This is a genomic window from Pseudoxanthomonas indica (assembly GCF_900167565.1).
Taxonomy (GTDB): domain Bacteria; phylum Pseudomonadota; class Gammaproteobacteria; order Xanthomonadales; family Xanthomonadaceae; genus Pseudoxanthomonas_A; species Pseudoxanthomonas_A indica.
This window is the reverse complement of the sequence record NZ_FUZV01000001.1, coordinates 1-113,149: the sequence shown is the minus strand read 5'-3', so window position 1 is coordinate 113,149 and position 113,149 is coordinate 1. Positions and strand designations below refer to the sequence as shown.

Annotated in this window: 107 protein-coding genes and 2 tRNA genes; 69 read left to right on the top strand and 40 right to left on the bottom strand. The window is 64.7% G+C overall.

The genetic code is table 11. From position 1 onward, the window contains the following. The first annotated feature begins 45 nt into the window (after positions 1-45). The 5 genes from B5X78_RS00525 to B5X78_RS00505 all read left to right on the top strand — a co-directional run bounded on the left by B5X78_RS00525 (position 46) and on the right by B5X78_RS00505 (position 3,927). Positions 46-579 (top strand): glutathione peroxidase, encoded by a 534-nt coding sequence (locus tag B5X78_RS00525; RefSeq protein ID WP_229731038.1) that lies wholly within the window; start codon positions 46-48, stop codon positions 577-579. A gap of 73 nt (positions 580-652) precedes the next feature. After that, a complete protein-coding gene (locus B5X78_RS00520; RefSeq protein ID WP_079722552.1) occupies positions 653-1,588 on the top strand; it encodes an FKBP-type peptidyl-prolyl cis-trans isomerase in 936 nt (311 codons plus the stop codon). Positions 1,589-1,616: 28 nt separating this feature from the next. Continuing rightward, positions 1,617-2,969, top strand: a complete 1,353-nt coding sequence (locus B5X78_RS00515; RefSeq protein ID WP_079722551.1) for a UDP-glucose dehydrogenase family protein — start codon at positions 1,617-1,619, stop codon at positions 2,967-2,969. Next, the gene (locus tag B5X78_RS00510) at positions 2,959-3,204 is read left to right on the top strand and encodes a SlyX family protein (RefSeq protein ID WP_079722550.1); all 246 of its coding nucleotides are present in this window, start codon (positions 2,959-2,961) and stop codon (positions 3,202-3,204) included. The genes B5X78_RS00515 and B5X78_RS00510 overlap by 11 nt, the downstream gene beginning before the upstream one ends. 54 nt (positions 3,205-3,258) lie before the next feature. Beyond that, positions 3,259-3,927, top strand: coding sequence for a DUF2058 domain-containing protein (locus B5X78_RS00505; RefSeq protein ID WP_079722549.1), 669 nt, complete (start codon positions 3,259-3,261; stop codon positions 3,925-3,927). Between the two features lie 29 nt (positions 3,928-3,956). On the opposite strand, the gene B5X78_RS00500 is transcribed toward B5X78_RS00505, so the two are convergent. The 5 genes from B5X78_RS00500 to B5X78_RS00480 all read right to left on the bottom strand — a co-directional run bounded on the left by B5X78_RS00500 (position 3,957) and on the right by B5X78_RS00480 (position 10,949). Beyond that, the gene (locus B5X78_RS00500) at positions 3,957-5,129 is read right to left on the bottom strand and encodes an MFS transporter (protein WP_079722548.1); all 1,173 of its coding nucleotides are present in this window, start codon (positions 5,127-5,129) and stop codon (positions 3,957-3,959) included. 186 nt (positions 5,130-5,315) lie between these two features. Then, positions 5,316-5,954: an autotransporter outer membrane beta-barrel domain-containing protein gene (locus B5X78_RS00495; protein ID WP_139381335.1), complete on the bottom strand. Its 639-nt coding sequence runs from the start codon at positions 5,952-5,954 to the stop codon at positions 5,316-5,318. A 221-nt stretch (positions 5,955-6,175) separates the two neighbouring features. Continuing rightward, positions 6,176-8,863: a methionine synthase gene (metH, locus tag B5X78_RS00490; protein WP_079722546.1), complete on the bottom strand. Its 2,688-nt coding sequence runs from the start codon at positions 8,861-8,863 to the stop codon at positions 6,176-6,178. 80 nt (positions 8,864-8,943) lie between these two features. Beyond that, positions 8,944-10,023, bottom strand: a complete 1,080-nt coding sequence (locus B5X78_RS00485) for a homocysteine S-methyltransferase family protein (protein WP_079722545.1) — start codon at positions 10,021-10,023, stop codon at positions 8,944-8,946. Continuing rightward, positions 10,020-10,949 (bottom strand): ArsR/SmtB family transcription factor, encoded by a 930-nt coding sequence (locus B5X78_RS00480; protein WP_079722544.1) that lies wholly within the window; start codon positions 10,947-10,949, stop codon positions 10,020-10,022. The genes B5X78_RS00485 and B5X78_RS00480 overlap by 4 nt, the downstream gene beginning before the upstream one ends. A gap of 127 nt (positions 10,950-11,076) precedes the next feature. Between B5X78_RS00480 and B5X78_RS00475 the strand changes: the two genes are divergently transcribed. Beyond that, positions 11,077-12,225, top strand: a complete 1,149-nt coding sequence (locus tag B5X78_RS00475) for an acyl-CoA dehydrogenase family protein (protein ID WP_079722543.1) — start codon at positions 11,077-11,079, stop codon at positions 12,223-12,225. 143 nt (positions 12,226-12,368) lie between these two features. Here B5X78_RS00475 and ppsA read toward each other — a convergent pair whose 3' ends face one another. Next, entirely contained in the window at positions 12,369-14,744 is a 2,376-nt protein-coding gene (ppsA, locus tag B5X78_RS00470; RefSeq protein WP_079722542.1) for a phosphoenolpyruvate synthase, read from the bottom strand. 151 nt (positions 14,745-14,895) lie between these two features. On the opposite strand from ppsA, the gene ppsR reads away from it, so the two are divergent. Next, complete coding sequence (ppsR, locus tag B5X78_RS00465; RefSeq protein ID WP_229731034.1) at positions 14,896-15,711, top strand: posphoenolpyruvate synthetase regulatory kinase/phosphorylase PpsR; 816 nt, start codon at positions 14,896-14,898, stop codon at positions 15,709-15,711. Between the two features lie 129 nt (positions 15,712-15,840). Beyond that, positions 15,841-16,329, top strand: coding sequence for a DUF1249 domain-containing protein (locus tag B5X78_RS00460; RefSeq protein WP_079722541.1), 489 nt, complete (start codon positions 15,841-15,843; stop codon positions 16,327-16,329). Between the two features lie 106 nt (positions 16,330-16,435). Here the strand turns inward: B5X78_RS00460 and B5X78_RS00455 are convergent. After that, positions 16,436-16,511, bottom strand: a tRNA-Glu gene (locus tag B5X78_RS00455). Between the two features lie 55 nt (positions 16,512-16,566). Beyond that, positions 16,567-16,642 (bottom strand) — tRNA-Ala (locus B5X78_RS00450). A 138-nt stretch (positions 16,643-16,780) separates the two neighbouring features. Between B5X78_RS00450 and B5X78_RS00445 the strand changes: the two genes are divergently transcribed. From B5X78_RS00445 to B5X78_RS00355, 19 genes are all read left to right on the top strand, one after another. Then, positions 16,781-17,524: a beta-ketoacyl synthase chain length factor gene (locus tag B5X78_RS00445; RefSeq protein ID WP_229730967.1), complete on the top strand. Its 744-nt coding sequence runs from the start codon at positions 16,781-16,783 to the stop codon at positions 17,522-17,524. After that, a complete protein-coding gene (locus B5X78_RS00440; RefSeq protein ID WP_079722540.1) occupies positions 17,509-18,297 on the top strand; it encodes a lysophospholipid acyltransferase family protein in 789 nt (262 codons plus the stop codon). The genes B5X78_RS00445 and B5X78_RS00440 overlap by 16 nt, the downstream gene beginning before the upstream one ends. Next, positions 18,284-18,544: a phosphopantetheine-binding protein gene (locus B5X78_RS00435; RefSeq protein ID WP_079722539.1), complete on the top strand. Its 261-nt coding sequence runs from the start codon at positions 18,284-18,286 to the stop codon at positions 18,542-18,544. The genes B5X78_RS00440 and B5X78_RS00435 overlap by 14 nt, the downstream gene beginning before the upstream one ends. A gap of 21 nt (positions 18,545-18,565) precedes the next feature. After that, positions 18,566-18,820, top strand: a complete 255-nt coding sequence (locus B5X78_RS00430; RefSeq protein ID WP_079722538.1) for an acyl carrier protein — start codon at positions 18,566-18,568, stop codon at positions 18,818-18,820. A gap of 18 nt (positions 18,821-18,838) precedes the next feature. Next, positions 18,839-19,390, top strand: a complete 552-nt coding sequence (locus B5X78_RS00425) for a COG4648 family protein (protein ID WP_079722537.1) — start codon at positions 18,839-18,841, stop codon at positions 19,388-19,390. Next, positions 19,383-21,050 carry an ApeI family dehydratase gene (locus tag B5X78_RS00420; RefSeq protein ID WP_079722536.1) on the top strand — a complete coding sequence of 556 codons (1,668 nt, stop codon included), beginning with the start codon at positions 19,383-19,385 and terminating at the stop codon, positions 21,048-21,050. The genes B5X78_RS00425 and B5X78_RS00420 overlap by 8 nt, the downstream gene beginning before the upstream one ends. Then, entirely contained in the window at positions 21,019-21,810 is a 792-nt protein-coding gene (locus B5X78_RS00415) for a glycosyltransferase family 2 protein (RefSeq protein ID WP_139381334.1), read from the top strand. The genes B5X78_RS00420 and B5X78_RS00415 overlap by 32 nt, the downstream gene beginning before the upstream one ends. Beyond that, a complete protein-coding gene (locus B5X78_RS00410; RefSeq protein ID WP_079722534.1) occupies positions 21,807-22,757 on the top strand; it encodes a lysophospholipid acyltransferase family protein in 951 nt (316 codons plus the stop codon). Before B5X78_RS00415 ends, B5X78_RS00410 begins: the two co-directional genes overlap by 4 nt. Next, a complete protein-coding gene (locus B5X78_RS00405) occupies positions 22,738-24,294 on the top strand; it encodes an HAL/PAL/TAL family ammonia-lyase (RefSeq protein ID WP_079722533.1) in 1,557 nt (518 codons plus the stop codon). Before B5X78_RS00410 ends, B5X78_RS00405 begins: the two co-directional genes overlap by 20 nt. Further along, a complete protein-coding gene (locus B5X78_RS00400; protein ID WP_079722532.1) occupies positions 24,281-24,703 on the top strand; it encodes an acyl-CoA thioesterase in 423 nt (140 codons plus the stop codon). The genes B5X78_RS00405 and B5X78_RS00400 overlap by 14 nt, the downstream gene beginning before the upstream one ends. After that, positions 24,700-25,326: a LolA family protein gene (locus B5X78_RS00395; protein ID WP_079722531.1), complete on the top strand. Its 627-nt coding sequence runs from the start codon at positions 24,700-24,702 to the stop codon at positions 25,324-25,326. The genes B5X78_RS00400 and B5X78_RS00395 overlap by 4 nt, the downstream gene beginning before the upstream one ends. An 82-nt stretch (positions 25,327-25,408) precedes the next feature. Continuing rightward, positions 25,409-27,706, top strand: coding sequence for an MMPL family transporter (locus tag B5X78_RS00390; protein WP_425478706.1), 2,298 nt, complete (start codon positions 25,409-25,411; stop codon positions 27,704-27,706). Next, positions 27,703-28,938, top strand: a complete 1,236-nt coding sequence (locus B5X78_RS00385; protein ID WP_079722529.1) for an NAD(P)/FAD-dependent oxidoreductase — start codon at positions 27,703-27,705, stop codon at positions 28,936-28,938. Before B5X78_RS00390 ends, B5X78_RS00385 begins: the two co-directional genes overlap by 4 nt. 14 nt (positions 28,939-28,952) lie before the next feature. Then, complete coding sequence (locus B5X78_RS00380; protein WP_079724350.1) at positions 28,953-29,468, top strand: DUF3261 domain-containing protein; 516 nt, start codon at positions 28,953-28,955, stop codon at positions 29,466-29,468. Next, a complete protein-coding gene (locus B5X78_RS00375; protein ID WP_079722528.1) occupies positions 29,465-30,682 on the top strand; it encodes a beta-ketoacyl-ACP synthase in 1,218 nt (405 codons plus the stop codon). The genes B5X78_RS00380 and B5X78_RS00375 overlap by 4 nt, the downstream gene beginning before the upstream one ends. After that, positions 30,682-31,152: a hotdog family protein gene (locus B5X78_RS00370; protein WP_079722527.1), complete on the top strand. Its 471-nt coding sequence runs from the start codon at positions 30,682-30,684 to the stop codon at positions 31,150-31,152. Before B5X78_RS00375 ends, B5X78_RS00370 begins: the two co-directional genes overlap by 1 nt. Beyond that, entirely contained in the window at positions 31,149-31,883 is a 735-nt protein-coding gene (locus B5X78_RS00365) for a 3-ketoacyl-ACP reductase FabG2 (RefSeq protein ID WP_079722526.1), read from the top strand. The genes B5X78_RS00370 and B5X78_RS00365 overlap by 4 nt, the downstream gene beginning before the upstream one ends. Continuing rightward, positions 31,880-33,136 carry a beta-ketoacyl-ACP synthase gene (locus B5X78_RS00360; protein WP_079722525.1) on the top strand — a complete coding sequence of 419 codons (1,257 nt, stop codon included), beginning with the start codon at positions 31,880-31,882 and terminating at the stop codon, positions 33,134-33,136. Before B5X78_RS00365 ends, B5X78_RS00360 begins: the two co-directional genes overlap by 4 nt. Positions 33,137-33,186: 50 nt before the next feature. After that, entirely contained in the window at positions 33,187-33,627 is a 441-nt protein-coding gene (locus tag B5X78_RS00355) for an excinuclease ATPase subunit (protein ID WP_079722524.1), read from the top strand. A 78-nt stretch (positions 33,628-33,705) separates the two neighbouring features. Here B5X78_RS00355 and B5X78_RS00350 read toward each other — a convergent pair whose 3' ends face one another. From B5X78_RS00350 to B5X78_RS00330, 5 genes are all read right to left on the bottom strand, one after another. Next, entirely contained in the window at positions 33,706-35,946 is a 2,241-nt protein-coding gene (locus B5X78_RS00350) for a heavy metal translocating P-type ATPase (RefSeq protein ID WP_229731033.1), read from the bottom strand. A gap of 149 nt (positions 35,947-36,095) precedes the next feature. Beyond that, positions 36,096-36,491: a MerR family transcriptional regulator gene (locus tag B5X78_RS00345; protein WP_079722522.1), complete on the bottom strand. Its 396-nt coding sequence runs from the start codon at positions 36,489-36,491 to the stop codon at positions 36,096-36,098. A gap of 81 nt (positions 36,492-36,572) precedes the next feature. Further along, on the bottom strand, positions 36,573-37,517 hold the full coding sequence (locus B5X78_RS00340) for a copper resistance protein B (protein ID WP_079722521.1): 945 nt from the start codon (positions 37,515-37,517) through the stop codon (positions 36,573-36,575). Further along, entirely contained in the window at positions 37,514-39,301 is a 1,788-nt protein-coding gene (locus B5X78_RS00335) for a copper resistance system multicopper oxidase (RefSeq protein ID WP_079722520.1), read from the bottom strand. Before B5X78_RS00335 ends, B5X78_RS00340 begins: the two co-directional genes overlap by 4 nt. 98 nt (positions 39,302-39,399) lie before the next feature. Then, complete coding sequence (locus B5X78_RS00330; RefSeq protein WP_079722519.1) at positions 39,400-39,828, bottom strand: CopL family metal-binding regulatory protein; 429 nt, start codon at positions 39,826-39,828, stop codon at positions 39,400-39,402. Between the two features lie 155 nt (positions 39,829-39,983). Here B5X78_RS00330 and B5X78_RS00325 point away from each other — a divergent pair, with 155 nt between their 5' ends. The 12 genes from B5X78_RS00325 (at position 39,984) to B5X78_RS00270 (ending at position 59,207) form a co-directional block, all read left to right on the top strand. Further along, positions 39,984-41,003: a glucokinase gene (locus B5X78_RS00325; RefSeq protein ID WP_079722518.1), complete on the top strand. Its 1,020-nt coding sequence runs from the start codon at positions 39,984-39,986 to the stop codon at positions 41,001-41,003. Positions 41,004-41,027: 24 nt separating this feature from the next. After that, the gene (locus B5X78_RS00320) at positions 41,028-42,038 is read left to right on the top strand and encodes a glycosylasparaginase (protein WP_079722517.1); all 1,011 of its coding nucleotides are present in this window, start codon (positions 41,028-41,030) and stop codon (positions 42,036-42,038) included. Beyond that, positions 42,035-42,775: a copper homeostasis protein CutC gene (locus tag B5X78_RS00315; protein WP_079722516.1), complete on the top strand. Its 741-nt coding sequence runs from the start codon at positions 42,035-42,037 to the stop codon at positions 42,773-42,775. The genes B5X78_RS00320 and B5X78_RS00315 overlap by 4 nt, the downstream gene beginning before the upstream one ends. Before the next feature lie 374 nt (positions 42,776-43,149). Next, a complete protein-coding gene (locus B5X78_RS00310) occupies positions 43,150-45,612 on the top strand; it encodes a GH92 family glycosyl hydrolase (RefSeq protein ID WP_079722515.1) in 2,463 nt (820 codons plus the stop codon). Between the two features lie 118 nt (positions 45,613-45,730). After that, a complete protein-coding gene (locus B5X78_RS00305; RefSeq protein WP_079722514.1) occupies positions 45,731-46,807 on the top strand; it encodes a LacI family DNA-binding transcriptional regulator in 1,077 nt (358 codons plus the stop codon). A 66-nt stretch (positions 46,808-46,873) separates the two neighbouring features. Further along, positions 46,874-48,181 (top strand): L-fucose:H+ symporter permease, encoded by a 1,308-nt coding sequence (fucP, locus tag B5X78_RS00300; RefSeq protein WP_079722513.1) that lies wholly within the window; start codon positions 46,874-46,876, stop codon positions 48,179-48,181. An 8-nt stretch (positions 48,182-48,189) separates the two neighbouring features. Beyond that, positions 48,190-49,191, top strand: a complete 1,002-nt coding sequence (locus B5X78_RS00295; protein ID WP_079722512.1) for a carbohydrate kinase family protein — start codon at positions 48,190-48,192, stop codon at positions 49,189-49,191. Next, positions 49,178-50,389 (top strand): AGE family epimerase/isomerase, encoded by a 1,212-nt coding sequence (locus tag B5X78_RS00290; RefSeq protein WP_079722511.1) that lies wholly within the window; start codon positions 49,178-49,180, stop codon positions 50,387-50,389. Before B5X78_RS00295 ends, B5X78_RS00290 begins: the two co-directional genes overlap by 14 nt. A gap of 100 nt (positions 50,390-50,489) precedes the next feature. Beyond that, the gene (locus tag B5X78_RS00285; protein WP_079722510.1) at positions 50,490-53,123 is read left to right on the top strand and encodes a beta-mannosidase; all 2,634 of its coding nucleotides are present in this window, start codon (positions 50,490-50,492) and stop codon (positions 53,121-53,123) included. Positions 53,124-53,269: 146 nt separating this feature from the next. Next, positions 53,270-53,773, top strand: a complete 504-nt coding sequence (locus tag B5X78_RS00280) for a hypothetical protein (protein ID WP_079722509.1) — start codon at positions 53,270-53,272, stop codon at positions 53,771-53,773. 118 nt (positions 53,774-53,891) lie between these two features. Then, positions 53,892-58,262: a DEAD/DEAH box helicase gene (locus B5X78_RS00275; RefSeq protein WP_079722508.1), complete on the top strand. Its 4,371-nt coding sequence runs from the start codon at positions 53,892-53,894 to the stop codon at positions 58,260-58,262. A gap of 192 nt (positions 58,263-58,454) precedes the next feature. Continuing rightward, the gene (locus B5X78_RS00270; RefSeq protein WP_079722507.1) at positions 58,455-59,207 is read left to right on the top strand and encodes a hypothetical protein; all 753 of its coding nucleotides are present in this window, start codon (positions 58,455-58,457) and stop codon (positions 59,205-59,207) included. Between the two features lie 63 nt (positions 59,208-59,270). Here B5X78_RS00270 and azu read toward each other — a convergent pair whose 3' ends face one another. Next, the gene (gene azu / locus B5X78_RS00265) at positions 59,271-59,729 is read right to left on the bottom strand and encodes an azurin (RefSeq protein ID WP_079722506.1); all 459 of its coding nucleotides are present in this window, start codon (positions 59,727-59,729) and stop codon (positions 59,271-59,273) included. Between the two features lie 178 nt (positions 59,730-59,907). Here azu and B5X78_RS00260 point away from each other — a divergent pair, with 178 nt between their 5' ends. Then, complete coding sequence (locus tag B5X78_RS00260; RefSeq protein ID WP_079722505.1) at positions 59,908-60,354, top strand: group III truncated hemoglobin; 447 nt, start codon at positions 59,908-59,910, stop codon at positions 60,352-60,354. A 12-nt stretch (positions 60,355-60,366) separates the two neighbouring features. Here the strand turns inward: B5X78_RS00260 and B5X78_RS00255 are convergent, their stop codons facing one another. From B5X78_RS00255 to nirK, 6 genes are all read right to left on the bottom strand, one after another. Then, the gene (locus B5X78_RS00255; protein ID WP_139381492.1) at positions 60,367-61,473 is read right to left on the bottom strand and encodes a pyridoxal-phosphate dependent enzyme; all 1,107 of its coding nucleotides are present in this window, start codon (positions 61,471-61,473) and stop codon (positions 60,367-60,369) included. Positions 61,474-61,525: 52 nt separating this feature from the next. Further along, on the bottom strand, positions 61,526-63,040 hold the full coding sequence (locus B5X78_RS00250; protein WP_229730960.1) for an L-aspartate oxidase: 1,515 nt from the start codon (positions 63,038-63,040) through the stop codon (positions 61,526-61,528). A gap of 170 nt (positions 63,041-63,210) precedes the next feature. After that, entirely contained in the window at positions 63,211-63,450 is a 240-nt protein-coding gene (locus tag B5X78_RS00245) for a hypothetical protein (protein ID WP_079722503.1), read from the bottom strand. Between the two features lie 48 nt (positions 63,451-63,498). Then, positions 63,499-64,089 (bottom strand): SCO family protein, encoded by a 591-nt coding sequence (locus B5X78_RS00240; protein ID WP_079722502.1) that lies wholly within the window; start codon positions 64,087-64,089, stop codon positions 63,499-63,501. Then, entirely contained in the window at positions 64,086-64,850 is a 765-nt protein-coding gene (locus tag B5X78_RS00235; protein WP_079722501.1) for a formylglycine-generating enzyme family protein, read from the bottom strand. Before B5X78_RS00235 ends, B5X78_RS00240 begins: the two co-directional genes overlap by 4 nt. Positions 64,851-64,854: 4 nt before the next feature. After that, positions 64,855-65,922, bottom strand: coding sequence for a copper-containing nitrite reductase (gene nirK, locus B5X78_RS00230; protein WP_079722500.1), 1,068 nt, complete (start codon positions 65,920-65,922; stop codon positions 64,855-64,857). A gap of 209 nt (positions 65,923-66,131) precedes the next feature. Between nirK and B5X78_RS00225 the strand changes: the two genes are divergently transcribed. Further along, positions 66,132-68,198 carry a TonB-dependent copper receptor gene (locus B5X78_RS00225; RefSeq protein WP_079722499.1) on the top strand — a complete coding sequence of 689 codons (2,067 nt, stop codon included), beginning with the start codon at positions 66,132-66,134 and terminating at the stop codon, positions 68,196-68,198. A 12-nt stretch (positions 68,199-68,210) separates the two neighbouring features. On the opposite strand, the gene B5X78_RS00220 is transcribed toward B5X78_RS00225, so the two are convergent. The 4 genes from B5X78_RS00220 to B5X78_RS00205 all read right to left on the bottom strand — a co-directional run bounded on the left by B5X78_RS00220 (position 68,211) and on the right by B5X78_RS00205 (position 71,535). Next, positions 68,211-69,413, bottom strand: coding sequence for a hypothetical protein (locus B5X78_RS00220; protein WP_079722498.1), 1,203 nt, complete (start codon positions 69,411-69,413; stop codon positions 68,211-68,213). A gap of 74 nt (positions 69,414-69,487) precedes the next feature. Continuing rightward, positions 69,488-69,739: a DUF2249 domain-containing protein gene (locus B5X78_RS00215; protein WP_079722497.1), complete on the bottom strand. Its 252-nt coding sequence runs from the start codon at positions 69,737-69,739 to the stop codon at positions 69,488-69,490. A gap of 148 nt (positions 69,740-69,887) precedes the next feature. Continuing rightward, positions 69,888-70,283: a SirB2 family protein gene (locus B5X78_RS00210; RefSeq protein WP_079724348.1), complete on the bottom strand. Its 396-nt coding sequence runs from the start codon at positions 70,281-70,283 to the stop codon at positions 69,888-69,890. Between the two features lie 4 nt (positions 70,284-70,287). Further along, positions 70,288-71,535 (bottom strand): NnrS family protein, encoded by a 1,248-nt coding sequence (locus B5X78_RS00205; protein WP_079722496.1) that lies wholly within the window; start codon positions 71,533-71,535, stop codon positions 70,288-70,290. Between the two features lie 151 nt (positions 71,536-71,686). On the opposite strand from B5X78_RS00205, the gene B5X78_RS00200 reads away from it, so the two are divergent. Continuing rightward, positions 71,687-71,929: a hypothetical protein gene (locus B5X78_RS00200; protein ID WP_079722495.1), complete on the top strand. Its 243-nt coding sequence runs from the start codon at positions 71,687-71,689 to the stop codon at positions 71,927-71,929. 91 nt (positions 71,930-72,020) lie between these two features. On the opposite strand, the gene B5X78_RS00195 is transcribed toward B5X78_RS00200, so the two are convergent. From B5X78_RS00195 to hemN, 3 genes are all read right to left on the bottom strand, one after another. Next, positions 72,021-74,291 (bottom strand): nitric-oxide reductase large subunit, encoded by a 2,271-nt coding sequence (locus B5X78_RS00195; protein ID WP_079724347.1) that lies wholly within the window; start codon positions 74,289-74,291, stop codon positions 72,021-72,023. A 179-nt stretch (positions 74,292-74,470) separates the two neighbouring features. Next, a complete protein-coding gene (locus B5X78_RS00190; RefSeq protein ID WP_079722494.1) occupies positions 74,471-75,226 on the bottom strand; it encodes a helix-turn-helix domain-containing protein in 756 nt (251 codons plus the stop codon). 16 nt (positions 75,227-75,242) lie between these two features. After that, on the bottom strand, positions 75,243-76,643 hold the full coding sequence (gene hemN / locus B5X78_RS00185; protein WP_079722493.1) for an oxygen-independent coproporphyrinogen III oxidase: 1,401 nt from the start codon (positions 76,641-76,643) through the stop codon (positions 75,243-75,245). Positions 76,644-76,696: 53 nt separating this feature from the next. Between hemN and mobA the strand changes: the two genes are divergently transcribed. The 7 genes from mobA to B5X78_RS00150 all read left to right on the top strand — a co-directional run bounded on the left by mobA (position 76,697) and on the right by B5X78_RS00150 (position 81,983). Beyond that, complete coding sequence (gene mobA, locus B5X78_RS00180) at positions 76,697-77,401, top strand: molybdenum cofactor guanylyltransferase (RefSeq protein ID WP_079722492.1); 705 nt, start codon at positions 76,697-76,699, stop codon at positions 77,399-77,401. A gap of 91 nt (positions 77,402-77,492) precedes the next feature. Beyond that, entirely contained in the window at positions 77,493-77,660 is a 168-nt protein-coding gene (locus B5X78_RS00175; protein ID WP_079722491.1) for a periplasmic nitrate reductase, NapE protein, read from the top strand. 3 nt (positions 77,661-77,663) lie between these two features. Beyond that, complete coding sequence (locus B5X78_RS00170) at positions 77,664-78,002, top strand: 4Fe-4S dicluster domain-containing protein (RefSeq protein WP_079722490.1); 339 nt, start codon at positions 77,664-77,666, stop codon at positions 78,000-78,002. Further along, on the top strand, positions 77,999-78,307 hold the full coding sequence (locus B5X78_RS00165; protein ID WP_079722489.1) for a chaperone NapD: 309 nt from the start codon (positions 77,999-78,001) through the stop codon (positions 78,305-78,307). Before B5X78_RS00170 ends, B5X78_RS00165 begins: the two co-directional genes overlap by 4 nt. 12 nt (positions 78,308-78,319) lie before the next feature. Further along, entirely contained in the window at positions 78,320-80,812 is a 2,493-nt protein-coding gene (gene napA, locus B5X78_RS00160; RefSeq protein WP_079722488.1) for a periplasmic nitrate reductase subunit alpha, read from the top strand. Between the two features lie 10 nt (positions 80,813-80,822). Further along, positions 80,823-81,380: a nitrate reductase cytochrome c-type subunit gene (locus B5X78_RS00155; protein ID WP_079722487.1), complete on the top strand. Its 558-nt coding sequence runs from the start codon at positions 80,823-80,825 to the stop codon at positions 81,378-81,380. Positions 81,381-81,383: 3 nt separating this feature from the next. Next, positions 81,384-81,983: a NapC/NirT family cytochrome c gene (locus B5X78_RS00150; protein WP_079722486.1), complete on the top strand. Its 600-nt coding sequence runs from the start codon at positions 81,384-81,386 to the stop codon at positions 81,981-81,983. Between the two features lie 117 nt (positions 81,984-82,100). Here the strand turns inward: B5X78_RS00150 and B5X78_RS18295 are convergent, their stop codons facing one another. From B5X78_RS18295 to B5X78_RS00140, 3 genes are all read right to left on the bottom strand, one after another. Then, positions 82,101-82,247 (bottom strand): DUF3149 domain-containing protein, encoded by a 147-nt coding sequence (locus B5X78_RS18295; RefSeq protein WP_139381331.1) that lies wholly within the window; start codon positions 82,245-82,247, stop codon positions 82,101-82,103. Between the two features lie 105 nt (positions 82,248-82,352). Then, positions 82,353-82,598 (bottom strand): hypothetical protein, encoded by a 246-nt coding sequence (locus tag B5X78_RS00145; protein WP_079722485.1) that lies wholly within the window; start codon positions 82,596-82,598, stop codon positions 82,353-82,355. A gap of 265 nt (positions 82,599-82,863) precedes the next feature. Beyond that, the gene (locus B5X78_RS00140; protein ID WP_079722484.1) at positions 82,864-83,340 is read right to left on the bottom strand and encodes an Lrp/AsnC family transcriptional regulator; all 477 of its coding nucleotides are present in this window, start codon (positions 83,338-83,340) and stop codon (positions 82,864-82,866) included. Between the two features lie 262 nt (positions 83,341-83,602). Between B5X78_RS00140 and B5X78_RS00135 the strand changes: the two genes are divergently transcribed. From B5X78_RS00135 to B5X78_RS00110, 6 genes are read left to right on the top strand one after another with little or no spacing between them, the layout of a single operon-like run. Continuing rightward, positions 83,603-85,858 (top strand): TonB-dependent receptor, encoded by a 2,256-nt coding sequence (locus B5X78_RS00135; protein WP_176140742.1) that lies wholly within the window; start codon positions 83,603-83,605, stop codon positions 85,856-85,858. Positions 85,859-85,862: 4 nt separating this feature from the next. Next, a complete protein-coding gene (locus B5X78_RS00130) occupies positions 85,863-87,407 on the top strand; it encodes an amino acid permease (protein WP_079722482.1) in 1,545 nt (514 codons plus the stop codon). Then, the gene (locus B5X78_RS00125) at positions 87,397-88,830 is read left to right on the top strand and encodes an amidase family protein (protein WP_176140741.1); all 1,434 of its coding nucleotides are present in this window, start codon (positions 87,397-87,399) and stop codon (positions 88,828-88,830) included. Before B5X78_RS00130 ends, B5X78_RS00125 begins: the two co-directional genes overlap by 11 nt. Then, positions 88,830-89,468: an FMN-binding negative transcriptional regulator gene (locus tag B5X78_RS00120; RefSeq protein WP_079722480.1), complete on the top strand. Its 639-nt coding sequence runs from the start codon at positions 88,830-88,832 to the stop codon at positions 89,466-89,468. The genes B5X78_RS00125 and B5X78_RS00120 overlap by 1 nt, the downstream gene beginning before the upstream one ends. Beyond that, positions 89,465-90,451 carry an alpha/beta hydrolase gene (locus tag B5X78_RS00115; RefSeq protein WP_079722479.1) on the top strand — a complete coding sequence of 329 codons (987 nt, stop codon included), beginning with the start codon at positions 89,465-89,467 and terminating at the stop codon, positions 90,449-90,451. The genes B5X78_RS00120 and B5X78_RS00115 overlap by 4 nt, the downstream gene beginning before the upstream one ends. Beyond that, the gene (locus B5X78_RS00110; RefSeq protein ID WP_079722478.1) at positions 90,448-92,436 is read left to right on the top strand and encodes an alpha/beta hydrolase family protein; all 1,989 of its coding nucleotides are present in this window, start codon (positions 90,448-90,450) and stop codon (positions 92,434-92,436) included. Before B5X78_RS00115 ends, B5X78_RS00110 begins: the two co-directional genes overlap by 4 nt. A 34-nt stretch (positions 92,437-92,470) precedes the next feature. Here the strand turns inward: B5X78_RS00110 and B5X78_RS00105 are convergent, their stop codons facing one another. Together B5X78_RS00105 and B5X78_RS00100 are read right to left on the bottom strand one after the other, a co-directional pair. Further along, a complete protein-coding gene (locus B5X78_RS00105; protein ID WP_079724346.1) occupies positions 92,471-93,991 on the bottom strand; it encodes a tryptophan halogenase family protein in 1,521 nt (506 codons plus the stop codon). 93 nt (positions 93,992-94,084) lie between these two features. Beyond that, positions 94,085-97,168 carry a TonB-dependent receptor gene (locus B5X78_RS00100; protein ID WP_079722477.1) on the bottom strand — a complete coding sequence of 1,028 codons (3,084 nt, stop codon included), beginning with the start codon at positions 97,166-97,168 and terminating at the stop codon, positions 94,085-94,087. Positions 97,169-97,797: 629 nt separating this feature from the next. Here B5X78_RS00100 and B5X78_RS18700 point away from each other — a divergent pair. The 3 genes from B5X78_RS18700 to B5X78_RS00085 all read left to right on the top strand — a co-directional run bounded on the left by B5X78_RS18700 (position 97,798) and on the right by B5X78_RS00085 (position 102,763). Then, the gene (locus B5X78_RS18700) at positions 97,798-98,811 is read left to right on the top strand and encodes a carbohydrate kinase family protein (protein ID WP_217698626.1); all 1,014 of its coding nucleotides are present in this window, start codon (positions 97,798-97,800) and stop codon (positions 98,809-98,811) included. Further along, positions 98,808-102,275, top strand: a complete 3,468-nt coding sequence (locus B5X78_RS00090; RefSeq protein WP_217698625.1) for a GH92 family glycosyl hydrolase — start codon at positions 98,808-98,810, stop codon at positions 102,273-102,275. Before B5X78_RS18700 ends, B5X78_RS00090 begins: the two co-directional genes overlap by 4 nt. 68 nt (positions 102,276-102,343) lie before the next feature. After that, the gene (locus B5X78_RS00085; protein ID WP_079722474.1) at positions 102,344-102,763 is read left to right on the top strand and encodes a hypothetical protein; all 420 of its coding nucleotides are present in this window, start codon (positions 102,344-102,346) and stop codon (positions 102,761-102,763) included. Positions 102,764-102,778: 15 nt separating this feature from the next. On the opposite strand, the gene B5X78_RS18290 is transcribed toward B5X78_RS00085, so the two are convergent. The 3 genes from B5X78_RS18290 to B5X78_RS00080 form a co-directional block, all read right to left on the bottom strand. Beyond that, on the bottom strand, positions 102,779-103,072 hold the full coding sequence (locus tag B5X78_RS18290; RefSeq protein WP_139381329.1) for a hypothetical protein: 294 nt from the start codon (positions 103,070-103,072) through the stop codon (positions 102,779-102,781). A gap of 113 nt (positions 103,073-103,185) precedes the next feature. Beyond that, complete coding sequence (locus B5X78_RS18285; RefSeq protein ID WP_176140740.1) at positions 103,186-103,689, bottom strand: DUF3693 domain-containing protein; 504 nt, start codon at positions 103,687-103,689, stop codon at positions 103,186-103,188. A 148-nt stretch (positions 103,690-103,837) separates the two neighbouring features. Beyond that, positions 103,838-104,188 (bottom strand): hypothetical protein, encoded by a 351-nt coding sequence (locus B5X78_RS00080; RefSeq protein WP_139381327.1) that lies wholly within the window; start codon positions 104,186-104,188, stop codon positions 103,838-103,840. Here B5X78_RS00080 and B5X78_RS00075 point away from each other — a divergent pair. From B5X78_RS00075 to B5X78_RS00035, 11 genes are all read left to right on the top strand, one after another. Beyond that, positions 104,175-104,387, top strand: a complete 213-nt coding sequence (locus B5X78_RS00075) for a hypothetical protein (protein ID WP_139381326.1) — start codon at positions 104,175-104,177, stop codon at positions 104,385-104,387. The two genes, B5X78_RS00080 and B5X78_RS00075, sit on opposite strands and share 14 nt — an antisense overlap. Beyond that, on the top strand, positions 104,384-104,614 hold the full coding sequence (locus B5X78_RS00070) for a hypothetical protein (protein WP_079722471.1): 231 nt from the start codon (positions 104,384-104,386) through the stop codon (positions 104,612-104,614). Before B5X78_RS00075 ends, B5X78_RS00070 begins: the two co-directional genes overlap by 4 nt. Continuing rightward, entirely contained in the window at positions 104,607-104,774 is a 168-nt protein-coding gene (locus tag B5X78_RS18560) for a hypothetical protein (RefSeq protein WP_176140739.1), read from the top strand. The genes B5X78_RS00070 and B5X78_RS18560 overlap by 8 nt, the downstream gene beginning before the upstream one ends. Beyond that, entirely contained in the window at positions 104,764-105,399 is a 636-nt protein-coding gene (locus B5X78_RS00065) for a rolling circle replication-associated protein (RefSeq protein ID WP_425478680.1), read from the top strand. Before B5X78_RS18560 ends, B5X78_RS00065 begins: the two co-directional genes overlap by 11 nt. A gap of 145 nt (positions 105,400-105,544) precedes the next feature. Beyond that, on the top strand, positions 105,545-105,823 hold the full coding sequence (locus tag B5X78_RS00060; protein WP_079722469.1) for a hypothetical protein: 279 nt from the start codon (positions 105,545-105,547) through the stop codon (positions 105,821-105,823). A gap of 3 nt (positions 105,824-105,826) precedes the next feature. Continuing rightward, positions 105,827-106,024, top strand: a complete 198-nt coding sequence (locus B5X78_RS00055; RefSeq protein WP_079722468.1) for a hypothetical protein — start codon at positions 105,827-105,829, stop codon at positions 106,022-106,024. Between the two features lie 11 nt (positions 106,025-106,035). Further along, a complete protein-coding gene (locus tag B5X78_RS00050) occupies positions 106,036-106,269 on the top strand; it encodes a hypothetical protein (RefSeq protein WP_079722467.1) in 234 nt (77 codons plus the stop codon). A 126-nt stretch (positions 106,270-106,395) separates the two neighbouring features. Further along, the gene (locus tag B5X78_RS18280) at positions 106,396-107,832 is read left to right on the top strand and encodes a hypothetical protein (protein ID WP_139381325.1); all 1,437 of its coding nucleotides are present in this window, start codon (positions 106,396-106,398) and stop codon (positions 107,830-107,832) included. Between the two features lie 3 nt (positions 107,833-107,835). Then, entirely contained in the window at positions 107,836-108,135 is a 300-nt protein-coding gene (locus B5X78_RS18275) for a DUF2523 family protein (RefSeq protein WP_139381324.1), read from the top strand. Further along, positions 108,132-109,286 (top strand): zonular occludens toxin domain-containing protein, encoded by a 1,155-nt coding sequence (locus B5X78_RS00040; RefSeq protein WP_176140738.1) that lies wholly within the window; start codon positions 108,132-108,134, stop codon positions 109,284-109,286. Before B5X78_RS18275 ends, B5X78_RS00040 begins: the two co-directional genes overlap by 4 nt. After that, the gene (locus tag B5X78_RS00035; RefSeq protein WP_079722464.1) at positions 109,283-109,927 is read left to right on the top strand and encodes a TraX family protein; all 645 of its coding nucleotides are present in this window, start codon (positions 109,283-109,285) and stop codon (positions 109,925-109,927) included. Before B5X78_RS00040 ends, B5X78_RS00035 begins: the two co-directional genes overlap by 4 nt. A gap of 308 nt (positions 109,928-110,235) precedes the next feature. Here B5X78_RS00035 and B5X78_RS00025 read toward each other — a convergent pair whose 3' ends face one another. The 5 genes from B5X78_RS00025 to B5X78_RS18555 all read right to left on the bottom strand — a co-directional run. Then, complete coding sequence (locus B5X78_RS00025) at positions 110,236-110,649, bottom strand: hypothetical protein (RefSeq protein WP_139381323.1); 414 nt, start codon at positions 110,647-110,649, stop codon at positions 110,236-110,238. A 38-nt stretch (positions 110,650-110,687) separates the two neighbouring features. Next, a complete protein-coding gene (locus B5X78_RS18265; RefSeq protein ID WP_139381322.1) occupies positions 110,688-110,939 on the bottom strand; it encodes a DUF3653 domain-containing protein in 252 nt (83 codons plus the stop codon). 248 nt (positions 110,940-111,187) lie between these two features. Next, positions 111,188-112,168, bottom strand: coding sequence for a formimidoylglutamase (gene hutG / locus B5X78_RS00015; RefSeq protein ID WP_079722460.1), 981 nt, complete (start codon positions 112,166-112,168; stop codon positions 111,188-111,190). A gap of 3 nt (positions 112,169-112,171) precedes the next feature. Further along, positions 112,172-112,933 (bottom strand): hypothetical protein, encoded by a 762-nt coding sequence (locus B5X78_RS00010; RefSeq protein WP_079722459.1) that lies wholly within the window; start codon positions 112,931-112,933, stop codon positions 112,172-112,174. Continuing rightward, a partial coding sequence (locus B5X78_RS18555) for a hypothetical protein (RefSeq protein WP_176140737.1) occupies positions 112,933-113,149 on the bottom strand: 217 nt, incomplete at its 5' end. The genes B5X78_RS00010 and B5X78_RS18555, both read right to left, overlap by 1 nt.

Here is a 113,149-nt window from a genome sequence, read left to right as displayed (position 1 = left end):
CACGCATTCCGGAGCGCTCAAATGAATCGCAAATATTTGATTGGTATGGGTTTGATGGCCACGGTCGCGGTAGCCGCGACGGCCTGGGCGGCCACTTTGCTGGACGTGAGCTACCGGCCCCTGGCAGGAAAGGAGCCGGTCAAGCTGAACGAAAAATACGGCGGTGAGGTGCTGCTCATCGTCAACACCGCGAGCAAATGCGGTTTCACGCCGCAATACGAGGGTCTGGAGGCGTTGCAGCAGAAATACGCAGGGCAGGGCTTCGCGGTGCTGGGTTTCCCGTCCAACGACTTCAAGGGACAGGAACCAGGCAGCGAAGCGCAGATCCAGGAATTCTGCACGCTCACCTACGGCGTCAAATTCCCCATGTTCGAAAAAGTCCACGTGATCGGTCCCGACGCGACGCCGCTGTATCGATCACTGCGTGCGAGCACCGGGGTGGAACCCGGCTGGAATTTCCACAAGTATCTGATCGGTCGCGACGGCAAGGTGGTGGCGAATTTTCCGAGCAAGGTCACGCCACAGGACCCGGTGCTGGTGGCTGCAATCGAGCGCGAACTGAAGGCGCCGCGCAAGTGACGATGCACCTGCGGGTAGCTTGCATGCGACAATATTGGTTTGGCGCCAACGGGCGCCCGACAGGAGTAGTGGCATGAAGCGGTCGGTTCGCGGCATTGCCGCATGGGCGGCAATCACGGCAATGGTGTTGGGAGGTAGCGTGTCTGCACAGGAAAAAACGGCGCTGGTCACTGAGCGCGACAAGGTCAGCTACGCCTATGGCGTGCGCGTGGGTCAGGCATTCGAAACCATCGCCGAATTCATCGATCTGGATGCTTTCGAGCGCGGTCTGAAGGGTGCGATGGAAGGTGGCAAGCCGCCGCTGACGCAGGACGAGGCGATGGCCACGGATCAGGCGCTGCGCGTGAACCTGGCCGTCAGCCAGGGCCAGCACATTCCGGGCATGCCGCCGGGCAGCAAGCCGCCGGCCGTCGACAAGACCAAGGTCGGTTTGATGCTGGGTGGCATGGCGGTCGGTCCGTCGCTGGCCGCAGTCAAGCAGGACATCGACGTGGCGACGCTGATGCAGGCTGCGCGTACGCGCCTGCCGGGCGCCGGCAAGGCCTTGATGTCGGACACCGACGCCGAGTCGCAGCTGCAGGCATTTGAAACCGCCATGCAGGCGCGCGCCGGCCAGCGCAATCGCGAGGAAGGCAACAAGTTCCTCGCCGGCAACAAGACCCAGAAAGGTGTGATCACCACGCCGTCCGGACTGCAGTACATGGTGCTGCGCGAAGGCAACGGCGCACGTCCGTTGCCCAGCAGCCGCGTGCGCGTGAACTACGTCGGCAAGTTGCTCAATGGCAACACGTTCGACAGTTCCTACGATCGTGGCCAGCCGGTGGAGTTCAGCCTGACCCAGGTCATTCCCGGCTGGACGGAAGGCGTTGCGCTGATGCCGATTGGCGCCAAGTACCGTTTCTGGATTCCCAGCGACCTGGCCTACGGCCCCAGCGGCGCGCCGGGCGGCTCGATTCCTCCGGACGCTACGCTGACCTTTGACGTCGAATTGATGGGCATTCTGCAATAACTGTAGAAATTTTCAGCGGAAGCACAGCATGCGAGTAGCAATTTTCGGCACGGGCTATGTAGGCCTGGTCACCGGTACCTGCCTGGCGGAAGTCGGCCACGACGTCATTTGCGTGGACATCGACGCCGCCAAGGTGGAAGGTCTGAACAACGGCATCATCCCGATCTATGAGCCCGGGCTGGAGCCGATGGTCAAGGCCAACCATGCTTCGGGCCGACTGCACTTCACTACCGATGCCGCCAGCGCCATTTCGCACGGGGAGATCGTCTTCATCGCGGTCGGCACGCCACCGGATGAGGATGGCAGCGCGGATCTGCAGTACGTGTTGGCCGTGGCCCGCACCATCGGCCAGCACATCGAGCGCTCGACGGTCGTCGTCGACAAATCGACCGTGCCGGTGGGCACCGCCGACCGCGTGCATGCGGCGATTGCCGAACAGCTGCGCGCGCGCGGCGTGGAAGTGCCGTTCGAAGTGGTGTCCAATCCGGAATTCCTGAAGGAAGGTGATGCGGTCAACGACTGCATGCGCCCGGATCGCATCGTCATCGGCGCCAGCAGCCCGCAGGCGGTGGACAAGCTCAAGCGACTCTATGGTCCGTTCAATCGCAATCACGAGCGCATCGTGGTGATGGACGTGCGTTCGGCGGAGCTGACCAAGTACGCGGCGAACGCCATGCTGGCCACCAAGATCAGCTTCATGAATGAAATCGCCAACATCGCCGAGCGGGTGGGCGCCGATATCGAGCACGTGCGTCACGGCATTGGTTCGGACCCGCGCATTGGCTGGCATTTCATCTATCCCGGCGCCGGCTATGGCGGCTCTTGCTTTCCCAAGGACGTGCAAGCCCTGGCCCGCACCGCGCAGCAGCATCAGTACCAGCCGCGCCTGCTCGATGCGGTGGAAGCGGTCAACGAAGCGCAGAAGGGACACCTGTTCGAATTGATCCAGCGCCATTTCGATCTGGGCGAGGATGAAGGCGTGCGCGGCCGCACCTTTGCGGTGTGGGGCCTGGCCTTCAAACCCAATACCGATGACATGCGTGAAGCTTCCAGCCGTCGCCTGCTGGCGCAACTGTGGGAAGCCGGCGCGACGGTGCGTGCTTACGATCCGGAAGCGCACGAGGAAGCCAAGCGCATCTTTGGCGAGCGTGACGATCTGGTGCTGTGCGACTCCGCCAACGCCGCGCTCGAGGGCGCCGATGCGCTGGTCGTGGTCACCGAGTGGAAGCAGTTCCGCAGCCCGGATTTTGGCCGCCTCAAGGCGACCTTGAAGGACGCCGTGATCTTCGACGGCCGCAACCTGTACGAGCCCGGTGACGTCGAGCAGGCAGGCCTGGCCTATTACGGCATCGGCCGCGGACGTTCCGTCCATGCCCGCTGAACCCGCGCCGGATTTGTTCCTGCAGGATCGCCTGGAACAGCGCCTGGTCGAGCTGGAAACCCGGCTCGCCTTCCAGGAGCACGCAGTCAACGAGTTGAGCGAGGCGCTGGCCGATGCCCGCGCCGAAAGTGGCCGCAATGCCGCGTTGTTGATGAACCTGCTCTCCGACCTGCGCAAGCTGCGCGGCGACCTGTATGCCGATGCGGCGGACGAGCCACCGCCGCCGCATTATTGATAGGCTTGCCTCTGCGCCTGTTCGCGCACGTCCCGCACTGACCCGTATTCCGCAATGACTGATTCCCTCCGCGATCAACTCCTGGGGCTGGGCTTCAAGCCCGCGCCGAAACCCGAGCGCAAGCCTGAGCGAAGGCCTGACCGCAAGCCGGACGGCAAGCGCCATGAGGGCAAACGCCAAGACGGCGGCAAGCGTCCGGCGCATGCCGCCGGGGCGGCGAAGGGGCCGCATTCGGGTCAGCCACGGAATGCCGGTGCCAAGGCAGGGGGCCAGTCGCGCCCTGCACGCGTGGCCGGCGGCGAGATGGATCTGGCCAAGGCCTATGCCATCCGCGCCCAGAAAGAAAAAGATGAGCGCATTGAAGCCGAGCGAATCAAGCAGGAAGAGGCGCGACTGCGTCGCGAAGCCAAGGCGAGGCTGGAAGTCCTGCTGAAGGATCAAGGCCTGAACGATGCGGGTGCCGAAATTACCCGACACTTTCCGTACGGCGGAAAGATCAAGCGCATCTACGTCAACGAAACCCAGCTCAAGGCGCTCAATGCGGGTGAGCTGGGCGTGGTGCAGCTCAATGGCCGCTATCTGTTGGTGACAGCCGCCATGCTGGCCGAAGCCGAAGCCGTGTTCGCACCCTGCGTGGCGCTGAAGGTGGATCCGGATGCGCCGGCCGCCGACGATCCGTACGCCGATCCGCAATTCCAGGTGCCGGATGATCTGGTCTGGTGAAACAGCCGTGGGCCGCGCGCAGCCGCGGCCTACTGAGCGGCGCTGACCGGATTCCTGGCCAGCCAGCGCCAGGCAATCAACGAAGCCAGCAGTGCAAAGCCGCCCGCAGCGGCAAACGCGACGCTGCCGCTGAATCGCCAGAGCTGGCCTGCGAGCAGCGCGCCGATCACGCCACCCACGCCTGACGACAGGCCGTAGAACACGCCCTGGCCGTGACCATTGAGGCGGCCGGGAAAGAACCGCGCCAGCAATTGCATGACCGCCGCAAAGAACGCGCCGAAGTTCAGCGCATGGGTCAGCTGCGCCAAGCCCAGCAACCAACCGTTGTCGGGCCATAGCGCCGTCGCCCACCAGCGCAACGCCGCACTGAACATGGCCAGGGCCATGACCTTGCCGGCATCCCAGCGTCGGAAGATGCGCGCGGACAGGAAGAACACCGCGATCTCGGCCAGCACGCCGACGGTCCAGAACATGCCCAGTCGCGAAGCGGAGTAACCGTGCTCGCTGAGGTAAATGGAAAAGAACGTGTAGTACGGGCCGAACGATACCTGGGTCAGGAAGGCCGCCACCAGGAACGCAATCACCTGCGGCTGTTTCAATCGTGCACGGAAACCTTGCTGGTCGTAGTGCAAGCCTTCCGTCGGCGGGTGTTCGTAATGGTTGGCATACGCCGACACCAGCAGGCCGATCATGATGGGCAGCATCAGCCATGGCAGCTGCTCCGGGCCCCACCAGTCCAGCAACGGTCCAAACGCCGCTACCACGGTGATGAAGCCAATTGAACCCCACACCCGGACATGGCCGTAGCGATGCGGTTGATTGCCGAGATGGCTCAAGGTGATGGCTTCGAACTGCGGCATCACCGCGTTGTAGCTGAAGCAGAACGCGCACATGACCACGAACAGACCGATGAACTTCAGCGGCAGCAGGAACACGCTGAAACTCAGCAAGGTCAGCCAGCAGCCCGCGTGCAGCCAGCGAATCGGACGCGACGAGCGCCCGGCCAGGGTGGACCAGGTACTGGGCGCAACGATGCGCGTGCCGTACCACAGGCTCATCAACACGCTGATCGCACCCACCTGCATTCCACGCGATTGCAGGAACAGTCCCCAGTACGGAGTGAAAGCACCGAGCGCCGCGTAGTAGGCGAAGTAGAAGCTCGACAGTCGCAACATCGGTGGCGATGAAGCAGGCGGGTTCATGCGGCCCTCCCGGCGACGATTTGCTGGCGTCGCCAGGTGCTTGCACAGTGGGGGAATGTCAGGCTCATGCAGCGGTGCTGGGAGAGGGCAGGGGGATCGTGGACAAAGCCGCCCGTGTTTGCAATCGCTACAACGCACAAGGCCCGGAGAACCGGGCCTTGTGACGTTCAACAATCCAGGAGTCGATCAGAAGCTGGCGCGCACGCCCACCTGGTAACCCGAAGCGTCGCGGCCGTAGTTGTACTGGCCGACGATACCCCAGGTCTTGGTGAAGGAGTATTGCGCACCCAGCTCGGCGCCGAACTCGCCCGAGGTCAGCTCACCCTGCGTGTAGTTGACCTTGGCCCAGCCTTCCAGCTTGTCGGTCATCATGCCGTCCACGCCCACCGCGAAACGCACGGCTTCGCCGTTGACGCGCTCGTGCTTGCCCTTGCGGTCGATGGAGACGCGGTCGCTGAGGTAGCTGGTTTCCACCAGCAGGTCGGTCTTCTCGTTCAAACCGTAGTGCGCGCCCACGCCGACGTCGTAGGTGCGCTGCTTGGCATTGATGCGCACGCGCTCGTTCGCGACGTGGGCGGTGGCGGTGTCGTTGCCCTGGCCAAAGCCGCCGAACAGGTAGAACGGCGATTCACCCAGTTCGACCGAACCCTTCAGGTAGTAGCCCTTGGGGCGCATGTCCTGCAGGCTCTTGTCGTTCATCGTGGAGCCGGTGTCGAGCTGGGTCTGCGCGTAGCCGAACTCGACGCTGTTGTAGTTGATTTCGCCTGCGGAGGCAGCAAACGAGGCCGCCGAAATGGCGAGCGCCAGCAAAAGGGTTTTCTTCATGAAGGGAGTCCAGATATCCAGTAAGCGCCGGTGTGGCGGCGAGGCATCCTAGGATTCGGACTCGGGCGAAACAATGCGGTTGCACGCAGTATTAGCTGATGAACATTTGCGCGACGACGAGAACTTTCACAGTTGCATTGACTTGGTTTTCGCCATGCGTTGCCGTCGGCTTGATTCAGTGGCGATCAGTAATTCCAAAGAGATTTCGAAAGCTGGCTGACTCATTCAGGGTCATAGTCGAGATTCGATGCCAACCAGCGTTCGGCTTGCGCCAACGGGACGCCTTTGCGCCGCGCGTAATCTTCCACCTGTTGCTTGGAGACACGGCCGACGACGAAGTACTGACTCTGCGGATGACTGAAGTAATAGCCGGACACCGCCGCCGTCGGAAGCATGGCGAAGCTCTCGGTCAGCTGCATGCCGGCACGGCTTTCCGCGCCCAGCAGCTCGAACAGCGCCGCCTTCTCGCTGTGTTCCGGACAGGCCGGATAACCCGGTGCAGGGCGGATGCCGGCATAGGCCTCGGCCACCAGGGCGTCGTTGTCGAGCGATTCGTCGGCCGCGTATCCCCAGAACTCCGTGCGCACGCGTTGATGCAGACGCTCGGCAAAGGCTTCGGCGAGGCGATCGGCCAGCGCCTTGAGCAGGATCGCGTTGTAATCGTCGTGGTCGGCCTCGAAGCGCGCCACGTGCTCGTCGATGCCGATGCCGGCGGTGACGGCGAATGCGCCGATCCAGTCCTGCTTGCCGGTCGAGGCGGGCGCGATGAAATCCGCCAGGCAGAAGTCCGGTCGTTCGACCGGCTTGTCCACCTGCTGGCGCAGGAAGCACAACGCGCGGGTGGCGCCATCGACCTGCACCTGCACGTCATCGCCCACCGCGTTGGCCGGCCACAGGCCGAACACGCCCTTGGCGGTCAGCCAGCGCTCGCTGACGATGCGATCCAGCATGGCGCGCGCGTCGCGATACAGCTCGCTGGCCTGCGGTCCCACCACTTCGTCGGTCAGGATGGCCGGGTACTTGCCCGCCAGTTCCCACGCCTGGAAGAACGGCGTCCAGTCGATGTACTCGATCAGTTCGGCCAACGGGTAATCATCGAAGGAGGTGATGCCGGGCTGATTGGGCGCCGGTGGGGTATAGGATTCCCAGCCGCCTTCGAAGCGCTGGCCGCGCGCCTTCTCCAGCGTGACCAGGCGTTTGGCATCGCCGCGGTTGCGGTGGCGCTGGCGAATCTCGGCGTAGTCGGCATCGTTGGCGGCGACAAAACCCTCGCGCATGTCGCGCGAAATCAGCGACTGCGCCACGCCGACCGCGCGCGAGGCGTCCTTCACCCAGACGGTGGGGGCGTCGTAGTGCGGATCGATCTTCAGCGCGGTGTGGGCACGTGAGGTCGTGGCGCCGCCGATCAACAACGGCATGGAGAAGCCCTGGCGCTGCATTTCGCGCGCCACATGGGTCATCTCTTCCAACGAGGGCGTGATCAGGCCGGACAGGCCAATCAAGTCGGCGTTCTCGGCCCGTGCGGCGTCCAGGATCTTCTGCGCCGGCACCATCACGCCCAGATCGACCACATCGAAGTTGTTGCAGGCCAGCACCACGCCGACGATGTTCTTGCCGATGTCGTGTACGTCGCCCTTGACCGTGGCCATGATGATCTTGCCGTTGGACTTGCCGACGTCGCCGCTGCGGAGCTTTTCTTCCTCGATGTACGGCAGCAGATAGGCCACGGCCTTCTTCATCACCCGCGCTGATTTCACCACCTGCGGCAGGAACATTTTGCCGGCGCCGAACAGGTCACCGACCACGTTCATGCCGTCCATCAGCGGCCCTTCGATGACATCGAGCGGACGCGTGGCCTGCTGGCGGGCTTCCTCGGTATCGCCTTCGACGAAGGCATCGATGCCGTGGACCAGGGCATGGCTCAGGCGCTCGCGCACGCTCTTGTCGCGCCAGGCCAGATCCTCGACCTTGGCTTCGCCCTTCTTGCCCTTGTAGCGGTCGGCAATCTCCAGCAGGCGCTCGGTGGAATCCTTGCGGCGATTGAGGATCACGTCCTCCACGCGCTCGCGCAGTTCCGCGTCAAGGTCGTCGTAAATCGGCATGGCGCCGGCATTGACGATGCCCATGTCCATGCCCGCCTGGATGGCGTGGTACAGGAACACCGAATGGATCGCCTGGCGCACCGGCTCGTTGCCGCGGAAAGAGAACGAGACATTGGATACGCCGCCGGAGACATGGCAGTGCGGCAGCGTCGCTTTGATGATGCGGGTGGCTTCGATGAAGTCGACCGCGTAGTTGTCGTGTTCCTCGATGCCGGTAGCGACGGCGAAGATGTTCGGGTCGAAAATGATGTCTTCCGGGGGGAAGCCCACCTGCTCGGTCAGGATGCGATACGCGCGCGTGCAGATCTCCACCTTGCGCGCACAGGTGTCGGCCTGGCCGGTTTCGTCGAACGCCATCACCACGGCGGCGGCACCGTAGCGGCGCACCTTGCGGGCATGCTCCAGGAACGCTTCTTCGCCTTCCTTCAGCGAGATCGAATTGACCACGCCCTTGCCCTGCAGGCATTTGAGGCCGGCCTCGATCACGCTCCACTTGGACGAATCCACCATCACCGGGATGCGGGCGATGTCCGGCTCGGAGGCGATCAGGTTGAGGAAGCGCACCATCGCTTTCTCGGAATCGATCAGGCCTTCGTCCATGTTGACGTCAAGGATCTGCGCGCCATTGGCCACCTGCTGGCGCGCCACGTCCACGGCTTCCTCGTAGCGCTCTTCCTTGACCAGCTTGCGGAACTGCGCACTGCCGGTGACGTTGGTGCGCTCGCCGACGTTGACGAACAGCAGGTCGGGGGTGATGACCAGCGGTTCCAGGCCGGAAAGACGGGTATGGCGCGGAGAGGTGTTCATGCGATGGCATCCATGTCGCTACCCGCCGTGGCGGGATTGGCTGCAATAAGAGCGAGGGAAAAGGTCACGGGCCGCTGCACTCAAGCCGCGTCGGCCAGGCGTTGCGGCAGTCGGCGCGGCGCAAGACCGTGCACGGCGTCGGCAATGGCGCGGATGTGCGCTGGCGTGGTGCCGCAGCAGCCGCCGACCAGGTTGAGCAGGCCGGATTGGGCGAACTCCTTGAGCGTGTCGGCCATTTCCTCCGGCGTCTCGTCGTACTCGCCGAACGCATTGGGCAGGCCGGCATTGGGATGGGCGCTGACGTAGCTGTCGGCGATTGTGGCCAGGGTTTCCACGTGCTCGCGCAGATCCTTGGCGCCGAGCGCGCAGTTCAGGCCGATGGCCAGCGGCTGGCTGTGCGCCATCGAGGTGTAGAACGCCTCGGCAGTCTGGCCCGAGAGCGTGCGGCCGGAGGCATCGGTGATGGTGCCGGAGATCATCACCGGCAAACGGGCGCCGCGCACGTCGAAGACTTCCTCGATTGCGAACAACGCCGCCTTGGCATTGAGGGTGTCGAAGATGGTCTCGACCATGATGATGTCCGCGCCGCCATCGATCAGGCCGTCGATGGCCTCGCGGTAGGTGCCACGCAGTTCGTCAAAGCTGGTGTTGCGGAAGCCCGGGTCGTTGACGTCCGGGCTGATCGAGGCCGTGCGGCTGGTGGGGCCGAGCACGCCAATCACAAAGCGCGGCTTGTCCGGCGTGGTCGCCTCGATGGCGTCACAGCAGTCGCGGGCGACTTGCGCGCCGGCCTTGTTGAGTTCGTAGACCAGGTGCTCGAGATGGTAGTCGGCCTGGCTGACCGCCGTGGCGTTGAAGGTGTTGGTTTCCACCAGATCCGCGCCCGCTTCCAGATAGGCGGTATGCACGCCGGCGATGATCTCGGGCTTGGTCAGCAGCAACAGATCGTTGTTGCCTTTCAAATCGTGACCGCAGTTGCCGTGGCCGTCGTGCTGGCTGTCGAATCCTTCGGCGAAACGCTGGCCGCGGTAATCGTCTTCCTGCAGGCCGTGGCGCTGGATCATGGTGCCCATCGCGCCATCGATGATCAGGATGCGTTCGCTCAGCGCCTTGAGCAGTTTTTCGGCGCGCTCGGGATGCAGCCAGGGCAGGGTGATCATGGTTTGACTCCCAACAGCGAAATGACTTCGAAATGCGGCGGACGCCGTTCGCGGGTCACGGCTTCGGCATTGGCCACTTCCAGTCCGGCCTTTTCCGCGAATCGCCGCAGTTCCTTCTCGGTGAAACCCAGGTTGACGTGACCGTACGATTCCACCACGGCGCGATGCTCATGCTTGGCCAGGCTGCTCAACAGCAGGCGCCCGCCACGGCGAAGCACGCGCGCCGCCTCGGCGACCGCTTGCGCAGGCCGGCTGGCATAGGTCAACGCGTGCATCAGCACGACCAGGTCAAAGCTCTGGTCCTTGAAGGGAAGCGCATGCATGTCGCCCTCGCGCACTTCCACGTTTTCGAAACGACGAAGGCGCTCGCCAGCGGCCGCGACCACGCGGGCGCTGGTATCCACGCAGACATAGCGGTGGGCATGCGGCGACAGCAGCTCGGCCAGCACGCCGTCGCCGGAAGCGATGTCCAGCACGTCGCCGGTTTCCAGCAGCGGCAGCGCGGTGCGCGCCAGGGCTTCCCAGGTGCGGCCCGGCGAGTAGTGGCGTTCCATGTCGCCGGCCACCGAGTCGGCCCAGTTCTGGTCGGACGCGCGGCTGGCCAGCACCGTGGCCACGCGCTCGGCGTCCTGACGCAGCAGGGGATCATCGCTGCCTTCCTTCAGGGCGCGCCACAGGTCCCGTTGTGCCGGGTCCAGCTTGTCCTCGTCGAAGCGGTAATAGGCCGAAACGCCGGCGCGGCGGTCGCGCACCAGCCCGGCTTCCTTGAGTTTGGCCAGATGAGTGGAGACCCGCGGCTGGGCGAGCTGGGTGATGCCGGAAAGCTCGGCCACGGTCAGTTCCTCGTTCGCCAGCAATACCAGCAGGCGCACGCGGGTGGCGTCGGCAAAGACCTTCAGCCGGGTCGACCAAGCTTCCAGATCCATAAATATCTTCCTATCGCGATATAAAGATATTGTCCTGCCAACAGGGCTTTCCGGTCAAGCCGGGCTACGCCGGCGCATGGGCCCGGTTACAATTGGTATTCAAATAGTGAAGTGAGAGGGTTGGAACGTGGATTTTGCATTCACCGAAGAGCAGTTGATGATCCAGGACGTGGCACGCCGGATCGCGCAGGAAAAAATCGCGCCGAGCGCCGAGCACCACGACAAGACGGGCGAGTTCCCGCTGGACAACATCCGCCTGCTCGGTGAAAACGGCCTGATGGGCATCGAAGTGCCGGGCGAGTACGGCGGCGCGGGCATGGACCCGGTGGCCTACGTGCTGGCCATGGTGGAAATCGCCGCCGGCGACGCCGCCCATTCGACCATCATGTCGGTCAACAATTCGCTGTTCTGCAACGGCATCCTGAAGAACGGCACCGAGGCGCAGAAGCAGAAGTACGTGCGCGCCATTGCCGAAGGCGAGGCGATCGGTGCGTTTGCGCTGACCGAGCCGCAGTCCGGCTCCGACGCCACGTCGATGCGTTGCCGTGCCATCAAGCAGGCCGACGGCAGCTACGTCATCAACGGCAAGAAGAGCTGGATCACCTCCGGCCCGGTGGCCAAGTACATCGTGCTGTTCGCCATGAGCGAACCGGACAAGGGCGCGCGCGGCATCACCGCTTTCCTGATCGACACCGACAAGGCCGGCTTCCATCGCGGCAAGACCGAGCCCAAGCTGGGCATCCGCGCCTCGGCCACCTGCGAAATCGAGTTCACCGACTACGTGGCGGCCGCCGACGAGGTGCTGGGCGCAGAAGGCGAGGGCTTCAAGATCGCCATGGGCGTGCTGGATGCCGGCCGCATCGGCATCGCCAGCCAGGCCATCGGCATTGCCCGCGCCGCCTACGAAGCCACCCTCGAGTACGTGAAGGAGCGCAAGGCGTTTGGCGCGCCGATCGGCACCTTCCAGATGACCCAGGCCAAGATCGCCGACATGAAGTGCAAGCTCGACGCGGCCCTGCTGCTGACTCTGCGCGCGGCGTGGGTGAAGGGCCAGGACCAGCGTTTCAGCAATGAAGCGGCGATTGCCAAGCTGGTGGCGTCGGAAGCCGCCATGTGGATTACCCATCAGGCCGTGCAGATCCACGGTGGCATGGGTTACTCCAAGGAAATGCCGCTGGAGCGCTATTTCCGCGACGCCAAGATCACCGAGATCTACGAAGGCACCAGTGAAATCCAGCGGCTGGTGATTGCGCGCAACGAGACCGGGCTGCGCTGAGCCGCGGTGCAGTCCTGCCGAATGAGTCGACCGGAATGGCCGGTCGCCCACTAAAAAGCCCGGCATTGCCGGGCTTTTTTTTGCCCCCTCTCCCGCAAAGCGGGGGAAGGGGCGGTAGTGCAGTGAACGGATGAGCTACGTGGTCAAGCCGATGTCTTCTTCTTCGCCAGCCGCAGCCACGTATCGACCACCGTGTCCGGATTGAGCGACACCGACTCGATGCCCTCGGCCATCAGCCACTCGGCCAGGTCCGGATGATCGGAAGGCCCCTGGCCGCAGATGCCCACGTATTTGCCCTTGGCGCGTGCGGTCTGGATGGCCATCGACAGCAGCTTCTTGACTGCCGGGTTCCGCTCGTCGAACAGGTTGGCCACGATGCTGGAATCGCGATCCAGGCCCAGGGTGAGCTGGGTCAGGTCGTTGGAGCCAATCGAGAAGCCGTCGAAAATATCCAGGAACTCGTCGGCCAGCAGCGCGTTGGACGGCACTTCGCACATCATGATGATCTTGAGACCGTTCTCGCCCTGCTTCAGGCCGTGCTTGGCCAGCACCTCGATGACCTTGCGGCCTTCTTCCAGCGTGCGCACGAACGGAATCATCACCCACAGGTTGGCCAGGCCCATCTCGTCGCGCACCTTGCGCACGGCGCGGCATTCCAGCGCGAACGCAGGCTCGAACGAGGGGTCGACATAGCGGCTGGCGCCACGGAAGCCGATCATCGGATTCTCTTCGTGCGGCTCGTACCGGCTGCCGCCGATCAGGTTGGCGTACTCGTTGGACTTGAAGTCCGACAGGCGCACGATGACCGGGTTCGGAGCGACCGAAGCGGTGATGGTGGCGATGCCTTCGGCCAGGCGATCCACATAGAAGCTGACCGGGTCGGCGTAGCCGGCCATCTTGGCTTCGATCTTCTTGCGGGTTTCCAGGTCCTGGCGGTCGAACTCCAGCAGGGCCAGCGGATGCACGCCGATATGGCTGGCAATGATCATCTCCAGGCGCGCCAGGCCGATGCCGGCGTTCGGCAGCTGGCCGAAATCGAAGGCGCGCTCGGGGTTGGCCACGTTCATCATGATCTTCAACGGCGCCGGCGGCATGTTGTCCAGATCCGTCGTGGTGCGCTCGAAGGGCAGGGCGCCTTCGTAGATGAAGCCGGTGTCGCCTTCGGCGCAGCTGACGGTCACTTCCTGGCCGTCCTTGATGTGATCCAGCGCGTTGCCGGTACCTACCACCGCCGGCACGCCCAGTTCGCGCGCGATGATCGCGGCATGGCAGGTGCGGCCACCGCGGTTGGTGACGATGGCGGCGGCGCGCTTCATCACCGGCTCCCAATCGGGATCGGTCATGTCGGCCACCAACACGTCGCCAGGCTGCACGCGGCTCATGTCATCCAGCGAGCGCACCACGCGGGCGATGCCGCTGCCGATCTTCTGGCCGATGGCGCGGCCCTCAGCGATCACCGGGCCGCGCTGCTCCAGCGCATAGCGCTCGATCTGCGTGGCCTTGGCGCGCGACTTCACGGTTTCCGGGCGCGCCTGCACGATGAACAGCTTGCCGCTGACACCGTCCTTGGCCCATTCGATATCCATCGGGCGGCCGTAGTGCTTTTCGATGACCAGCGACTGCTTGGCCAGTTCCTGCACATCGACATCGCTGATCGAGAACTTGCCGCGCAGTTCCACCGGCGTGTCCTCATTGCGCACGCGCTCGCCGGGCTGGTCCGAATAGACCATGCGGATCTGCTTGCTGCCCAGGGCGCGGCGCAGGATCGCCGGCTTGCCTTGCGACAGGGTCGGCTTGTACACGTAGAACTCGTCGGGATTGACCGCGCCCTGCACCACGTTCTCGCCCAGGCCGTAGCTGGCGGTGACAAACACCACGTCGCGAAAGCCGGACTCGGTGTCCAAGGTGAACAGCACGCCGGACGCGCCGACGTCCGAGCGCACCATCAGCTGCACGCCGGCCGACAGGAACACATCTTCGTGCTTGAAGCCGTGGTGCACGCGGTAGGCGATGGCGCGATCGTTGTACAGCGAGGCGAAGACTTCCTTGACCTTGTGCACCACGTCATCGGCGCCGGTCACGTTGAGGAAGGTTTCCTGTTGGCCGGCGAAGCTGGCATCGGGCAGGTCTTCGGCGGTGGCCGAGGAGCGCACGGCCACGGCGACATCGCCGCCGCCGTTGTCGGCGCACAGCTGGGCATAGGCCTGGCGGATGTCGCGGTCCAGTTCCGGCTGCAGCGGCGCATCGATGACCCAGCCGCGGATTTCGCGGCCGGCGGCGGTCAATGCCGGCACGTCTTCCACGTCGAGCGTGGCCAGGCGATCAAAGATGCGCTTGGACAGGTCGTTATGGGCGATGAAATCCTTGAACGCTTCGGCCGTGGTCGCATAGCCGCCGGGAACCGATACCCCGAGCCCGGCCAGGTGGCCGATCATCTCGCCAAGGGAAGAGTTCTTGCCGCCGACCCGGGCAAGGTCGGCCAGGCGCAACGCGTGCAGCCAGAGGATGTTCTCGTTCAAGCGGGGGCTCCAGATAGGGAGGCAGCACGCCGAGAGCACACCGGCGCGGCCGTGTCCGTGGGGAAGAGGCGCTATGATGCAGTGCATACCAATTGCATACAAGCTTGATCAGAAGGGAGGTTTCGTGGTGAATCCAGGTGAAGAAGGCGTTGTGGTCCGTCCCGTGTTCTATGTCTCCGACGGCACCGGCATCACCGCCGAAACCATCGGCCACAGCCTGCTGACCCAGTTCACCGGATTCCGCTTCCAGACCGACCGCATTTCGTTCGTGGACGACGCCGACAAGGCCCGCGACACGGCCGACCGCATCCGCCGCGCCGGCATTGCCGCCGGCACCCGGCCAATCGTGGTCAATTCCTGTGTCGATGCGTCATTGAGCGTGCTGCTCGCCGAGAGCGGGGCGCTGATGCTGGACGTGTTCGCACCCTTCATCGAGCCGCTGGAGCTGGAGCTGGGCACGCCGCGGCAGAACCGGGTGGGGCAGGCGCATGGCCTGGTCGATTTCGAGACCTACCACCGCCGCATCAATGCGATGAACTTCGCCCTGACCCACGATGATGGCATCGCGCTGGAATACGAGGAGGCCGACGTCATCCTGGTGGCGGTCTCGCGCGCCGGTAAAACCCCGACCTGCGTCTATCTGGCCCTGCACTATGGCGTGCGCGCGGCCAACTATCCGCTGACCGACCAGGATCTGGAAACCGATCGCCTGCCGGCCCGCCTGCGCCAGTACCGGCGCAAGCTGTTCGGCCTGACCATCGATCCGGAGCGCCTGCAGCAGATTCGCCAGGAGCGCCGACCCAACTCCACCTATTCGAAGCTGGAGACTTGCAAGCGCGAGGTCGCGGCAGCCGAGGCGATGTTCCAGGTCGAGCGCATTCCCACCCTCAGCACCACCAACAAGTCGATCGAGGAAATTTCCAGCAAGGTGCTGTCCACGCTGGGCTTGCAGCGCGAGATGTTCTGAGCGGGGAGGACGCCCGGGCGGGCCGGGCAAGCGCCGGGAAAAGTTCACCAGCGGAAAGGCTTAACTTAGGCTTCCCCCGGGTGTCCGTCAATGCTGCCGCCACGCCCTGCGGGCGTGTAGCATCGGCCCATGCCTACCTCTGCCACCCGCCGCGAAGACCGCATTCCCAAGCTCAGTCGTTTTGGCTGGCTGATGGCCTTGTACGCGGAAAACCATGCGCGCCTGATGCGCCTGTTCTCGCCGGATCAGCTGCAACCCGGCACCTATCTGTCGTCGGTCGGCGATGGTCTGGACGTTCGCCTGGAAGTCATCGAGACCCATCGCTATACGGTGGAGCTGCGACTGACCTATGACCTGCGCGACCCGGTGACGGGCGAACCGGATCCGTCGGCCTTCGTCCGCCTGTATCGCGACGCGCATCAAGCCGAGGCCACCCACTGCTATGTCGGTCGGCGCTGGCAGGACGTGATTGGCCTCTACCCGCCGCCGGCCGAAGTGATCAGCCACCGCATGCGCATGAACACCTTCCTCGGCAAATGGCTGGAATACCTGGCCGACCAGGGACACGGCGTGGCGACGTTGCGACCGGTGGAAGCGGCGGCGCTGGACGCAGCCTGAGACGCGCGTCCGTCGCCGGCCATCGGTGACGTGCCCGCGACGATGCCCCGGCGTGAACGACGCAAACAAAAAAGCCTCGACAGAGTCGAGGCTTTTTTGTTGAAACTGGCGTCCCCACGGGGATTCGAACCCCGGTCGCCACCGTGAAAGGGTGATGTCCTAGGCCTCTAGACGATGGGGACGCGTTTGAAACATTTCCCAAGTTTTACTTCCAGACAGGCCTAATTGCCTAGAAGTTGGTGGAGCCAGCCGGGATCGAACCGGCGACCTCTTGCATGCCATGCAAGCGCTCTCCCAGCTGAGCTATGGCCCCACGCGGCGGGAGAAGCGGAATTGTAGGGAGGCTTTTTCAGACTTGCAAGCACTCTCGTAAAAAAATATTCACGGTGGCGCAAACACGACGCATCCGGTGGAATAGAAGCCCGTCGACTTGCACAGCGGATTTGCGCTATTGAACATTGAACTGACCGTTGCCGACTGGGCGGCGTGGGCGCCGGGACTGCACACCGCCGAGGAGTGGCAGGCCTGGTCGCGTGCGCCGTTCTCGCCGCGCGGCGAAGGCACGCCGGCGCTGAGTGAAGTGCCGGCGATGCAGCGTCGACGCATCGATCGCCTGGGGCGCATGGCCATCCAGACGGCCTATTGGTGCCAGCGTGCCGAAGCGGCCGGCATTCCGTTCGTGTTCGCATCGCGCCACGGCGATGTCGCCTGCTCGGTGGAGTTGCTGGGTTCTTTGAGCCGGCACGAAAGCCTGTCGCCCACCGGCTTCGGCCTGTCCGTACACAACGCCATCGCCGCGTTGTATTCCATCGTGCGCGGTGAGCGTGGCAACTATTTGGCGTTGGCGGCCGGCGCGGCCACGCCGGCGGCAGCGATGGTCGAAGCGACCGGCTTGATTTCGGATGGCGCACCGGAAATGCTGGTGGTGGTGTACGACGCGGCATTGCCGACGGTCTACGAAGACTTCCGCGATGAGGCCGATCCGTTCCATGCCTGGTGCTGGCGGCTGGCGGCGCCCGGCGCGGCCGGGCGTCGCATGCGCTTGTCCTGTGGCGCCGCCAGGGGCGAGCCGCCCGCCACGCCGGTCGAGATTCCACGCAGCCTGGACGTGCTGCGCTTCTTCCTGCAGGCGGAACCGGAACTGCGTCAGCGCGTGGATGCCGTGGACTGGACGTGGCGATGCTTGCCCGCCTGAATCATCTCTGGCGCATCCTCGGTACCGGCCTGAGCTTTCTGGCCTTTGGCCTCGGCGGACTGTGCCTGCGCGTGCTGGTGTTTCCGCCGCTGATGTTGCTGGCGCGCTCGCCGGTGCGTCGGCAGCGGTGGGCACGGCGCGCCATCCAGCTCAGTTTTGCCGCGCATATCGGCTTGATGCACCGGCTGGGACTTTTGACCTATGACATCCGCCACCAATACCGCTTGAATCGACAGGGCCTGTTGATCCTGGCCAACCATCCCACCCTGATTGACGTGGTGTTCCTGGTGTCGCTGCTGCCCAATGCCGATTGCGTGGTCAAGTCCGCCGTGGCGCGCAATCCGTTCATGCGCGGGCCGGTCCAGGCCGCAGGTTACGTAGCCAATGACGATGGCGCCGGGCTGGTGGACGATTGCATCGCCGCGGTCCGTGCCGGGGGCAATCTGGTGATCTTCCCGGAAGGCACCCGGACCGCGCGCGGACAGGCGCCCCGGCTGCAGCGCGGAGCGGCCAATATCGCGGTGCGCGGCCGGATTGATGTGACGCCGGTGCGCATCAGCTGCACGCCGATGACACTGGGAAAAGGCGAGAAATGGTATCGTGTGCCCTCGCGCCGGTTCCATGTGGTGTTGGACGTTCAGGAAGATCTGCCCATCGCGCAGTTCCTGAACGAGGATGGCCACGGGGCCGGAGGGGACGCGGCAGCTGCCAGACGGCTGACGGATTTTTTGACGGATTATTTTGCGGGAGAGCAATCGCGTGCAGGCACTTGAGCACGAGATCAAGGAATTGATCATCACATCGTTGTCCCTCGAGGACATCACGCCCGCCGACATCGATACGGCGGCGCCGTTGTTTGTCGAGGGATTGGGTCTGGATTCAATCGACGCGCTGGAGCTGGGCCTGGCCCTGCAGAAGCGCTATGGCGTCAGTCTTTCCGCGGATTCGCAGGAAACGCGCCGGCATTTCGCCAGCGTGCAGGCGCTGGCTGAATTCGTGGCTTCGCAGCGTCAGGCTTGAGCGCGCGGCGAGGGGACCGAGATGACCAAGAACGAACTATTTGATCGGATCTCAACGATCCTTCACGACACCTTCGAAATCGACCACGCCCGGATTACTCCGCAGGCGCGGCTTTACGACGACCTCGACATCGACAGCATCGACGCGGTCGATCTGATCGTGCAGCTCAAGCCTTTGCTTGGCCGCAATCTGCAGCCGGATGCCTTCAAGACGGTGCGCACGGTGCAGGACGTGGTCGATGTGCTGTACGGCCTGATCCGCGATCAAGCCGCCTGAGCGCGGCTTGCCTGTCCCGTGAGCAAGCTCCGCGCGGCATTGTTCATCGCGCTGTCGCTCGCCTATCCGCTGGTGGTCTACCTGGCGCTGGGCCGATTCGAGCCGCGCTGGTTGGCGCTGCTGCTGCTGGCGTTGGCGCTGCTGCGCGCGATCGCCACCCGCCAGGCGGTGTGGCTGGTGGCCGCCGCCGGTGCGGCCGTGCTCGCCTTGATGGCCACGATTTTCAACCAGGCCCTGCCATTGAAGCTGTATCCGGCGCTGGTCAATGCGGTGATGCTGGCCGTGTTTGCCGCCAGCCTCGTGTTTCCGCCCAGCGTGGTGGAACGCATCGCGCGCCTGACCGAGCCGGACTTGCCGGCGCATGCGGTGGTCTATACGCGGCGTGTCACCCAGGTCTGGTGCGCGTTCTTCATCGTCAATGGCACGCTGGCGCTGATCACCGCGCTCTGGGCCAGCGATCGCGCCTGGGCGATCTATAACGGCGGCATCGCCTATGTGCTGATGGGCAGCCTGTTTGCGATTGAATGGCTGGTGCGCCAGCGCGTGCGGGCGGCGCATCGCCATGACTGAGTGGTTGCCCCTGTCCGAGGTGGCGGTGCGCGCTCGAGTCGGGCGCCGGATTGCGCCGGGTATGGATCACGCGCAGTTCCGCGCGCGCGTGGCGGACTGGCGCGAGGCGTTCGCCCGCCAGGCCGGGCGCGATGTCGCCTTGTACTTTGAAGATGCAGTGGGTTTTGCCGCGGCGCTGTTCGGGGCGTGGCATGCCGGCAAGCGGGTGATGCTGTGTGGCGACAATCTGGCGTCCACGCTGGAGCGTGCCGCCAGCCGCGTGGACGGCTTCGCCGGCGACGTGGCGCAGGAATTCGCTCCGCTGCAGCCGGAGCAGGGCGGCGATCCGGATGAGCTGGTCGCGCTGGATGAGGCCGCTACCCAGCTGTTCGTTTTCACCTCCGGCAGTACCGGTGAACCGGTGGCGATCGAGAAGCGCCTGGACCAGCTGGCGCGCGAGGTCGAGGCGCTCGAAGCCAGTTTCGGCGAGGAAATGCAGGGCGCGGTGGTGCATGGCACCGTTTCGCACCAGCACATCTACGGCTTGCTGTTCCGCGTGCTGTGGCCGCTGGCCGCCGGGCGCGAGATTGCGCCACGCACCTTCTTCCACGAAGACCTGCTGATGGCGGTGGGCCGGCGCCCGGCAGTGCTGGTGGCCAGCCCGGCTCATTTGAAGCGCCTGCCCAGCCAACTGGACTGGGCGGCCTTGCATGGACAGCTGCGTACCGTGTTTTCGTCGGGCGGTGCCTTGGGTGCGGACGCCGCGCTGGATGCGCGCCGACACCTGGGCGTGGCGCCCACTGAAATCTACGGCAGCAGTGAAACCGGCGGCATCGCCTGGCGCCGCTGGAACCGCGAACAACCGGCCTGGCATGCGCTGCCTGGCGTGAGCTGGCGGATTGTCGACGCACGCCTGGAAGTGCGCTCGCCGCATCTGGCCGACGCCCACGAATGGTGGCGCAGCGAAGATCGTGTCGCGACCGAAGGCGAGGGCTTTCGCCTGCTCGGACGCGCGGATCGCATCGTCAAGATCGAAGAGCGCCGCGTTTCGCTGGATGCCTTGGAACGGCATATCGCCGAGCACCCCTGCGTACAGGAAGCGCGCATCGGCATGTTGCCGGGCGCGCGCGACACGCTGGTGGCGGTGATTGTGCCGAACGAGTCCGGCTGGGCGGCGCTGCGCGAGCACGGCCGCCGTGCCCTGTCGCAGACCCTGTCGCACTTCCTGGCCGCCAGCCACGATGCGGTGGCGCGACCGCGGCGTTGGCGCTTTGCGGTGAGCCTGCCGGTCAACGCACAGGGCAAGGTGACCGATCGCGAGTTGATGGCCTTGTTCCGCCCGGAGCGACCCGAGCCGCATTGGCGCCTGCGCGAGGCGGAGTCGGCGGAACTGGAACTGGATCTGTCGCCGGACCTGGCGGTGTTCGACGGCCATTTCCCGCAGGCGGCGGTGTTGCCGGGCGTGGCGCAACTGGACTGGGCAATCCGCTTTGGCCGCGAAGCCTTTCCGCTGCCGCCGCGTTTCCTGCGCATGGAAGCCTTGAAGTTCCAGCGCGTGGCGCGGCCACACGACCGCATCCGCTTGCAACTACAGTGGCTGCCGGCCAAGCAGTGCCTGCAGTTCACCTACACCTCCGCGCATGGTCCGCATGCCAGCGGTCGTGTCGTGCTGGGCGAGTGAGGCGGGCGTGGCGGCGTATTCCTTGATGGTGGTGATCCCGGTCTTCGATCACGAGCATGCGATCGCCGCGATGGTCGACGGCGTGCTGGCCAGCGGACATGATTGCCTGCTGGTGGACGATGGCTCGGGCCCGGCCTGCGCCGCGGTACTGGACGCGCTGGCGCAGGCGCATGCGCCGCGGGTTCGCCTGCTGCGGCTGCCGACCAACCAGGGTAAGGGCGGCGCGGTGCTGGCGGGCTTTGCCGAAGCCGCGCGCCTGGGCGCCAGCCACGTGTTGCAGATCGATGCCGATGGCCAGCACGACCCCGGCGATATCGCCCGCTTTGTCGCCGCGTCGCATGCCTGCCCGGACGCCGTGATCTGCGGCGCCCCCGACTACGATGCCAGCGTGCCCAAGGGGCGTCTGTACGGTCGCTACCTGACCCACATCTGGGTCTGGATCAACACGCTGTCCTTTGCCATCCGCGATTCGATGTGCGGATTCCGCATCTATCCGCTGCCGCCGGTGCTGAAGCTGGTCAAGCAAGAAACGATTGGCCGGCGCATGGATTTCGACATCGAGATCATCGTGCGCCTTTTCTGGCGCGGCGTGCCGGTGCAGAACCTGCTGACCCGGGTGACCTATCCCAGCGACGGCGTGTCCCACTTCGACGTGTGGCGCGACAACGTGCGCATCAGCCGCATGCACACGCGGCTGTTCTTCGGCATGCTGCGGCGCCTGCCGGGTTGGCTGCTGCATGGTCGCGGGATGCCGGCATGAACGTGCAGGCGCAGCCGCACTGGGCCGACATCGGCGAATCCACGTCGGTGGCCGGCGTGCGCTTTCTGTGCGCTGTGTACCGCTGGCTGGGTCGCTGGCCGTTCCGCTTGTGCCTGTATCCGGTGGTGCTGGTGCACTGGCTCGGCAACGCCACCGCGCGTCGCGCCTCCATCGAGTATCTGCAGCGCCTGCACCGACACGCGCCGGGCACGTTCGCGCACACACCGGGCGCACTGACCAGCCTGCGCCACTTCGGGAATTTCGCCGAAACCCTGCTCGACAAGATCCTCGCCATGGGCGGACGTTATCCGCCCGAGCGGGTGACCACTTATCGCGATGGGGTGATGCGACGCGTGCAGCAAGGGCAGGGCGGCTTGATCATCACCGCGCATATCGGCTGCCTGGAACTGTGCCAGGTGCTGGCCGACAGCGTGCCGGGATTCCGGCTGACCGCGCTGGTGCACACCGCACACGCCGAACGCTTCAACCGCATGCTGGATCGCCTGGATCCGGCCAATGGCGTACGCCTGATGCAGGTCACCGAAATCGGTCCGGCCACCGCCAGCGTGCTGGCCGAGCGGGTGGCGGCCGGCGAGTTCGTGGCCATCGCCGGTGACCGCGTGCCGCTGCAGGGCGGACGCAGCGTGCGGGTGCCGTTCCTCGGCCATGACGCGCCGTTTCCCATCGGTGCGTATGCGCTGGCGTCGGTGCTGGCGTGTCCGGTGTTCACCATGGCCTGCACCCATGAAGGCCAGGGCTACACGGTACGCTTCGAGGAATTCGCTGAATCGCTGAAACTGCCGCGCGGCTCGCGTGACGCCGCACTGGCCCAACATGCCGCGCGCTTTGCCCACTGGCTGGAAGCCCAGGTGGTGCGCGCCCCTCTGGATTGGTTCAATTTCTTCCCTTTCTGGGATCAGGTTCCGCATGACACTCCCCCTGAATGACGCCGGCGCCGTCCGGTTCGGCGATGCCCCGTTGCGTATCGAAGACGTGGTGGCGCTGTCGCAGCGCCGCAGCGCGGCCGTGCTGTCGGAGGATCCGGAGTTCCGCGCGCGCATCACCCGCGGCGCGGATTTTCTCGATCGCGTGCTGCGCGAGGACGGTGTCATCTACGGCGTGACCACCGGCTACGGCGATTCCTGCACCGTCAACATCCCGATGGATCTGGTCGCCGAACTGCCGCACCACCTGTACACCTACCACGGTTGCGGGCTCGGTCGCTTCCTCGATCCGCAGGAAACCCGCGCGGTGCTGGCGGCGCGCCTGGCCTCGCTCTCGCGCGGCATGTCCGGGGTCAGCCTGGGCCTGTTGCAGGGCCTGGAGCAATTGCTGGTGCACGACGTGCTGCCGATGATTCCGGCCGAAGGTTCGGTCGGCGCCAGCGGCGATCTCACGCCGCTGTCCTACGTCGCCGCCGTGCTCTGCGGTGAGCGTGAGGTGCTGCATGCCGGTCGCCGCCGTCCCGCTGCCGAAGCGCTGGCCGAGATCGGCCTGACGCCGTTGCAACTGCGACCCAAGGAAGGCCTGGCCATCATGAATGGCACCGCGGTGATGACCGCGCTGGCTTGCCTGGCCTGGGATCGCGCCGACTACCTGTGCCGCATGGCGACCCGCCTGACCGCCTTCAACGTGCTGGCCAGCGACGGCAACGCCCACCATTTCGATGAAGTGCTGTTTGCCGCCAAGCCGCATCCGGGCCAGTCGCGCATCGCCGCGCGCCTGCGCCATGATCTGCATAGCGATCGTCCGCCGCGCAACGAGCAGCGTTTGCAGGATCGCTATTCGCTGCGCTGCGCGCCGCACGTGATTGGCGTGGTCGAAGACGCGCTGCCGTTCTTCCGCCAGCTGATCGAGACCGAACTCAACAGCGCCAATGACAATCCGCTGATCGATCCCGAACGCGAGCAGATCCTGCACGGTGGCCATTTCTACGGCGGCCATATCGCCTTCGCGATGGATGGCCTGAAGAACGCCATCGCCAACCTGGCCGATCTGCTCGACCGGCAGATGGCGCTGCTGGTCGACACCCGCTTCAATCATGGGCTGCCGTCCAACCTGTCGGCGGCGCCGTCGCATCGCGCCGCCATCAACCACGGCCTGAAGGCGCTGCAGATCAGCGTATCGGCATGGACGGCCGAAGCGCTCAAGCTGACCATGCCGGCCTCGGTGTTCTCGCGCTCGACCGAATGCCACAACCAGGACAAGGTCAGCATGGGCACGATCTCCGCGCGCGATTGCCTGCGCGTGATCGAGCTGACCGAACAGGTGGTGGCGGCCCTGCTGATCGTCGCGCGCCAGGGCATCGAGCTGCGCCGACGCGCCGGTGGCCTGGCGGTGTTCGGCGACGAAGCCGCCGCCATGTACGAGGATCTGTGCCAGCGCATCCCGCTGGTGCAGGAAGATCGTGCCCTGGATGGTGAACTGCGCCAGCTGTGCGAGTGGCAGCGCGAGCAGGTCTGGGACTTGTATGGCCACGACTGATTTGTCCGGTCAGATTGAACTGACCCCGGCTTTCCACGACTGCGATCCGATGCAGGTGGTGTGGCATGGCAACTACTTCAAGTATCTGGAACTGGCGCGCTGCGCCCTGCTGCAGCGTTACGACTACGACTACCCGCAGATGCAGGCCTCCGGTTACCTGTGGCCGGTGGTGGATGCGCGGGTCAAGTACATCCGGCCGCTGCTGTATGGCCAGGCCTTGAAGGTGCAGGCCGAGATCGTGGAGTGGGAGAACCGCCTCAAGATCGACTACCGCATCCGCGATGCCGCCACCGATCAGGTACTGACCAAGGCGCATACCGTGCAGGTGGCGGTGGACGCGGCCAGCCAGGAGCTGCAATACGTTTGCCCGTCGATCCTGTGGGAACGCCTGGGAGTGAGCCGGCCATGAAGTCCATGTGCTTGCAGGCCATCGTGCTGGCCAGCCTGCTGGTGGGACTGGCGCCATCGACGCGGGCTGCCGACGACCTGTCGGTGGTCCAGCAGCGCGTGGCCCAGGTTGAAGTCTTGCGCGGCGGTTTCGAACAGGAAAAGCGCATCGCCGGCTTCAAGAATCCGTTGCGCTCGCAGGGCAGCTTCCTGGTGGCGCGCGGCAAGGGCGTGGTCTGGACCACGCTCAAGCCGTTCCCCTCGGAAGTGGTGATCACCGGTGATCGCATCCTCAGCCGTCAGCGCGATGGCAGTACGCGCGTCGAGGTGGACGGGCGCGAGCAGCCGGCGCTGCGTTCGGTCAACGCGATGATGTTTGCCCTGGTCAGTGGCGATGTGGCGGCGCTGTCCTCGCGCTTCGACACCCAGGTTCAGGCGCGGGCCGGCAACGCCTGGACGCTGGCGCTCACGCCCAAGTCAGCGGCCCTGGCCAAGGCCTTCCGCCGCATCACCCTCAACGGTGATCGCTACGTGCGCGACGTGGACATCGAGGAGGCCAACGGCGATCACACCCATCTGCGCTTTGTCGATCTCAGCCAGACGCCGGCGCAGCTGAGCGTTGACGAGGCCCGCCGCTTTGACTGAAGCCGGCAGCGCCGTTTCGCTCAGCGAACGTGATCGGCAGTGGCGGGCGCGCTGGCGCTGGGTCGCTGTTGCATGGTTGCTGATGGTGCTGGCCATTGGCGCGCACCAGTGGCGCTTCTGGCAGCACCCGCCGATCGACAGCGACATCCTGGCCATGCTGCCGCGCGATGCGAGCGACGTGCTCCTGTCCGATGCCACCGAACATATCGCCGACGCCAGCGCCCGCCAGCTGGTGGTGATGCTGGGCGCGGCCGATGCCGCGCAGGCGCGGGCCGCAGAGGCGGCGTTCCGCGCCAGCCTGCAGCGTGATGACGCGCGCCAGCCGCTGCCGTTCCAGGCCAGCGGACAGGCCGAGGACTGGTTCGATCAGGCGCGGACGTTCTACGCGCCGTATCGGGATCGCCTGCTTACCGCGGGACAACGCGAGCAGTTGCAGCAGGCCGATATCGGCGCCTTGACCGAGTCCACCCTGGCCGCGCTGTACGGGCCGATGGGCGCACCGCGCCTGACCCAATGGCGCCAGGATCCGCTCGGCCTGTGGCCGCAATGGTGGCAGTCGCGCGCCACCGGCTCGGGCTTGAACATCGGCGAGGATGGCGTCATCCAGGCCGAAGGGCGTTACTGGATCGCGTTGCCGATGGAGATGCGCGGTTCGGCCTTCCGCCTGGATGGCGAACGCATCATCGATGACGCACTGGATCGCGCCAGTGCCGCTGCGCGCGTGGTCGCACCGCAGCTGAGCGTGCTTCGCGCCGGCGTGCCGCTGCATGCCGAAGCGGCGGCGGTGCAGGCCAATCGCGAGATCAACACCATCGGTTGGGGATCACTGGCGGCCGTGCTGCTGCTGGTGTTCCTGTCGTTCCGATCGTTGCGCCCGATTGTGCTGGTGGCCGGCTCGCTGATCATCGGTTGCGCGGCGGCGCTGTCGGTGACCGCGCTGGTGTTCGGCCAGGTGCATCTGCTGACCCTGATCTTCGGCGCCAGCCTGGTGGGCGTGGCGGAGGATTACGGCATCCACTGGTTCGCATCGCGCCAGGGCGTGGCCGCAGAGGGGCGTTGGCGCCTGCTGCGCCATCTGCTGCCCGGCCTGTGGATTGCCTTGTTGACCAGCGCGCTGGCGTACCTGGCGCTGGGTCTGGCGCCGTTCCCGGGCCTGCGGCAGATGGCTCTGTTCTCGGTGGTCGGACTGGCGGCCGCGTTCCTGACCGTGATCTGCTGGTTTCCCTGGCTGGATGGCGGGCAGGTGCGCAGCACGCGTTTCTCGCAGGCTATTGGCCGTTCGCTGGATCGCTGGCCACGCCTGCAATGGCAGCGTCCGGTGGCCTGGGTCGCCGTCGCCATCACCGTGATCGCGGGCTTCGGCCTGCTGCGTGTGACCAGCAATGATGATCTGCGCAGCCTGCAATCATCGCCGCCGGCCTTGATGGCGCAGCAGATCGAAGTGGGGCGCCTGCTCGGCATGCCCAGCCCGGCGCAGTTCTTCCTGGTGCGTGGCGACGATGCCGAGCAGGTGCTGCAGCGCGAGGAAGCCCTGGTCAAACGCCTTCGCCAGCTGCAGGACCAGCATCGCATCGGCGGCTACCGCGCGATCAGCGACTGGCTGCCTTCGCAGCAGCAGCAACACGCCGACGCGGCATTGACGCAGCAGGTGGAAAGCGCGGTGTTGTCCCAGCTCGGCCAGTTGATGGACGAACCGCTGCAGCGCGCCGGTTTCGCCGACCAGGATCTGGCGTTGCCGGCATGGCTGGCTTCGCCGGTGTCGGCGCCGTTCCGCCATCTGTGGCTGGGCCAACTGGGCGACCAGGTGGCCAGCGTGGTGTTGATTGACGACCTCGGCACACCGGCCGGTTTGAACCAGGTGCAGGCGCAGGCCGACGGCCTGGCCGGTGTGCGCTGGGTGGATCGCACCGCCGACTTCACCCGCTTGCTGCGGCATTACCGCCATCTGATGAGCGGCCTGTTGTTTGCCGGCGCGTTGCTGGTATTCGCCGTGCTGTGGTGGCGTTATCGGCGCCTGGCGTGGCGGGTGATGCTGCCCACGCTGCTGGCCTGCGTGCTGACCGTGGCTGCGTTGGGTTGGCTGGGGCAGCCGTTGCAACTGTTCAACGTGCTGGCGCTGACCTTGCTGCTGGGCATGGGCATCGATTACGGGATTTTCCTGGCCGAGCATCGCGGCGATCCCACGGCGTGGATGGCGGTCTGCATCGGCGCGGCCAGCACCTGGTTGTCCTTTGGCCTGCTTGCGCTGTCGGCCACGCCGGCGCTGCGCGCGTTCGGCCTGACCCTGCTGCTCGGCATTGGCCTGGTGTGGTTCATCTCGCCGTTCTTCCGTCCTGCCGCATCACCCCCATCCCCCGAACAAGAGATCCTCAAGGAATGAAAGTCGAACGTACGGAAGTCCTCATCATCGGCGCGGGCCCGGCCGGCTCGGTCGCCGCCGCGATGCTGCGCCAGCAGGGCCGAAGCGTGCTGATCCTGGAGCGCGAGCAGTTCCCGCGCTTTTCCATCGGCGAGAGCCTGCTGCCGCAGAGCATGGAGTACATCCAGGCCGCCGGCCTGCTGCAGGACGTGGTGGAAGCGGGCTTCCAGTACAAGAACGGCGCCGCGTTCGTGCGCGGCGAGCGGCAGACCGAGTTTGATTTCCGCGACAAGTTCTCGCCCGGCTGGGGCACCACCTACCAGGTGCAGCGCGCCAACTTCGACGAGGTGCTGGCCCGCGGCGCCGAGCGCATGGGTGCGCAGCTGCGCTTCCGCCATGAAGTGCTGGCGGTGGAACCGGGCGAACAACCGCGCGTGACCGTACGCTCACCGGAGGGCGAGGAGTACGTGGTGGAAGCCGACTTCCTGCTCGATGCCAGCGGCTTTGGCCGCTTGCTGCCACGCCTGCTCAAGCTGGAATCGCCCTCCAACTTTCCGGTGCGCGGGGCCATCTTCACGCATGTGCGCGACCACATCGGCCACGATGCCGGCTTCGATCGCAACAAGATCCTGATCACGACCCACCCCGAACATGTCGACGTGTGGTACTGGACCATTCCTTTCTCCAACGGCACCTGCTCGCTCGGCGTGGTCGCCGAGATGGATGTTCTCAAGCGCTACGAAGGCAGCGATCTGCAGCGCCTGCAAGCCCTGGTCGGCGAAGATCCCAATCTCGGCCGCCTGCTGGCGCAAGCCGAGTGGGGCGTCATGCCGGTCCGCCAGATCACCGGCTACTCGGCCAATGTCAGCTCGCTGTGGGGTCCGGGGTATGCCTTGCTCGGCAATGCCGGCGAGTTCCTCGACCCGGTGTTCTCCTCCGGCGTCACCATCGCCTTCCGTTCGGCCGAGCTCGCCGCCCAATGCCTGGCGCGCAAATACGCCGGCGAAACAGTGGATTGGGAACAGGACTACGCGATTCCCCTGCGCGCCGGTGTGCAGACCTTCCGCCGCTTCGTCGAAGCCTGGTATGCCGGCGGCTTCCAGAAGATCATCTTCCATCCGGATCCGCAGCCGGATGTGCGCCGCATGATCTGCTCGATCCTGGCCGGCTACGCGTGGGATACCAGGAATCCCTACGTCGCCGATACCACGGGCCGACGTCTGCGCGTGCTGGAGGAATTGTGTTCCGCCTGATCGCGACCGTGTGCATGGCGATGCTGCTGGGCGCCTGCGCGCGCCGTGCGCCGACGCCTTCGATCGCCTTGCCGTCGCTGCAGCTGGCGCCGGCCGCGCTGGGTCACGAGTTGTCGGTGCAGCAACGCCTGCATTTCCAGTTCGGCCGCCAGCAGCGTGACCTGGATGCGTTGTTGGAAGTCGATGCGCAGGAAGTGCGGCTGGCCGTGCAGGCGATGGGCCAGACCGGCGTGCGCCTGCAATGGGATGGTCAACAGTTGCAGGAGCAACGCGCCGCCTGGTTGCCGCCGGCGGTGCGCAGCGCGCGCGTGCTGGACGACCTGCAGTTTTCGCTCTGGCCCAGCGATGCCGTACGCGCGGCCTTGCCGGCGGACTGGCAACTGCAGGACGACGGCGTCACCCGCCGGCTGTCCCGGGGTGGCCAGGACTGGCTGGTGTTGACGCGGGTCTCACCGCAACGGCTGCAACTGGACAACCGCGCCGAGGGTTACCAGCTGGAGATTGAATCGCTGGAGCCGACGCCGCCATGACCACGGTGTTCCTCAATGCCTTGGGCATCACCTGTGCGCTGGGCGAGGGCAGGGCGGAGGTGGCGCGCATGTTGTTCGATGCCACCTCGCCGGCCGGGTTGCGCAACAGCGACGCGCTGACATTGGGTCGACCGCTGATGCTGGGCGTGGCGCCCGGCTTCCCCTTGCCGGGCGAAGACGAGAACGGCGCCACGCGTCCGCCGCTCGACGATCATCCGCTGCCCCTGCGTGGCCGTAACAACGCCCTGCTGCGCAGCGCCTACCGACAGATTGCCGGGCAGGTGCAGCAGGCAATGGCGCAGTACGGAGCGGACCGCGTTGCGGTCATCCTGGGCACCAGTACCTCGGGCATCGGCGAGTCGGAACAGGCGCTGCCGCACAAGTTGGCGCACGACCAGTGGCCGCCGCAGTTCCATTACGCGCAGCAGGAAATCGGCGCGCCGTCGCGTTTCATTGCCGCCGAGTCCGGCGCCTGCGGTCCGGCCTGGACCATCTCCACGGCCTGTTCTTCCAGCGCCAAGGCGTTGGCCTCGGGCGCACGCCTGCTGCGCGCCGGCATCGTCGATGCGGTGATCGCCGGCGGCGCCGATTCGCTCTGCCGCTTCACCATCGACGGCTTCAGCGCGCTGGAGTCGGTGTCGGCGGGCCGCTGCAATCCGTTCTCGCGCCATCGCAATGGCATCAACATCGGCGAAGGTGCGGCGCTGTTCCTGATGACCCGCGAGCCCGGTCCGGTGCGCCTGGCCGGTTGGGGCGAAACCGCTGACGCCCACCATATTTCCGCACCCGAGCCGCAGGGGCGCGGCGCAATTGCCGCGATCGAGCAGGCCATCGCGCGCGCCGGCATCGGCGCCGCCGACATCGGCTATGTGAACCTGCATGGCACGGCCACGCCACAGAACGACGCCATGGAAAGCCGCGCCGTCGCCGCCACCGTGGGCACGTCCGTGCCGGTGAGCTCCACCAAGCCATTGACCGGGCACACGCTCGGCGCGGCGGGCGCGATCGAAGCCGGGCTGGCCTGGCTCACCCTGGTCGACAATCCGCTGCGTCGTCTGCCGCCGCATTGGTGGGACGGCCAGTTCGACCCGGAACTGCCCGCGTTGACGCTGGTGAATCCGGGCGACGTGGCAGCGGGCCCGCTACGCTATGTGCTGAGTCATTCGTTCGCGTTTGGCGGCAGCAATGCCGTCCTGTTGTTCGGAGCCGCCTGATGAGCCAGGACCAGCCGCATCCCCTGTACGAAATCGAACGGGTCATCCCGCATCGTGGCGCCCTGCGCCTGATCGATCGCCTGCTGGCCTGGGACGAGGACCGGGTGGTGGTGGAAGTGCGGGTGCCTGCCGATGGGCCGTTCAACGATGAGGCCGGCGTGCCGGCCTGGGTGGGCGTGGAGTACATGGCGCAGGCCATCGCCGCCTGGGCGGGCTGTCGCGCGCGTCGCCAGGGCGGCGAACCCAGCATCGGCTTCCTGCTGGGCACGCGTCGCTACGAAGCGCTGTGGCCGAATTTCCCCTCCGGCGTATTACTTCGGGTAGAGGCCATCTGCGAACTGTTGGGCGACAATGGCCTGGGGATGTTCGCTTGCCGGATCAGCGCGGGCGACGAAGATGTAGCGACTGCCAACGTGTCGGTGTTCGAACCGCCAGACGCGATGGCTTATCTGGAGATCAAGCAAGCATGAAGGAACAGTCCACGGTTCTGGTCACGGGGGCCAGCCGCGGCATCGGGCGTGCCATCGCCCTGCGCATCGCGCAGGACGGGCATGACGTGGTGGTGCATTGTCGTCAACGCATCGAAGAAGCCGAAGCGGTGGCGCAGGAAATCCGTGCGCTCGGCCGGCAGGCGCGGGTGCTCTCGTTCGATGTCGCCGATCGCGCCGCCAGTGCGCAGGCGCTGGAAGCCGACGTCGCCGAACACGGCGCCTACTACGGCGTGGTCTGCAATGCCGGCATCGCCCGCGATACCGCGTTTCCGGCGATGAGCAGCGAAGACTGGGACGCGGTGATCCACACCAACCTGGATGCGTTCTACAACGTCCTGCATCCGCTGATCATGCCGATGGTGCGCCGTCGCCAGCCCGGTCGCATCGTGACCCTGTCGTCGGTATCGGGACTGGTCGGCAATCGCGGACAGACCAATTACAGCGCGGCCAAGGCCGGCATCATCGGCGCCACCAAGGCGCTGGCGCTGGAACTGGCCAGCCGCAACATCACCGTCAATTGCGTGGCCCCTGGCCTGGTCGATACCGAGATGGTCAGCGCCGAAGTGCTGGATGAAGCCTTGAAGATGATCCCCATGCGACGCATGGGCAAGCCGGAGGAAGTGGCGGCCGTGGTCGCGTTCCTGTTGTCGCCGGAAGCGGCGTATGTCACCCGCCAGGTGATCTCGGTCAATGGAGGTCTGGTCGGATGAGCCAGCCAGGCAATACCACCACGCTCAAGCGCGTCGTCGTCACCGGCGCCGGCGCCATCAGTCCGCTGGGCAATGACTGGCCGAGTATCCACCTGCACCTGCGCGAGTGCCGCAACGCGGTCCAGCACATGCCGGAGTGGGACATCTACGAAGGCTTGAACACCAAGCTGGCCGCACCGGCCGCCGAGTTCGAGCTTCCCCCGCACTACAACCGCAAGACCACGCGCAGCATGGGACGGGTGGCGATCATGTCGGTGCGCGCCACCGAACTGGCCCTGCAGCAAGCCGGCCTGCTCGGCGATCCCCTGCTGGCCAGCGGCCGGATGGGCGTGTCCTACGGTTCGTCCTCGGGCACGCACAGCGCAGTGGGTGACTTCGGCCGCATGCTCAACGAGCACACCACCGAGGGCATCAGCGCCACCACCTACCTGAAGATGATGAGCCACACCGCGCCGGTGAACATCGGTGTGTTCTTCGGCCTGCAGGGCCGCGTGATCACCACCTCCAGCGCCTGCACCTCGGGTAGCCAGGGCGTGGGCTCGGCCTATGAGGCGATCCGCTTCGGCAAGCAGGTGGCGATGATCGCCGGCGGCGCCGAACAGCTCGACGCCACGGCGGCAGCGGTGTTCGACACCTTGTTCGCCACCAGCGTGCGCAATGACGATCCGCAATCCACGCCGCGGCCGTTCGATGCCCATCGCGATGGCCTGGTGCTGGGCGAGGGCGCCTGCACGTTGATCCTGGAAGACCTCGAGCACGCGCAGGCACGCGGCGCCACCATCCTGGCCGAACTGGTCGGCTACGGCACCAACAGCGACGGCCAGCATGTGACCCAGCCCAGCGCCGACACCATGGCCCAGGCCATGCGCCTGGCCCTGGAGGATGCAGGTCTGACCGCCGATCAGATTGACTACGTCAACGCCCACGGCACCGCCACCGATCACGGCGACATCGCCGAGACCACCGCCACCGCGCAGGTGTTCGGCGCGCGCATGCCGATCAGTTCGCTCAAGAGTTACGTGGGCCACACGCTGGGCGCGTGCGGCGCCTACGAAGCCTGGCTGACCATCGAGATGATGCGCGAAGGCTGGTTTGCCCCCACCCTCAATCTGGAAACGCGCGACCCGCGTTGCGCCGAGTTGGACTACATCACCGGCGAAGGCCGCGACCTGCAGGCCGAGTACGTGATGAGCAACAACTTCGCCTTCGGCGGCATCAATACGTCGCTGATCTTCCGGCGTTGGCAGGATTGAAAGGTAGCCACGCTCGTTCCGCTTTTTCCCCGTAGACAAGGACATACCCCATGAAGCATTCGTTGTTCGTCGCTGGCCTGGTCATCGCCCTGGCTTCCACCACCGCCCAGGCGCGCGAAACCCGCGTTGAAGGTTCGTTCGAAGAACTGGTCAACTCGCCCGAAGCCAAGAAGGCCGGCATCGACGGCAGCGTGCGGTTCTACCTGGCGGGCCAGAAGACCCCCGCCGTGCAATCGCGCATGGGCGAAGACGTGTCGAACAAGAAGACCAACGCCGCCAACAAGTCCGATGCCGAAGCCTGCCGCTGGGTGACCCTGTCGGTGCTCAAGGCGTTCCAGGATTCGGCCAAGTCGCGTGGCGCCAACGCCGTGATCGACATGGTCAGTTACTACAAGAAGAACGAATTCAAGAGCGCGCAGAACTACGAGTGCTACGCCGGCGCCATCATGGCGGGTACGGCGATGAAGGGCACGTACGCCAAGATCAAGTAAGCCGGTAAACCGGGTTGCGCGGACGGCCGGGAGGCCGTCCGCCATGCCAAGCTCCGGGGAGGGGACGCCCGGACAGCTTCATTCACCCCGCAACCGCAACGCATTGAACACCACCGACGCCGAGCTCAAGCTCATCGCCAGCGCCGCCAGCATCGGCGACAGCAACGGCCCGCCGAACAACGCCAGCACACCCGCCGCGACCGGCACGCCCAGCGCGTTGTAAAAGAAGGCAAACGCCAGGTTCTGGCGCATGTTGCGCACGGTGGTTTCGGAGATGGCGCGGGCGCGGACGATGGCGGTCAGGTCGCCCTTGACCAGGGTGACCTGGGCGCTGGACATGGCCACGTCGGTGCCGGTGCCCATGGCGATGCCGACATCGGCGGCCGCCAGGGCAGGGGCGTCGTTGATGCCGTCGCCGGCCATGGCGACGCGGTGGCCTTCGGCTTGCAGGCGCGCTACCAGGGCGGCCTTGTCGGCGGGACGCACTTCGCCGTGGACTTCGTCGATGCCCAGGCGGCGCGCCACGGCCTGCGCGGTGCGTTCGCCATCGCCGGTGGCCATGACGATGCGCAGGCCGCTGTCGCGTAGCGCCTGCACGGCGGCGGGGGTGCTGGCCTTGATCGGGTCGGCCACCGCAATCAGGCCGGCGAACTGTCCGTCGCTGGCCAGGTACATCACGCTGGCGCCTTCATCGCGCAGTGCCTGCGCCTGCGAGGCCAGGGCGGAAACGTCGACATGCAGCGTCTCCATCAGGGCGGTGTTGCCGAGTGCCATCGCATGCCCGTTGACCATACCGCGCACGCCGATGCCGGTGTCGGAGTCGAAGTCCTGCGCCTGCGTCAGCGGCAGGCCGCGCGTGCGCGCTTCGTTGACGATGGCGTGGGCCAGCGGATGTTCGCTGCCGGCGTCCAGGCTCGCGGCCAGCCGCAGCACGTCGTCTTCGTTGTGGGGCTGCAAGGCCACTACGCTGCGGAACGCAGGCCGGCCTTCGGTGAGGGTGCCGGTCTTGTCGACGATCAGCGTATCGATGCGGCGCAGGGTTTCGATGGCCTCGGCATCGCGGAACAGGACACCGGCCTGGGCGGCGCGGCCGCTGGCCACCATGATCGACATCGGCGTGGCCAGGCCCAGCGCGCAAGGACAGGCGATGATCAGGACGGATACGGCATTGAGCACACCGTAAGTCCAGGAAGGCTGCGGACCGAACAAGCCCCATCCCAGCAGGGTGGCGACGGCGGCGACCATCACCGCCAGCACGAACCAGAACGACACCTGGTCCGCCAGCCGCTGCATCGGTGCACGCGATCGCTGCGCCTGCGCCACCAGTTGCACGATCTGCGCGAGCACGCTGTCGGCGCCGACACGCTCGGCCTGGATGATCAGGCTGCCCGTGCCATTGAGGGTGGCGCCGATGACATGCTCACCCGGCTGCTTGGCGACTGGAATCGGTTCGCCGGTCAGCATGGACTCGTCCACGTGCGAGCGACCTTCCAGCACGCGCCCGTCCACGGGCACCTGTTCGCCGGGACGGACGCGCACGCGATCGCCCACTTGCACATGAGCCAGGTCGACGTCCTCTTCCTGGCCGTCATCGCGCAGGCGACGCGCGGTTTTCGGAGCCAGGCCGAGCAAGGCCTTGATCGCCGAGGAAGTGCGCGAGCGCGCCTTCAGTTCCAGCAGCTGGCCGAGCAGGGTCAGCGAGACAATCACTGCGGCGGCTTCGAAGTACACACCGACGCGGCCATGTTCATGGAACGACACCGGGAACAGATCCGGTGCCAGGGTCGCCACCACGCTGTAGCCATACGCGGCGCTGACGCCGGTGCCGATCAAGGTCCACATGTTGGGACTGCGCAGGCGCAGTGATTGCCACCAGCGCTGGAAGAACGGCCAGCCGGCCCACAGCACCACCGGCGTACTCAGCGCCAGTTCCAGATAGCCGCGCGTCGCCGGGGACAGGCCATGCAACCAGTTGCCCGCCATGGCCAGCACCATCGTGGCCACGCTCAGGGGCAGGGTCCACCAGAAGCGCCGACGGAAATCAGTGAGCTCGGGGTTTTCCTGCTCATCCAGCGAGGGCTGCATGGGCTCCAGCGCCATGCCGCAAATCGGGCAGATGCCGGGACCGATCTGCACGATCTGCGGATGCATCGGGCAGGTGTATTCCGTGCCGGGCGGCACCGGCGCCGGTTCACTTGTGGCTTGCAGATAGCGCACGGGATCGGCGATGAACTTGCTGCGACAACCGGCCGAACAGAAATGCCAGCTCCGGCCCTCATGCTCCGCATGGTGCGGCGTGGTCAGCGGATCCACCTGCATGCCGCAGACCGGATCCGTGACCTTGCCGTCGGCAAGCGGAGCGGGGCCCGCCTGATTGCCGTGGCAGCAGGCGCCGGCTTTGCGGACCGGCGAGGGCGTGCCTGTCGCGTGGTCATGGCCGTGCGCGCTGTGGTGCGGATCGTGCGGGCTCATGTGCGCTCCTGATTGAGGGCGCCCAGGATGGGGCAGGTGCTGGGATCGCCATGACCGGGACAGGCATCGACCAGGCCACGCAGCGCGTCACGCACGCGTTGCAGTTCGGCCAGCCGCTCTTCCAGCAGGACCAGCTTGGCCGCAGCGGCGGCCTTGACCTGGGCCATGTCGTCGCGCGCGGCGCTGATGGCCAGCAGATCCCGGATTTCCTCCAGGGTGAAACCCAAGGCCTTGGCGCGACGGATGAAGTTCAGGAGCAGCACATCGCCCTCTTCGTAGCGGCGGTAGCCGGCCGCGCTGCGTGCCGGCGCCGGCAGCAAGTGCTGGCGTTCGTAGTAGCGGACGGTGTCGATGGGCACGCCGGCAAGGCGTGCCAATTGGCCAATATTCATGCATCACTCCAAGCGGATACAGGGAGTGTGCTCCCTGGACCGTGGTCAAGAGTCAAGACTTTAATCAAGTGGACGGAAAACTCAGAACCACAGGCGCAGACCCACCAGAAAGTGGGTATCGCGCGCGTGTTCTCCCGCCGCTTCGGCCCAGCGGGCGCTGTCGCCGAACCTGCGTCCGTGGCTGATGCCCACATAGGGAGCAAACCGTCGCGTCACTTCATAGCGCAGGCGCAGACCCGCTTCCACCGACGTCAGGCCGCTGCCCTCGCCAAACTCAACGCGCTCGCACGCGTTCAAGCGTGCTTCCACGCGCGGCTGCAGGATCAAACGGTTGGTGAGCAGCAGCTCGTACTCGGCTTCCACCGTCGCGGCGACTTGTCCGTCTTCGGCCAGATAGGCGGTGGCCGCCATCTCGAACTTGTAGGGCGCCAGTCCTTGCACGCCCAGTGCCGCCCAACTGCGCGCCTGCTCCGGACGGGTGTCGTGGCGAATGCCGGCGACCACATCCCACCATGGCGAAACACTGCGCCCGTACAGCAGTTCCATTTGCGCCGCTTCGGTGTGTCCCGCGGTCCGTTCGCCTTCGGTGCGCAACCAGAGGCGATTCAGATCACTGCCGACCCAGGCTTGCGCTTCCCAGGCCTGGCCTTCCTGTCCGTCGCGCCGCCAGCCTTCCAGGCGGTCAATCAGCACGAAGGAGTTGATGGACGGCGCATGTTCCATCGCATGGTGCGACACCTCCGGGAAAGCTGCCGCGCGATCCGCAGCGGAAATGGGAGGCAGCGGATCTGCGGCAGACGGTTTTTTTTCCTGTTCCGTTGCTTGCGCGTGGTCCTTGTGATCGACGTGTTGCGTGTGCTCCACCGGTGCCGCGTGATGGCTGTGCGGATCCTGCGCTGGTGATGTCGGCGTAGCGCCGCCATGACCTGCATGCGGATCCTGCGCCGCCCACGCCGAGGCCGCACACAACGAGGTCAATGCGATGGCCATGGGGATGATCCGACGAAGCGAAAAGTGCGTACTCATGCGTCAATCCTTACTTCCCGCATCATTCCGGCTTCCATGTGGTACAGCAGATGGCAGTGGAAGGCCCAGCGTCCCAGTGCGTCGGCGCGCACGCGATAGCTGCGTCGTGTGCCGGGCGGGATATCGACGGTGTGCTTGCGCACCTGGAAGTTGTCCTGGCCATCTTCCAGATCACTCCAGACGCCATGCAGATGGATCGGGTGGTTCATCATGGTGTCGTTGACCAGCACGATGCGCAGGCGCTCGCCATAGTTCATGCGCAGGGGTTCGGCGCCGGCAAAGGGAATGCCGTTGAACGACCAGGCAAACTTTTCCATGTGCCCGGTCAGGTGCAGTTCGATTTCGCGCCCGGGCTCACGTCCATCCGGATCTGCGAATACGCTGCGCAGGTCGGCATAGGTCAGCACCTTGCGGCCGTTGTCGCGCAGGCCGACACCGGGATCATCCAGGCGCGCATCGGTGGAAGAAGACTGCATGTCCACCAACGGATTGCCCTGCTCGCTGGCCGGGTGATGCACGGCCTTGGCCGGCGCGGCGCCGTGGCCGGCGTGGCCCATGCTCGCGCCGCAACCGCCTTCGGCCATGTTGGCGCCGCAGCCGCCTTCCATGCCGGCGTGATCGCCGTGGCTGCCATGGCCCATGTCGGCCATGCTCAACAGCGGGCGCGGATCGCGCGCAGGCAGCTCACCGCGCAGTCCTTCGCGCACCGCCAGCGTGGCGCGTGCATAGCCGGTGCGCCCCATGTCCTGGGCGAAAATCGTGAAGGCATCCTGACCTTTCGGTTCCACCAGTACGTCATAGGTTTCAGCGGTGGCGATGCGGAATTCATCCACGCTGACCGGATGCACCGGCTGACCATCGGCGGCGACCACGGTCATCTTCAAGCCCGGTATGCGCACATCGAAGTAGGTCATCGCCGCACCGTTGATGAAGCGCAGCAGGACCTTCTCGCCGGGCGCGAACAGACCGGTCCAGTTGCCGTCGGGCGCGTGCCCGTTGGCCAGGTAAGTGTAGGTATGAGCATTGATGTCGGAGATGTCCGAGGGCGTCATCCGCATCCGACCCCACATGCCGCGATCGGCCAGCGTGGCCGACCAGCCGTCGCGCTTCACGTCGCCGACGAAATCGCCCACGGTGCGCTGGTAGGTGTTGTCGTGCATCGGCATCTTCTTCATGCGCCGGTACAGCGCCGCCGGTTCCAGGTCGGTCCAGTCGGACAGCAGGATCACGTGTTCGCGATCGAAGGCGTAAGGCAGCGGCTCGCGCGGATCGATGATCAGCGCGCCGTACAGGCCGGCCTGTTCCTGGAACATCGAATGGCTGTGGTACCAGTAGGTACCGGATTGCCTGAGCTGGAAGCGGTATTGCCAGGTTTCGCCGGGGGCGATGCCGTTGAAGCTCAGTCCGGGCACGCCATCCATGTTGGAGGGCAGCAGGATGCCGTGCCAATGGATGGAGGTAGGGGCGGAGGCCAGGCGATTGCTGACCCGCACGGTGACGGTGTCGCCTTCGCGCCAGCGCAGGGTGGGCGCGGGCAGGCTGCCGTTGACGGTGATGGCGGGACGATCGCGTCCGGTGAAGTTGGCCAGGGTCTGGCCGATGCTCAGGTCGAGATCGGTGGCGGTCAGTACGCCCGCCGCTGTGGCGCGTTGGCTGGCCCACGCAGGCCGGCCGGGCAGGCCCAGCCCCAGCAAGGCCGAACCCGCGGCCAGGCCGGTGACGAAATGGCGACGCGACAAGCGGGCGCGACCCAGCCCGCCCGGGTCAAAGGAATCAGAAAACATGCAAAGCTCCTGGAGAATCGAAAGCACGACTCCGCGCCGCGCGAGGCGGACGCTGAAAGACGCGGACGTTCAACCACCCTTCGATGGGTGGCTTTCCCTCAGGCGATGGGAGGTCGTTGCGGACGCGTCAATCGCGGCGCTGCGCGATCAGCATGGGCTTCGATGAGGTAGCGCGCAGTGACAGGCGGCAGGCCCGCCAGTGCGGTGGCCACCGGCAACGGCGGCAGGGACAACAGGCAGATGCCGTCGCAATCGCCGCCCAGGCAGCAGTCGGCATGGCCCTGGGCGGGCGCTTGCTCCTGCGCGGCCACGGGGGCGGACGCGGCGTGTTCCGTCGCAGCGGCCGCCAGTGTGCCGGGCTCGTCGTGGCAGGGCGCTCCGGCCTGCGTCGCCACCACGGGCGCGGTCGCAACGGCAGCGCCCGCCTGGCTCAGATGCATGCGCGCCGATGCCAGCGCGCCGGCGCTGGTGGTGATCACCAGGCTGACGGCCAGCAGCAACCGAAGCAGGAGCGATTCGCGTGACATAGGCATACTTTAGCCGCGCCGGCGGGTCTGCGCATACGTCGATGGCGTGCCATGCATTGGACAATTAAGGTCTGCACCCGGGTCCATGGCCGGCTTTGCAGGCCTGAGCGGGTACGCCCGCGTACGGGACGCCTGCGCTAGGCAAAGCGCGCGCGATGCCTGAGAATCCGCGCCTTGAATCGATACAGGCGAAGTCGCGAGTGAATCCTGCGGTGTTGATTGTGGCCGACGTCGGTGGCACGTATGCGCGCGTGGCGCTGGTCAGCGTGCGGCGCGGCGGTTCGCCGGAGATCCTCGGATACCACAAATACGCCTGTGCGGAGCATCCGGATCTGGCGTCGATCCTGCGTCGTTTCATCGATGAGAAAACCGATGGCGGCATCCGCGCCGCGGTGGTGGCGATCGCCGGCGTGCTCGATGGCGACACCCTGGTCAATGCGAACCTGCCCTGGCCGGTGTCGCTGGAACGCACGCGCCAGGCTGCTGCCCTGCAAGGCCTGCACCTGATCAATGACTTTGAAGCCGTGGCCTACGCCATTCCGCACCTGCAGGTGGGCGGGCTGTTGCCGTTGACCGGCGAGCAGCCGCATCACTTCCAGTGGCCGGCGCTGGTGTTGGGCCCCGGTACCGGGCTGGGCGCGGCCTTGCGTTTCGAAGGCGGTGAGCGCCCGGTGCTGGCCAGTGAAGTAGGCCACTCGGCGCTGGCGCCGGCCAATGAGCTGGAGATGGACATCCTGCGCCGGCTGATGAAGCGCTGGCCGCATGTGGACAACGAACGTGTGCTGTCCGGCAGTGGGCTGATGAATCTGTATCCCTGCCTGTGCGAGATACGCGGCAGTGCGCCGCGCTGGCAGACGCCCGAGCAGCTGATTGCCGCGGCCAATGCAGGCCAGGACGCGCTGGCAGTGGAGACCCTGCAGGTGTTCTGCGGCTGGCTCGGCAGCCTGATCGGCGATCTGGTCATCGCCTTCGGCGCCCGCTCGGTCTACCTGGCGGGCGGTATCCCGGCGCACATCGAAAACTTCCTGCGCGCGCCGGCGTTCCGCGAGCGCTACTTCAACAAGGGCGTGCTGGGCCATGTGCTGCGGCATGTGCCGATCTGGCGCGTGGATCATGGCCAGCTCGGCATCGTCGGCGCCGCCGCCTGGTTCGCCGACCAACCCGCGCGTGATTGACGCGCACGCACGGAGAACACGCGCATGAGCGATCGCAGGCGATTTCTGCAAGCGGGTCTGCTGGCCACCGGAGCATTGGCCCTGCCCGCATTGAGTGCGGCACAGGCGCGCGCCGGCCACAGTGGCGCGCGCGTGGTCTCCACCTGGGATTTCGGCGTGCCGGCCAACCAGGTGGCCTGGCCGGTGCTGGCCGCTGGCGGCAGCGCCTTGGATGCGGTGGAAGCCGGGGCGCGCTGGGCCGAGAGCGACTTGTGCAATCCCACGGTCGGCCACTGCGGCAATCCCGATCGCGAAGGCGTGCTGACCCTCGATGCCAGCATCATGGACGGCGACGGTCGTTGTGGTTCGGTGGCCGCGCTGGAAGACATCCTGCATCCGGTGTCGGTGGCGCGTCGAGTCATGGAAAAGACACCGCACGTGATGCTGGTGGGCGAGGGCGCACAGCAGTTCGCCATCAGCCAGGGCCTGGAGCATCGGCGCCTGCTGACGCCGCAGGCCGAGCAGGCCTGGCGGGAATGGTTGAAGACCTCGCGCTACCAGCCCGAAATCAATGCCGAACGACGCGGCATGCCCGGCAATTCGGAAAACCATGACACCATCGGCATGCTCGCCATCGGCGCCGATGGCAAGCTCGCCGGCGCCTGCACCACCAGCGGCATGGCCTGGAAAATGCACGGCCGCGTGGGCGACAGCCCGATCATTGGCGCGGGCCTGTATGTGGACAACGAGGTCGGCGCCGCCACGGCTTCGGGCGTGGGCGAAGAAATGATCCGCAATGCGGCCAGTTTCCTGGTGGTCGAGCTCATGCGCCAAGGACGATCGCCGATGGAGGCGTGTCGCGAAGCGATTGATCGGGTGGTGCGCAAGCGGCCTGAAGCCAGCAAGACGCTGCAGGTCTGCTTCCTCGCTTTGAACAAGCATGGCGAAGTCGGTGCGTATGCCCTGCACCAGGGATTCGTCTACGCGGTCTGCGATGCCGGCAAGCAGGACGATCTGCGCCAGTCCGCGTCGGTCTACCAGACCACGCAGTCGTGAGCGCACCCCGACGCCTGCTGGAAGTGGCGGCCAATTCGCTGGCGTCGGCCCTTGCCGCGCAGGCGGGCGGTGGGGATCGGGTCGAACTGTGCGAGAACCTGGCCGAAGGCGGCACCACGCCGTCGCACGGCACGCTGGTGATGGCGCGCGAGCAGCTGCAGATTCCGCTGTACGTGCTGATCCGTCCGCGGCCTGGCGATTTCCACTACGACGCACAGGAAGTGGCGCTGATGGTGCGCGACATCCGCCATTGTCGTGAACTTGGCTGCGATGGCGTGGTCATTGGCGCGCTGGATGCGCAGGGAAGGGTGGATGCGCGGGTCTGCGGCGAATTGATGGCGGCCGCCAGCGGCATGGGCGTGAGCTTCCATCGCGCCATCGACGCCTCGCGTGATCCCCTGGAAGCGCTGGACGCCATCATCGAACTGGGTTGCGAACGGGTGCTGACCTCCGGCGCGCAGGCCAGTGCCGAAGCCGGCCGCGAGGTCATCGCGGCGATGGTGCGGCAGGCGGCAGGGCGGATCGCCATTCTGGCCGGTGCCGGTGTCACCCCGGGCAACGTCGCAGCGCTGGTGCGGCAGACTGGTGTCAGTGAAGTGCACGCCTCGGCCAAGGCGCCGCGCGCCAGCACGATGGCCTTCCGCAATCCCGCGCTGCAGGGGCTGGAACTGGATTGGCAGCAGAGCGACGCCGCCGCCGTGAGGGCGCTTCGTCAGGCGCTCGACCGAAGTGACTGACCCGGCTCCGTGGACCGGAAGTTCGCGCGAGCCGATGCGTCCGCTTTTGCGCAAATCATCTGCGGGCTTGACTCGCCGGCGTAACCGGGGTACTTCGGCGGATGCTGCAAGTCCTTGTTCGGCTTGATTTATCTCGGTCTAAATCCCGCTTGAATCCGCTTTGATGCGGTGCCGCATGCAAAGGCAAAATCAGCTGTGCTTTATTGGGTCGCTGCCGAGGGCGGGGTCCGTGCATTTTTTTAGACCGATTCAAAGAATCGGTGACAGACCTGGTCCTTCGGCGCAGCTTCACGCGCCAGGCTTGGCGCTCCCATTCACGGGACAGGTCGCGGTCCAGCGCCTCGATCGGTGTCCATCAACCAGGCCAACACCGCATGCCCTCAAAGTTCCTGCTGCCTCCGTCTGCGCGCACGACTGCGCCGCGTCGTCTCGGCTGGGCCGTTGCCGGCCTGTTCGCCGCCGTGCTGCCCCTGGCGCAGGCCGCACCCGCCACCGACGCCGTGCGCGAGGTCAACACCTTCATCGGCAGCAAGGATGACGGAAACACGTTTCCCGGCGCTTCGGCGCCGTTCGGCCTGATCCAGGTCAGCCCGATTGGTGAGCACTACAGCGGTTGGCGCTACGACGATCCGAAGATTCGCGGCTTCGGCCATTCCTTCCTGTCCGGCGCCGGTTGCTGGGAGCAGGGCGGCCAGGTCTCGGTGTTGCCGGTCACCGGCAGCATCGGCAAGGGCGGCGATTTCGACATCGCCGATGCCAAGCGTTTCAACCACAAGACCTACGCTGCCAGCTACAGCCATGACGGCGAAGTCGGCGAGGCCGGCTACTACAAGGTCCGCCTGACCAGTTACGGCGGCATCGATGCCGAAGCCACCGCGCTCACCCGCGCCGCGGCCGAACGCTATACCTTCAGCACGCAAGGCGAGGGCCATGTCCTGGTCAACATCGGCCAGGCCAACGAGCGCCATTCGGTGATCGGCAGCAGCATCGACGTGGTCGGCGATCGCGTGGTCGAAGGCAAGCTGGTCACCCAGAGCTTCTGCGGCGGCCACGAATACACCACCTGGTTCCGCATGGAGTTCGATCGCCCGTTCAAGGCCTTCGGCACCTGGGGCGAAGCCGGCGGGCAGCCCGGCTCGCGCCACAGTATGGAAGGCGAGGCCAAGCTCAATGGCGCGTGGCTGAGTTTCGATCTGGCCAAGGGCCAGTCGGTAACCGCCGTCAGTGCGATCTCGCATGTCGATGCCGAAGGCGCGCGCAACAACCTGCGCCAGGACGGCATGGCTGGCGGCAAATTGCTCGGCTTCGACGCCATGCGCAAACGCGCACAGGCCACCTGGCGCAAGGAACTGGCCAGCGTGCGCATCGAAGGCGGCAGTGCGGATGACCGCACCGTCTTCTACACCGCGCTGTACCACGCGCTGCTGCAGCCGCTGACCGGCAGTGATGCCGATGGTCGCTATCGCGGTTACGACGAACAGATTCATCGCGCCGACGGCTGGACCTACTACGAGTACTTCTCGCTGTGGGACACCTACCGCTCGCAGAACCAGTTGCTGGCCCTGCTGCGTCCCGAACGCGCGCGCGACATCGGTCGTTCGCTGCTGGCCATCCAGCAGCAGGGCGGGTGGTTGCCGCGCTGGGGCTATGCCAATTTCGATACCAACATCATGACCGGCGATCCGGTCACCCCGTTCCTGGTGGACCTGTGGCGCTTCGGTGCGTTGCAGGGCAGCGAGCAGGAAGCCTACGCCGCGCTGCGCCAGAACGCCTTCGGCATGCCGCCGACCAACTCGCGCCACGCCGGCCGCTCCGGCAATGCCAGCTACCTGGCCAATGGCTTCGTGCAGTACGACCGAGCCTTCCCGTCCAAGGGCATGGACGTGGATCCGCATCACGGCGGCTCGGCCACGCTGGAATACGCCCTGGCCGATTGCGCACTGGCGCAGATGGCCGATGGCCTGGGCCTGGCCGATGACGCACGCGTGCTGCGCGAGCGTGGCCGCAACTGGCGCAAGCTGTGGGATGCGGACGTGCGCGATGAGGAAACCGGGTTCGTCGGTTTCCCGCGTCCGCGCATGGAAAATGGCGACTGGTACGAACCGACCGAGGGCTACAGCCCGCGCTCCGATCACGGCTTCCACGAAGGCACTGCCTGGCAGTACCAGTGGCTGGCGCAGCAGGATGTGCCGGGCCTGGTCGCGGCCATGCACGGTACCGAAGAAGCAGGCAAGCGCCTGGATACCTTCTTCGCCTACGACGCATTGCTGAGCGATCCGCTCACGGCCGCACGCAAGCAGTGGGTAGTGGGACCGTACAGCTACTACAACCAGTATCGCTACAACCCCAACAACGAACCGGATCTGCATGCGCCGTGGATGTACACGCTGATCGGCCAGCCGTGGAAGACGTCCACGGTCGTGCGTGCCGCGCAGCAGCTGTTCACCAACGCACCCAATGGCGTCACCGGCAACGATGATCTGGGCACCATGTCGGCCTGGTATCTGTTCAGTGCCATGGGCCTGTATCCGGCCGTTCCGGGCAGCGGCCAGTTCCTGCTGCACGCGCCACGTTTCCGCCGCGTCGAGCTGGATCTGGGCAACGGCCACCAGCTGCGCCTGCAGGCCGATGGCGCCGACGGACGAAAGCTGCAGTACGTGCAGGCCGTGCAGGTGAATGGCCGCGAGCACGCACCGGTCTGGCTGGACTGGGCACAACTGAGCCAGGGCGCCGAGGTGCGCTTCCAGTTGACCAGCTCCGCGCCCACCACCGGCTGGGGTACCCGTGCGGCGGATCTGCCGGCCTCGTACTGCGCCTTGCCGGGAACCACCCAATGACTTGCCGCCATGTCTGCTGCCGAGCCGGCTCTCTCTCCCCCTGGCCCGGCGGCCGGCATGGCATTTCTTGCGGTGTAATCGTTTAGGCTTGCGCGGATAGGGGACAGGTGTCGGTTCAATGAAGGAAAAAACTCCCGCTACCAGCAAGGGCCCGCGCCCGAGCCCCACCCGTTCGGGTGGGCGGCGTGCGGTCACGGTGACGGATATCGCCAATGCGATTGGCGTCTCGCGCGCCACCGTGTCGCTGGTGCTGCGCAACAGTCCGCTGGTGCACGTGGAGACCCGCGCGCGGGTGGAAGCCGAACTGCGCCGACAGCGCTACGTCTACAACCGCGGCGCGGCCAACCTGCGCCGGCAGACGTCCAACAGCGTGGCGCTGGTGATCAATGATCTGTCCAACCCGTTCTTCGCCGAATTCGCTGCCGGCGTGGACGAAGCGCTGGGCAGCAAGGGCTTCGTGACCCTGCTGGGCAGCACGGGGGAATCGCCCGAGCGCCAGCACGCGGTGTTGTCGACCCTGATGGAACACACGCCCGCCGGTTTGATCCTCTCGCCCGCCGAAGGCAGCGAGAGCGCGCAGGTGACCCAGGTCCTGGGTGAGCATGCCAACGTGTTGCTGTTCAACCGCGAACTGGGCGGCGTGGAATGGGATTTCCTGGCGCTGGACAACCAGCGCGGCGCGGCCATGGCCACCCACCATCTGATTGGTCTCGGCCACACCCGCATCGCTTTCTTTGGTGGCCATGCCGAGTCCAGCTCCTGCCGCCAGCGTCGTGCCGGCTTCGCCCAGGCGATGGAAGAGGCGGGCCTGACAGTGGAACCGCAGTGGCTGATCGAATCGGCGCCCAACCGCCTGGAAGCCGCGGCCTGTACCGGCGCCTTGTTCACCCAGGCGCAGTCGCCCACCGCGGCAGTCTGCTACAACGACACCGTCGCGCTCGGGCTGATGTTGGGCCTGACCTCGCGCGGCATCCAGCCGGGTCGCGATTTCGCGGTAACCGGCTTCGATGATATTTCCGAGGCCGCCGTGTCTTCGCCCTCGTTGACCACGCTGGCGGTCAATCCGCGCGAGCGTGGCCGGCAGGCAGCCGAACTGCTGCTGCATCGCCTGTCCCATCCGGACGCGGCCGTGGAGCGTCTGACCGCGCCGGTGGAATTGCGCATCCGCCAGAGCAGCGGCGGCACACGCCGATGATCCCGACTTCGCAGCTTTCCCTTTCCCTTTCCCTTTACACAGCAGCCCAGTGAGGCGAGTCCACACATGCCCATCGCACCCAGCACCCAGCCTGTGACCTCGTCGGCGCCGCCGCCGGTCAAGAACGGCATCGCCTTGTCAGTGGTCACCACGATCTTTTTCATGTGGGGCTTCCTGACCTGCCTCAACGACATCCTCATTCCGCACCTGAAGGCGGTGTTCGAGCTGAACTACGCGCGCGCCATGCTCGTGCAGTTCACCTTCTTCGGCGCGTACTTCCTGATGTCGCTGCCGGCCGGTCGACTGGTCGCGCACCTGGGTTACAAGAAGGGCATCGTGGCGGGCCTGGTGATTGCCGGCATCGGTGCATTCGGGTTCTGGCCGGCCGCCGAGCTGCGGGTGTACGAAGCCTTCCTGGCCGCGCTGTTCGTGCTGGCCACCGGCATCACCGTGCTGCAGGTGGCGGCCAATCCGTATGTGGCGCTGCTGGGTCCGGAAAAGACCAGTTCCAGCCGCCTGACCCTGGCCCAGGCGCTGAACTCGCTGGGCACCGCCATCGCGCCGATCTTCGGCGGCATGCTGATCCTGTCGAGCACGGTCAAGAGCGGCGACGAGCTGGCCGCCTTGCCGGCGGCCGAGCAGGTGGCCTATCGCGTGCAGGAAGCGCAGGCGGTGCAGGGTCCGTATGTGGGATTGGGCATTGCGCTGATCCTGCTGGCGGTGTTTGTTTACCTGTTCCGCCTGCCGACGCTGACCGAAACCACCGAGCAGGCCGACAACAGCAAGCACACCCTGCGCGAGGCGCTGAGCCATCGCCACGTGCTGTTCGGCGTGCTGGCGATCTTCTTCTACGTGGGCGGTGAAGTGGCTATCGGCAGCCTGATGGTCAACTACTTCGCGCTGCCGGACATCGCCGGACTGAGCGAGAAGCAGGCCTCGACCTATCTGTCGTACTACTGGACGCTGGCGATGATCGGCCGCTTTGCCGGCTCGGCGCTGATGGTAAAGATTTCCCCGCGTTTGCTGCTGACCGTGTTCGCCGCGATCAACATCCTGCTGCTGCTGGTCACCCTGACCAACGTGGGCATGGCGGCGGTGTACAGCCTGGTCGCCATCGGCCTGTTCAATTCAATCATGTTCCCGACCATCTTCGCGCTCAGCATCGAACGCCTGGGGCCGCTGACCAACAAGGCCTCGAGCCTGTTGATCATGGCCATTGTCGGCGGTGCGATCGTTCCGTTCGTGCAGGGCGTGCTGGCCGACAAGATTGGCCTGCACCATTCCTTTGTCGTGCCGCTGATCTGCTACGCCTACATCATCTTCTTCGGCGTCTCCGGCTCCCGCCTGTCCGCTGTGGCCAAGCAGGGAGCGTAAGACCCACGATGTCGAAGATTGTTTGTTTTGGCGAGGCTTTGATCGATCTACTCGCCCAGCCGCCGGCCACTCCGGACACCCCGCGCGCGTTCCTGCAGTACGCCGGCGGCGCTCCGGCCAACGTCGCCGTCGCGGCGGCGCGGCTGGGGGCGGACTGCCATTTCGCCGGCATGCTCGGCCAGGACATGTTTGGCGACTTCCTGCTCGACAGCCTGGCCGATGCCGGCGTGGCCACGGATTTCATTGTGCGCACCGATGCCGCCAAGACCGCGCTGGCCTTTGTGGCGCTGGATGCGACGGGCGAGCGCAGTTTCAGCTTCTACCGTCCGCCGGCGGCGGATCTGTTGTTCCGCAGTGAGCATTTTTCCGCCAAGACCTTTGCCGGCACGGGCAGCTTCCATGTCTGCTCCAACTCGCTGACCGAAGCCACCATCGCCGACAGCACGCTGCATGGCATGTTGCGCGCGCGCGACGCCGGCGCGGTGGTCAGCCTGGATTTGAACCTGCGTCCGGCGCTGTGGCCGGCCGGCTGCGATCCCTTGCCGCGCTTGTGGCAGGCGCTGACCCAGGCCGACCTGATCAAACTCTCGCAGGAAGAACTCGACTACCTGGCGCGACCCCACGGAGATGGCGAAGCAGGCGAGGAAGCCGTGTTGGCGCGCCTGTTCGAGGGCCATGCCCGGCTTGTCATCATCACCCATGGCGCCGCGCCGGTGCGCTGGCGCACACGCGAGCAACAGGGGGTGGTGGCCAGCTTCCCGGTCAACACGGTCGACACCACCGCCGCCGGTGACGCCTTCGTCGGCGGTCTGCTGTTCCGGTTGGGTGAAGTAGGCGGCGACGGTCGCGGATTTGCGCCGTTCTGCGCGGATCCACCAGCCATCGAAGACGCCATCCGCTTCGGCGCCGCGGTCGGCGCGCTCGCGGTCACCCGCAAGGGCGCCTTCGCCGCCATGCCCACGCTCTCCGAAGTCCAGAACCTGCTGCAGGATCACCATGCCCATGCTTGACGCCTCTCCCCAGGATTTCCGTTCGCCGGCCTTCCTGCGCGCCCACATCGCCGACACCATGGCGTTCTACCACCCGCGTGCAATCGATCCGCAGGGCGGCTTCTTCCATTACTTCCGCGACGACGGCTCGGTGTATGACGCCGGCCATCGCCATCTGGTCAGCAGCACGCGCTTTGTCTTCAACTACGCCATGGCCTACCGCGAGTTCGGCAATGCCGATTATCTGCAGGCGGTCCGGCATGGCCTGCGCTACCTGCGCGAGGTCCACCGCAACCCGGTGAGCGGCGGCTACGCCTGGACCCTGCGCGATGGCGTGGTCGAGGACGACATGAACCACTGCTACGGTGTGGCCTTCGTGTTGCTGGCGTACTCCTGCGGCCTGAAGGCTGGCATCGAGGAAGCGCGCGGCTGGATGGACGAAACCTGGCGCTTGCTGGAAGCGCGATTCTGGGAACCCGAGTCCGGCCTGTACAAGGATGAGGCCGATGCGCAATGGAACTTCACCGATTACCGCGGCCAGAACGCCAACATGCACATGTGCGAGGCCATGCTCGCGGCATTCGAAGCCAGTGGTGAAGCACGTTACCTGGAGCGGGCGCTGCTGCTGGCCGACCACATGACCCGTCGCCAGGCCGCCAAGGCAGAAGGGCTGGTGTGGGAGCACTACGACCGGGACTGGCAGATCGACTGGAAGTACAACCTGGACAATCCCAAGCACCTGTTTCGTCCGTGGGGTTTCCAGCCGGGTCACCAGACCGAGTGGACCAAGCTGCTGCTGATCCTCGATCGCCATGTGCAGGCCGACTGGCTGCTGCCGACGGCGCGCCATCTGTTCGACACCGCGGTGGCGCGCAGCTGGGACGCCGAGCGCGGCGGCCTGTACTACGGCTTTGCGCCGGATGGCCGAGTCTGCGACGACGACAAGTATTTCTGGGTACAGGCCGAGTCGCTGGCGGCCGCGGCGCTGCTGGCCGCGCGCACCGGCGACGCCACCTATTGGGAATGGTATGACCGGCTGTGGAACTACTCCTGGAAGCATTTCGTCGACCACCAGTACGGCGCCTGGTTCCGTATCCTGGATGCCGACAATCGCAAGTACGACAACGAAAAGAGTCCGGCGGGCAAGACCGATTACCACACCATGGGCGCCTGCCATGAAGTGCTCAACGTCGTCGCACCGGCGGCGGCAAAGTCCTGAACACGCGGCAGGGTTGCTGATCGCGACAGCAACGGAAAGTTGTCGCTGCGTTGGCTGATGGTGCGCTCGTCGTGCGGGCGCACCTGGGAGAACATCGTCGATGAAACGCTTGTGTCTGGCCCTGTGCCTGTTGCTGGTCGCCATGCCCGGATGGGCGCAGGTGGTGTCGCGCACGCTGGATGACGGTTGGCGGTTCCGCCTGCTGCCGGGCGACGCCCAGGCCAAAGCCCATCCCGAAGCCACCGCCTGGCGCAAAGCCAGCGTGCCTGGCTCCGTGCACACGGATTTGCTGGCCCATGGCGTGATCGTGGATCCGTATGTGGGCGCGCCCGAGGCGAGCCTGCAGTGGATCGGTCTGGCGGATTGGGAGTACGTCCATCGTTTCGACGTGGACGAAGCCACGCTGGCGCGGCCGAACGCCGAGCTGGTGTTCGAAGGCGTGGATACGCTGGCCGAGATGAGCCTCAACGGCAAGCCGCTGCTCTCGACCGACAACAGCCATCGCACCTGGCGGGTGCGCGTGGACAAGCGGCTGAAGGCGCGCAAGAACGAGCTGCGGATCATCTTCCGCTCGCCGATCCGCGCCTTGCTGCCGCAGGTGCAGGCGATGCCGCACAAGATCGCCGGCAACTATCCCTCGCCCTACGGCGACGAGCCCAAGGACGCGATGGTCGGCAACTTCGTGCGCAAGCCGGGCTATCACTTCGGCTGGGACTGGGGGCCGCGCTACGTCACGGCCGGTCTGTGGCGACCGGTGCGGCTGGAGACCTGGAAGTCGCTGCGGGTGACCGACCTGGCCATCGCCACCACCTCGCTGGATCAGGATGAGGCCGATCTGGCGATCATCGCCACCGTCGACAGTGCCGGCCCGGACACGGCGGCGATGGAAGTGGAGATTCTGGATCCGGATGGCCAGCGCGTGGGCCTCCTGCAGCGCAGCGCGCTGCTGGTACAGGGCGAGAACCGCGTCGAGCTGACCACCACCCTGCGTTCGCCGCGGCGCTGGTGGCCGGCAGGCTACGGCGAGCAGGCGCGCTATCGCTTCCGCCTGAGCGTGCGCAATGCGCGTGGGGATTCGGTTGCGGCCGAGCGCCTGACCGGTCTGCGCAGTGTCGAGCTGCGCCGTGATCGCGATGCGGACGGGCAGGGCTTCGCCTTCGTCATCAATGGCGTGCCGATCTTCGCCAAGGGCGCCAACGTCATTCCGTTCGACGCCTTTCCCGCACGTGTGCAGCCCGCGCGCATCCGCGAGGTCCTGCAGGCGGCGCGCGACGCCAACATGAACATGCTGCGCAACTGGGGCGGCGGCTACTACGAGGACGAGTCGTTCTACGACATTGCCGACGAGCTGGGCCTGCTGGTCTGGCAGGACTTCATGTTCGGTGGCGGCATGCAGCCCGCTTATGAGCCGCTGTTCCGCGCCAATGTGGTGGCCGAGGCGCGCGACAACCTCCGTCGCCTGCGCCATCACCCCAGCATCGTGCTGTGGTGCGGCAACAACGAAGAAGAGACGGCCTGGAAGGACTGGGGCCACCGCAAGCAGTTGGCCGAGGCGGATCCGGTGTTTGCCGACCGCGTCTGGCAAGGCTATGTCGCGCTGTTCGGTCGCGACCTGCGCCGGGTCGTGCACGAAGAGGGCCTGGGTGTGCCGTACTGGTCCAGTTCCCCCAGCAATGATCTGGACGAAAAGGCCAACGACTCGCGCAAGGGCGACAAGCATTACTGGGAAGTGTGGGGCGCGCCGGCCAAGCCGGTCCAGGCCTACCTGGAGGAGACGCCACGCTTCATGTCCGAGTTCGGCCTGCAGGCCTGGCCGGTGCAGCGCACGGTCGATGCGTTTGCCAGCCGCGCCGAACAGGCCATCGACGCACCGGTGATTCGCGCGCACCAGAAGTTCATGGCCGGCGCCGGCAACGAGCGCTTGCTGCAGTACATCCAGAACGAGTACGGCACGCCACGCAACTTCGCCGACTTCATCTACCTGAGTCAGGTGATGCAGGCCGAGGGCATCGAGCTGGCGGCGCTGCATCACCGCGCCTCGCGTCCTTACACCATGGGTTCGCTGTACTGGCAGCTCAACGATGTGTGGCCGGGCGCGTCGTGGTCGAGCATCGACCATGCCGGCCGCTGGAAGGCGCTGCACTTCCACGCACGACGATTTTTCGCGCCGGTGGCGGTCGCCGCGTCGCGCAGGGAGGGAGAGATCCAACTGGACCTGGTCTCGGATCGCCAGCAGCCGCTGAAGGGTGAGTGGCGGCTGCGGGTCATGGACTTCAACGGCAAGGTGCTGCGCCAGCGCAAGGCGGCGGTGACGCTGCCACCGCTGTCGGCTACCCACGTGCGCGCCTTCAAGGACAGCGAGTTGCTGCGCGGCGCCGATGCCGCGGCCAGCGTGGCGGTGTTCGAGCTGTATGAAGGCGAGACGATGCTGGCGCGCCAGCTGGTGTACTTCGAAGCCGCCAAGGCCTTGAAACTGCCCGCCGCGGCCATCCAGACCGCGCTGGAACGCGACGGGGACGGCTATCAGCTGCGCCTGCAGTCTGCACAGTTGGTTCGCGATCTGTGGATCGATTTCGGCGAGCACGATGCGGCCGTGTCGGACAACGCGCTGGACCTGCTGCCGGGCGAGTCGGTGACTCTGAAGGTCACTTCCAAGGCCCATCTGGCCGCGCTGCGCGCCAGCCTGCATCTGCAGTCGCTCGCCGACGTCCTGCCGCCGCCGGCGACGAATTAGGCGGACCACCGCGCGGCCCCTGCACGGGCTGCGCGTCTGTTGGCGGGCGGGTAGGGATTTGCCTACGAGGCTGCGGCATTCGCCGACATCACGCCGCGGTGAATTCCGATGGTGTCGGCAGGCCACGGCGAGCAGACTTTCTCCGCATGGAGAAGGTCATGGTTCTGTTTCGAAACGTCTGCATCGCCCTGAGTCTGCTGTTGGTTTGCGTCGGCGGCATCCACGCCGCGCCGCTCATCCACAAGTGCGTGGCGGCCAACGGCATCGCCAGCTACCAGACGCTGGCGTGTGCCCGTCACGACGAACAGGCGTGGTCACGGGAAGTGAGCACAGCGCCTGCATCGCCAGCCACGATACCGGTGGTGGCTGGACAAGCTGCGGATTCCGCAATCGAAGAGGCACGCCCGCGCGATGACGCCATCCGCAAGTCAAAACGCGCGCGCGCGACGACACGCAAAGAGGCCCGTCGACGACCGCGATTGAGCGGCACGGCGCAAGCCGCCGTGATTCCGCTCAACCCCAAGGGCGCGACGCCCGCCTGTCTCGCCGCGCAGCGAAAACGCGAGGCAACCCTAGCCAGGGCAGGGCTCACGCGTAGTTACGCGATGCTTGCCAAGCTCGATGAAGACGTCCATCGCGCCTGCTACTGAGCACGTGCCGGCTATCTGAACAGATACCGCCGGGTTCGCTGGATCCGACTGGATTTCGTCACCATCTGGATCCTCCGTTTTCACCGATTTCCCGGCGCAAGCCCGGTATTGTCCGCCCATGCCTCTGGACAACTTCCATCCTGCTGTCGCGCAGTGGTTCGAGCGCACGTTTGCTGCGCCGACCGAGGCGCAACGGGCGGCATGGCCGGCCATCCAGTCGCATCAGCACACCCTGGTCGCCGCGCCGACCGGGTCAGGCAAGACGCTGACTGCGTTCCTGTCGGCGCTGGATGAGCTGGTCAAGCGCGGACTGTCCGCCGAGGGGCTGGCCGATGAAACAGTGGTGGTGTACGTCTCACCGTTGAAGGCGCTGTCCAACGACATCCACATCAACCTGGAGGCGCCCCTGGCAGGGATCCGCCAGGTGCTGGCGGAGATGGGGCTGGCCGACGTCGAGATCCGCACCGCCGTGCGCACCGGTGACACCCCGGCGGGCGAACGGCAGAAGCATTTCCGCAAGCCACCGCACGTGCTGGTGACCACGCCCGAATCGCTCTATGTGCTGCTGGGTTCCGAATCCGGCCGCGCCATGCTGGCGAACGTGCGCTCGGTGATCGTCGACGAAATCCATGCCGTCGCCGCGAGCAAACGCGGCAGCCATCTGGCCCTGTCGCTGGAGCGGCTGCAGTCGCTCAGCGCGCATCCGCTGGTGCGCATAGGCCTGTCGGCCACGCAGAAACCCATCGACGCGGTGGCGCGGTTCCTGGTGGGCGTTGATGCGACGGGTCAGCCGCAACCGTGTCGCATCGTCGATATCGGCTACGGCAAGCAACGCGACCTGGCGCTGCAATTGCCGCCCACGCCGCTGGGTGCGGTGATGTCCACCGACCAATGGGCGCAGGTCTACGACGGGGTGGCCGATCTGGTGCGCGGGCACCGCACCACGCTGGTGTTCGTCAACACCCGGCGCATGGCCGAGCGCACGGCGCGCCATCTGGGTGAGCGCCTGGGCAAGCAGGCCGTGGCCGCGCATCACGGCAGCCTGGCGCGGGAGTTGCGGCTGGAAGCCGAGCGTCGGCTCAAGCATGGCGAGCTGCAGGTGCTGGTGGCCACGGCGTCGTTGGAACTGGGCCTGGATATTGGCGATGTCGATTTGGTCTGCCAGCTGGGTACGCCACGTTCCATCGCCACGTTTCTGCAGCGTGCCGGCCGCGCCGGACATGCGGTGGGCGGCGTGCCCAAGGCGCGCCTGTTCCCGCAGTCGCGCGATGAACTCATCGAATGCGCGGCCCTGCTGGATTGCGTGCGTCGCGGCGAGCTGGATGCACTGCGCATCCCGGTGGCGCCGCTGGATGTGCTGGCGCAGCAACTGGTGGCCGAGACGGCCAGCCGCGAATGGCAGGAAGACGAGCTCTACGCGCTGGTCCGTCGCGCCGCGCCCTATGCGGGCCTGCGCCGCGAAGATTTCAACGCGATGGTGAAGATGCTGGCCGAGGGCTTCAGCACCCGTCGCGGGCCGCGCGCCGGCTACGTCCATCGCGATGCCGTCCACCACCGCCTGCGCGAGCGCAAGGGCGCGCGGATGACGGCGTTGATGTCGGGCGGCACCATTCCCGATACCGGCGACTATGCGGTGATCCTGGAGCCGGACGCGCACAATATCGGCACGGTCAATGAAGATTTCGCGATCGAATCGCTGACCGGCGATGTATTCCAGCTGGGCAATGCCAGCTATCGCATCCTGCGCGTGGAGCCCGGTCGCGTGCGGGTGGAAGACGCGCAAGGCGCACCGCCCAACATTCCGTTCTGGCTGGGCGAGGCGCCGGGCCGCACCGACGAGCTCTCCACCGGCGTTTCGCGCCTGCGCGAGGAGGTCGCGCTGGCGATAGGCGAGGGTGGTGTGGATGCGGGCTGCCAGTGGCTGCAACAGCAGCTGGGCCTGGACGAGGAAGCGGCGCGGCAGATGGCCGACTACATCGCCAAGGCGCTGGCCGCGCTCGGGCGCATGCCGACCCAACAACGCATCGTGCTGGAACGGTTCTTCGACGAATCCGGCGGCACCCAGCTGGTGATCCACGCGCCGTTCGGCAGCCGCCTCAACCGCGCCTGGGGCCTGGCCTTGCGCAAGCGCTTCTGCCGCCAGTTCAACTTCGAACTGCAGGCCGCCGCGACCGAGGACGCGATCATCCTGTCGCTGTCCACCAGCCACAGCTTCCCTTTGTTGGAGGTCTCGCGCTACCTGCATTCCAGCTCGGCGCAGGACGTGCTGATCCAGGCCCTGCTGGATGCGCCGTTGTTCGGCGTGCGCTGGCGCTGGAACGCCACCACCGCGCTGGCCTTGCCGCGCTTCGTGGGAGGACGCAAGGTGCCGCCGCAGCTGCAGCGGATGAAATCCGAGGATCTGCTGGCGACGGTGTTCCCCGATCAGGTGGCGTGCCTGGAGAACATCGTTGGTGAGCGCGAAGTGCCTGACCATCCGCTGGTCGCGCAGACCATGGACGACTGCCTGCACGAGGCCATGGACACCGAAGGCTGGCTGGACGTGTTGAGGGGCATCGAGTCCGGCCGGATTGAGGTCGTGGCCTGCGACTTGCCGCTGCCATCGCCGCTGGCGGCGGAAATCATCAATGCGCGTCCCTATGCGTTTCTCGACGACGCCCCACTCGAAGAGCGCCGCACCCAGGCCGTGCAGAGCCGCTTGTACCGCGAGGCCGAATCGGCCGATGAGTTGGGCAAGCTCGACCCGGCCGCGATCGCCGCCGTGCGCGAGGAGGCCTGGCCGCAGCCGCGCAGCGTGGACGAAATGCACGAGACGTTGAGCGTGCTGGGCCTCGTCACCGCCGCCGAGGCGCGCAACGAAGACGGTTGGCAGGACTGGTTGCACACCCTGGCCGGGCAGGGCCGCGCCACCCTGCTGCAAGCACAGGACACCGTGCCTGCCGCCTGGGTCGCCGCCGAATTGCTGCCGATGCTGGCGGCCCTGTATCCGGGCCGCGACATGGCACCGATGATCCAGGCACCGGATGAATTCGCCAGCGTGGCGTGGTCGCGCGAAACCGCCTTGCGCGAATTGCTGCGCGCGCGGCTCACCGGCCTGGGTCCGGCGCTGCCCGGCGGCCTGGCCAATTCGCTGGGCCTGCCGCTGGAAGAGGTCGACCTGGCCCTGCTGGCGTTGCAAAGCGAAGGCTATGTGATGCAAGGCTGCTTCAGTGGCGGTAGCGAGCAGCAGTGGTGCGAGCGCCACCTGCTGGCGCGCATCCATCGCTACACCCTGCGCCAGCTGCGCCGCGAGATTGAACCGGTGGAGCCGCGACATTTCCAGCGCTTCCTGTTCGACTGGCAGCACGTGAGCGGTAGCGAACGGGTCAGCGGCCCGGAAGCCCTGGGCAGTGTGCTGGCGCAGCTGGAAGCCTACGAGGCGCCGGCGATCAGCTGGGAGACCGAGTTGCTGCCGGCGCGCGTGCGCGACTACGCGATCCAGTGGCTGGACGAAATGTGCATTGCCGGGCGAACCCTGTGGACCCGGCTGCGGCCCTCCACGGGCGAGGCCGGCGCGCGCGCCAATCTTTCCCTGCGCGTCACCCCGATCGTGCTGCTGCCGCGACGCAGTGCGGCCATGTGGAAACAGATGACGGCCGGCGGCGAAGAAGGTGCGGCGCTGGGCTCGCGTGCGCAGCGCGTCGTGGACTATCTGGACAACCATGGCGCCTCGTTCTTCGACGAACTGCTCGATGGCGCTCACCTGCTCAAGACCGAACTGGAAGACGCCCTGGCCGAACTGGTGATGCGTGGCCGCATCCATTGCGACAGCTACAGCGGGCTGCGCGCCTTGCTGGTGCCGTCTTCCAAACGCGCCAGCGCGGCGTCGCGACGGCGTCGTCGTACTTCGCTGTTCGGCGTGCAGGATGCGGGCCGCTGGGCGCTGATACGAACCGCCGGCGGCAGCGCAGGCAGTGCGCGCGGCGACGCTTTGGAACACATCGCACGGACCTTGTTGCGCCGCTATGGCGTGGTCTGCTGGCGCCTGCTGGAACGCGAGGCGGCCTGGCTGCCGCCGTGGCGTGAACTGGTGCGTGTGTATCACCGGTTGGAAGCGCGCGGCGAGATACGCGGCGGACGTTTCATCACCGGCCTGTCCGGTGAACAGTTCGCCTTGCCGGAAGCCATCGCCGCGCTGCGGCAGGTGCGCCGCAGCGCCGACGACGGCGCCTGGCTACGGGTCGCGGCCGTGGATCCGGCCAACCTGCTGGGCAGTGTGCTGCCCGGTGAAAAAGTGCCGCGCGTGGCAGGTGCACGCGTGCTCTACCGCGATGGCGTGCCGGTGGCCAAGCGGGTGTCGGGGGAGATCACCTGGCTGGTCGAGTTGGGTGCCGCGGATCAGCAGGCGGCGAACCACGCTTTGCTGGCGCTGGATGCACCGGAAGCGCACAGGGCGAGTGTTTCCGCCGTAGCACGCGTGCCCGGATCGCCATCAGACGAATCCGAATAACTACCGGTACGTGACCGCGATTGCGCGTTGTGATGGCGCCCGTTTGCCGGGCTTGTCAGCTTGCTGCAGCCGATCAGGAAATGCGTCCGATGGCGCATTTCATGCGTGGGTACATCTGTTTGAATTCGCGCCTTGCTGGCGCGGACGGTCCGCGTGTCAGCGCAACTGATCACGTGAATCGAGGAGAGAACTTTGTCCATCGGCAAAAGAACGCGCCTGTCCATCGGCCTGGCGGTGGCGTCGCTGGCCAGCGCCAGCCTGGCCCACGCCGAGCAATCCCCTGACTGGGACTGGTCCGTCGAGCCCTATGTGTGGGCGGCAGGTCTGGATACCCAGGTAGCTGCGCCGGCACTGGGCGTGAGTGCGAAGCAGGACCTGTCCTTCAAGGAAGTCACCGATATCCTGCAAGGCGCCTTCATGGTCCGCATGGAAGGGCGCGGAGATCACCTGGGCATGCAGGCCAACTTCAACTACTTCGGACTGGGCAAGGGCAATGATCGCAACGGCGTGCATACGCGCACGGACGTCGATGCGCGCGTGCTGGATCTGGTCGCGACCTGGCGACCGGGCGAGCAACGGGATCGCGGCGTGGATGTCCACATGGGCATGCGCTATATCGACGCGGATCTGAGCGTCGCCGCTGCGCCGGCTGCTGCTGGAACCGCGCCCCGGGGCCTCGATCTGGACAGGCAGTTCGCCGACTTGCTGATGGGCGCGCGCGTGAGTCTGCCTTTGTCAGCTCGTTGGTCGGCAAGCCTGCAGGCCGATGCCAGTGCGGGACAGACCCGTGGCACCTGGAGCGCGTCGCTGCTGGCGCAATACCGGATGGCACATGGCGCGTGGACGGTGGGCTACCAGCACCTGGACATGAAACTGGGCCAGAACGCCGTGGACGCGCACGTGGTGTTGAGCGGCCCGCAGGTGGGCTACGCGTTCGGCTTCTGATCGCCCAATAAAAAGGCGCTGGCCCGAAGGCCAGCGCCGCCGCACAAAGGCGGCCCCGAAACGTTACGGCGTGACGACCAGCTTGCCCTTCATCATGGTGCTGTGGCCGGGGAAGCTGCAGAAGAACGAGTAGTCGCCACCGGCGGTCAGCTTCTTGCCCGGCACGGTCAACTTGGTCTTCTCGCCACCGCCCACCAGGCCGCTGGCTGCGATGACGCGCGCGTCGCCCTTGGGCAGGTAATGGTTGGCGGCGCCGGCCTTGGTGGCGGCGGAAGTGACGCCTGCGACATCGCTGGTCTTGGCGATGACCACGTTGTGGCCCATCACGGTCACCGGCAACTTGCCGGTATGGACCAACTCGATGGTGATGGTGGGGCAGGCAGCCGAGACCGTGGCGGTCTTGAGATCAAACTTCATCGCGTCGTCGCCCTTGAGCGTGACGGTGCAGTTGCCTGCGGCGTGGGCCAGACCGGCCGTACCCAGCAGAGCCAGGCCGAGCAGAACGGTGGTTGCGGATTTCATGGAACACTCCTGGTGTCGCATTGAAAGAAAGAACGGGTTCGGGAGAGAGCGCATCGGGCTACTCCTCGATGCGCGCTCACTTTGCACGTGTTGCGCTCTTGCAGCCTTGATCCAGATCAAACGACCTTTTATATGAAATGCCTATCCTGCGTGCGCCCCGCCCATCGGAAACCCACGCATGCGTTTTTCACCGGAAGACGAAGAGAACTTCACCGGCCCCAGTCTGCGCCTGTGCTCGGAAGAAGAGGTCGTCAAACTGGTGGCAGACTTCTACGCGCGCGTGCGCCAGGACGCCTTGCTGGGTCCGGTGTTTTCTTCGCAGGTCAAGGATTGGGCGTGGCATGAGGCCCATCTGGTGGCGTTCTGGTCGGCCCTGCTGCGCGGCACGCGACGATTCCATGGTGCGCCGGTGTCGCGTCACCTGGAAATGCCCGGGCTGACAGCGGAATTTTTCGAACGCTGGTTGCAGGTGTTCGAGCAGACGACTGCCGACTGCGGCAATCCCGCTTTGCAAACCATGGCCAACGAATCCGCGCGTTCGATTGGCAACACCTTCTGGCTGCGCTATCAGAGTTTCCATTCGCCCGACCGCGATCCCCAACCGCTGGCCTGTTGCGCGCTCTGACAACGCTGTAATTCAACCACCCAGTTGCGCAGCGGCCAGCGCGGGCAGCGGTTCGCCGCTGGCCGCGGCGGCAATGACGGCATCGGCGGCTTCGATATCCATGCCCTGGGCTTCGTACCACGCCTGGCTGTAGTAGCTGTGGGCGTACCGCTCGCCGCTGTCGCAGAGAATCGTCACCAGTGAGCCTTCCCGACCTTGCTGTCGCATCCGATGTGCCGCGGCCAGCACGCCGACAAAATTGGTCCCGGTGGAACCACCGACGCGCCGCCCCAGGCGTGCACTGACGAAACGCATCGCCGCGAGGCTGAGGACATCCGGCACCTTGAGCATGGCGTCCACGCACTCGGGAATGAAGCTGGCTTCCACGCGCGGGCGGCCGATGCCCTCGATGCGCGATCCGCAATCGTGCACGCGCTGCAGATCGCGCCGGCCTTGCGCGCAATCGCGATAGAAATCGAAGAACACCGAATGCTCCGGGTCCACGCACAGGACCTGGGTGGGATGACGGCGGTAGCGGACATAGCGGCCCAGCGTGGCGCAGGTGCCGCCGGTGCCCGCGCTGCAGACCAGCCACGCGGGGATGGGGTGTTGCTCCTGGGCCAGCTGGCGGAAGATCGATTCGGCGATGTTGTTGTTGGCGCGCCAGTCGGTGGCGCGCTCGGCGTAGGTGAACTGGTCCATGAAATGCCCTCCCAGTTCTCTCGCCAGGCGCGTTGACTCATCGTTGATGCCCGCCGCCTGCTCGACCAGATGACAACGTCCGCCCTGGAATTCGATGGCGGCAATCTTGTCGGGCGAGGTCTGGCGTGGCATGACCGCGATGAAGGGCAGCCCCAGCAGGCGCGCGAAATACGCTTCCGAGACGGCGGTTGAGCCACTGGATGCTTCGATGACCGGCATGCCTTCGCGCAACCAGCCATTGGCCAGCGCGTAGAGAAACAGCGAGCGCGCCAGACGATGCTTGAGGCTGCCGGTGGGGTGGCTGGATTCGTCCTTGAGATAAATCGGCAGTTCCGGAAAGGCCGGCAAGGTCAACGGGATCAGATGGGTGTCGGCGGAACGGTTGAAGTCCGCTTCGATGATGCGCATGGCCTCCGCGACCCAGCCGCGGCGCTGGATGGAAGCCTGCAGATCGAAACTCAACGGCATCGTGGCGCCCTCCGTGCCAGCGTCAGTTGAGCCAGGCCGCGTGGCCGTCGTCGCGGCGGAAGTGGCTGCCCAGGCTCTGCGTGCGGGCTCGTGCAGCCCGCAGCATGCAGCGTAGCAGCCCGGCCTGCCAGGTGCCGGCCAGGTGTCTTTCCTGGGCGAGTGCATGGTCGGTTCCCGCTAAGGTGGCGCCATCGCGTACCGGACCGAGTGCACGCCAGGCCATCTCGCGCAGCTGCGGCATGCTCTCCGCGTCCGCGCTGGCGCCGCGGTCCACCCACCGATCCGTGCCACGCCCGGGTGGATGCAGGCGGATGTCCGCGAGCGAATGTCCCAGTCGACGGCCGAACACCACGCCTTCCAGCAAGGAATTGCTCGCCAGCCGGTTGGCCCCATGCACGCCGTTGCAGGCCACCTCGCCGACGGCGTAGAGGCCATGCACGCTGCTGCGACTTTCCGCATCCACCGCGATCCCGCCAATGTGGAAATGCGCCGCCGACGTGACGGGTATGCGCTCATGCAAGGGATCCACGCCGTGCGCGCGGCACAGCGCATAGACATTGGGAAAGTGGAGTAACCAGTGCTCATGCAGGCCGGTGGCGTCCAGCCACGCCTGGCTGCCGCGTTCCCGGCACAGCCAGACCTCGCGTGCGATCTTGGCCGGCGAAACCTGGGCGTCATGGGTTGCGCCCGGCATCAGCGGGCGATCGGCGTCATCGATCAATCGCGCGCCCGCCGATCGCAGCGCATCGGTAATCATCGGCAAGGTTGACTGGGCCGGCGTCGCTAGCGCGGTGGGGTGGAACTGCACGAATTCGATATCACGGGAAGCGGCGCCGCAGGCCATGGCCAAAGCCAGACCGTTGCCGTCGGCGCTACGGGGATTGGTGCTGGCGGCGAACAGAGCGGCGCAGCCACCGGTCGCCAGCACCAGTTCCGCGCAGTCCCATTCTTCCACCGCCTCGGACGTGGCCACGCGTACCCCGGCCACATGCCCATTGCGCAGGCGGATCGCGTCCAGACGGGCAGGGGCCACCCATTCGATATGGCTGGCCTGCTCAGCCGCTCGCATCAATGCCAGCAGCAGGGCGGCGCCGCTGGCGTCGCCGCCGGCATGCACGGTGCGTTCGCGCCGATGTCCGCCATCGCGGCCGAGCAGGAAGCGCGTGCCGTCAAGGTCAAAGCCCACGCCTTGCGCCTGCAGCCAGCGCACGGCGATGGCAGCGTGATCCACCAGGTAGCGGACCGCGTCATAGTCGTTGTGGTACGCGCCGGCCACCAAGGTGTCGCGTGCGTGCGCGGCGGCCGTATCGTCGTTGGAGAGGGCGGCGGCGATACCGCCTTGTGCCAGCGCGGTGGCGCAGGTGGTGGCGACCGGCAGGGGACTGATCAAGCGCACCGGACGCGGCGCCGCCGAAAGCGCGGTCACCAGCCCGGCTATGCCGCTACCGACAATCACCAGCGGTGGCGGCGCGGCTTGTATCAGGCGGACGCCACGCGCGCCGGATCGCCTGGCCGGACTCGGCGCCGGGCGCTGCAAGGGGACATCATCGACAGTTGGAACAGGGCGGGAAGACACGGCGGCACGCACCGGAAAGTGAGCATTCACCGCCATGCTAGGCAGGCGTGGAACCCTTGCCATTGACTGAAATCAAGTCTGGATCCGGCTCACGTTCGATACGCTGCAAGGGCGTGATCCGGGCGACGACGTCAGCCGCTGCAACCGCCGCAGCAGACCGACGGTACGTGTTCGATATGGCTGAGCGGCACCCGATGGCCCGCCTGTTCCAGGATGAAGACCAACTCGATTGCCAGTACCACGGTTGAGATGCGCAGGCGTGCGCTGGCAGGGTCGTAGTCCACTACGCCAGCCGGATCGAAATTGAGAAGCTGGGCTTCCAGGGCGACCAGATCCAGGCCAGCGTGGTCCAGCGGAATCGCATACTGCATGACAACCTCGCAACGGAGACGGCGCCGCCACCCGGGCGGCGGTCGGGATCAATGGACGGGCGTGGCGGACTGGGCGAGGGCTTGTCGCACGGCGGTGATGAAAGCCGGATCCGGTGCCGCACTGGCCACCTCGCTGCGCGCCAGGATGCGCCCATCCGCATCCAACAGAATCAGCACGCTGGTGTGATTGATGCTGCCGTCCTCGCGGACGCGATACCGCACATCCAGCACGCTGGCCAAGGCGCGCACCTCATCTTCACCCGGCCGCAGCAACTGCCAGTGCGCCGGCAGCCGATGATTGCGCGCGGTTTCGGCCAACACCGCGGGCGTGTCATGCGCGGGATCCAGGCTGATCATGGTCAGTCCGAGGCGATTACGTTCGGCGGCGGTCAACTGCTTCTGCACGCCCTTTGCGTTTTCCAGGATGAGCGGACACATCACATGGCAACCGCTGTAGAACATCGACACCACTTGCGGCTGACCGCGCAGTGAGCGCCAGGCTTGTGTCCGGCCTTGTGCATTGGTGACCTGGGCATCGACGTGATACACCGAATCGCCCGGCAACGCCTGCGCGCAGACCCGGCCCACGCTGGTGGCGAACAGGGCGGCAAGCAACAGCGAAGGAAGCACGTGTCTCATGGTGAACTCCTGGCACAACGAAATCCGAGGTTGGCGAGCGTGTCGCCGGGTTTGAGCGCGGACAGCACGGCAAAGCGCTTCACGACCGCGTACTGCTCACGATCGTTGAAGGCCAGCGAGGTCGCGCCGCAGAACTTGAGTGCATCGCCATCCTCGCCACCGCGACGGTCTTCGGCGCTGAGTAGGGAGGCGTAGTCATCGGCCCATTCCCAATGCGCGCTGTGCAGGCCCTGCACGCCGTAGACGTTGGCGGCTGCCTGGGGTTGTGCATCGATGGCGCGCGGGGTGGCGTCTTCCAGCAGGCGAAGGCGACGTTGCGGATTGCGGCGTGCGTCGACCTGCTGGGCGTCAGCAGCGGCGGCGAACTCCCATTCCAGGAAGGTGGGCAGCCGCGCCTGCTGACTGCGGCAATAGGCATCAGCGGCGTACCAGTTGATCCGGGTCACCGGAGCGTCGTCTAGTGCCTGTTCGCCGACGGATTCGGCTGACTGCCAATGGCTCAGGTAGCCAGGACTGGAAAACACGGCCGGCAAACGATCTCGTCGCCACTGCGGGTATTCGTGGAGGAAGCGGGCAAAGTCGGCGTTGCTGACAGGCTTGCTCATCATCCGGTATGGCGCCACCTGGAGGGGAGCGGACGATTCTTCGTAGCGGATGGCCGAAACAAACGAGCCGCCCGGCAACGTGACGTAAGCCGCCTCCGCCGCAAGGGTGGAGGCGACTGCGAGCAGACAGGCCACGCCGGTCAACGCGCGTTTCATGGCATCACTTGGCCGGCTTGTCGGCGGGCGCAGCGTATTCGCCGCTGGCCTGCTGGCCGGTGTAGATCTCCGGCTTCTTGTCACCGTCGACTTTCAGGATGCCCAGCGAGCCCTTGTGGAAGGTGCGGAACAGGCTGTGGTCGACGAGGATGAAGTTGCCCGGCACGTCGGCCTTGAATTCGACAATCGTCGAGCCGCCTGCCGGTACCAGCGTGGTCTGCACGTTCTCCTGCACCTTGCTGCCACCTTCGGTATAGACCTTGTCGAAGATCTCGCCGATCACATGGAAGCTCGACACCAGGTTGGGACCGCCGTTGCCGACAAACATGCGGATGGTTTCGCCGGCCTTGGCGGTCAGCGCCTTGTCGCCCGTCATCGAGCCTTCGGCGCCATTGAAGACGACGTAGGTCGGATGCTCGTCGATGGCCTTTTCCAGGCTGAAAGGTTGCAGGCCGGGATCACCATGCGCGCCCTCGGTATAGAAGTCGCCCTGCATCACGTAGAACTCCTTGTCGACCTTGGGCAGGCCCTCTTCTGGCTCCACCAGGATCAAGCCGTACATGCCGTTGGCCACGTGCATGCCGACGGGCGGCATCGCGCAGTGGTAGACGTACAGGCCGGGGTTGAGCGCCTTGAAGGTGAACTGCGTCTTGTGGCCGGGCAGGGTAAAGGTGGCTTCGGCGCCGCCGCCCGTGCCGGTGACGGCGTGCAGGTCGATGTTGTGCGCCATGTTCGAGTCGTGGGCGTTCTTGAGGTGGAACTCCACCGTGTCGCCCTGGCGCACGCGGATGAAGCTGCCCGGCACCGAACCACCGAACGTCCAGAAGTTGTAGGTCACGCCGTCGGAAATCTGCATGTCCTTTTCAATCACTTCCAGATCGACCACCACCTTGGCGGGCGTCTTGCGGGTGATCGGCGGCGGCACCATCGGCGGCGCCGTCAGCACGGCCTGGATGGTTTCCATGGGCGTGCTCCGATCTGCGCCCGGCGCAGCCATCGCCTGGCCCGTGGCCAGCAAGCCGAGCACGCAGCCCAGGGCGCTCGAGAGAAGAAGCGGTTTGCAGCGTTTCATTACGCGTATCCCTGTGTCATGGCCTCGTGGCCGTTGCGTGCAAGGTAGGCGCGCACTCCCTGCAGGGGCGTTGATCAGAATCAATCGAGCAAGGGGGAATGTGATTCTCTTGATCCGCGTCAAGCCACGCTGACAATGCGACGCTCTGTCGCATACCGATGCATCGGCAGCGGGCCAAAGATGTTGCAACTCACCAAGAGAGCACGTCCATGGAAAGACATCCGCTTGCCGTTGCACTGGCGATAGCGCTGCCTTGGCTGATGGTCAGCACCGCCATCGCCCAGCCCAACGATCAGTCGCACGAAGGACATGCCGCCGCCGCAACCCAGCTCGACGGGGTCGTGGTCATTGGCGTGGCGCCCAGCCTGGCCACCACCTTCGTCACCGATCCCAAGCTGCCACGGCAACCGGTTCCCGCCAGTGACGGCGCCGATTACCTCAAGACCATTCCCGGCTTCTCCGTCCTGCGCAGCGGCGGCACCAATGGCGATCCGGTCCTGCGCGGCATGTTTGGTTCGCGCCTGAACCTGTTGACCAACGATGGCGCCTTGAGCGGTGCATGTCCTTCGCGCATGGACAACGCCATGTCCTACATCGCGCCGGAAACCTACGACCGCCTGATTGTCATCAAGGGCCCGCAGAGCGTTCTGTGGGGCGGCGGTGCATCGGCTGGCACGATCCGCTTCGAACGCGAAGTGCCGTACTTCGATCGTCCCGAATCGCGCCTCTCGGGCAGCGCCCTGATGGGCAGCCGCAATCGCAATGATCAGGTGGTTGATGCGGTCTTTGGCCGACCGCAAGGCTATGTGCGGGTGGCGGCCAATCGTTCCGAGTCCGACGACTATCAGGACGGGGCGGGCAACGAAGTTCCTTCGGCCTGGCGCAAGTGGAATGCCGATGCCGCCATTGGCTGGACGCCCGACGCCGATACGGTGCTGGAACTCAGCGCCGGCCAGGGTGATGCACAGGCACGCTACGCGGGCCGCGGCATGGATGGGGCGACCTTTGATCGCGACAGCCTGGGCCTGCGCTTCGAGAAGAAACACATGGGAGGCGTGCTGGATGCGCTGGTCGCCAACGTCTACCGCAACCAGGTCGACCATGTGATGGACAACTACAGCCTGCGTCAGCCCGACCCGCACAGCAGCATGCCGATGCCGATGGCCAGCAATGTCGCGCAGGATGTGCAGGGCGGTCGCGTCGCCGCCACCTGGCAGAAGGATCGCTGGGAGATCACCGCCGGCGCCGACCTGCGCGACAGCCGCCACAGCCAGCGCAGTGCGATGGGGCGCGGTGCGTATCGACTGCAACCTTGGACCGTCGACGCGAAGTTCCAGACCTATGGCGTGTTTGCCGAATCGCATTGGCACATCACCGAACATCACCACCTCATGTCGGGCCTGCGCCTGGACCGGGCCGAGGTGCAGGACCTGCGCAAACGCACAGGAGGCATGATGCCCATGCCCAATCCAACCGCAGGACAGCGCCGCCAGGACACGTTGCCCAGTGGTTTTGTCCGCTACGAATACGATCACCAGGGTCTGGGCTTCCATGCAGGGGTGGGCCACACCGCGCGGATGCCCGATTACTGGGAGCTGTTTTCGGCCACGCGCGGCCCGGTGGGCGCAGCCAATGCGTTTGCGGGCGTACGGCCGGAGAAGACGACCCAGTTGGACATCGGCGCGCAGTACGAGGGGCGCCAGGTCGATGCCTGGGTATCGCTGTATGCCGGGCGGGTGCAGGACTTCGTGCTGTTCGACTACCTGTCCGGAGGCATGGGCATGAAGGCAACGCGTGCCCGCAATGTCGATGCTGACATCCACGGCGGTGAAGCCGGGGTTGAATGGCGACCGGGTCGCGGCCTGAAGGTGGGCAGTGTGTTGGCCTATGCCTGGGGCGATCTGAAGAACGAAGGAGCGATGCCGCAGATGCCGCCGCTGGAACTGCGCCTGTCACTGGCGCAGGAGCGCGGCAAGTTCTCGTGGGGAACGTTGCTGCGGGTGGTCGCGCAACAGGATCGTGTCAACCCGGGGACGGGCAATGTGGTCGGCCAGGATTTGGGGCCCAGTGCCGGCTTTGCCGTGTTCTCCGCCAATGCGGCGTACAGGTACAGCGAACGCGTGCAGGTGAGCGCGGGCGTCGACAACCTGTTTGATCGTGACTACAGCGAACACCTCAATCTGGGTGGCAACAGCGCCTTTGGTTATCCGGCGGATCCGGTGCGCATCCATGAGCCGGGGCGCACCTTGTGGCTCAAGGTCAATCTGAGCTATTGAGCCTGCCGGCGTTTATTGGCTGCGCGGAGATTCGGGCGCGGGCTGCCAGGCCCGCGCATTGCGCCATACGGCGCCAAACCTGAGAAGCGAGCCGGCGTAGGCAAGCATGATCAATACGCCTGCGATCACCGTTGTCCTCGCCGCGAATGCGGCAATTAGCGCAGCCACGGCCGCCGCCACGTGGATCAACACAAGGCGCTGCTTGTGCGTGGAATCCAGCAGACGGCCGACACCCGGCACCCGCACCCCGCGGGGGTGGCGTTGGCGCAGCTCGATCCATGCCAGGAAGGGCACGATTTCCAGCTGCATGCCGAGCACCAGCAGGGGCAGGCCGGCCACCACGACGGCAGTGCCGGCCACCAACGAGGCAGCAGGGGATGTTGCACTGACGGGCATCAGTGGCAGTACTACCGGCAAGAGCAACGGAAGCCACAGAAAGAAGGCGCCGAGCCGCCAGGCCAGCCGCAGCGGAAGATTGCGCGGATGAGGGGAACGGACCTGCATCCACAGAATCATGCAGGCCAGTCCCGCACAAGGCAGGCTGATACCCAGCATCAGCGGACTATCAGCTTGCCGCGCAGTGGCTGCAAGCACCGTCAAACCCATCGCCGCACGCCATCCGTTCCCCCAGATTCGCTGCGCACGGCGGGTCAAGACCCGCGCACCCTGGAACATCGGCACGGTGACGGCAGCCACCGCAGCCAGCAGGCCGACGCACCAACCCCCAAGGCCCAGGGCGGCGTGCAGATTGACGATGCGCTCAAGCGGGATCGACAGGTGACCAGTGAGGACCATCGCCGAAGCGCCACCCAGGACGACGGTCGCCAGAAGGAACCACAGCGACATTGCGATGCCACGCTGCAATGCATCCACAGGGATGACCGCGTGCAATGCAAGCAGGGAACGCAGAGCGAACACGCCCAGGCTGCCAGCGAGCAGCAGCAGGGCGGAGATGCCCAGCACGGTGTGGGGCCTCACGAAGAACAGCAGCAACGCCATCACGCCGAGGTTGAAGCCACGATGCAGCCACAGTGCAGGTAGCGGCAGGCTCAGACGGGTGTTGGCCGCCACCGGCAGAAACTGCAGCAGGCTTCCCAGCATGGCGTTGCCCAGCACGCCGAGCACCCACGCGTGCACGGACACCAGGGTGGGCGGCGCCCAGCGCGAGGTTAGCGCCCACTCGCCTTGCCACACCCACCATGCGCCGGCGGCCACGCCCCAGATGAGGGAGCTGCGAAGGAACCGCCATGGTTCAACCGGAGGCGGTGCCTGTCCGAGGTCCAGCCCACTCATGCATCGCAGTGCGGCAGGCTGGCCTGGTCTTCGCAGTGGGCAATGAAGATGCGCGCCTGCCCGCCCGGCAGATTCTCCACGCTGTAGGCATATCCCCAGTCATCCAGCATGGCCATCAAGGGCAGGGGGCGCATCGGCGTAAGCGCCTCGATGTGTCGGCCGCGCTTGAGTTGCCGTAGCGCGGCGATCACGCATTCCATCGGCTCGGGCGCGGGCAGGTTGCGCAAATCCAGCTGCATCAGCGACATGGGGCAGGCTCCAGCGCAGAGGCGTCATCCGGGTCGACGCCGGCATGCGTGGGGCAAATGCGATCGCAGCCGGCTGCGTCCAGGCACTCTCCCAGCGTTGGCGTCCACGGTGCGCAGAGATCCAGAGTGCTCGATAGTTCGTTGAAGCTCATAGCCATAGCAGCCATCCCAGCGGATCATGCGTCCGCGCAATGCCATAGATCTGCACGAAGCAGAGCAGGGCAAGCAGCCACAGCGTGGCGCGAGCGCGCAACCCGCGCCCGACCTGGAAGGCCAACGTGCCCAGCGCGATGTAAGCGACGACTAATCCCACCTTGACCAGCAGCCAGCCATTGGCGAACAGCGCTGCCGGCAACAAGGTCAGCAGGAACAGCGCCGCGGTCAGCAGGACGGTATCCACGCTGTAGCTCAGATAGCGCAGCAGCGCATGTCGCGGCCAGCGCTGATCCAGCAGGAGCCCGGCGCCACGCAACGCGAACAATCCACCGCTGGTCAATGCCACGGCCATGTGCAGGTGTTTGATGCTGGGATAGAACGTCATCATGCGCTCACCCCGGTCGCCCATCGGCGCGCGGGCTGAGGTAGATCGCGCCTATTCGGCTGACCCATGGCGCCAACGCCAGCAACCAGGCAAACGCCGCCAGGCATTGCCACAACATGCCATCCGGCACGAGTTCGGCGACCACCCGCATGACCGCGACGGCTTGCAGGGCGAGGAATGCAAACCACGCCACGCGCGGCATCGCCAGCGGGCGACCAGAATGCCCCTGGGTGACGCGGGTGACCATGGCCACCAGTACGCTGCCGAAGAATCCTATGAACATCGCATGCATGGGCGCACGGCCCAGCACGAACTCGCCGGTTGCCAGATAGACTAGGCTCTGAATGATGTAGAGCGCAAAGGTGATTGGCATCCATGCCGTGCCGAAGAACAGTACGGCCAGCAAACCCGGCATGCGCGCACGTGGCCACCAACGCCACAAGGCCTGGCCGGTAAGCGCCAGAAGGGCGGCGTCGGGCAACCATAACCAGGCATACGCGTGCAGTAGTTCCAGGCCCAGATGAACCATCGCGGCCACCCAGACCGCCCCCAACCAAGCCAAGGGGCGCCATGGCCGGTAGCCCTGAATCGCGTTGCCGGCGAAGAACGGAAACATGCGATGCGCCACGCTCAGGTAGATCGGCAGCAACATGCCGATGCCACCGAGTTTGATGCTGGCGAAGGCGAGCATCGCATCGCCGGTGATCAGGAATCCCAGATACAAAGCCAGCCCCAACCACCCCAGCAACAGCGCTGCATAACAGGAGCGCGCATGCCAGGTGGGGCCACCGTCGCGCCTGAGGACCTGTCCGAGGGTGCCTAGTGCGGCGGACCAGCCACCCAACGCCAGAATGACGCCTACCGTCAGTCCCGCTGACCAACCGAGCGTAGCCAGCAGCACGGCCAACTGCCCGCCCATCAGACCGGCCCCCACGGGCACATAGCGCCAGCGTGGCAGGTCCGGTTGGCCGATCCAGCGCGGGAACACGGTCAACAGGAATCCGAAAATGAAACTGGGCAGGACCAGGTATTGCATGACAAAGGCATGCAGCCAGCCGGCATAGATGGGAGTTTCCGGCATCGACCAGGCTCCGGAATACTGCGCCGCCAGCCAGCAGGCCCACCACAGCATCGCAAGCATCAGGTTGCCGGCGCCGATGAAGAACATCAGCCGATGTGGCGCCTGCAGCAGCTGACGGATCGATACCGGTGCCGGTACCGACGTGGGAGGTGTGGGCAGGGGGATCGTGGGCATGCGCGCAGTGTGTGCGGCGACGGCGAGTCGGGCATTGACCTGGGTCAACACCAGGCCGCGTCGTCTTGATTCCGGTCAATGTCGTGCGGGACGGGTTTACCTAGATTGCCGGTACTGGCCACCGTGCCGCCTCCTTGCCTACAGGAATTTCATGACCCGCTCCGATACGCCCGACCTCCGCCAACGTCGCCAGCAAGCGATGACCGACGCCCTTCGAGAATGGGACCCCGAAGCAGAAATCCTGTGGGATGAGGATTCCGGGCGCCTCAGCGTTTACACGACCCTGCCCAGCGAGCGCGTGTCGACGATTCTGGCTGCCTTGGGTGAGCCCGTCACCAGCTGCGGCGATGGCGAGGGCAGCGATCAGGAATGCTGCGGGTGTTGCTCGCACTGAACCTGGCGCCGGCAGCGTCTGTCGTCAGACGGGCTCGCAAAAGAAGAAGGGCCGCTGCAAGCGGCCCTTCCTTTTTCTGACGACGATTTTCTCAGCTTGCTTGCGGGGCGGGCAGCGCGGCCTCGCGCCGCGGCGCCACCCACAGGCGGAACACGAACCAGACCAAGGCCACCGCGCCGATGCTGAAGATGGTGTCGCCGGGAACGCGCATCCAGACCAGCAGATCGATCAGGGGTTGCTGCATGAACTCGGCAGAGCGCGCATACCAGTAGCCGTGCTCCAACGCTGCTCGCAACTGCAGGAGGCCCAGCGGCAACAGGGTCAGCAGCGCCATCAAGCTCAAACCGATGTTCATGGCCCAGAACGCGGTCTTCAGCAGCTTCTCGTTCCACACCACGTCCGGCTTCAGGCCGCGCAGGCAGAACAGCATCAGGCCGATGCCGAGCATGCCGTACACGCCAAACAGAGCGGTGTGGCCATGGGTCGGCGTCAGGTTCAGACCCTGCATGTAGTACAGCGACAGCGGCGGATTGATCAGGAAGCCGAACAGGCCCGCACCCACCAGGTTCCAGAACGACACCGCGATGAAGAACATGATCGGCCAGCGGTAGCGCGCCATCCACGGTGTGGCTTTGCCCATCTTGTAGCTGTGATAGGCCTCGAACCCGACATACGCCAACGGCACCACTTCCAGTGCGGAGAAACTTGCACCCAGGGCAATGACCGCGGTCGGCGTACCGGTGAAGTAGAGGTGATGCAGCGTACCCAGCACGCCACCGGACAGGAACACGATGGTGGCAAACAGCACCGCCATGGTGGCGGACCGAATCTGCAGCAGGCCCAGGCGGGTAAACAGGAACGCGATGACCGCCACGGCGAACACTTCAAAGAAGCCTTCGACCCACAGATGCACTACCCACCAGCGCCAGTACTCGACCATCGAGAGGTGGGTGTGTTCGCCCCACATCAGGCCGGCGGCGTAGAACAGGCCAATGGCCACGGTGGACAGGAAGAGCAGGGTGACGATGGAGCGTGATTCGCTGCCCTTGCGCAGTGCGGGCCACAGGGCGCGACCCACCAGCGACAGCCACAGCACCAGGCCGATGAAAAGGAACCATTGCCAGAAGCGGCCAAGATCCACGTATTCCCAACCCTGGTGACCAAACCAGAAGTTGTGCTCCAGCCCCATCTTCTGCATCACCGCGAACCATTGGCCGGCAAAGGCGCCCACCACGATGATCAACAGGCAGACCCAGAGGGCGTGTACGCCCAGGCGCTGGAACTTCGGTTCGTGGCCGGAAATCGCCGGTGCGATATACAAGCCCATGCCCAGCCAGGCGGTGGCAATCCACAGCACTGCCAACTGGGTATGCCAGGTGCGTGTGAGCGAGTAGGGCAGGACATCGGCCAGCGCGAAGCCATAGGCTTCCTGGCCTTCCACCTGATAGTGGGCAGTCATTGCGCCCAGCAGGATCTGCACCAGGAACAAGGCGCACACCACCCAGAAGTACTTGCCGGTGGCACGCATCGACGGGGTGATGCGCAACTCCGCCAGCGGATCCCGTTTGGGCAGGACTGTTGCGATCTCATCGCCATGGTTGACCGCGTAGTGCCAGCCCAGCAAGCCGATACCTGCCAACAGGAACAGCACGCTGAAGACCGTCCACAGGAACAGATTCGAAGGCGGCGTATTGCCCACCATTTCGTCGGCCGGCCAGTTGGCTGTGTAGCTGATTTTCGAGTCGGGGCGCTCGGTCACCGAAGACCACGCTGCCCACCAATAGAAGGCCGTCAGCTGGTGGCGGTGCGCGGCATCGGCCACGGTGCCATTGCGCATGGCGTAGGCTTCGCGCAAGGGAGCCAGTTCCGGCGTGTCGCCGAATAGTTGCTCATAGTGGTGAGCTACCTCCCGCATGGCCGCAGCGCGATCAACATCCACCGTGATCGTACCGGTGCTGGCCTCGTAGCGGTTGGGCCGCAGTACGGTCTGGACCCGCTTGGCATAGGCCGCGCGAGTGGCTTCATCGAGCTGCTTGTAGCTTTCGACATTGGCCTCGCGCCGGGCCCAGCCATCCTGGATTGCCTCGGCTTCGCGATGCAGCCAGTCCGCGCCCCAGTCAGGTGCAACGTAGCCGCCATGGCCCCAGATGGAACCCAGTTGCTGCCCGCCAATCGATTGCCAGACCTGCCGGCCGACTTCGATGTCCTGGCGGGTGTAGAGCAGGTTGCCTTCCGTATCCACGACACGTTCGGGCAGGGGAGGAGCCTGTCGGTGGACTTCGCCTCCCACCCAGAGCAGTACCGAGAAGGAGACCAGCAACAGGGCCGCCAGGCCTGCCCACAGTCTTCGGGTTGATTGCATGATGCGCACTCCTGTGTAGGTGCCGCATATTCTGTCTATGGCCGAAGATGCTCCATGACATGGGTCAAGCGACAGGCAGTGTGTTGCCTGGAAACACGCGCACAGCTGGCGAAAAATTGGCCCGCAAGAAAGCAAGCCGGACACTCCCGCAAGAACGGGACTGGCACCAACCCGATTGATCAATCGCGCAGGACGGCGGTGGCCATGGCCTGCAGGCGCGCTAGATCGAGGATCTCCACATCGCGCTGCTTGATATGCAACAGGCCTTCGCGCTCGAAGCGACGCAGCACGCGGCTGACAGTTTCCGGCGCCTGCCGAAGGTAGTTGGCGATGTCCGTGCGCGACATGGTCAGCTGGAAGCGCTTGGCGGAGAAACCGCGCGCGGCCAGGCGCCGCGACAGGCCAATCAGGAAGGCCGCCATGCGCTCGTCGGCGCTGTTGTCCCGGGCGAACAGCGAAGCAACGCCAATGTCGTGACTGAGCAGGCGGAACAGATGACGTTGCAGGTTGGGCAGCTGGCTCGCCAGCAAGGCGATCTTGGGAAAGGAAAAACGGCACAGCATGACCGTATCCAATGCGACGGCGTTGCAGGGATATCGGTCGTCATGGATCGCGTTCAACCCAATGACCTCACCCGGCAGGTGGAAACCCAGTACCTGCTCGCGACCATCGCGGTCAATCTGGTAGGTCTTGACGGTGCCGGCCCGCACGGCCGCAATGGCGCTGAATGGATCGCCTTCGCGGAAGACATGGTCACCGGCCGCAAGCGGACCTACGTGTTCCACCAGCACGTGCAGTTCCATGAGCGCACTCTTGTCCATCCCCTCGCTGAGGCACGCCTGCGAGAACGCGCAGGTGGAACAGAAACTCAGCGAGTCGCCGTCATCGGCCAGGATACGTGCATCTGTGCGGGGGAAGACGACGCTCTGGTTCATGCAATGGGCAAGGGAATCAGACGGTGCGCGAGAAACGCGTGGCCGCGCCGTCATTGGCGGTGGGGAGATATCGGTCGAATGCCATGGCGATGATACGCAACAACATCCTGCCGCGCGAGGTGGCGACAATGGTCCTGGGCCCCACTTCGACCAGGCCGTCCGCCTGCAACGGCAGCAAGCGCACCAGGGCTTCGGCAAAGTACTGGTTGAAATCGATCAGGTGTCGGCGCTCGATGCGCTCGCGATCGATGCTGCCATGGCACATCAGTTGCTGGATGACATCGGCGCGCAGCACGTCATCCTCGTCCATGCGCATGCCACGCCACACGGGCAGACGACCACTGTCGATCCACTCTTCCCAGTTGTCGATGTCGCGCGGGTTCTGGCTGAAGCTGGCACCGACATGGCTGATGGCGCTCACACCCAAACCCACCAGGTCGCTTTCCGCATGGGTGGTGTATCCCATGAAGTTGCGGTGGAGTCCGCCATTGACCTGGGCGATCGCCAGATCGTCGCTGGGCAGGGCGAAATGGTCCATGCCAATGTAGACGTAGCCGGCTTCTCCCAGCCGCTCGATGGCGCAGTGCAGCAGTTCCAGCTTCTGTTCCGGGCTGGGCAGATCCTCGGCATGGATGCGCTGCTGCGGTCGGAACAGATTGGGCATGTGCGCGTAGCTGTAAATGGCCAGCCGATCCGGGCGCGCACGCAAGGTGATGTCGAGCGTGCGCGAAAAGCCTGCCAGATTCTGCTTGGGCAGGCCGTAGATCAGGTCCACGTTGACCGAGCGCATGCCATGGGCGCGGCACGCATCGATGATGGCCAGGGTTTCCTCGACACTCTGGATCCGGTTGACGGCTTGCTGCACCAGCGGATCGAAATCCTGTACGCCCAAGCTGGCCCGGTTGAATCCTGACCGCGCCAGCACGGCTACCGCGTCCGGGTTGATGAAGCGCGGGTCCAGCTCGATGGAACAATCCAGTTGATCGGCCCGCGCCAGGTTGAAATGGCGGCGGGTCACGTCCACCACTTCGGCAATCTGTTCTGCGTCGAGGAAGTTGGGCGTACCTCCGCCCAGGTGCAGCTGATGCACTTCGCGGTCTCGATCGAACAACTGCGACACCATCGCAACTTCACGGTACAGACGGGTCAGATAGGCGTCGCCACGGGCCTTCTCGCGGGTGATGATCCGATTGCAGCCGCAGTAGAAGCAGGGGCTGCGACAGAACGGCACATGCACATACACCGAAAGCGGGCGGGGGATCGGGTCGTCGTTGGTTTCCGAGGCCGCCTGGCGGAACTCCGCCTCGCCAAACTGTGGCGAAAACTGGGGTGCCGTCGGATACGACGTATAGCGCGGGCCCGGCTTGTCGTAGCGACGAAGCAAATCCGGATCAAACAGGGAAGTCAATGCGGCCATGGCGGCAGGGTAGGGAGCAGGTCCAGGCTTGTCTTTGACTTGAATCAATTCACATGGCCGTCAATGCCCTTCCCAGGCCACCCTTCCGCGAATGCCTGTCCCGCTCTGGTAGGCTGATTGCCTCGCGGGAAAAGGCGGTGGCGCTACCTGCGCCGCCAGGGGACCCCATTGTGACAACCGCCGTTTCCCCACCCTGGACAGGCATCGTGCTGGCAGGTGGCCAGTCTTCCCGCATGGGCAGCGACAAGGCGCTGCTGCCGTGGGGCGCGCGAACACTGCTGGACCAGGCGCGTTCGCGGTTGCTTTCGGCCGGTGCCGCGCGCGTGGTGGTGAGCGGCCGCAGCGGTAGGGAAGACGAGATGCCTGACGAGCAGCGCGGCCAAGGCCCGCTGTCTGCATTGGCCCAATTGGCACCGCGACTGGACGATGGCGTCCTGGTGATCGTGCCGGTGGACATGCCTTTGCTTTCAAACGAACTACTGCAACAGCTGGCGGGTGCGCCGGGCGCCTGCGCGGCCTTCGAGTTCCATCCACTCCCTATGCGGCTGGAGCTGGCCACTCCCGTACGTGCCGTGCTGGCGCGCCTGAGCCTGTTGCCCGAGGTGCAACGTTCCCTGCGTACGCTGCAGCGGGAACTGGGTGGCAACCTGCTTGAAGGTTCCCATTGGCAGGAAGAGCTGCGAGGGTGCAATACACCCGAGGAGTGGAAGGCGCTGCTTCAGACGGCAGGCTGTCCAGCTTCCGACGATTCGAACTAAGATTGCATACGTCGTACACTTCCAACCGAGCAACAAGTGCTAGCCTGATTCGCGACCTGGTCACCCAGCTGAGAACTGCCAAGGTGGACGTATGGAGCATCCCTCACCGCACGTGGGGTCAAGCAAAGCGCAGGAGCGTATCGCCTTCCTGTTGTTGACCTTCGTGGTCTTCCCGCTGATGGCCATCCTGATTGTGGCCGGATACGGATTCCTGGTCTGGTTCTACCAGATGTTCGCGGGTCCGCCGGCGGGACACTGAAGCATGTCCTCCACCACACGGTTGTCGCGGCGTAGTCTGCTGTTCGGCGCGGGCGCTGATGCGCCGCGCTCCATGGTGCAGAACCAATCCGCAGCCGCTTCGCGCGATGACGCGACCACTCGCTGGCTGGCGGAGATTGCCGCTTTGCGTTGCCTCAATGCCCAGGGTGTCGTGTGCGCCAGCTGCGCCGACGCCTGTCCCCATCGGGCCATCCTCATTCCGATCCGCGAGCGCGCCGCCATCCACGTCGTAGCAGACCTGTGCGATGGATGCAGCGACTGCGTGGGCGTCTGTCCCGCCCAGGCCATCGTCATGCAACCCTCACCCCTGGAGCCTGCATGAGCCAAGCCCCGCCAACCGCGCAGGCCACTGCGAACGAAGTCCACATTGCCAGCTTCGTGGTCCAACACCGCCAGGAAGCCGGCCCGGCACTGGCGGCCATGATCGCCGAGTGTCCCGACCTTGAACTTGGGCTGGCAGGCGACACGCGCAGTGTCGTGATCTGTGAATCCGAGGATCGCTATCTGGTCATGGACCGTATTGAACAACTGCGCGCCGTGCCCGGCGCCTTGAACGTATTGCTCGTCTACCACCATGCCGAACCGCGTCAGGCTCTCGAGCTTCCGCTGTCGGCGCAAGAAGGATAAGGGAGTCCAACCATGAGCACGCGCCGCGAGTTCATACGCAACAGCGCCCTGACGACGGCGGCCGCCGCCGCAGGCATGCCATTGACCGGCCAGGGCAGCAATCTGGTGACCGAAGGCGATCTCACGAGCCTGAAATGGGACAAGGCGCCGTGCCGTTATTGCGGCACCGGGTGCGGTGTCAACGTGGCGGTCAAGCAGGGCAGGGTGGTGGCTACCCATGGCGACGTCCACGCCGAAGTCAACCGCGGAATCAACTGCGTCAAAGGCTATTTCCTTTCCAAGATCCTGTACGGCGAGGATCGGTTGACCATGCCATTGCTGCGCAAGAAGAACGGGGTCTATGCCAAGGACGGAGACTTCACCCAGGTCAGCTGGGACGAAGCATTCGACGTCATGGCGACCCAGTTCAAGCAGGTCTTGAAGACCAAGGGCCCTGGCGCCGTGGGCATGTTCGGCTCGGGCCAGTGGACGATTTTCGAAGGCTATGCCGCCAACAAACTGATGAAGGCCGGATTCCGCAGCAACCACATCGATCCCAATGCGCGCCACTGCATGGCGTCGGCGGTGATGGGCTTCATGCGCACCTTCGGCATGGATGAGCCGATGGGCTGCTATGACGACATCGAAGCCGCGGACGCCTTCGTCCTGTGGGGCTCGAACATGGCCGAGATGCATCCGATCCTGTGGACGCGCGTGACCGATCGCAGGCTGGCGCATCCGCACGTCAAGGTGGCGGTGCTGTCGACCTTCGAGCATCGCAGCTTCGAGCTCGCCGATATCCCCATGGTGTTCAAGCCGCAGACCGACCTGGTCATCCTCAACTACATCGCCAACCACATCATCAAGTCGGGCAAGGTCAACAAGGATTTTGTCGACAAGCACACCACGTTCAAGCGCGGCAATGACGATATCGGCTATGGGCTCAGGCCCGACAACCCGCTCGAGGTCAAGGCCAAGAACGCGAAGGACGCCGGCGGCGGGCAGCCCATCACGTTTGATGATTTTGCCAGCTTCGTCGCGCCCTACACGCTGGACAAGGCGGTCGAGATGACCGGGGTGGAGCGCGGATGGCTGCAGCAGCTGGCCGAGCTCTACGCCGACCCCAAGATCAAGGTGATGTCGTTCTGGACCATGGGCTTCAACCAGCACACGCGGGGTGTGTGGGCCAACAACATGGTCTACAACATCCACCTGCTGACCGGAAAGATTGCCACGCCGGGCAACAGTCCGTTCTCGCTCACCGGCCAGCCTTCGGCCTGCGGAACGGCGCGCGAGGTGGGCACGTTCAGTCACCGGCTTCCGGCCGACATGGTGGTCACCAATCCGGAGCATCGCAAGCATGCCGAGGAGATCTGGAAGGTGCCGGAGGGCACCATCCAGCCCAAGCCGGGTTATCACGCCGTGGAGCAGAACCGCGCCTTGAAGGACGGCAAGCTCAATGCGTATTGGGTGATGGTCAACAACAATATGCAGGCCGCCGCCAACCTGCGTGAAGAAACCTGGCCGGGCTATCGCAATCCGGAAAACTTCATTGTCGTCTCGGATGCGTATCCCACCGTGACCGCGCAAGCGGCAGACCTGATCCTGCCCGCCGCCATGTGGGTGGAGAAGGAGGGCGCTTATGGCAATGCGGAGCGTCGCACGCAGTTCTGGCACCAGCTGGTGACGGCGCCCGGGCAGGCGCGTTCCGACTTGTGGCAATTGATGGAGTTTTCCAAGCGCTTCACCACCGACGAGTGTTGGACCGCTGAAACCCTGGCGGCGCATCCCGAATTCAAGGGCAAGACGCTGTTCGACGTGCTGTTCCGCAATGGCAATGTCGAGAAGTTCCCGATCAGCGATATCGAAACCGGCTACGCCAACGACGAGTCGACGGCGTTCGGGTTCTACGTGCAGAAGGGGTTGTTCGAGGAATATGCGGCGTTCGGGCGCGGTCATGGCCATGACCTGGCGCCGTTCGACGACTATCACCGGGCGCGCGGACTGCGCTGGCCCGTGGTCAAAGGCAAGGAGACGCTCTGGCGGTACCGTGAAGGCGCCGATCCCTACGTCAAGGAAGGCGCGGGTTTCGAGTTCTATGGCAACAAGGACGGTCGCGCCGTCATCTGGGCCTTGCCTTACGAGCCACCGGCGGAATCGCCTGACGATGATTACAACATGTGGCTGGTCACCGGCCGTGTGCTGGAACACTGGCACTCCGGATCCATGACCATGCGGGTGCCGGAGTTGTATCGCAGCTTTCCCGCCGCGGTTGTTTTCATGAACCCGGATGACGCCAAGGACCGTGGCCTCAAACGTGGCGATGAAGTCAAGGTGGTATCGCGGCGCGGCGAGATGCTGTCCCGGGTGGAAACGCGCGGCCGCAACCGCATGCCCAAGGGGGTGGTGTTTGTGCCCTGGTTCGATGCTGGGCAATTGATCAACAAGGTCACGCTGGACGCCACCGACCCGATCTCCAAGCAGACCGATTACAAGAAGTGCGCCGTCAAGGTGCTGGCTGTCTAGGAGAACGATCATGCGCAACAAGTACCTCATCATTGCTACGGCCTTGAGCGTCCTGTTGGCCTTGCTGCTGTTTTATGCGGGTTGGAAATTTGGAGCATCCAGTTCGCATGCGGACAAAGGTCCGGACGTGGCCCAGGTGGCGCCTGTCCCTGCCGATGCCCCGCCGGCCGGGCAGCAGATTGACGCCCTGCGTCGCGGCGTGCCGATTGATCAGGAGGCCCCGCCGCCGCCCATGGCCCATGTGGAGAACGCGGATATCAAGCGGGTGCGCGCCTATCCCATGCAACCGCCCACGATCCCGCATGCCATAGACAACTATCAGGTCGACAAGAACAGCAACCGCTGCCTGTTGTGCCATTCGCGCGCCAATGCAGCCACCTTCCAGGCCCCGCCTGTCAGCGTGACGCATTACATGGATCGCGATGATCAGTTCCTGGCGACGATCTCGTCACGACGCTACTTCTGCAACCAATGCCACGTCGTACAGACCGACGCCCGACCGCTGGTGGCCAACGGTTTCCGCGATATCGACACGGTGATCGCCGAAGACAAGCAGGGGAGTCCCTAGGCCATGTGGCAGACCATCAAGACGCGCCTGTTGGCGCTGTGGGGCACCCTGCGACGGCCCAGTCGGCACTACAGCCTCGGGTTCCTGACGGTGGCCGGATTCGTTACCGGAATCATGTTTTGGGGTGGATTCAATACCGCGCTGGAAGCGACCAACACGGAAAAGTTCTGCACCAGTTGCCATGAGATGCGTGACAACGTGTTTCAGGAACTCAAGACCACCATCCACTACACCAATCGCTCCGGCGTGCGCGCCACCTGCCCGGATTGCCATGTGCCGCACAACTGGACCGACAAGATCGCGCGCAAGATGCAGGCGTCAAAGGAAGTGTGGGGCAAGATTTTCGGCACCATCGATACGCGCGAGAAGTTCCTCGATCACCGCCTGGAACTGGCCATGCATGAGTGGGATCGCCTCAAGGCGAACGACTCGCTGGAATGCCGCAATTGCCACGACTACACCTCGATGGACCTGACCCGCCAAGGTTCGCGCGCGGCCCAGATACACAAGCTCTGGCTGGGTCCGCAGAAGAAGACCTGCATCGACTGTCACAAGGGTGTGGCCCACCACCTGCCTGACATGACCGGTGTACCGCAGGGGTGACGACGACTGCAGGCTGCAACCACCGCCGCGAAGTCGGCAGTGACGTGCAGAAACAACAACGCCGCGGTTTTCGCGGCGTTGTTGCAGGCATGCAGCTAAGTGGTCGCCTGGCCTGACTCAGCTGCTGCGGCGGCGCTCTTCTTCCTTCATGCGTCGGCGCAGGTAGATCGCCAGCGCAAGGCCCAGTCCAAACATCACCAGGCTGCCGCCGATAGCCAACCAACCTACGGGTTCAAGCAGGATCTCGCGAAGGATCGGATGCATTGCTGTGGCTCTCCTTGTGGAATGCGCACAGCCTAGTGTGCCGGCAAAGTGCGGCATTGACTTCAATCAATGGGTCCGAATCCGTCGGCGCCCTTGGCGGACGTGTCAGAGCCGGTAATGGCTCGAAGGCGGCAGGCGTTGAGTGGCTTGCTGGGTCACCGGCATGCCGAGCAGGTCGCCAAAATCGGCCAGGCGTGACCACACGTAGGGCTGCAGGTCGACAGGTGCGGTGTCGTAGACATGCGCCCACAATTCGTCGAGAAAACGACGGGTGTCGGGGCGAACCTGACCGCTGTCGATGCGCTGACTGGCAGCGTCCAGGGCAACCCGGATTTCAGCCAAGGTGTCCATGGATTGGACTATAGCCCGCGAATATTCCCTGTGTGTGACAGGGGCGGGGATTTTCGGACTGACGGCGCAGCCTGTTCTGCGGATGCTGGTCGCGATGGGGGCATAAGCGGACATCGGCGGAAAGAAAGGGGCCGAGACATTCCCTGGCCGCAAGGCGAAACATTATTATACGAATATCAATAGGTTAGGTTGCATAACTAATGCAGTGCACGCGCATAGATTCGCGTTAGTCGATTAACGCGTGACCGAGCGCGAACGCGGAAGGCTACGAAGAAGTCAGCGGATAGCCAGTGAACGGTTTGACCTCGTCCATCAGGAAGTGCGAGACGATTTTCTCGACCCCGTAGTCGCCTCCCAACAGCAGGCGGGCGATGTCCTTCCAGTGGTGCACATCGTTGACGATGACCCGTAACAGGTAATCGTAAGCGCCGGAAACGCGGCAGGCCTCCACCACTTCGGGCATGCGCAGGATGCGCCGATCGAACTCGGTGAATTCTTCCAGCGCATGCTGCTTGAAGCTCACTTGCGCCAACACGATCGTCACCGACCGAATCCTGTCCACCGCCACGTGGGCCCGATAGGCGCGGATCAGGCCGCGCGTTTCCAGCGCGCGAACGCGCGCCAGGCAGGCGCTGGGCGAAAGCGCCACTCGCTCGGCCAAGGCCTGGTTGGTGATGCGTGCATCCTGTTGGAGCACGTCGAGAATCTTCATGTCGGTGCGGTCAGGGGCCTTGTGGGCCATGCGGTTCCTCCGGTCGGCTGCTGTGGTGACCGCAGTTTCTGCACAGTTGATGGACATCAACAGCAGATTCTGCGGAATTCACATCGAATAAAACTGCAATATTCTGAAGACACCCGAATATGGCCTTTTGAATCAATAGTCTATGACATTGGCCGGACCCGCGGAACCTGCTGGACGTACGCCTGTATATGCCATTCACTTGGGGCCAGCGCAGTGCGCGGGAGGCGCCTGCAGCCCATCACATCACCACGGGGAACGAGTCATGGCATCGCAAATCCGCGTAAGCAAGCTATCGCAGGCAATTCGCCTGGGCTGTTGCAGTCTGGTCTTCATGGCGGCACCGGCACTGGCCCAGCAGGCCGATGCCGGACAGGCACCGCAAGGCCCCGAGGCCACGACGTTGGACAAGATCGTGGTCAAGGCCGGCAAGCTCAATGAGTCGGTCCGCGAGATTTCCGGCTCCGTCTCCGCGGTCACCAACCAGCAACTGCAGGATATGGGCGCCCAATCCCTGGCCGACTACGTCCAGCGCACGCCGGGCGTGGTGTTCAACAGCTACCAGCCGGGCGTTTCCCATGTGGTGGTGCGCGGTATCGCGACCAGCTCGGGCAACGTGCAGGGCCAGCCCACTACGGGCTATTTCATCAACGAAGTGCCGTTGACCGAGCCGGGTTGGACCATCGCCATTCCCGACATCGATGCCTTCGATCTCAACCGCGTCGAGGTCTATCGAGGCCCGCAAGGCACGCTGTGGGGCTCGGCGTCGATGGGTGGCGCCATCAACTATGTGGCCAATGTGGCCGATACCAGCGGGTTCGACGCGGCGGTGGAAGCCACCGTCAGCCAGACCAAGAACGCCAACACCGGCTACGCGGCCAAGGCGATGGTCAACGTGCCGGTCAAAGAGGATCTGTTCGCCATCCGCGCGGTCGCCCAGTACCGCGAAGACCCGGGGTATCTCGACAACATCGGCACGCATGACCGCGGCGCCAACACCACCCAGGTCGACGGCGGTCGCCTGTCGATGGTGCTGACGCCCAACGAAGGCACCACGCTGACCTGGTTGAGCCTGTTGCAGAACATCGACAACGATGACAACAGCTATCGCATCCAGGGTTTGGGCGAATTCGAACGCAAGACCGAGTTGCCGGAATTCACCAAGACCAAGGTGGCCGTGCACAGCCTGCGCTGGGATCAGGACGTGGGCTTCGGCGATCTGGTGGCTCTTTACGCACATCAGAAAAAGAAGCAGGACTGGGTGTTCGATTTCAGTCCGCTGCGTGGTGCGTACAACGCCGATCTCGGCTTGAACCTCACCGCACCGCTGTACATCGGCTCCGGCGGCGAGAGCGAGGGCAACAGCCTGGAAGTACGGCTGGCATCCAAGCCCGGTGGCAGTTTCGAGTGGCTGATCGGCGCGATGTACTTCGACTCGGACAAGGACCTGTACGAGCAGATTGGCGCGCAGGGTGCCGCGGCCGCCTTTGATCAGTCGCCGTTCTTTGGCCCGGGCAGCGGCGCGATCATTGCCCCGAACGGTGAGGTGTTCAACGCGTTCTACAACCATATCGATGGCTCCGAAGCCGCGTTGTTCGGCGAGGCCAGCTACCATTTCGATGAACAGTGGAAGTTGACCGTCGGTGGCCGCTTATTCCGCAACAAGGTCGAGACCATCTCCACGCAGGTGGGCTTTTCGACCTATCCGGGCGCGCCTATCGTCACCCCGTCGCAGACCAAGGAAGACGGTTTCAACCCGAAGATTTCGCTGACCTGGCACCCCACCGCGGACACGTTGTTCTATGGTCTGGTGTCCGAAGGCTTCCGCTTTGGCGAACCCAACACCGCGGGCTTGAGTGCCTATCCGGTGCCGTCGGGTTCCAGCAGCGACAGCCTGGTCAACTACGAACTCGGTAGCCGCACCACGCTGGCCGGCGGTCGCCTGCTGCTGGATGCGACCTTGTTCTACGTCGACTGGAAGGACATCCAGTTGCGCCTGCAGACGCCGGATTTCTTCAACTACGCCGCCAACGGCGGCAAGGCCTACAGCCGCGGCATCGAGTTCTCCAGCACCTGGACGCCGGTCGACGCGTTTACGTGGCAGATGAGCGCCACCTGGCAGCACGCCCGCCTGGATCAGGATCTGCCCATCCTGTACGTGGGCACCGCGCCGGCCGGTGCGCAGTTGCCGGGTTCGGCGGACTGGACGGTCAGCAACCTGCTCAGCTACCGCTTCGACGCGCAGTTCCAGCCCACGTTGACGCTGGCGCACCAGTACGTGGGCAGCGGCATCAGTGACCTGAACTCGACCGTGCCCGGCGTGACGCCGAACGAGCAGGGCAACTACAACCTGATCGACATGCGCTACCGCATGACCTTCGGTTCGACCGATGTCACCCTGTTTGGCGCCAACCTGTTCGATCAGCGCGGCATCACCCGCACCGTGTCGGAAATGAATGGGATTGGCGAAGGCCTGGTGCGTCCGCGTACCTTTGGCGTCACCGTGAACTGGCGCTACTGACCCGATGGCATCGACCACGCAACATGTGGGGCGCTGGCAACTGGCGCTCCGTCGCAAACCACTGGAGGCCGCGATCGCCGATGCAGATCGGGCCGGCCTCCAGCGTCGCCTGGGGGCCGGCAGCCTCATGGTGCTTGGCATTGCCAACATCCTGGGCGCCGGCATTTACGTGGTGACCGGTACGGCCGCGGCCAGCTTCGCCGGCCCGGCGGTGATCGTGGCGTTCGTGCTGGCGGCCATGGCGTGCGCATTCACCGGGCTGTGCTACGCCGAGCTGTCGTCCTCGATCCCGGTGCCTGGTTCGGCGTACACGTACTGCTACGTGACGCTGGGCGAGGGCGCGGCCTGGGCGCTGGCGTGGATGGTGATCCTGGAATACCTGCTGGCCGCCGCCGCCGTGGCGGCCGGCTTTTCCGGGTACCTGGTCAGCCTGCTCGGGGATTTGCAGGTGTCGGTACCCGCGATGTGGGCAACATCCACGGTGACCGCCACGCAACAGGGCGGACACACCTTGCTGGCATTCAGTGGCGGCATCAATCTGCTGGCGGCATTGGCCGTTGCAGCCGCGGCGGTGATCCAGATCGCCGGCGTGGGTCGCTCAGCGTTCGCAAACCTGGTGCTGGTGCTTATCAAAGTCGCGGTGCTGATTGCGTTCGTGGTGGTCGGCTCGCGCTTCATCGACACGCAGAACTGGCAGCCTTTCATCCCGCCGAACGAAGGCGGCTTCGCGTTTGGATGGCCGGGCATCATGCGCGCTGCGGCGTTGTTGTTCTTCGCATACCTGGGCTTTGAAACGGTGTCGATGGCAGCTGCCGAAGCCCGCCAGCCGCGCCGCGATGTACCGCTGGGCATTCTTGGTTCGCTGGTCGTGTGCACCTTGCTCTACATCGCCGCCGGTGCGGTACTGACCGGGCTGGTGCCGTTCCGCGAACTGGGCGTGCCGGACCCGGTGGCGCTGGCGGTGGACCGCATCGGCTGGCCGGGCTTTGCCATCATCATCAAGATTGGCGCGCTGACTGGACTGGGTTCGGTGTTGTTGGCCAATGCGTATGGCATCTCCCGCATCAGCCTGAGCATTGCCCAGGACGGCTTGTTGCCTTCGCTGTTTACCCGCGTGCATCCGCGCTTGCGCACACCGTGGTGGGCCAACGTGGTGTTCGGCACGGTCAGCGCGGCGCTGGCGGCGCTGTTGCCAATCGGCATCCTTGGCGATCTGATCTGCCTGGGCATCGCCTCGGCCTTCATCGTGGTCTGCCTGGCGGTGATGTGGCTGCGCTCGACGCGGCCGGAGTTGAAAGGTGGCTTCCGCGTTCCCTTGGGTGGGGTCTGGATCGGTCGCGCCTGGATTGGCGTGGTGCCGGTGCTGGGCATCGTCATGTGTCTGACCATGATGGCGCCGGTGCTGGGCGACATGCTGGCGCAGGTGCGCCGAGGTGATGTGTTGCCAGCTTCGATCCTGGCGGTGTACGTGGTGGTCGGCTTCGTGCTGTATCTGGCGTACGGCCAGCGTCGCGCACGCCGTCTGGCGGGAGTGGCGCATGAGCAGTGAGACGTTCCCATTGCGGCAGGCGCTCGAGATTGGACGGCTGGACGCGCACGACCAGGCAGCGTTGGTGCGTGATGGAAAGCTGTCACCTGCGGAACTGACGGCGGCGGCGATTACTCGCGCCGAGCACTTCCAGTCACTCGGCGCATTGAGTCACGCCGACTTCGCCGGCGCCATGACACGTGCGCAGGCAGTGCAGAGGGCGGCACCGATGGCAGGCGTGCCCTGGCTACCGAAGGATTCCCTGCAGTACGCCGGCATGCCCACACGTGGCGGCTCCCGCTCGCGCACGGGGACGCCTGCGACCAGCAGTTCGCCGTTCGTCGAATGCTTTGACCACGCGGGACTGGTTGCGATCGGCAAGAGCGCGATGCCCGAGTTTGGCCTGATTGGATCCACCGAGCCGCTGCTGGGCCCGGTCACGCGCAATCCCTGGAGACTCGACCATAGTCCGGGCGGTTCCAGTGGCGGCGCCGGTGCGGCGCTGGCGGCCGGAATCGTGCCGTTGGCGCAAGGCAGCGACGGCGCCGGTTCGATCCGGATTCCCGCTTCCGCGTGTGGCGTCGTCGGTCTGAAGCCAGGTCGCGGCACCACGGTGCGTGTGCGCGACCGCCATGCCATTGAAGACCTGATCGTCGCCGACAGCCTGATGGCGCGCAGCGTACGCGACGTTGCGTGGGCGTTCGAAACGGCACGGCCGGGGCAGGGCGCTGCCGTTGCCGCCGAGCCCACGCTGCGCCGGCTCAAAATCGCGATGATCGTGCCCTCGTTGAATGGCGCGGCTCCGCATCCGCAGGTCGAACAGGTTTTGAATCGCGTCGCGTCCACGTGCGAATCCCTGGGACATCGCGTCGAACTGGCCGACTATCCGTTCGAACGCCCCTGGCTGTGGCGGGGCATGCACACGCTTTGGTCACGCCTGGGTCTGGATGCCGTGCAGGAAGTGACCGCGAGTCGCGGCGCTGCGTTCGCGCAATCTTCGCTGGAACCCTGGACCCATGGCCTGGCGCAATTTCATCTGACCCACTGCGGCGTGCCCGAACTGGAAGAAGCCTACCGGATGCTGGCCCAGCTGCCGGTGCTGTTCTCGGACTTCCACCAGCAGTACGACGTGCTGCTGACTCCGACCTTGAGCGCGCCGCCGCCGCCATTGGGACACCTGGCGCCCGACCGCGAGTTCAATGCGCTGTCGGACGCCATGTTCGGCTGGATCAGCTACACGCCCCTGCAGAATCTGGCCGGCACGCCGGCGATTTCGCTGCCGCTGGGCTCGGCCGATGGCCTGCCCGTTGGCGTGCAGTTTGCCGCCGACCGTGGCCAGGAACCGCTGCTGCTGCAACTGGCGGCGGAACTCGAACACGCCGCCCCGTGGCAAGGGCGTTGGCCCGCCATGTCGGTGGCCACCGTACTGAAGGAGATGCACTGATGGGCCACGCCCGCGATAGTCGATATGCACCGCGCAGCCACGACGATGTCGTGCGCCTGCTGGCCACGCAACCGTTTGGCTGGCTGGTGTCGGCCGGCGGCCCGGACGCCTGCTTCACGCCGCTGCCGTTACGTGCCGAACAGGACGCCGACGGCCAGGTCATCGCCTTGCGTGGCCACTTGGCGCGCCGCAATCCGCACGTGGCGCGCCTGCGCCGCGACCCGCGCGCGCAAGCCTTGATCATCGGCCCGCACGCCTATGTGTCGCCGAGCTGGCTCGACGATCGCACGCAGGCGCCGAGCTGGAACTATGCCGCGGTAATGTTTGATCTTGAGCTGCAACTGGACGAAGCAGAGCCGCCGGTCCGCGAGGAACTGGACGCGCTGGTCACGCAGATGGAAGACGGTCGGCCCAAGGCCTGGGCGCTGGACGAGATGGGTGAACGCTTTGCCCGCCTGGCCACCGGCGTCACCGCGTTCCGCGCGCAGGTGCTGGAAACCCGTGCCACGTTCAAGCTGGGACAGGACGAGGCGCGCCATGATTTCGCCCAGCTGCTGGCCGGGCTGGATGCCAGTGGCGAGGACGTCGTGGCGAACTGGATGCGCGATTTCGCCGCATCGTCGGAGCCGTCTGCATGACGCGAAGTCTGGAGGCCTTGGACCCGCAGATTCGTCAGTTCATCGAAGACGTTTGCGAACAGTCGGCACGCTTGAGCCAGGGCCGGCCCCACACCTGGCCCGAACGACGCCTGGTGGCCGCCGAAGCACGCTCACCCTGGCGACAGGGTGGCCCGGTCATGCGTCACACCGAGGACATTGCATTCGAAGGCCCGCATGCTGCGTTTGGCGTGCGTATTTACTGGCCGCTCTCGGCAACGCCCGATTCGCCCGCGCTGGTGTACCTGCACGGCGGCGGCTGGTGTCTGTTCGGCGTGGACACCCATGATCGCCTGGTGCGCGAATACGCCGACGCCGCCGGCCTGGTGGTGGTTGCGGTCGACTACAGCCTGGCCCCGGAACATCCGTATCCCGTGGCACTGGAACAGATCACGTCGGTGCTTGAGTGGCTGAAGGAACACGGCGCCTCACGCGGAATCCATTCCCACCGCCTTGCACTGGGCGGTGACTCCGCTGGCGCCAACCTGGCCGTTGCAGCGGCGCTCACGCTGCGCGAGAGCGGCGAAGTGTCGCGGCTGTTCGCGCTGGTGCTCAACTACGGCGCCTGGGATCCGCAGCTGTCCGAACAGGCGCGCGCGGACCTGGGAACACGCGACGACATGCTCAGTGGCGAAGAGATGGACGAGTTCTGGCACGAGTATCTCGGCCCCGATGCCCTGCGGGTGGCGGGCCCCCTGTCGGCGCCGCTGCGGGCGGAGCTGCACGATCTGCCTCCCAGCTTGATGCTATGGGGAGATCGCGATGTGCTCGCCGAGCAGAACACGAGCATGGCGCGCCGACTTGCTGATGCAGGCGTGCGCGTGCGAGAAAGTATCCATGCCGGCGCCCCGCACAGCTTCATCGAAGCGATGGCCGTCTCCGAACAGGCGCAGGACGCCATCCGCCTCGGCGCTGCCTGGATGACCGAGCAACTGGATTCAACCAAGGTGGACCAACACGCATGACGAATTCACTGCGCTGGACATGGCGGGGCACGACGTTGTTGCTGGCGCTGCTGGCGCTGCTGGCGAGCGCTGCGGTGTCCGCGCAGACCCTGCCGACGCCGGAAGCCATCGCCAGCCTGAAGTCGGTGAGCGACCCGCAGATCAGTCACGACGGTCGCTGGATCGCCTACACCTTGGCCACGCCCCAGCGCGAAGGCAAACCAGCGCGGCAACAGATCTGGCGCGTGCCCACGCAGGGTAGCCAGCCGGCCCGGGCGCTGCCCGCGCCTGCGGATGCCAGTGACGAATACCCGCGGTGGTCGCGGGATGGGCGCAGCCTGAACTTCGTGTCGGACCGTCCCCTGCCCAAGGAACTGGATTCCGGGGCAGTGGCGAAGAAGCAGGTCTGGCAGGTCGATGCCGACGGCAACAATGCCCGCGTGCTGACGCAATCCATCGGTGATGTCTCGGCTTTCTCTTTTGATGCGAGCGGCAAGCAGCTGGCCTACCTCGCCACGGATCCTCCAACCGCCGAGGACAAGGCCGCGATCGAAGCCAAGGACGATGCGAAGCAGGTAGGAGAATTCCGCCAGTTCGCACGTGTGTGGGTGCAGTCGCTGCCCGATGGCAAACCGCGCGCACTGACGCCGCCCGGCATCCAGGTGCAGGACGTGGCCTGGTCACCCGACGGCAAGCAGCTGGCCGCGCGTATCTCCGACGGCACCACCTTGAATCACTACTGGTATCGCTCGCGCGTGGTGTTGCTGGACCCGCAGACCGGCACCCAACAGAAGGTGCTGGAGGCGCGCGCGTCCGCCTTCCCGCTGCAGTGGTCGCCCGATGGATCGCGATTGTTGTACGGGCAGCTGGGTAGCCACGGCATGACCGCCGTGCCGATGATTCACGACATCGCGAGTGGTCGCATCACGCCCCTGGGTACGGATTGGCCAGGCACCTTGTGGCTGGTGCGCTGGCAGGATGACCGCACCTTGATTGGCGAGGGCCAACGCGGCGTGCGTGGCGGCTTCCTGCGATTCAACGCAGCCGACGGTGCGTGGAAGGAAATCGCACAACCGCAGATTCCGTACCAGGCCTTCACGGTGGCCGCGAGCGGGCAGATTGCATACCTCGGGATGACAGCCAGCCAACCGATCGAAGTGTGGACCCTGCACCAGGGCAAGACACAGGCACGCACCAACAGCAATCCCCAGGTCGCGACGTGGAAGCATGGCACCGTGCGCGAACTGAGCTGGACCTCGTCCAAGGATGGCAGACAGATCAGCGGCTTGCTGTTGACGCCGCCCGACTGGAAACCCGGCAAGCCGCTGCCCACGCTGGTGCAGATCCACGGCGGACCGGCATGGGCCTGGTGCTCCGGTTGGCAGGGTTCCTGGCACGATTGGGGCCAGTTGCTGTCAACGCGGGGCTATGTCGTGTTCCTGCCCAATCCGCGCGGATCCGAAGGGCAGGGCGCCGCTTTCACCGAGCTGGCGCGCAATGACTGGGGCGGCGGCGATTTCCAGGACATCCTGGATGGCATCGACATGCTGGAAAGCGAAGGCGTCATCGATCCGCAGCGCCTGGCCATCGGTGGCTGGAGCTACGGTGGTTACATGTCGGCATGGGCCGCGTCGCATTCGGACCGCTTCAAGACGGCCATTGTCGGCGCAGGTGTGATCGATATCGGCGCCATGGCGTTGACGACCGACACCCCGGACTACCTGCCCGGCTACTTCGGCAGCCCGGTGACGCAGCGCGAGATCTACGACCGTCATTCGCCAATCCGCTTCGCCGGCAAGATCAAGGCGCCCGTGCTGATCCTGCACGGCGAGCAGGACAAGCGTGTGCCCTTGTCGCAAGGCCAGATGCTGCATGGCGCGCTGGAGTTCACCGGCACGCCGGTGGAGATGGTGGTGTACCCGCGCGGACCGCACTGGTTCCATGAGTTCGAGCACGAGCGCGATGTGCAGGAGCGCGTGCTGGGGTGGCTGGAGAAGCATCTCTAGCCACCGGCGCCTGATTCAAGTCAGGGCGCGCACGTCAGGGCGTGGGCGCCCGGCAGTACGTATCGAGGAACTGCTGATGCGCGGGCATGCTCTCCACGCAGTTGGCCACGACGTGCCGGACGCGATCGACGAGCTGGACCAACTTGTCTTCCGGCAGTTCGTCGACAATCGGGTGGTAGCCCTGCGGGATGATGCGCTGGCCCAGCATCACCTGGACCCAGCTGGGTAGCGCGAAGAAGTCCTCGCCATTGCGGAAGTAGCGGCCGTCGCGGCGGAACAGTTCGATGGTCTCGCGCAGTTCTTCGGGTATCGCCATCGTGCGGCAATGGTTCCAGAAGGCGCTGTCGTCACGTTCCGTGGCGTTGTAATGCAGCACCAGGAAGTCGCGGACCCGCTCCTGCTCGAACGCCGACTCTCGATTGAAACGCTCGGCCAACGCCGGATCAAAACCGCGATCCGGGAACAGGCTGAGCAGGCGCTGGATGCCCGACTGCGCCAGATAGATGCTGGTCGACTCCAGCGGCTCCATGAAGCCGCCTGCCAGGCCGACCGCGACCACATTGCCATTCCAGAATTTCCTGCGCCGGCCCGGGATGAACCGCAGCGGTCGCGGATCGGCCAGCGGTTTGCCATTGAGTCCGGCAAGCAGGGTCGCCGCTGCCTCGTCATCGCTGATGTGCCGGCTGGAATATACGTAGCCGTTGCCCACGCGGTGCTGCAGCGGAATGCGCCACTGCCAGCCGGCGCTTTGCGCGGTGACACGGGTGTAGGGCGTGAGTGGGCCGGCCGATTCACTGGGTACGGCCATGGCGCGATCGCAGGGCAGCCACTCTGACCAGTCTTCATAGCCGGTCTTGAGCGTCTCTTCGATGAGAAGACCGCGGAATCCGGAGCAGTCGATGAAAAGCTCGCCTTCGATGCGCTGGCCGTTTTCGAGCACGACCGCCTCGATGAATCCGTCGTTACCGCGGCGGAGTACCTCGACGATCTTGCCTTCGATGCGCTGTGCGCCCCGGCTCTCCGCCAACTCGCGCAGGTAACGTGCGTAAAGCCCGGCATCAAACTGGTAGCCGTAGGCAATGTCAGCCAGAGGCGAGCCCGCAGGCGCATCGGCGGGGCTGACCATGAACTTGTTGAGTGGCGCTGCGGCGGTCGGCAATGAAAATGCGCCGATGTCGGGCGCGCGGCCAGCGAGGAACTGTTTGAGCCAGTACTGGTGGAATGGCAGCGGTCCCATGGAATGGCCAATCTTGCCGAAGCCGTGGACGTAGCTGTCTCCGATGCGTCCCCAGTCGTTGAACTGGATGCCCAACTTGAACGTGCCTTGGGTCTTGGCGACGAAGTCGGCCTCGCGGATACCCAGGACCTGGGTATTGAAGGTCTTCATGTATGGCACGGTGGACTCGCCCACGCCGACGATGCCGATTTCCTCGGATTCGACAAGTCGAACCTTTGCCTGCGTGCCCAGGTAAGTCGCCAGCGCAGCGGCCGCCATCCACCCTGCGCTGCCTCCGCCGACGACGACAATCTGCTTGATACGGTCGTGTGTATCCATGGCTGTCCACATAAGAAGACGGCAGCTGCCCGGGGAGGGCAACTGCCGGTGAACACTCCCCGGCCTTGCGGCGCGGGGAGGGGGAGAGACAGATTAGAACTTGTAGCTCAGGCCGAAGTAGGCAATGCGGCCGGCGTAGCCGTTGCTGTAGAAGCGTGCCTTGGTGTCGTTGCCCAGGTACGAGCGGGTTTCTTCTTCGGTCACGTTCAGCACCGAAGCGGTCAGGCTGAGGGCCGGCGTGATGTTGTAGGCGGCGTTCAGATCGATCTGCTGGTACGGCTCGTCGTACACGTTCAAGCCATCGACCAAACCCTGCACCACTTCGCCACGACGGTTGTACGAGGCGCGCAGCAGCAGCTTTTCGTTCTCGTAGAACACGGTGAAGTTGGTCTGGTTCTTGGCACTGCCCACCAGCGGAGATTCACCCAACTGGGTGCCATCGGCCAGCACGATGGCCGCTTCGTTGGTGTCGTTGTAGGTGTAGTTGAACTGGAAGCCCAGGCCGAAATCCAGGGTGTGCTGCGCATACAGTTCGACACCCTGCGACACGGCGTCGCGGCCACCCGCCTGAGTCGAATAGTTCTGCACGGTCACGGTCTGCCCGTTGACGAGCATGTCCACATCCGCCACCACGGGAACGGTGAAGTTGCTGACATCCTTGCGGAACAGGCCTGCACCCAACACCGAACCGGGGTGGAAGTACCATTCCACGCCCACGTCGTACTGCTTGGCCTCATACGCCTCGAGATCCTTGTTGCTGCCGGAGCCGTACCAACCCAGTTCGCCGGCACCACCGGTCAAGCGGCGATCGTTGACGTACTCTTCGCTGTAGTACTCCAGGCTGCCCGGTGCTGCGATGTTGTTGTAGCTGGGACGGGCCACCACCTTGGAGGCTGCCGCGCGCAGCACCAGGGTGTCGGTCAGGTCGTAGGCTAGGTTGAAGCTGGGCAACACGTCAGTGTAGTTGCGATCCAGCGCACTGACCGCGAAGGTCTCGGCGCGCTGCTGACTGTCGGACAAGCGCCAGAAACCCTCGGTGCCACAGTAGGTGTCAGCGGGCGCGCCGGTCGGCATCGGTGCACCTTCCTGACAGGCGAGGGGATTGCCGTTTGCGTCGTCGAAGAAGTAATCGTTGTAGGAGGTGACCTTGTCAGTCGAGTCGGCATGCTGCTTGGTGCTGGCGAAACGGACACCGATGTTGCCGCGCAGGCGGTCGGTGCGGAAGTTGGCCTGCAGGTACGCAGAGTAGATCTTCTCGTCGACGTTGTAGATGAAGTTGTCTTCGTTGCGCGTCTGCATCGGACCGTACGTCTCGTTGAGGTAGCCGATGTACGCCGGGAAATTGATGGCCGGGAACGCGCTGGTGTTGAACCCGCCGGTGAGATTGCCCATGGACTTCAGCAGGCCGGGCGAGAACTGGGTGGCCAGCGTGCTGCAGCGGCCGTTCCAGTAGCGATTCTCGTAGTCCGAGGGATCGGTGCCCGGGCAGACCCAGTAGCTGTTGCCGGTGCTGCGGCTGACGCCACCATCGCGGCCCTTGATGCCGAACTGGATCGAGTCGAGGACATCGCCATCGAAATGCCAGGTGGTGTCGATCTGCGCGTACTTCTGCTCATCCGAGTTCTTGGTCCAGGACGAGCCGGTCGAGCCAAGATCGACCTGCAGGACGCCATTCATCAGGTTCTGCATCAGGTCCGGAGCAAACGTCATCGTCGGCGTGCCGCTCAGGTCCCACGCACTGTAGGTGTTGCCCAGGCTCCAGCTGCCGTCGGCGTTCTGGCGACGCGGCTTGACCGGCACGGCGAACTGCAGCGAAGGACCACCCTCCGCCCAGGTGCGGCCAATCTTGGCGCTGACGTCCACGCCTTCGCCGCGCCACTCCAGTTCGAAATCGACGGTCTGCGAGAGCGCGTCTTCGATGTTGTAGCTGCCGGTCATCTGCGGCGTCGGCATGGCGCAGTCATCCGAACCCCAGCCACCCGGTGCCAGCCCTGCGGCGGCGGCTTCATCCTCGCTGCAGTAGTAGGTCTTGCCGGGATGCACGCTGAAGTCGGCGCCGGTGACAATCGTGCCGCTGCGATCGAAGTGCAGGCCGTCGAGCATGCGACCGCCGCGCCAATTGCCGTCGCCGAAGTAACGGGCAATGCTCCATTCCGGAATCTTCAGCGAGTTGGTCTCGGAATTCTGCGACAGGTCGAAGCGGAAGTAGTTCGCCGTCAGGGTCAGGTCGTCGTTCGGCTTGAACTGGAACGTCACCTGGCCGCCCTTGCGCTCGCGCTCTTCTTCCTTGACGTTGGCGTTGACCGAGGTCGGCATCATGAAGCCGGTGTAGTAGTTGCCGTTCTGATCCCAGAAGCCGGTACCGCCCCACCAGTTGGAGTCGAAGTTGGAGGGATTGCCGTTGACGTCGACAGCCGTGCCGCCTTCATCGCGGCCATACCACTGCCAGCTCTCGGTGCTCGTGCCCAAGGTGCGGGTGGTACGGTTCTGTTGCGTGTAACCAACGAAAAAGCCGAAGCGATCTTCCTTGTCGTGCCAGGAGTACGAGGCAGCGACCTGACCGTCGGTCTTCTTGGTGGTATCGGCCCACGTGCCTTCCAGCGAGACGAAGCCGGTATTGGATTCCATGTCCAGCGGACGACGGGTGTGCAGGATCACGGTACCGCCCACGCCGCCTTCGTCCAGGCGCGCTTCCGGCGTCTTGAACAACTCGGCGCTGGACAGCATGTTGGACGGCAGCAGCATGTAGTTGAACGAGCGCGTCGGGTCGCCGTTGGATTCGGCGGAGGCGACGTAGTTGCCATTGAGCTGGGTCAGGGTCAGTTCCGGCGACAGGCCGCGGACGCTGACGTTTTTGCCTTCGCCACCGCTGCGGGTGACGATCACGCCCGGAACGCGCTGCAGCGCGTCGGCGACGTTCTTGTCGGGGAACTTGCCGATGTCTTCGGCGTTGACGACTTCGACGATGGCGTTCGCGTTGCGCTTCTGATCCAGGCTCTTTTCGATGGCGTAGCGGTAGCCGACGACGCTGACGGCGTCGAGGTCCGTGGCCTGGGTGGAAGTTTCGGCCTGCGGCGTGGCCTCTTGCGCGAAGACGGACACCGGCAACGCGACAGCAGCCGTCAGTGCGATGGTGATGGCGGCGGACAACGTACTGCGGTTATGTGTGCGTGACATCTGATTCAACCCCTCTCTGATTGAACAAGCGAAAGAATTCTGCGTTTGGAACGATCTAAATTCGCGGCCTGATGCTTCCGGTAGAAGTCGCCCGCCATGGCCCTGTGTAAATCACCCTCCCGGGCCACACGATCCCGAATTTGGATCGGTCTAGGTCGGCGACAAAATTAGTACCATGAGACAGCGTGGCCCGCATGCTGCTGCGCAGCATCGGCTGATTGACCCGCCATCCGGCTGGGCGGAAGGGCCCTTGTCGGGCGGATTTTTGGTGCAGTGCAGAATGCGGGCTTCCGCGATGTATGGTCTGTTTAGACCGATCCAGTCGCGCTCGAACTGGAGTCGCGGTGACGATTCCGCATTTTTTGGCCCTAGGATTTGGATCGGTCCAAATCCCAGGCCACAGGGGTGGCTGGTCAATCTCTGGCTGATGCCCGCTCAAATCCGCATCGAGGAGAACGCAATGGAAGCAGCCATGCCAAAACCCAAAACCCGGCCGGGCAGGGCGAGTCGCTTTTGCGATGTAACTCATACCGTCCGCGTGGCATCCGAGACTTCAGAACAGGCCCTGCGCCGGGATCGGCTTGGCCATGACGGCGCCCTGCGGGCCGGCGGCGAGGCCTGAAGTCGATATGCGAACCCTCTTTTGCTTTGGCGAGGCGCTGATTGATTTCTTCGCCGAACCAACTTCCACACCGGGCGCGCCACGCAGCTTCCACCAGCATGCCGGCGGCGCGCCGGCCAACGTCGCCGTTGCGGCCGCCAGGCTAGGCGTTCCGACCCAGTTTGTGGGCGCGCTCGGAGCCGACATGTTCGGCAATTTCCTGTTGGAGAGCCTGCAGACGGCAGGTGTCGGCATCGCCAACGTTGTGCAGACCGACGCCGCGCCTACCGCATTGGCCTTCGTCGCCCTGGACCACCACGGCGAACGCAGCTTCAGCTTCTACCGACCACCCGCCGCCGACCTGATGTTCCGTGCCGAGGATTTTCCGGCCGAGCTTTTCGCAGGCGCGGGCGCGCTCCACGTGTGTTCCAACAGCTTGACCGGCGAGCCGGCGGCGGGCGCCACCTTGCATGGCATGCGGATCGCGCGCCAGGCCGGCGCGCTGGTCAGCATGGACCTCAACCTGCGACCGATGTTGTGGGACGCACAGGTCGATCCGCGCCCGTTGCTATGGCAAGCCCTGGAGCTCGCCGATGTGGTCAAGCTCGCGCGCAACGAACTCGAGTATCTCGCCGAAGGAACCACCGAGCAGGCCGTGCTGCGCAGGCTCATGCTGGCAGGCGTTCGTTGGGTCGTGGTCACCGATGGTGCGTTGCCGCTGCGCTGGTACGGCGCAGACGGGGCAGGGGAACTGCATACTCCCCGCGTCAACGCGATCGATACCACCGCTGCAGGGGACGCGTTTGTCGGTGGGCTACTCTTTCATCTGGTCAGCACAGGGGTGGATGCGGCGCACCTGACTGGGTTCATCAGCGATCGCGATGCCGTCGAACAAGCGCTGCGATTTGCGGCTTCGGTCGGCGCGCTCGCGGTGACGCGCAAGGGCGCCTTCGCCGCCATGCCGCTGCTGCAGGAAGTGGACCAACTGCTCAACGAAACCTACGGCGGAACCGCCACACACTTTCAAGGGAAATTTCGGTGACCACGAAATCAAAGCCGTTCGGCCTGCTCCTCACAACCTGCAGCGCCCTGACTGTCCTGTCCCTGGCGGCATGCACGCCGCGACCCGCTGGCCCGGCGCCGACCGTGGCCGCGGCCGGGCAATTCCATAGCTCGTTCGAAGCCGGCGATCCGCAGCCCACCCTCGAGCGGGGCGAAAGCGCCGGCGGCGCTTCGATGCGGGTGCGTCTCGCCGATGGCCCCGATGAGGCTTACACCGCGCGCACGCACGTCGGCTTCACCGGCGTGCACTCGCTTCAATACGATGGCCAGCCACGCGCCGCCGCCGGCAGCGCCCGCCAGGTGCTGTTTGCGGTGAACATTCCGGTCACGCCCAGCACCGAGCTCAGTTATCGAATCTTCCCGCGCTTCATCCAGGATGACCTGGCCTATCCGAGTACCTGGACCGCCGTTGACCTGGAGTTCGACGATGGAAGCCGTCTCTCGGACCTGGGTGCGCTGGACCAGCAGGGTTTCCTGCTTTCGCCGCGAGGGCAGGGCGAGTCGAAGTCGCTCTATACGCAGCAGTGGAACCAGAAAGCATCGCAGTTCGGCGCCGTCGCTGCGGGCAAAACCATCAAGCGCATCCTGCTTTCCCATGACGGTCCTGCGGCTGCGAAAGGATTCGGCGGGTGGGTGGATGACATCCACATCGGCGAATCGTCGCCGCCCACGTCCGACCTGCGCCCCAGCGATCGCGTACTGACCACGCGTGGCACCAATTCCAGCGGCAGCTTCTCGCGCGGCAACAACATCCCGGCCACGGCCATGCCGCATGGTTTCAACTTCTGGGCGCCGATGACCGATGCCGGTTCGCTGAGCTGGTTCTACGAGTACGCCAAGCGCAATGACGCCCAGAACCGGCCACGCCTGGAAGCCCTGACGCTGACCCACGAGACCAGCCCTTGGATGGGCGATCGGCAGACCTTCCAGGTCATGCCCTCGATGGCGAAGGGCGTGCCTCCCATCCACCGTGCCGAGCGCGCATTGACCTTCACCCACGAGAACGAAATCGCGCGGCCGCATCATTACCGAGTCCGTTTCGACAACGGCATCGTGGCCGAGGTCGCACCGACCGACCATGCGGCCATCCTGCGCTTCGCTTTTCCCGGTGACGATGCCAGCCTCGTTTTCGACAATGTCGACGATCGCGGCGGCCTGACCCTCTCGCCGGAGACCGGCGAGCTCACCGGCTACACCGACACCCGCAGCGGCTTGTCCAATGGCGCAAGCCGGATGTTCGTCTATGCCAGGTTCGACCGGCCGGTCATCGCCTCAGGCAAGCTGATGGCGAACGACGGGCAGAAAGCTGCGCCCACGCGCCGCAACGTAGCCGGCTACTACCGCTTCGACGCCGGCGCACAGCGCAGCGTCAGCATGCGCATCGCCACCTCGCTGATCAGCATCGAGCAGGCCCGGCACAACCTGGATCTGGAGATCGCAAAGACCGACAGCTTCGACGACGTTCGCGAACGCGCACAGCAGGCGTGGGACCAGAAGCTGCGCGTGTTGGAAGTGGAGGGCGCTAGCGAGGACCAGCTGACCACGCTGTATTCCAATCTGTACCGCCTGTTCCTGTATCCGAACTCGGCGCACGAAAATGTCGGCAGCAACAGCGCGCCGGTATGGCGCCACGCGGTGCAGTCCGACGCTGGCAAGGAGATTGCGGCCAGCAGCACGGCCACGCAGACGGGCGCCGTGATCGCGGACGGCAAGGTCTACGTCAACAACGGGTTCTGGGACACCTATCGCACGGCATGGGCGGCACATGCCTTGTTCGCGCCGGAGCATGCAGGTGAAATGGTCAACGGCTTCATCCAGCACTATCGCGATGGTGGCTGGGTACCGCGTTGGTCATCGCCCGGCTATGCGAACCTCATGACCGGAACCAGCTCGGACGTGGCCTTTGCCGACGCCTGGGTCAAGGGCGTACCGGGCCTGGACGCCGCCGGACTCTATGCGGCGGCGATCAAGAACGCCGCGGTGCTGCCGCCGGACGAACACGTCGGCCGCAAGGGCATGCAGGAAGCGCCTTTCATCGGTTACACCCCAAGCTCGGTAGGGGAGGGCCTGTCCTGGGCGCTGGAGGGATACATCAATGACTACGGCATCAGCAACATGCTCGCTGCCATGGCCAAGGCTCCCAAGCCGATTCTTCCGCCCGAGCGTCTGCGCGAAGAGAGCGCGTACTACCGCGATCGGGCGCTGAACTATGTGCGGATGTTTGATCCCGGCATTGGCTTCTTCCAGGGACGCGCCGCCAATGGCGCATGGAAGTCAGCGCCTGGCGACTACGACCCGCGTGTGTGGGGCCACGAACACGATTACACCGAAACCAATGGCTGGGGCTTCGCCTTCCTGGTGCCGCACGATGGCCAGGGTCTGGCAAGCCTGTACGGTGGTCGACAAGGGTTGGCGCGCAAGCTGGACGAATACTTCGCGTCTCCGGAAACCGCGGGCTTCCCGGGTTCCTACGGTGGCGTGATCCACGAGATGGTCGAAGCGCGCGACGTGCGCATGGGGCAGTGGGGGTTCTCGAACCAGGTCGCCCACCATGTGCCGTGGATGTACCTGTATGCCGGACAGCCCTGGCGCACCCAGGAAATCGTGCGCGAGACGCTGGCGCGGATGTACATCGGCTCGGAGATTGGCCAGGGCTATCCGGGCGACGAAGACAATGGTGAATCTTCGGCGTGGTGGCTGTTGTCGGCGATGGGTTTCTATCCGCTGCAGATGGGCAGTGAGAACCTGGCGATTGGCTCGCCGCTGTTCACCCGCGCCACGCTGCACCTGGAAGGCGGCAAGACGCTGGTGATCAACGCGCCGCAGAACAGCGCGAAGAATGTCTACGTCGCTGGCGTCACCGTCAATGGAAAGGCCTGGAATCGCACGGTCATTCCGCACCGTTTATTGGCGCAAGGCGGCCAGATCGAGTTCACGATGTCGCCGCAACCGGCGAAGTGGGGCAGTGACGAGGCGGCATTGCCACCCTCGCTGACGCAGGGCGATTCGCGTCCCGCTGCTCTGGCGGATGTCACGGCAACAGGTCGTGGCAGTTGCAATGTGAAAGGTGGCGATACCTGCGCCCAACTCTTCGATGACAACTCGCTGACGGAAGCGCTTTTCCCGGCTTCGACGCCGGTATCGATCGCGTATGAGCTCAAGCAGAATTCAGGCGCCAAGGTCCGCTACTACACGCTCACATCCGGTACCCAGGGTGGTTACCCGACAGGCTGGGTGCTCGAAGGTTCGAGTGACGGCACGACCTGGAAGGAACTGGATCGGCGCTCCGGCGAGACCTTTGAATGGGCGCACTACACCCGACCGTTCCAGCTCAGGACGCCGGGAAGTTATCGCCACTACCGGCTGACGGTGACTGCTGCGAGCAAGGGAGATCAGTTCTCCTTGGCTGAAATCGAGCTGCTGGGAGCAGGGCAGGCAGAGTAAGGTTCCGTCGCCCCAAGCGACGGGCCAGGCGTGAGGTAAGCTCTTCCTGAAAGGACGGGAGGAGCTTCATGGGAAGGATTCTTTGCGGACTGCTATTGACCCTCTGCGTGGCCATACCTGTATTTGCGCAGGTACGAACTGCCAAGGGGAAGCCGGCACCGCCTCCGCCGGCCGCCCCTCGTGCCGCGTACAACTCCACGGCAAAGGACACGACGCCGTTCAATTGCGATCAGTATCGCCGTCATCCGCACCCCATGATGATGGGTTACTGCAACAGCATCGAGAACATGACGCTTCAGAACGAAGCCCGGCGGGCCGGGCGACCGGCACCTTCATCGAGCGTCATCGTGCTGCCTGGCCTTGGGGCTCCCGAAGCGAAGCAGCTCGGTTATGCATGCGTTGGCGGGCAGGCCTTCAAGCGCTTGTCGAACGGCTGGGAACAGGTTCATGCACCAGATGGCGGTTGGCAGCGGTGTCAGGGTGGATAAGCGGGAACAGATAGATCAGGAGCATTTCTCGATCTGACCATCCTTGATGATGGGTTCCAGTCCCTTGGGTTCGTCAATCAGCTTGTATCCACTGACGCATGAGGTCTGAGGATTTGCTTCAGGAGCTAACTCAGTGGCGCAGTTCGTTGTTTCGCTGTGTTGCGTTGGGTGCTGCCGTGCGTTCCTGGTGTTCTCAAGTTGACGTTCGGTTTCCTTCAAAGCGGACTTGTTGGCGGCAAGTCCTACGGTGAGGCCGATGCAAGCCAACCCCAGAGCGAATGCAGTGACCTGCCATCCTGCTTTTTCCATGAGCGTTACCCTTCGACTTGTTCAACGGTTGAGGCAACGTTTCCAGTGTGTCGATTCCTTCCTGGTGACTGCATTGTTTGCGGCCTGAGCAGGCGTCGTCCAGTCCCGTGCTCTCAGACGGTGGGTCGTCGGTAGAGAAGGCTCCAGCAAGGTTCCAGGGCTATACGGGGCTTCGGCCCCTGCGCTTCTTTGGGTACATAAGCTGCATTCCCTAGCGACATAATCTGCATTCCTTGTGCATCTGTTGCGCTCGTGCTGCGCACCGGAGCGGCTTGCGCAGGAGTTCCCACAGCCAGCCCGATTGCGCATAACAAGACTGCGGAAGCAGTAGCGAGCCGCTTGGCTAAAGAAGCCCATACTTTGCCGGCTTTACCCTCAGTCCGAATCGCCTTGATGGCCAGTAGCCATTCACCGGGGTCGTCACCCGCAAGCTCTGCCAGGGCGACGATCAGGTCTTCATCAGGGTAGCTCTTACCCGCTCTCCATTCGCTCACGACTGCTCGCGAGCGCCCTAACCGTTCGGCGAGAGCCATGTCGGTGGGAATCCCTCTTCGGGCCCGTGCTTTGTCCAGAAGCGTCGCAACGATGCTCATGTTCGGAAAGTCCTTGACAACCATGTTCGGTGTCAGGTTAACTCCGAACAGTTCGGAATGTTCCGAACACGGCTGGTTCGCCAGCCACCCCCTCCCCGGTCGCCCTAGGCCGGGGCAGGGGACCTCTAGGGCGCTAGGGCAGGGGATAGGGGCATGGCGAATCCAACGGGCCTTAGTGCCGCGGGGAATCCGGCGGCGGGTCTTCCAGCCACACCGCGTAAGCAATATCCGCGAAATAGTCGCGCACGCGCTGTCGGTGAATGGCATTGCGCAGCTCATCAGGTGCTTCCGTGAGTTCCGTCAGCAAGATCGAGGCGGCAGCAATCCCGCGCTGCATCGAGTCATCTCGACGCGACCCGGTGAGTACCCCGAGCAAAAGGAACTCCAAGGCCTCGACCTGGGCTTCCAGCCGAGCGATGCGGACATCCGCTTCCATCTGCGCCCGAGTCGTTCTCATGCCGATCACCGTATGGGGTGGGGAAACGGTCTTGAGTTTCCAGCAATTCGCCATGGTGGCGATCATCGTGTGCTTCGTTTTCGGCTGGGCGGTCGTGTTGGTGAGTCGTTTCGACCGCTATACGCAGAATCGGAAGCGCTTCCGCTTCTTCAATCAGTTTGAACACGTCGGTCAGGAGCGCGCCGAGCAAGCACTTGCAGAGCGCTTGCGGCAGGAAGCCCACGACGCGGCTCAACGCATTCGCGTTGCGGAGGACATCCAATGACCCTGCGCACGCTCACGCAAATCGAGGCCCGCTACGTCGTAGTAGAGCGGCTAATCGGACAAGCCAACGACAAGATGCGCGATTTGAGCCGCGTCCTAAGTCGTGGCGGCAACCTCGACCTTTTCATACCGGATCAGGAAGTCACCGTCTGGCGCGGCATCCGCGCTGTGTTGATTGATGAGTCCGACCGACTGGAAAAGCTGTGGCAGGGGAGGGCGCATGGATGAGTATCCCTGCGACGACCCGTGGGGGTCGAACCTCATGAAGCTGCACGAACTGACAGAAGCACGCCGAAGCGCACAGACCGACGACGAACGCCGCGAATACGACCAGCTGATTGAGGAACGCATCAGGCTGATTGGCTCGGGGCAGGGCGATGAGCCATGAATCGACACGCGAACAGCCCGTGCGCCCACTGTGGCGGGTCTCTGGTGACACTGCGGGATGCACAGGCCACGGACCTGACCACCTGCAGGAATTGCGGCCTCCTGATTTACACGCGGCGGGCTATGCGGACCTCCTACGGCGGGTCCCCTGGCAACAGTTTTGGACGCTCACGTTTCGCATTAGCAAATCGGGTCGCAACGGCGGCATGCACGGCGAAGCAGCCGACAAGGCATTTCGGTACTTCGTCAGTTGCCTCAACCGCGAAATCTACGGCCCCAAGTGGTCAACGCGCTGGCATGGCGGCGTCCAGTGGGCAAGGGGACAGGAGTTCCACAAGGACGGGCGCCTGCATTTCCACGCCGTGGCCGCAGCGGCGACCGATGACCTCAACAAGCTGGCCAGCCGCTACGAGTGGCACGAGTTCTGGTACCGCGAGTTTGGCCGCAACCGCATCGAAGCACCACGCAGCCAGGCCGACATCACCGGCTACGTGTCGAAGTACGTAACCAAAGGCGGGGAAGTCGATTTCAGCAAGAACTTCGGCGCGTGGTTGCCACCGCCCATCGACTACACCGCCCGACCCGAGCAAGACGGCCTGCTACAGCCGAACCAGCACCACCCGTAGCACCCGGCGGACTGATGCAAGCATCGCGTAGGGGTCAAACAAGCATCCATCCGCGCCGCCGTCATGGGGGGTAAGGGGGGACATAGCTTGACCCCACAGTACCGCCCGAAATTTGCCAACCAACCAACCGAAGAGAGAAAAGACCATGAGCGCGAAAGTCACGATCAAGAGCGAACCGCAAAGCCGTTACGTCACCACGAAGGCTGGCCAGAAGCAGGTTCATTACCAGAACGCGGAACTGGAAACCAAGCAGATGCGCGTGCAGCTGGAAGTGGAAATCGACAGCCCGCAGCAGGCGTACAAGCAGAGCGGCGTGTACGACTGGGATGTGGAAGCTGATGTGATTCCCGGTCGTTATGGCCCCGAGCTGGCCCGGCGCATGACGCTCGTGCCGGTGGCCGAAGCGCCCAAGCGCGCGGCCTAAGCGATGCCCAAGGTTCTCACCTGCGTCGATTTTGATTCGTCCACGCAAACCTGCTTGGCGCAGGCGTGGGTGGAGCAGTCGACGTGGGTGAACGTCCTCCCGACCGTTGAGCAGGCCAACGTCGTCGGGATCGCATTTTTCGCCAGCCTGTTCTCGGTGGTCGCTGCCAAGCGGCTGCTCAAACCCCAACGCAACTTGTAAGGAGCAATCCCATGCGTCATCTCGTCACGAAGTCCAAGTCCCGTGTATCCGCCCTGGTCGCTGGCCTGACCGCCATGGCCCTCGCCCCGATGGCCTTTGCCGGCGGTGGCGGTGGCAGCGGTGCGCTGTCGACCATCACCGGCCTGTTCGATGAGTACGGTGCCGAAGCCGTCGCGGCGACCATCGCCTTCATCGTAGTCCTGTGGACGCTGCGCGCCACCGGCCTGCTGAAGCCGAAGACCTGAGTCACGTAGCGGGGGTAGGGCACCCCGCTTTCTTCCTATGGGAACTGACTTCGACCAACTGTTTGGGACGCTGTGCCTGCTGTGGTGGGTCATGGCCTCGTACATCATTGCAGGCGACTGGGACTGATGGATTTCAAGCGCATCCTTGCCAATGCTATTGCGCGCCGCGTGGCCTACGTGCTCGTGGCGCTACTGCTGGCATGGATGGGTTTGGGAAAGGCACACGCCCAGGCCACCTATCCGAATCAGGGCGCTGCATACGCGGGCTGTAACGCTGGCGGCGCGGCGAACATGGCAGGCGCACCTACTGTTTGGGCGCAGTACCGTTGCACCTTCAATCCCAACATCAGCAGCCTTCCGGGCTATGTGTGTGAAGTGCAAAACAAGAATTCGCTTGTCTGGGGCGCGTGCGCTCTTTACGGCACCCTGGGCGGTCGCAACCATCGCTATCCAGCAGCGCAGACCTGTTCGGCTAAGCCCAGCTACACGGGCTCGCCGCCAACGTCGACGGCGGTAGGAAAAATTCGTAACGGGTCGTTTACGTGCACCGATGGCTGCACGCAAAAGTGGCACGCCAACTCGGATGGGACGTTTACAGGCAGCTTCAATCACGGCGCGGCCGGTGTGTGCACGACGCCCGAACTACAGGAAGATTGCGGGGCGCTGGGCGGTGGGTCGTACTGGAACGCCTACATTCAAGCCTGCGAAACTCCGGAAGTTGTGTGCGAAGAAGGCCAGGTCAAAGATGCGGTGACCGGTGCATGTGGCAATGCGTGTCCGGCGGGCATGAAGGTAAATCAGCAAGGGCAATGCGAGGAAGCCAGCGACACCTGTCCTGCTGGGCAAATTAAGAGTCCGCAAGGTTCTTGTCTGCCGGGCGAAGGGCAGTGTGCAGCGGGAGAGGCCCCCAGAGAGAATGGCACCTGCGGAAAGGACTCTGATGGTGACGGAAAGGCAGACGAAGACGACGACAATCCGGATAACGATCCTGACAAGGAGACGGCGTCAGGCGGAGATAGCTGCAACGCGCCCCCGTCATGCTCAGGCAGTGCGATTGCCTGCATTCAAGTAAAGATTCAATGGCGAATCGACTGCAATACGCGTCGGCGCGTCAACATTTCCGGCGGCGGTTGCGCGGCGATGCCGGTATGCACTGGCGACAATTGCGACGCCTTGGAATACAGCCAGCTGCTGATGCAGTGGCGGTCTACTTGCGCGCTTGAAAAGTTGAACCTTGACGGCGGTGGTGGCGGTAGCGGCGAGACCGGTATCAAAGATCACATGACCGCGTTGAAGCAGGCCGAGGTCGATGCCTTGCGCAACTTGGGCACCGATGACGGCCATGGCAACGTCGACCCGAACGCCATCTTCCACGAGTTCGACAACAGCGACTTCAATCCCAATCTGTTCGGCGGGAACTCGGGTGGTCAGTGTCCGGTTGCGCTGACCATCGGTGGCAAGAGCATCCAGTTTCCTGCCGGGTTCTGGTCGGTCGCCGCATTCATCGGTTGGTTGATGGTGGCTTGCGCCTACTTGTGGGTTGCCTTCCAGCTGGGGAGCTGACGTATGCCCGTTGTTATCGCCGAACTGCTGGCCATTATTGGTCCTTGGATCATGCGCTTTCTCGCGGTCAAGGGCCTGCTCATGGTGGCGGGCTTTCTTGGTCGCCTGGGCTTGGTGCTGGCTACGAATGAGTTTGCCGTCCAGCCGCTCATCGAACACGCAATGACGGCGTGGAACGCGATTCCCGCCCAGTATCAATGCTGGCTCGCGCTGTTCGGTGTCACCAAGGCAGCGGGCATCATGGTGTCAGGGCTGACGCTGATTGCGGCCAAACGCGTGTTCTTCGCCAAGGCACCGGCATGAGCGCGATTGCCAAGACCTCCAGCATCACGCTCATAACGGGCGTGCCCGGTAACGGCAAGTCACTCCGCGCCGTCTGGTACATCCGCGAAGCGGTGAAGGCGGGCGAGGAAGTTTTCGTCTGCAATCTCAATGGCGTCACCATCGATGGCATTACGGCATTTGATGACCCCACACGCTGGGAGGAATTGCCAGCCGGGGCGATTCTGGTGGTGGATGAAGCACAGCGCTTCTTTCGCGCTGCTGCCGGCACCGTGCCGCCGTACATCCAAGCGATGGAAACCATCCGCCACGTCGGCATCCGGCTCATCCTCATCACCCAAAGCCCCACATTGATTCATGCCAACATCCGCCAGCTGGTGGGCATGCATGAGCATCTGGTCCGTGAGAACGGTAAGCAGTCGGCGACCGTGTATCGGCGTAGCCGGGTCATCGACAACGTGCGCAGCGAGCGTGCGCTGGCGGCGGAAGACCATGAGGTATGGGTCTATCCCAGCGATTGCTTCGCGCTCTACAAGTCGGCCGAGGTGCACACCGTCAAGCGCACCGTGTCGAGCAAGATGAAACGCGGCTTGGTGCTGGCGGGTATCGCCGCACTCCTGTTGGGCTATGTGTGGTGGAACGGCAGGAAGCTGGTGGGCAAGAACGACGAAGGCGCGCCAGCCGCGGCGGCCGCGCCAGCGGCCGCTGCGGCTGGGGAGTCGCGTCGTGATCCTGATGCCCCCAAATGGACCGATGCCACGCAGTACGCCCAGGCACACCTGCCACGCCTGTCGATGATGCCGTGGTCGGCGGAGGTCTTCGACCAACGCCCGGTAACGGCCGACCCTCAGCTGTATTGCATGAGTTCCACGTCCGGTGACGACGCCCAGGGCGAATGGAAAGACTACAGCTGCACTTGCCTGACGGAGCAGGGCACCGTTTACCAGCTGACGCAGCCTGAGTGCCGCACGGTGGCCCGCCGAGGGGCCATCTACAATCCCTACCGCGAACGCCAGCAGGCGGGGCAGGGGATGGGGGTGCAGGGGCCTGCCCCTGCGGTTATGGACGCGCAAGCGTCCGCTCCTTCACCCATGGCGCCACTTATACGCGGCGATGTTCGTGCGGTGGGAACCGAAGGCGAAGCCGGCCAACCCGGCTCCGCGCCACGATGACCAGCGCGGGCCGGGAAGTCCTCAAATGGCTGGCCTTGGTCCTGATGACCGGCGACCACGTGAACAAGGTGCTGCTGCACGAGCAGTATCCATGGCTGACGGACGTGGCCCGGGTGGTTTTTCCCATCTTCGCCATCGTGTTGGCCTATAACCTTGCCCAGCACCCAAGCCCGGACGCGACGCGGCGGGCGTTGGTCCGGATGCTCGTTTTCGCCGTGTTGACGCAGCCATTCCACGCGTGGGCGTTTGGCTACTGGGTGCCGCTCAATGTGTTGTTTACGCTCGCCTTGGGCGTTTACGTGGCCACCGCCGCTAATCGCTGGCTTTCCGTGATCGCTTGGCTCATGGGCGGGGCAGTCGTCGACTACGAATGGTTTGGCGTAGCGGTGGTCGTGGCTGGTTTTTACTTGTGGCGTATTTCGGCAGAAAGTAGAAGCCAGTGGGTAATTGCTGCTGCGCTGATGGTCGCTGCGGTAGCCGCGCTGTATGCCATCAACGGCAATTTAATTGCCTTGGGAGCCATCCCGCTTTTATGGATGGTGGGAAGGCTCCCAGGCAGTGTTGCCCGCTGCAAATGGTTGTTTCTTGCCTACTATGTGATCCACCTGGCGGTACTCGTCGCCATTGATGTTTCTGCTTAGACTAGCCATTGCTTGAAACGCGTCCCCAACAATGGAGCTGGACATGGACTGTACTGCTGGGATTCTAAGTTTGGTCACGGCCGTAATATCACTAGTGACTGCAGTTCTTGCGTTGTTGAAGTCAAAACGCGCCGAGGATAGCGTTCGCGTGATTATCAATATCCCTGAGGTTAAGGAGCTGATTGATCGTCGTGGTGGCGGTGGCGGTGGTGGTGGCGGTGCTGGCGGTGCCGGCGGTGGTGGCGGTGGAGGCGGTGGAGGTGGCGGCGGCTTCTGAGTAAACGCTGCGGGTACAAGCGAGCCTTGTTTTAGTCTCGGCAAGGCTCTTTGGCTATCTGGACCCAGCCACGATCTATACGCTTGAACCTGTCTCCTTTGATGCAGCGCTCGTCCGGTGCTAATGGGCGTAGCAGCTGTCTGGCTGGGGCGCGGGTAGGCGCATTTATCGAATTCTCCCTTAAGAATCGCTCATCTTCTGCGTTCTGGCGGGCTAGCTCGGTGCTGAGTTGCTTCAGGGCGAACTCCGCATCTTTTCGGTCTTGATAGCGGTCGAATGCGTTGTAAACCAAGAGTGCAATGAGGAAGCCGAGGCCCGTTCCCGTGCTGACCTTGAGAACCAGATACTCGTCTCGGTTTCTCACAGGTGATGAAGGGCCGCGATAGCTTCGCGGTCGGAACTCGATTGGTTCGTCTGGCTCGAAGGTCGGTTCGCGGCGTTCCATGTCAGCCCCCGTGTGTGACGGCCGGATGGTATACCGAATTAGCCGGCCCGGTTTCCAAATCGCTCAGAGTGCCAGTCGGCCAGATCGACGATGACTACTTTGTGTTGACCGCGTTGGATTTCGTTTTTGCGCTTGCGCGCGGTTCTGGCCTTCGCGACGTGCGCCTCCATTTCCAGTCGCCACACAATGCCTTTCATGCGTTCCAACGTGAGTTTGTCGCCCTCAGGGCTGACCAAGTAGGGGCCGCGCTGTTTCCAGCCATACCATTCACCGTCCAGGTCTATTTGCATGCCAGGTTCCTCCTGTCAGCCGAGTAGGCTCGGTTACGCTGCAAGAGTCGTTCCAGCAGCAGCTTGAGGACGCTGAGGTAGTACCGCCAGATGCGCCGTACATAAGCTGCATTATGCGAAATACAATATGGACTAGTCCTTCGTACGGTGCATCCCTTGGCCCGCAGCCACAGCGTCGCCGGCTACTGGTCAGCGCAGACCCTCCGTCCTTTCCTGAAACTGACCCAGGGTTGGCAACGCAGCCAACGCTACAGTCGACTGACAGCGCGATGAATCAGACGCGCGGCTACTCGCGCCGTTGCATTGTCGCGGTCCAGGACCGGGCAAAGTTCCGCAACATCCATGATCACGGTCCTTCCCGTCGCCATGATCGAATCCAGTAGCGCTTCCAGTACTTCCAGAGCCATGCCACCTGCATTGGGCGCGCTTACGCCTGGCGCGACTGACTGGGACAAGACATCCAGGCAGATGGTCACGTAAATGGCATCTACCTCATCGCACCAGCCTCGAATCAGTTCTGCTTGTGCGATCCAGTTCCAGGGGCACAATTCTTCCTCGACGATGTAGCGAACCCCGCACCGCTCCGCTGTGGCGAACAGATGGGGGGTGTTGCCGGTTCGGCTCGCACCGATGCAGTGGTAGGTCAGCCGCATCTCCCGCGATTGCGCGTGGTTGATGGCCTGAAGGAACGGAGTACCCGAACTGGCGCGAGCTGCTTCGCGGAGGTCGAAGTGCGCATCAAAGTTGAATATTCCGATGCGCTTGTCTGCTCCCCCCAAGTGCGCAGCCAGGGCGAGATAGCTGGCAAAGCCTATCTCGTGTCCGCCCCCCAACCCGATGACGAAGTGGCCGGCATCGAGCAGTTGCCGGGCCCTCTGCGCGTAAGCCTGCTGCGCCACTTCCAGCGCATCTCCTTTGCAGGACACATCACCTGCGTCGTACAAGGCATGCGTGTGAAGGACCGGCAAGTTGGACAGGGCGCGACGCAAGGCATCTGGCCCTTCGTGCGCTCCTACCCGCCCGCCATTTCGGCGCACGCCCTCGTCGCATGCCAATCCCAACAGGGCGATGCCGCCTTTCTGACTGCCATCGACTTCGATGGGCCGTATAACCTGGTGCCAGCGGCAGGTGTCTGCCGTCCCGGGCGGATCAATCCGTCCTCGCCACAATGAGCTCACTTTGCAAATTCCTGTTTCTTTGCTGTCGACGTTGAATCGCAGTACCGGCATCGCTCAGTTGAGCGCTACCTCAAATCCCAAGCGGCCATAGGTGTGCACGCCATCCTCGTTGTGGCTGAAACTTCTGCCCAGTGCTCCGAACAAGGACCAGTTCTCCCCTACTTCCCAGCGGAATCCCACGTTTCCTCGCTGGAACTTGCCTTGTTGGCTGTTCGATTCTTCATGGATGATTTCTGCTCCAAGCCACAGGCCGGGCACCGCTTGATACTCGGCCAAGCCGCCCACGCTCCAGAATGTCTCATCCGATCCCAATGGTCGCTGCCATGCAATCTGACCGGTCAGCAGGGTTCGTTCGAACTCCTTGCTCGCCCGTAGTGGCAAGGTCAGGAGCGTGCGGTCGTCACCACCCCGCAGGGATCGACTTCCCGTTGGAAGTATCAGCTCGGGTTCGATGGCGGCCTTGAACGACTGATCCAGGTCGCCGAGGAACCTCCATTTCATGGCCAGGCGCAGGCCTTCGTGCCCGGTTACTTCATCTCCATCATGCACATTGGACAGCCCATAACCGCTACCGGCCGTGAGCTCGAATCTCTGCGCAAATCCCCAGCCAAACTCCAGGGCGGGTCGAGCCCATGACTCCTCGCTCTCGTTCCTCAGGTAGGACACCTGCGCTTTGAATTTCACCCCTTTTCCAGTGTCTGCGTCCCCTACTTCGTAAGAACTCGCCAACACAGGCAATGGCAGTAGCAGCGTCGTCATCAGGAACAGCGCTTTTGCGTCGCCACTGCTGACCGGTGCTGCGCGACCTTGACGCATCAGCTTGCTTGCTTTGGATTGGCTTCTTGCCACTTCTTTCCCCTCGGTTTGATCTCGAAAATGTCCTGATAGTTGCGTGCGCGCTGCTGGCTGAGGAGACGATCCAGTCGTTCGAACTGTTCGCGTATCTGCGCATCCACCGCCGCGATGGCGGTCATGTTGACCACCCGTCGCGGGGTGGCGCTGGTGGTCAGGATGTGCACCGGCTTGGAGATG

Excerpts from the sequence above, each read along its gene's own strand:
- B5X78_RS00525 (WP_229731038.1), top strand. The coding sequence starts at position 46 with ATGGGTTTGATGGCCACGGTCGCGGTAGCCGCGACGGCCTGGGCGGCC.
- B5X78_RS00520 (WP_079722552.1), top strand. The coding sequence starts at position 653 with ATGAAGCGGTCGGTTCGCGGCATTGCCGCATGGGCGGCAATCACGGCA.
- B5X78_RS00515 (WP_079722551.1), top strand. The coding sequence starts at position 1,617 with ATGCGAGTAGCAATTTTCGGCACGGGCTATGTAGGCCTGGTCACCGGT.
- B5X78_RS00510 (WP_079722550.1), top strand. The coding sequence starts at position 2,959 with ATGCCCGCTGAACCCGCGCCGGATTTGTTCCTGCAGGATCGCCTGGAA.
- B5X78_RS00505 (WP_079722549.1), top strand. The coding sequence starts at position 3,259 with ATGACTGATTCCCTCCGCGATCAACTCCTGGGGCTGGGCTTCAAGCCC.
- B5X78_RS00500 (WP_079722548.1), bottom strand. The coding sequence starts at position 5,129 with ATGAACCCGCCTGCTTCATCGCCACCGATGTTGCGACTGTCGAGCTTC.
- B5X78_RS00495 (WP_139381335.1), bottom strand. The coding sequence starts at position 5,954 with ATGAAGAAAACCCTTTTGCTGGCGCTCGCCATTTCGGCGGCCTCGTTT.
- metH (WP_079722546.1), bottom strand. The coding sequence starts at position 8,863 with ATGAACACCTCTCCGCGCCATACCCGTCTTTCCGGCCTGGAACCGCTG.
- B5X78_RS00485 (WP_079722545.1), bottom strand. The coding sequence starts at position 10,023 with ATGATCACCCTGCCCTGGCTGCATCCCGAGCGCGCCGAAAAACTGCTC.
- B5X78_RS00480 (WP_079722544.1), bottom strand. The coding sequence starts at position 10,949 with ATGGATCTGGAAGCTTGGTCGACCCGGCTGAAGGTCTTTGCCGACGCC.
- B5X78_RS00460 (WP_079722541.1), top strand. The coding sequence starts at position 15,841 with ATGCCTACCTCTGCCACCCGCCGCGAAGACCGCATTCCCAAGCTCAGT.
- B5X78_RS00440 (WP_079722540.1), top strand. The coding sequence starts at position 17,509 with ATGCTTGCCCGCCTGAATCATCTCTGGCGCATCCTCGGTACCGGCCTG.
- B5X78_RS00430 (WP_079722538.1), top strand. The coding sequence starts at position 18,566 with ATGACCAAGAACGAACTATTTGATCGGATCTCAACGATCCTTCACGAC.
- B5X78_RS00420 (WP_079722536.1), top strand. The coding sequence starts at position 19,383 with ATGACTGAGTGGTTGCCCCTGTCCGAGGTGGCGGTGCGCGCTCGAGTC.
- B5X78_RS00415 (WP_139381334.1), top strand. The coding sequence starts at position 21,019 with ATGCCAGCGGTCGTGTCGTGCTGGGCGAGTGAGGCGGGCGTGGCGGCG.
- B5X78_RS00410 (WP_079722534.1), top strand. The coding sequence starts at position 21,807 with ATGAACGTGCAGGCGCAGCCGCACTGGGCCGACATCGGCGAATCCACG.
- B5X78_RS00405 (WP_079722533.1), top strand. The coding sequence starts at position 22,738 with ATGACACTCCCCCTGAATGACGCCGGCGCCGTCCGGTTCGGCGATGCC.
- B5X78_RS00400 (WP_079722532.1), top strand. The coding sequence starts at position 24,281 with ATGGCCACGACTGATTTGTCCGGTCAGATTGAACTGACCCCGGCTTTC.
- B5X78_RS00395 (WP_079722531.1), top strand. The coding sequence starts at position 24,700 with ATGAAGTCCATGTGCTTGCAGGCCATCGTGCTGGCCAGCCTGCTGGTG.
- B5X78_RS00390 (WP_425478706.1), top strand. The coding sequence starts at position 25,409 with ATGGTGCTGGCCATTGGCGCGCACCAGTGGCGCTTCTGGCAGCACCCG.
- B5X78_RS00385 (WP_079722529.1), top strand. The coding sequence starts at position 27,703 with ATGAAAGTCGAACGTACGGAAGTCCTCATCATCGGCGCGGGCCCGGCC.
- B5X78_RS00380 (WP_079724350.1), top strand. The coding sequence starts at position 28,953 with ATGGCGATGCTGCTGGGCGCCTGCGCGCGCCGTGCGCCGACGCCTTCG.
- B5X78_RS00375 (WP_079722528.1), top strand. The coding sequence starts at position 29,465 with ATGACCACGGTGTTCCTCAATGCCTTGGGCATCACCTGTGCGCTGGGC.
- B5X78_RS00370 (WP_079722527.1), top strand. The coding sequence starts at position 30,682 with ATGAGCCAGGACCAGCCGCATCCCCTGTACGAAATCGAACGGGTCATC.
- B5X78_RS00365 (WP_079722526.1), top strand. The coding sequence starts at position 31,149 with ATGAAGGAACAGTCCACGGTTCTGGTCACGGGGGCCAGCCGCGGCATC.
- B5X78_RS00360 (WP_079722525.1), top strand. The coding sequence starts at position 31,880 with ATGAGCCAGCCAGGCAATACCACCACGCTCAAGCGCGTCGTCGTCACC.
- B5X78_RS00355 (WP_079722524.1), top strand. The coding sequence starts at position 33,187 with ATGAAGCATTCGTTGTTCGTCGCTGGCCTGGTCATCGCCCTGGCTTCC.
- B5X78_RS00350 (WP_229731033.1), bottom strand. The coding sequence starts at position 35,946 with ATGCAGGTGGATCCGCTGACCACGCCGCACCATGCGGAGCATGAGGGC.
- B5X78_RS00345 (WP_079722522.1), bottom strand. The coding sequence starts at position 36,491 with ATGAATATTGGCCAATTGGCACGCCTTGCCGGCGTGCCCATCGACACC.
- B5X78_RS00340 (WP_079722521.1), bottom strand. The coding sequence starts at position 37,517 with ATGAGTACGCACTTTTCGCTTCGTCGGATCATCCCCATGGCCATCGCA.
- B5X78_RS00335 (WP_079722520.1), bottom strand. The coding sequence starts at position 39,301 with ATGTTTTCTGATTCCTTTGACCCGGGCGGGCTGGGTCGCGCCCGCTTG.
- B5X78_RS00330 (WP_079722519.1), bottom strand. The coding sequence starts at position 39,828 with ATGTCACGCGAATCGCTCCTGCTTCGGTTGCTGCTGGCCGTCAGCCTG.
- B5X78_RS00325 (WP_079722518.1), top strand. The coding sequence starts at position 39,984 with ATGCCTGAGAATCCGCGCCTTGAATCGATACAGGCGAAGTCGCGAGTG.
- B5X78_RS00320 (WP_079722517.1), top strand. The coding sequence starts at position 41,028 with ATGAGCGATCGCAGGCGATTTCTGCAAGCGGGTCTGCTGGCCACCGGA.
- B5X78_RS00310 (WP_079722515.1), top strand. The coding sequence starts at position 43,150 with ATGCCCTCAAAGTTCCTGCTGCCTCCGTCTGCGCGCACGACTGCGCCG.
- B5X78_RS00305 (WP_079722514.1), top strand. The coding sequence starts at position 45,731 with ATGAAGGAAAAAACTCCCGCTACCAGCAAGGGCCCGCGCCCGAGCCCC.
- fucP (WP_079722513.1), top strand. The coding sequence starts at position 46,874 with ATGCCCATCGCACCCAGCACCCAGCCTGTGACCTCGTCGGCGCCGCCG.
- B5X78_RS00295 (WP_079722512.1), top strand. The coding sequence starts at position 48,190 with ATGTCGAAGATTGTTTGTTTTGGCGAGGCTTTGATCGATCTACTCGCC.
- B5X78_RS00290 (WP_079722511.1), top strand. The coding sequence starts at position 49,178 with ATGCCCATGCTTGACGCCTCTCCCCAGGATTTCCGTTCGCCGGCCTTC.
- B5X78_RS00285 (WP_079722510.1), top strand. The coding sequence starts at position 50,490 with ATGAAACGCTTGTGTCTGGCCCTGTGCCTGTTGCTGGTCGCCATGCCC.
- B5X78_RS00280 (WP_079722509.1), top strand. The coding sequence starts at position 53,270 with ATGGAGAAGGTCATGGTTCTGTTTCGAAACGTCTGCATCGCCCTGAGT.
- B5X78_RS00275 (WP_079722508.1), top strand. The coding sequence starts at position 53,892 with ATGCCTCTGGACAACTTCCATCCTGCTGTCGCGCAGTGGTTCGAGCGC.
- azu (WP_079722506.1), bottom strand. The coding sequence starts at position 59,729 with ATGAAATCCGCAACCACCGTTCTGCTCGGCCTGGCTCTGCTGGGTACG.
- B5X78_RS00260 (WP_079722505.1), top strand. The coding sequence starts at position 59,908 with ATGCGTTTTTCACCGGAAGACGAAGAGAACTTCACCGGCCCCAGTCTG.
- B5X78_RS00245 (WP_079722503.1), bottom strand. The coding sequence starts at position 63,450 with ATGCAGTATGCGATTCCGCTGGACCACGCTGGCCTGGATCTGGTCGCC.
- B5X78_RS00240 (WP_079722502.1), bottom strand. The coding sequence starts at position 64,089 with ATGAGACACGTGCTTCCTTCGCTGTTGCTTGCCGCCCTGTTCGCCACC.
- B5X78_RS00235 (WP_079722501.1), bottom strand. The coding sequence starts at position 64,850 with ATGAAACGCGCGTTGACCGGCGTGGCCTGTCTGCTCGCAGTCGCCTCC.
- nirK (WP_079722500.1), bottom strand. The coding sequence starts at position 65,922 with ATGAAACGCTGCAAACCGCTTCTTCTCTCGAGCGCCCTGGGCTGCGTG.
- B5X78_RS00225 (WP_079722499.1), top strand. The coding sequence starts at position 66,132 with ATGGAAAGACATCCGCTTGCCGTTGCACTGGCGATAGCGCTGCCTTGG.
- B5X78_RS00215 (WP_079722497.1), bottom strand. The coding sequence starts at position 69,739 with ATGTCGCTGATGCAGCTGGATTTGCGCAACCTGCCCGCGCCCGAGCCG.
- B5X78_RS00210 (WP_079724348.1), bottom strand. The coding sequence starts at position 70,283 with ATGATGACGTTCTATCCCAGCATCAAACACCTGCACATGGCCGTGGCA.
- B5X78_RS00205 (WP_079722496.1), bottom strand. The coding sequence starts at position 71,535 with ATGCCCACGATCCCCCTGCCCACACCTCCCACGTCGGTACCGGCACCG.
- B5X78_RS00200 (WP_079722495.1), top strand. The coding sequence starts at position 71,687 with ATGACCCGCTCCGATACGCCCGACCTCCGCCAACGTCGCCAGCAAGCG.
- B5X78_RS00195 (WP_079724347.1), bottom strand. The coding sequence starts at position 74,291 with ATGCAATCAACCCGAAGACTGTGGGCAGGCCTGGCGGCCCTGTTGCTG.
- B5X78_RS00190 (WP_079722494.1), bottom strand. The coding sequence starts at position 75,226 with ATGAACCAGAGCGTCGTCTTCCCCCGCACAGATGCACGTATCCTGGCC.
- hemN (WP_079722493.1), bottom strand. The coding sequence starts at position 76,643 with ATGGCCGCATTGACTTCCCTGTTTGATCCGGATTTGCTTCGTCGCTAC.
- mobA (WP_079722492.1), top strand. The coding sequence starts at position 76,697 with ATGGCCGTCAATGCCCTTCCCAGGCCACCCTTCCGCGAATGCCTGTCC.
- B5X78_RS00175 (WP_079722491.1), top strand. The coding sequence starts at position 77,493 with ATGGAGCATCCCTCACCGCACGTGGGGTCAAGCAAAGCGCAGGAGCGT.
- B5X78_RS00170 (WP_079722490.1), top strand. The coding sequence starts at position 77,664 with ATGTCCTCCACCACACGGTTGTCGCGGCGTAGTCTGCTGTTCGGCGCG.
- B5X78_RS00165 (WP_079722489.1), top strand. The coding sequence starts at position 77,999 with ATGAGCCAAGCCCCGCCAACCGCGCAGGCCACTGCGAACGAAGTCCAC.
- napA (WP_079722488.1), top strand. The coding sequence starts at position 78,320 with ATGAGCACGCGCCGCGAGTTCATACGCAACAGCGCCCTGACGACGGCG.
- B5X78_RS00155 (WP_079722487.1), top strand. The coding sequence starts at position 80,823 with ATGCGCAACAAGTACCTCATCATTGCTACGGCCTTGAGCGTCCTGTTG.
- B5X78_RS00150 (WP_079722486.1), top strand. The coding sequence starts at position 81,384 with ATGTGGCAGACCATCAAGACGCGCCTGTTGGCGCTGTGGGGCACCCTG.
- B5X78_RS18295 (WP_139381331.1), bottom strand. The coding sequence starts at position 82,247 with ATGCATCCGATCCTTCGCGAGATCCTGCTTGAACCCGTAGGTTGGTTG.
- B5X78_RS00145 (WP_079722485.1), bottom strand. The coding sequence starts at position 82,598 with ATGGACACCTTGGCTGAAATCCGGGTTGCCCTGGACGCTGCCAGTCAG.
- B5X78_RS00140 (WP_079722484.1), bottom strand. The coding sequence starts at position 83,340 with ATGGCCCACAAGGCCCCTGACCGCACCGACATGAAGATTCTCGACGTG.
- B5X78_RS00135 (WP_176140742.1), top strand. The coding sequence starts at position 83,603 with ATGGCATCGCAAATCCGCGTAAGCAAGCTATCGCAGGCAATTCGCCTG.
- B5X78_RS00130 (WP_079722482.1), top strand. The coding sequence starts at position 85,863 with ATGGCATCGACCACGCAACATGTGGGGCGCTGGCAACTGGCGCTCCGT.
- B5X78_RS00125 (WP_176140741.1), top strand. The coding sequence starts at position 87,397 with ATGAGCAGTGAGACGTTCCCATTGCGGCAGGCGCTCGAGATTGGACGG.
- B5X78_RS00120 (WP_079722480.1), top strand. The coding sequence starts at position 88,830 with ATGGGCCACGCCCGCGATAGTCGATATGCACCGCGCAGCCACGACGAT.
- B5X78_RS00115 (WP_079722479.1), top strand. The coding sequence starts at position 89,465 with ATGACGCGAAGTCTGGAGGCCTTGGACCCGCAGATTCGTCAGTTCATC.
- B5X78_RS00110 (WP_079722478.1), top strand. The coding sequence starts at position 90,448 with ATGACGAATTCACTGCGCTGGACATGGCGGGGCACGACGTTGTTGCTG.
- B5X78_RS00105 (WP_079724346.1), bottom strand. The coding sequence starts at position 93,991 with ATGGATACACACGACCGTATCAAGCAGATTGTCGTCGTCGGCGGAGGC.
- B5X78_RS00100 (WP_079722477.1), bottom strand. The coding sequence starts at position 97,168 with ATGTCACGCACACATAACCGCAGTACGTTGTCCGCCGCCATCACCATC.
- B5X78_RS18700 (WP_217698626.1), top strand. The coding sequence starts at position 97,798 with ATGCGAACCCTCTTTTGCTTTGGCGAGGCGCTGATTGATTTCTTCGCC.
- B5X78_RS00085 (WP_079722474.1), top strand. The coding sequence starts at position 102,344 with ATGGGAAGGATTCTTTGCGGACTGCTATTGACCCTCTGCGTGGCCATA.
- B5X78_RS18290 (WP_139381329.1), bottom strand. The coding sequence starts at position 103,072 with ATGGAAAAAGCAGGATGGCAGGTCACTGCATTCGCTCTGGGGTTGGCT.
- B5X78_RS18285 (WP_176140740.1), bottom strand. The coding sequence starts at position 103,689 with ATGGTTGTCAAGGACTTTCCGAACATGAGCATCGTTGCGACGCTTCTG.
- B5X78_RS00075 (WP_139381326.1), top strand. The coding sequence starts at position 104,175 with ATGGTGGCGATCATCGTGTGCTTCGTTTTCGGCTGGGCGGTCGTGTTG.
- B5X78_RS00080 (WP_139381327.1), bottom strand. The coding sequence starts at position 104,188 with ATGATCGCCACCATGGCGAATTGCTGGAAACTCAAGACCGTTTCCCCA.
- B5X78_RS00070 (WP_079722471.1), top strand. The coding sequence starts at position 104,384 with ATGACCCTGCGCACGCTCACGCAAATCGAGGCCCGCTACGTCGTAGTA.
- B5X78_RS18560 (WP_176140739.1), top strand. The coding sequence starts at position 104,607 with ATGGATGAGTATCCCTGCGACGACCCGTGGGGGTCGAACCTCATGAAG.
- B5X78_RS00065 (WP_425478680.1), top strand. The coding sequence starts at position 104,764 with ATGAGCCATGAATCGACACGCGAACAGCCCGTGCGCCCACTGTGGCGG.
- B5X78_RS00060 (WP_079722469.1), top strand. The coding sequence starts at position 105,545 with ATGAGCGCGAAAGTCACGATCAAGAGCGAACCGCAAAGCCGTTACGTC.
- B5X78_RS00055 (WP_079722468.1), top strand. The coding sequence starts at position 105,827 with ATGCCCAAGGTTCTCACCTGCGTCGATTTTGATTCGTCCACGCAAACC.
- B5X78_RS00050 (WP_079722467.1), top strand. The coding sequence starts at position 106,036 with ATGCGTCATCTCGTCACGAAGTCCAAGTCCCGTGTATCCGCCCTGGTC.
- B5X78_RS18280 (WP_139381325.1), top strand. The coding sequence starts at position 106,396 with ATGGATTTCAAGCGCATCCTTGCCAATGCTATTGCGCGCCGCGTGGCC.
- B5X78_RS18275 (WP_139381324.1), top strand. The coding sequence starts at position 107,836 with ATGCCCGTTGTTATCGCCGAACTGCTGGCCATTATTGGTCCTTGGATC.
- B5X78_RS00040 (WP_176140738.1), top strand. The coding sequence starts at position 108,132 with ATGAGCGCGATTGCCAAGACCTCCAGCATCACGCTCATAACGGGCGTG.
- B5X78_RS00035 (WP_079722464.1), top strand. The coding sequence starts at position 109,283 with ATGACCAGCGCGGGCCGGGAAGTCCTCAAATGGCTGGCCTTGGTCCTG.
- B5X78_RS00025 (WP_139381323.1), bottom strand. The coding sequence starts at position 110,649 with ATGGAACGCCGCGAACCGACCTTCGAGCCAGACGAACCAATCGAGTTC.
- B5X78_RS18265 (WP_139381322.1), bottom strand. The coding sequence starts at position 110,939 with ATGCAAATAGACCTGGACGGTGAATGGTATGGCTGGAAACAGCGCGGC.
- hutG (WP_079722460.1), bottom strand. The coding sequence starts at position 112,168 with ATGCCGGTACTGCGATTCAACGTCGACAGCAAAGAAACAGGAATTTGC.
- B5X78_RS00010 (WP_079722459.1), bottom strand. The coding sequence starts at position 112,933 with ATGCGTCAAGGTCGCGCAGCACCGGTCAGCAGTGGCGACGCAAAAGCG.